The sequence below is a fragment of the Duganella sp. CF458 genome (genome assembly GCF_900113115.1).
Taxonomy (GTDB): Bacteria; Pseudomonadota; Gammaproteobacteria; order Burkholderiales; family Burkholderiaceae_D; genus Rugamonas.
The window spans coordinates 282,875-396,825 of sequence record NZ_FOOF01000003.1 but is presented as its reverse complement, the minus strand read 5'-3'; the positions used below and the strand labels follow the sequence as shown (position 1 = coordinate 396,825).

The window sequence follows — 113,951 nt, the reverse complement described above, 5'->3', positions numbered from 1 at the left end:
TCTGATTTACGGGGTAGTTAAGTCGGGCAAACCCTTTGACCCAAAATACTTGGAAAAAGGGCTTGCCATTCAAGACGGTATCTGACCCCGACTTTTATCTTAGTCGCCCAGGGCGGCCAGTTGTTCGGCTTGGTGCTCGGTGGTCAGGGCGGTGGTCAGTTCGTTCAGGTCGCCGTCCATGATCATGTCCAGCTTGTAGAGCGTGAGATTGATGCGGTGGTCGGTCATGCGCCCTTGCGGGAAGTTGTAGGTGCGGATGCGCTCGCTGCGGTCGCCAGAGCCGATCAGGCTCTTGCGGGTGGCCGCTTCCTTGGACTGCTGCTCGCGCAGTTGCACGTCCTTGATGCGCGCTGCCAGCACCTTCATTGCCGACGCCTTGTTCTTGTGCTGCGAGCGGTCGTCCTGGCATTCCACCACGATGCCGGAAGGGAGGTGGGTGATGCGCACCGCCGAATCGGTCTTGTTGATGTGCTGCCCGCCGGCGCCGGATGCGCGGTAGGTGTCAATGCGCAGGTCGGCCGGGTTGATGTGGACGTCTTCCACTTCATCCGCCTCGGGCATCACCGCCACGGTACAGGCGGAAGTGTGGATGCGGCCCTGGGTCTCGGTCGCCGGCACGCGCTGCACGCGATGGCCGCCCGATTCGAACTTCAGCTTGGAGTAGGCGCCATTGCCGATAATGCGCGCGATCACCTCGCGGTAGCCGCCAAGGTCGCTTTCGGATGCCGACACAATCTCCACCTGCCAGCGCGAACGCTCGGCGAAGCGGGTGTACATGCGCAGCAGGTCGCCCGCAAACAGAGCCGATTCGTCGCCGCCGGTGCCGGCGCGGATTTCGAGGAAGATGTTGCGTTCGTCGTTTTCATCTTTCGGCAGCAGCATCTTCTGCAGGTCAAGCTCCAGCCCTCCCAGGCGCGCCTTGCCGGCCTCGATTTCTTCCTGCGCGAATTCCTTCATGTCCGGATCGGACAGCATGGCTTGCGCATCGTCGATATCGCCCAGCACCTGCAGGTAATCCTTGTACAGCGCCACCAGCGGCTGCAGCTCGCTGTGCTCGCGCGTCATCTTGCGGTAGCTGTCCATATTCGACGTCGCGCCTTCGGACATCAGCAGTTCGTCCAGTTCGACAAGGCGGTTTGCCAATTGGTCCAGCTTGGCCAGCATTGATGGTTTCATACGTTCCTGAATTCGAGGGGTAGCACGGGTAGCCGCGCGGGGCGGCAGGAAGAGGTGTGGCGCCGCTAACGGCGGCCGCGGAACAATTGTGGCAGCAGCTCGGCCAGTTGGGCGCGCTCGTCGCCCTGTGCACGATGCAGCGCTTGCTGCGGACCGTGCATGAATTTCGCAGTCAGGCCTTTGGACAGCGCTTCGAGCACCGCGTCGACCGATTCGCCCTTGGCCAGCAGCTTGCGTGCACGTTCCAGTTCCAGCAGGCGAATCGTTTCGCTGTTTTCCTGCAGGCCCTGGATCACCGGCACCACGGCGCGGTCGTCGATCCAGTGCATGAAGGACTGCACGCGGGTTTCGATGATCGCCTCGGCCTGCGCCACGGCAGCCTGGCGATTTTCCATGCCGGTCTGCACCACCTTGCCCAGGTCGTCGACGGTGTAGAGGAAGACGTCGTTCAGGCGGCCGACCTCCGGTTCGATATCGCGCGGCACGGCCAGGTCGACCATGAAAATCGGCTTATGGCGGCGGGCCTTGATGGCGCGTTCCACCATGCCCAGGCCGATCAGCGGCAGGGAAGAGGCGGTGCAGGAGATGACGATGTCGTATTGCTGCAGCTGGTTGCCCAGGTCGGCCAGGCGCGTGGCCTTGCCGTTGAAGCGGTGCGCCAGCGCTTCGCCGCGTTCCATGGTGCGGTTGGCTACGGTGATCGATTTCGGGTTCTGCGCCGCGAAGTGGGTGGCGCACAGTTCGATCATCTCGCCGGCGCCGATGAACAGCACGTTCTGCTCGGAGATCTTGTCGAAGATGCGCTGCGACAGGCGCACGGCGGCGGCGGCCATCGACACGCTGTGCGCGCCGATTTCGGTGGTGCTGCGCACTTCCTTGGCGACGGAGAAGCTGCGCTGGAACAGCTGGTGCAGGTAGGTGCCCAGGCCGCCCGCTTCATCGGCGGTGCGGATGGCGTCCTTGATCTGGCCCAGGATCTGGGTCTCGCCCAGCACCATCGAATCGAGGCCGGACGCGACGCGGAAAGTATGGCGCACGGCATCGTGCTGCGGCAGCATGTACAGGTGCGGCCGCAGCTCGGAGTAATTCAGTTGGTGGAAATCGGCCAGGAATTGCGCGCCGGCGTCGAGCGGGTTGGCGGCATTGCTGGCCGCGTACAGCTCGGTGCGATTGCAGGTGGACAGGATGGCCGCTTCGTCGCCGCCTTTCGAATCCGCGCGGGCAAACCAGTTGCGTGCGGCCGCCACCGCCGTGCCAAGCTGCTCAGGCGCGAACGCCAGCCGTTCGCGCAGCGCGACGGGTGCAGTGGTGTGGTTGAGGCCAACGGCGAGCAGTTGCATCTTGGTCCAGACGGAAGATTCCAGACGCCATTATACCTTGAGCCGGTTTCGCGCTCAGGAACCGAGCTTTTCCAGCCGGTAGCCGTAGCTGTACACCGGAACCAGGCGGAAGCCGTTTTCTGGTTTCAATTGCAACTTATTGCGGACGCGGGAAACGTGGGTATCCATGGTGCGCGACGGCACCTCGGTTTCGCGGATCCAGACCGCCTCGTGGATGTAGGCGCGCGATAGCGGGCGGCCAATGTTGCGGAAAAACAGCAGAGCCAGGTAGAACTCTTTATGGGTGACATCCAGCACTTGCCCATCCATCAACAAACGCCCTGGGCGGGTTTCGAAGACGTATTGGCCGAACTGCAATTGTTCGGCGCCGTTCTGGCTTGGGTAGGCAAGGCGCAATTGGGCCTGGACGCGGGCCACCAATTCGGCGCGGCGCAGCGGTTTGACCAGGAAGTCTTCGGCACCGACCGACAGGCCGGCTACGATATCGTCTTCGCCGGAACTAGTGGTCAGGAACATCACCGGGCCGTTTTCAGGCAGCTTTTCGCGGGCCTTGCGCATTGCCTCGGCAGGATCCATATCGGAAACCTGCCAGTCAAGAATCAGCATATCGACGCTGTCCTTGCGCATATTGGCAAGCAGGTCCTTGGCCGTCTGGTAGCCATGGCAGGCATGACCAGCAGAAGTCAGGACCTGGCAGATCAGGTCCGCCTGGCTTCGGTCAGCATCAAGGACAACGATTCTCATGGTTCTTTACAGCAAAATGTTAAGAAGCAGTCACACGAATATAACAGAGATTTACAAGAAATAGTTACCAATTTGATCAAAGATTGCTCTATGGTACTACTCTGTTGGGTGCCGTGCGAGGCTGCGCCTCTATCACACGGTACACTGCTTGGGCGGCTAGCACAATGGAACAGGTCTTATTTTGCAAGTCGAATGGGGAGCGAAACCATGAAAAATGACTGGACTGTGTTGCCCTCCACCGAGGCGGATATCGATGCCGTACGCGAGCGTTGCCGGCGCCTGGTACGGCGCCGGGCCGCTGTTTCGGCCGGGGTGGCGGCGGTGCCGATCCCGGGTATCGACGTGGTGTCGGACTTGCGCCTGTTCACCCAGTTGATCGACGACGTCAATCATGAGTTCGGCCTGTCGCCGGACCAGATCGACCGCATGCAGCCGAAATTGAAGCTGATCGCGTATGAGGCGGTCATTGGCTTGGGCGGGATGCTGGTGGGGAAAGTGGTCACGCGCGAGTTGGTGGCGACGGTGTTGAAACGCAGCGCGGGCAAGATTGCGGCGAAGCAGGCGGGCAAGCTGGTGCCTATTGCCGGTCAAATTGCTTCAGCTACTATTGGTTTCTTTGCCTTCCGGCAGATTGGTTACCAGCATGTGGAGGCTTGTGCCAAGGTGGCAAGACTGGTGCTGGCCGGGACGGAAAACCGGCAAACCGGTGTCTGACCCGCAGGGTCAGACACCGAAACGCGGCCGTCGCGGGCAAGTTTACCGGTTCAAGCGTCCGGCAGGACCACGTTTACGTCGAGAACTTCCAGGTTGCCCTGGCGATCCAGCGAAATCTTGATATCGTCCGCCGACACCTTGGTGTACTTCGAAATCACATCAACCAGCTCTTTGTGCAGCGCCGGCATGAAATCCGGACCGGCGCGGCCGTTACGCTCACGTGCGATGATGATCTGCAAGCGCTCCTTTGCCGCACTGGCCGTTTTCGGCTTGTTCTGGAACAGGAAAGAAAGCAGGGCCATTATTTAGCTCCAAAGATACGCTTCAGGAAACCTGGCTTTTCATAGTCGGTAAACTTCAGCTCAACTTCTTCGCCCAGGAAGCGCGACACCACGTCGGTGTAGGCTTCGGCCACATCGGTTCCCTTGAAGTGGATTGCCGGGTTACCCTGGTTGGAAGCATGCAGTACTTGCTCCGACTCAGGGATGATGCCGATCAAAGGAATACGCAGAATCTCTTGCACGTCTTCAAATGACAGCATCTCACCCGCTTCTACGCGCTTTGGCGAGTAACGGGTGATCAACAGGTGTTCCTTGACCGGGTCGCCGCCGGACAGGGCGCGGCGCGACTTGGCCTGGATGATGCCCAGGATGCGGTCGGAGTCCCGCACCGACGACACTTCCGGGTTGGTCACGATCAGGGCTTCGTCGGCGAAGGTCAGCGCCATCAGGGCGCCGTGTTCGATACCGGCCGGCGAGTCGCAGATGATGAACTCGAACTCCATCTTGATCAGCTCAGCCAGCACGCCTTCCACGCCGTCTTCCGTCAGGGCATCCTTGTCGCGGGTCTGGGACGCCGGCAGGATGTACAGGTTTTCGCAGTGCTTGTCCTTGATCAGGGCCTGGTTCAGGGTGGCTTCTTTATGCACCACGTTGATCAGGTCATACACAACGCGTCGTTCGCAACCCATGATCAGGTCCAGGTTGCGCAGGCCGACGTCAAAGTCGATGACGACGGTTTTGTGGCCGCGCATGGCGAGGCCGGTGGAGAAGCTGGCGCTGGAAGTCGTTTTGCCGACACCGCCCTTGCCGGACGTAACTACAATAATTCGTGCCACAAAGAATCCTTTACTGAACAGTTATTTTGCGGAATTGACAGATTGTATATCCAGACTCTCGCCGTTCAGCCGGATTTGTACTGGCTTGCGTGCGTTCTCGGTCGGGAAACCATCTTCAAAAGTGCGATAAACACCGGCGATCGAGACCAGTTCCGGGCTCATCGACATAGCGAAAATACGGGCCGAGGCGTCGCCTGAGGCGCCTGCCAGGGCACGGCCGTTCAAAGTGTTGTAAACGTGAATACTGCCATCCGCGATGATCTCCGCGCCGTTGTTGACGACGGCCATCACGATCAGGTCGCCGCCGCGCGCATAAATGCGCTGGCCGGCCCGGACCGGGGTGTCGATGATCATGGTACTGCTGACAGCTGGTGCCGCCGGCGCCGCTGCTTTGGCGGGAACCGGGACCGGCGCAGGGGCCGGAGCTGGCGCTGGTTTTGGCGCAGGGATCGGCGCTTCTTCGCGCTTGCCGCTGTCCAGTTGCAGGCCGTGTTGCTGGATTTCTTCCACCATGTCCGGCTTGGCGTTGCGCACAGCCACCGGGTTCAGGCGGTATTTTTTCAGGAGGGCGATGGTTGCCGCCCAGTCAATAGGTTCGCAGCCTGGCTTCAGGTCGCCGACGTCGATGACGGCCAGGTCACCCTCAAAAAAATCGGAAACGCCGCCGGTCATCTCATGCATGGCGGCGTCTAGGGCGACCAGATCGCTCGTGTACATGATGGCGGACACGGCAACAACGGTGGAAATCTTGATCTCGATAGGCTTCTGGAACGTACTCTTAGGCATGACAATCGCAAAGTAACGGGCTGGGCCCAGGCTGGATGCATTGTACTTTGCTTAAGCTTGCTTGGGGAGGGGAGCCCAGTGTTTATGCGGCTTCCAGGCCGGCTCGCAGTGCCGAGCGGCAAGAATGATAATATTTTAATGTTATTAATGCCTCGCGGGCTTCCGCTCTTTCTGTTCTATGCGTTATTGCGTACGAGAATAAATTCTCCGATTTGCTCATCTTTAGTATGGTCCATCAGTGCCTGCACCTGCCACGTGATCGAAGCAGCATATTCGAACGGCATTGCCCGATCAATAAAGCCCAAATAGTCGGCCGAACATACCGGCTATTAAGATCGTCAATCCAACCAGCCAGCGTGTTGTCACTGCCATTTCCTTGCGTATATCGCTAAAGCCCTTGTCCACGTGCTCGCGAAGCTTGTCAACGGCGTCGTACAGTCGACTGATGTCTCTTTGCATGCTTTCCACTTCAACCTCCACTTTGGCGATTCGTTCCGGATCGTCCATAGAGCCTCCCTTCGAATGGCTCAACTTTGCGCCAAGCTGAAGGGAGAATCTTTGAGGTTGGACGGGAAGGATTTAGGAAAGTTCCACTTCAGTGCGCAATTTTTGTGCGGCGGCGACCATGTTTTGCAGGGCGGCAGCCGTTTCAGGCCAGGCGCGGGTCTTCAGGCCACAGTCTGGGTTGACCCATAGCTGTGCGGGCGGCACAACCTTGGCAGCCTTGCGCAACAGCTCTACCATTTCTTCGCTGCCGGGCACGCGCGGCGAATGGATGTCGTAGACACCCGGTCCGATCTCGTTCGGGTAGCGGAAGCTGGCGAAACCACCCAGCAGCTCCATCGCGGAGCGGCTCGATTCGATCGTGATCACGTCGGCATCCAGCGCGGCGATCGCGGGCAGGATGTCGTTGAACTCCGCGTAGCACATATGGGTGTGGATCTGCGTCGCGTCGGCAGCTACCGCGGCGCTGATGCGGAAGGCTTTGGTGGCCCAGTCGAGGTAAGCATCCCAGCGGCTGCGGCGTAGCGGCAGGCCCTCGCGCAAGGCTGGCTCGTCGATTTGTATGATGGCGATGCCGGCGTTTTCAAGGTCGCGCACTTCGTCGCTGATGGCGGCAGCAATTTGCTGCGCAGTTTCTCCGCGCGCCTGGTCGTCGCGCACGAAGGACCATTGCAGGATCGTTACCGGCCCGGTCAGCATGCCTTTCATCGGCTTGGCGGTCAGGCTTTGTGCGTACTCGGTCCAGCCGACCGTCATTGCTCGCGGACGCTGTACATCGCCGTAAATGATCGGCGGTTTCACGCAACGCGAGCCGTACGACTGTACCCAGCCGTTCGCCGTGAACGCAAATCCATCCAGTTGTTCGCCGAAGTATTCGACCATGTCGTTGCGCTCGGCTTCTCCATGCACCAGCACGTCGAGGCCCAGTTCTTCCTGCGTACGGACAGCATGCGCAATTTCGGTGCGCATCGCCTGCCGGTAATCCTGCGCGGACAATTCGCCGCGCTTGAAGGCTGCGCGCGCGAGACGGATTTCCGATGTCTGGGGGAAGGATCCGATTGTCGTGGTCGGGAACGCCGGCAATTGCAGGCGTTCACGTTGCAGGTGCTGGCGTTGCGCGAATGGCGAGCCGCGGCGCGAGGCGCTAGCGTCGGACGCCAGTTCCGCCATGCGCGCCGCCACGCCGGCGTTGTGTACCCGGCTGCTGGCGCGGCGGCTGGCCAGGGCTGCGCGCGCTTCCGCGAAACCCCGCGCCACATTGCCCGACACCCGCTCGTCGGCGGACAACGCAGCCTTGAGCAGCGCCAGTTCCGCCAGCTTTTCCTCGGCGCAAGCGAGCCACGAACGCAGTTCGTCGTCCAACCCCGGCTCCGCCGCCAGGCTATATGGCACATGCAGCAAGGAGCAAGATGTCGAGAGCCATACCGGGCCGCTGCGCTTGGCCAGCACCGGCAGCAACGTGGCAAGGGTTGCGTCGAGATCGGTCCGCCAGATGTTGCGGCCATCGATCACGCCGATCGACAGCACCTTGTGCGCCGGCAGCCAGTCGGCCACGCTGGCCAGTTCGCTGGCGGCGCGCACGGCATCGACGTGCAGGCCTGCGACAGGCAGCCGGCAAGCCAGGCTGACGTTCTCCTCCAGCGTCGAGAAGTAGGTCGCAACGATCAGTTGGGCGCCGGCCTGGTTCAGCAGCCAATAAGCCGGTTCGAAAGCATTGCGCCACGCATTGGGCAAATCAAGGCCGAGGATAGGCTCGTCGAGTTGTACCCAATCGGCGCCGGCAGCCCGCAGTTGCATCAGCAGCCGGCTGTAATGCGGCAGCAGCCGGTCGAGCAGGTCAAGACGGCTGAAACCAGGCGCCGCATCGCGCTCCTTGCCCAGCCAGAGGAAGGTCAGCGGTCCGAGCAGCACGGCCTTGACCGGATGGCCGGCGGCGCGGGCTTCGCTGACTTCGTCCAGCAGGCGCTTGCTGTACAGCTCGAACGAAGTGGACTCGCTGAACTCCGGCACCAGGTAATGGTAGTTGGTGTCGAACCACTTGGTCATCTCCAGCGCTGCACCATTTTGGGCACAGCCGCATCCTTCATGTGCACCGTCGCCGCGCGCCATGGCAAAGTAGCGCGCCAGTGGCGACTCGCTGCCGTTGAAACCGAAGCGCGCGGGTTCGCAACCGAACAGCTGGATATGGTTGGTCACATGGTCGTACAGGGCAAAATCGCCAACCGTGACGAAATCCAGGCCATGCTGGCGCTGGGTTTCCCAGTGGCGGGCACGGAGATTGCTGGCAGTCTCTTGCAGCGCAGCTTCCGAAGTTTCGCCGCGCCAGAAGCGCTCCAATGCAAATTTCAATTCACGTGCGGCACCGATGCGTGGAAAACCAGGGATATGAGTTTGTACGAGTTTCATTTTTGTCATGCTTAAGAAATATTGGTGAAGTACAGTTTGCGGCATGACGGCATATAATAAAAACGAAACTTTTTATGTATCCACTTGAAAACTTTTCATACATGCTCGAGATTCGTCATCTGCGCACGCTGTCTGCGCTCCGCTCCTCAGGTAGCCTGGTCAAGGCGGCGCAACTGCTGAACCTGACGCAGTCGGCCTTATCGCATCAAATCAAATTGCTGGAAGATCGCTACGGTACGCCGCTATTTGAGCGGAAATCGATACCAATTGGCTTCACCGCAACCGGCGAGCGGCTGCTGAAACTGGCCGACACCTTGCTGCCGGAGGTGGAACGCGCCGAGCGCGACGTGTTGCGCCTGTCGCAGGGCGACACCGGCCAGTTGCGCGTGGCGCTTGAATGCCATACCTGCTTTGATTGGCTGATGCCGGTGATGGACGCCTTCCGCACCCGCTGGCCAGAGGTGGAAATCGACCTGGTTTCCGGCTTCCACAGTGAACCGGCCGACCTGCTGCGCAATGGCCATGCCGACTTGGTAATCGGATCCGATTACAGCGCCGACTACTCCACCTTCCCGCTGTTCCGTTTCGAAATCCTGACCGTGATGGCGCAGAAACATCGCCTTGCCACGCGGCGCCGCCTGTCGGCCCAGGACTTTGCAGGCGAAACGCTGATCACCTACCCAGTTCCCGAAACGCGTATCGACCTGATCCGCGAAGTGCTGCGTCCGGCCGGCATTGAATTCCAGCGCCGCACTGCCGAACTGACGGTCGCGATACTGCAACTGGTTGCAAGCCGGCGCGGCGTGGCGGCATTGCCGAACTGGGCCATCAAGAACTATGTCGACTACGACTACGTGATCGCGCGCCCCATCGGCGAGACCGGATTGTGGAGCGACTTGTTTGTTTCAGTGCCGCCGGCCTTGCAGCACAAGGCCTACGTGGCCGACTTCGTCAACGTGATACGCGAGCAATGCGCCGCAACGCTTGACGGTATCAAGTTATTGTCGTGACATCGTTATCGGTTTTATGCAAAATGAAAGCAGCCTTGATGTTTATCAAACGTTTGTCTGGAATCGCGCACTAACATGAGAAGTCTTGCGGTATCTCAGCCACCGAATAACTGAAGGAGCATGGCATGTATGCGTTCAACGACGAATTTTCTCGCGCCGCTCAGGCGGCCTTTGACGTGCAACTTGCCAGCTTCGCCAGCATTTGTGACTGGCATCGTGATACCACATTGGCTTCTCTTGCTGCCATGACCGCAGCATCCAATGAATTCCTGGCCATCCAGCATCCACAAGACCTGCTGCAAATGGCAACCGACCAGGGCAAGCACGCGATGCACCGTGCGCAAGCATATGGACGTGAGGCAACTGAAGTGGCTTTGAATAAGCCGCTGTTCCGGTAGGCCTTAGCTGGCCGCGGGCATGGCACTTAGCTAGAATGCATTGAAAGATTTTCATACCACTCCCGGAGAAGCAGAATGGATGATGTAGTAATTGTTGCAGCAGGCCGTACCGCAGTAGGCAAGTTCGGCGGTTCCCTGGCCAAGACCCCGGCAGCAGAGCTGGGCGCCCATGTCATCAAGGGCCTGTTGGCCCAGACCGGCATCGACCCTAACCTGGTCAGCGAAGTCATCATGGGCCAGGTACTGACCGCTGGCGTCGGCCAGAACCCGGCACGCCAGGCCGTGATCAAATCCGGCCTGCCAAGCGCCATTCCGGGCTACACCATCAACAAGGTCTGCGGCAGCGGCCTCAAGGCGACCCACCTGGCAGCGCAAGCGATCAAGTGCGGCGACGCCAACATCATCATTGCCGGCGGCCAGGAAAACATGAGCGCCTCGCCGCACGTGCTGAACGGATCGCGCGACGGCTTCCGCATGGGCGACGCCAAGATGGTCGACACCATGATTGTGGACGGCCTGTGGGATGTGTACAACCAGTACCACATGGGCATCACCGCCGAGAACGTCGCGAAGAAATACGATATTTCGCGCAGCCAGCAGGATGAATTCGCGCTGCAGTCGCAACTGAAAGCGGAAGCCGCGCAAAAGGCCGGCAAATTCAAGGACGAAATCCTGCCGCTCGAAATCGTGCAGAAAAAAGGCAGCATCTTCTTCGACCAGGACGAATACGTGAAGCCAGGCTCGACGCTGGAAGCGCTGTCCGGCCTGCGTCCAGCCTTCGACAAGGCAGGCTCCGTCACCGCCGGCAATGCCTCCGGCATCAACGACGGCGCCGCAGCCGTGATGATGATGTCCGCCAAACAGGCCAAGGAACTGGGCCTGACCCCGCTGGCGCGCATCAAGGCCTACGCCTCGTCCGGCCTGGACCCAGCCTACATGGGCATGGGCCCGGTCACCGCTTCGCAGCTGTGCCTGAAGAAAGCCGGCTGGTCGCCACAAGACCTGGACCTGATGGAAATCAACGAAGCGTTTGCCGCGCAAGCCTGCGCCGTGAACAAGGAAATGGGCTGGGATACCAGCAAGATCAACGTCAATGGCGGCGCGATTGCGATCGGCCACCCGATCGGCGCTTCCGGCGCCCGCATCCTGGTGACCCTGCTGCATGAAATGGTCCGCCGTGACGCTAAGAAGGGCCTGGCCTCGCTGTGCATCGGCGGCGGCATGGGCGTAGCACTGGCAGTTGAGAGGGAATGAGCTTTCGTTTAGATAAATAGGGGAACATTAAATGGCACGAGTTGCATTGGTAACGGGCGGCATGGGTGGTCTGGGCGAAGCGATCTGCATCAAAATGGTCGCACTGGGCTACAAAGTGGTAACCACGTATTCCCCGAGTAACAAGACGCATGAGTCGTGGCTGGCCACGATGAAGGACCAGGGCTATAACTTCACCGCCTATCCTTGCGATGTGTCGGACTTTGATTCGGCGGCAACCTGTATCGCAGCAGTCGAGCGCGACATCGGCCCGGTTGATGTGCTGGTGAACAACGCCGGTATCACCCGCGACATGACCTTCAAGAAGATGGACAAGGTCAATTGGGACGCCGTGATGAAGACCAACCTGGACTCCGTGTTCAACATGACCAAGCCGGTAGCGGATGGCATGGTGGACCGTGGCTGGGGCCGCATCATCAACATCTCCTCGGTGAACGGCCAGAAGGGTGCCTTCGGCCAGACCAACTACTCCGCAGCGAAGGCCGGCGTGCACGGCTTCACCAAGGCGCTGGCGCTGGAAGTGGCGCGCAAGGGCGTGACCGTCAACACTATCTCGCCAGGCTATATCGGCACCAAGATGGTGATGGAGATCCCGAAAGACGTGCTGGATTCGAAGATCATCCCGCAGATCCCGATGGCCCGCCTGGGCAAGCCGGAAGAAGTGGCGGGCCTGGTGGCCTACCTGGCTTCCGACGAAGCAGCGTTCCTGACCGGTGCCAACATCGCCATTAACGGCGGCCAACACATGTCCTGATCGCATTAAAGAGCAACGCAACACCCAAACGCCGTCCGGCCCTCGCGCCGGTCGGCGTTTGTTCTTTGGAGGCGCCATGAAGAGATTGCTGCCCTTGCTGCTGCTGGCAGCCTGCAGCCGCGACATCCCGCAGGACAAATTGCTCGAGATCCTGAACCAGCGCGCGCCGCTGGTGGCGCATATCGGCCACGTCACCAAAGTCGACGTGCTGAGCACCGCCAAGGCCGCCGCCAACGGCCGCAGTTGCGAAGTCCGCCTGATGCACGTGACCGGAAAGAAGGGCTCGACCTACGTCAGCTTCCTGCGCCGCGAAGAAGCAAGCGGCACTGAATCCGCCCTGACCTGGGCCGACGATCGCCAGGCTGCCAGCGCAAAGATGGGCGAGATGCTTTCGGCGCATTGCAACAACAAGTGATTGACTCTTGCGACCCGGCTCACATATCGTTCTCTCTCAACAATAATTCACTGGGAGACGATGATGCATATGATGGGCATGAATATTTTCGCCGTGCTGTTGGCCGCAGTTTCCAGCTTCATGCTCGGCGGCCTGTGGTACTCACCGGCCCTGTTTGGCAAGATGTGGAATGATGAAAACGGCGGCGTCAAACCGGACGGCCACCCGGCGCGCGTATTCGGCATCGCGTTTGTCTTTTCCCTGCTCGCGGCGTTTGCGTTTGCACGCTGGGTCGGCCCGGCGCCGACGCTCGACTATGCCATCAAGCACGCCTTGCTGGCAGGCTTCGGCATGGTGGCAGCCTGCTTCGGCATTAACTACCAGTTCGCCAACCGCAGCGTCAAGCTGCTGCTGATCGACGGCGGCTACCACACCGCGCAATTCCTGGTGTTCGGCTTGATCCTCGGCCTGTGGCACTAGGCCGAGGTAGAAAGACAATAAATATGGCGCTTAACGCACAGCTCGACGAGCTGATCCAACGTGTTCTACCGGTCGTCCAGCATTTCCATAGCCAGGATATGTACTCGCCACACGCCGCCACGATAAGCAAGAGTGGCGAGCTGTCGGGGCATGCCCTGACGTCCGATGGCACTACGCAGCTATCCGTCATGCAGACGATCGAGCATTTCGAGAGCCAATTTGCCGGACAAGCGCAGGCAGGTGAAATTCTGGCTACGGGAATTTTCTACCACTCACCGGGAGTTCTCGTGTCAGCGAATGGCGTTTCCATGCCGCCCGCGGACACTACTGACGACTGCAAAAATATAGTGGCGTTGCTTGAGCATGTATCTGGCGACTCGGTTTATCTGCTGGTCCCCTATAGCGGGGAGACTCCGGCATTTGAGTACGCGGTTGGGAAACTGGTGGAAAAACCCGCAAAGGTCTTCCTGCACAAGCACACCCCAGGCAAGAAGCCGTGGTGGCAATTCTGGTGAGTTCGCAATAGGTCATGAACGTTGCTCGTATTGAGAGAAAATTTTTCGTTGTTAGCGACGAGGTTGGTGTATCCGCATATGACTTCAACTTTGATTTGCACTTTGCATGCGATCACCCATATCGGATCGAGGGCGAATCGCTTTGCATCTTGAGGGTTGGCCCCATCGAAGACTACGCCGTCGAATTCAAGGAGAAGTTGGAAATGGGACTGCGCCTCGTGAATTCGCCGGACGAGCACAGCCGTGCTAGTGAACTCGAGCACTGGTACCCCTATCTCGAAGATCTCACGCCGCGGACTCGGATTTTCGACAAATTGCCTCGTGTAGAAGAAATCGAGAGCTACTTCCAGTGGCCAATTTTTATGAAGGGCTCGAGGCAAACCAGCAAGCACAACCCTGACTTATCGATCATTCAAAGCCGGGAGCACTATGCACTGGCCTCGGAAAGATATCGTAACGACCCAATTCTCCATTGGCAGAAACCTGTCATTCGCGAGTTCGTTCCGCTGATGCCGGTGGCTGGCAGCGTCCCGGGTAAAATAAATCCGTCGCTCGAATATCGATCATTCTGGTGGCATGGAAAATGCGTTGGTTGGGGCCGATACTGGTATCAGGTTTCTCCATATCATTGTGTCGATTTGGAGGCAGGCTTGGCTGTCGCAAAGCGGGCGGCAGAACGCCTGAAGGTTCCGTTCCTCGTCGTGGACTTCGCCAAAACCCTAGATGGCCGCTGGATTGTAATTGAGTGCAATGATGCGCAGGAATCAGGCTATGCCGGCATTCCACGGCAGGCGCTTTGGCAGCAGGTCCTGACGCAAGTCGATGCCTAGCCCCACGTCGCAACCCCTTTGTTATTTTCTGACGAGGGCTTTAGGATTAAGAAATGGACAGCTTCATCGCAGAATTTGAGCGTTTTGCAGGTGCGGAGCGCTTCGCCAAATTTGTTATGGCACTGAGAGGTCAGGCGCGGGCCGAGAATCGCCTCATGTACTGGCAAGAAGCCTTGTTACGGGAATTTTGCTCAGCAAGCGAACTGTCGGCGCCTCAAAGCTTGGACGAGGTGGTCAGCTTATTTGCTGTAAAACCCATGACCATTGAGCTAGGCATTGTCAGCGACAGACTAAACCTTGTTGAATCGCCTATCAGCCGCGAGTTTCGCTCGGTAAAGCAGCATGCATCAGGTGGGTCCCATGTTACCGTTTTTGAGGTCAAGTTCCACCCAGAGCCTAGCTCATCATTTTGCGCGATTGAAGATAGGGCCGGTCCGCACGATGATTCCTCCGTTGCGACCGAAATAATTGAGTCTTTTGCCCAAGCAGTTTCGCGGTTTCAGGCCGACTGCAAGGAGCGGGGCCAATGCTTCAAGGGGTTCAGAATTCAGCTGACCTCTTACGTTTACGGCAGCACGGACTTCAAACCTCTCAAGCACCAGATGGGTATGTACTTTTTATTGAAGGACATCCTTTCTGAAACCCTTACAGGGCGAACGGTACAGGCCAAGCTTGTCGGCATTCCATTGTAATGATCTTTGGCACTGATGACCCATCGCGCCTTCAGGATATTATTTGCCCCGCTTGCCGGGGGGCGCGCTGAGTTTGAGTTTGCTGAAGTTGTCGATTTAGCCGTCAGTCATTCGTCGTCATTTCTGAAGGAACTACCACCATCAACAGGAGATGACGATGACTCACACCATTACTGCGTTTGAACGTTCGCCGGATGGCGGCACGGGACTGGCACGCGATACGCGCGTTCGCTGGGCGTTTGAAGAAGTGGAGCAAAGCTACGAGGTGCGACCGGTGTCTTTCGCTGCGATGAAGGAGCCGGCGCACCTGGCTCGCCACCCCTTTGGGCAGATTCCAACCTATGAGGAAGGCGACTTGACGCTGTTTGAGTCAGGCGCGATCATTTTTCATATCGCTTCGCATTATCCGGGGCTGTTGCCGCACGATGCCAATGCCCGCGCGCGCGCTATCACATGGATGTTTGCCGCACTCAACACCGTCGAGCCGCCGATCCTGGAAATCGTCATCGCCAAGTTCCAGGAAGGCGACAAGCCCTGGAGCAAAGAGCGCCTGCCACTGATCATGGACCGCATCCGTCATCGGCTTGGCCAGCTTTCTGCGCGCCTGGGTGAGGTGGAATGGCTGGATGGCGGCTTCAGTGCTGGCGACTTGCTCATGGTGTCGGTGCTGCTTCGGCTCAAGCCATCGGGTATCCTGAGTGAATTCCCCCAACTGGCTGCTTATGTGGCGCGCGGCGAAGCCCGTCCGGCTTATAAGCGGGCGTTTGCTGCACAGTTGGCATTTAACACTGCAGAGCCAGCCTCCGGCTGAAGATGATTGGATGAGTTATGTACGCGCTGCCTGAACTCGATGAACAAATCCTGCTGCCAGGCGTCAAAGGTCTGCCGATCATGGAGCCGTTGCGCCAGCACATGATCGGTGCGCAGCACTGGAATATCTTGGCGGCCGATACCAGCCTGCCTGTGGCGGTGCTCAAGGCTTCGGCCTTGCAGCATAACCTGGGCTGGATGCGCGATTTCTGCGAGCGCCATGGCGTGTTGTTGGCCCCGCACGGCAAGACCACCATGAGCCCGCAGCTGTTCGCGGCGCAGATCGAGAACGGCGCCTGGGGCATCACGCTGGCGACCATCCCGCAGGTACAGATTGCGGCGCGCTTTGGCGTGCGGCGTGTGATCCTGGCGAATGAGCTGGTGGCGCCGGCCGATATCCGCGCTGTGCTGCATCTGATGCAGGAAGATCATTCCTTCGAATTCTTTGCGCTGGTCGACTCGCCGCAAGGCGTCGATCGCCTGTCGCGCGCAGTGCAGGACTTCGGCCTGGCGCGGCCGCTGCCGCTGCTGGTGGAGCTGGGTATGAAGGGCAAGCGCGCAGGTTGCCGCGATCCGGAAGAAGTGATGGCAGTGGCACGCGCAATCGCCGCCGCGCCGGGACTGCAACTGGCCGGTATCGAAGGTTACGAAGGCCTGGTCGTCACCGATAACCGCGCGGCGGATGTGGAGGTCGTCAACGGCTTCCTGCAGCGCATGGCGGAGATGTTGAAGGCCGCCGCGGCGGAAGGATTGTTCGGTGGCGAGCAGGTGATCATTTCCGCCGGTGGTTCGGCCTATTTCGACCGCGTAGCGCGCGAATTTGCGGGCCTGGCGGCGCAGGGCAAGAAAGTGCTGCCGATCCTGCGCAGCGGGTGCTACCTGACCAATGACCACGGCTACTACGGCGGCTTGACCAGCGAGCTGGCAAACCGCGAAGGCAAGGCGGCAGGGGAGGGCCTGCGCCCGGCGCTGGAAGTCTGGACCACGGTGCTGTCGCGCCCCGAGCCGAACCTGGCGATCCTGGCCCTGGGCAAGCGCGATGCGTCGCACGACCTGGGCCTGCCGCGCGCGATCGCCGCGCACCGGCCGGGCGGCGAAGCGTTGGCATTGCCGCAAGGCGCCGTGATCGACAAGATGAACGACCAGCACGCCTATCTGCGCTGGCCCGAAGGCGTCGAAGCCGGCCTGGAAGTGGGCGACTTGGTGGGCTGCGGCATCTCCCACCCCTGCACCACCTTCGACAAGTGGCCGCTGATGCTGGTTGTGGATGACACGTACAACGTCCTGCAAGCCATCAATACCTTCTTCTGAGCGGTTACAATCTTGGCTTCACGTATAGAGGATAGCCATGCCCGACGCCTTGCCACACCTGTTCCCGCCAATCCAGCCCCGCAGTAGCGGCATGCTGGCTGTCGATGACGTCCATACAATTTATTGGGAAGAGGTGGGCAACCCGAACGGCATCCCGGTCGTCTTCTTCCATGGCGGCCCGGGCGCCGGCCTGTCGCCGCAGCATCGCCGCTTTTTCAATCCGGATCACTACCGGGTCATCCTGTTCGACCAGCGTGGCGCCGGCAAATCGACCCCCTTGGGCGAGGTCCGTAACAACACCACCCAGCTCCTGATTGACGACATCGAACGCCTGCGCATCCTGTTCGGCATCGACAAATGGCTGGTATTCGGCGGCTCCTGGGGCTCCACCCTGGCGCTGGCATACGGCCAGGCGCATCCGGAGCGCTGCCTGGGCTTCGTCCTGCGCGGCATCTTCCTCTGCACTCAGAAGGAAATCGACTGGTTCCTGCAAGGCTCCGAATGGTTCCACCCCGAGGTGTACGACGAATTTGTCGCCCCCATCCCGCTCGAAGAACGCGGCAACCTGCTGCAGGCCTACGTCAAGCGCATCATGGACCCGAACCCGGACGTGCACTGGCCCGCCGTGCGCGCCTGGAGCAAGTTCGAAGGCCGCCGCGTCTTCCTGCTGCCGCAGCCGGACGAACCGCCGTCGGACACCCTGGACCTGGGCGTCGGCCGCATGGAATCGCACTACATGGCCAACCTGGGCTTCTTCAGCGACGGCCAGCTGCTGTCCAACGTCTCCCGCATCGCCCACTTGCCTGCGGTGATCGTGCAAGGCCGCTACGACGTGATCTGCCCGCCGGTCTCCGCCTGCCGCCTGCAGCAGGCCTGGGGCGTCAATGCGGTGATGAAGATGATTCCCGACGCCGGCCATGGCGCCATGGAGCAAGGTATCAGCCGCGCCCTGGTGGGCGCTACCGAACAATTCCGCCAGCAGGGACGCTTCGCATAATGAATCTCCAGCTTGGCGACATCGCCCACATCATCCAGCTTGCGATCGCCCCGGTGTTCATGCTGTCCACGGTCTGCACCAACCTCCTGGTGCTGCTGAACCGCCTGGCGCGCATCATCGACCGTTCGCGCGTGTTGGAAGAGCGCCTGGACGTGGCTTATAACGATACCTATATGAACGAGCTGGACATCTTGTACCGGCGTTCGCACCTGATCAACGTTGCCATTGCGCTGAGCACCGCCTGCGGCCTGTTCGTCTGCCTGGTGGTGGCCTTGCTGTTCGTTGGCGATGCCACCAACGTCTCGCTGGACAAATACATCGCGGGCCTGTTCATCGCAGCGATGGTCTGCCTGATCGGCAATTTCGGCTACCTGCTGCGCGAAATCTTTATCGCCTCGACCTTCATGCGTGCCCACCGCCACGTGCGGCACATCGAAAGAAATCCAAACTAAGAATCATCATGCACGATTACAAACGCCCACCTACGCTGCACCGCTACGGCCCGCGCAGCGAACTCGAACAAGCCCTGAAGGATGGCCAGTTCGTGCTGCGCCCTGTGGGCAGCTTCCTGACCCTGAGTTTTTCGCAAGCCTGGAGCCGCGACCTGTTCGACCATTTCGGTGCCGATAGCTGCCTGGTGATCCACAATACCGAGGAATTCGGTGAACGCATCCACCGCGCCGTGCAACGCACGCTGCCGAACTGGGCGGGCATCGATGGCGCGATCGAATACGGCGGCCGCGCCGCCCTGGGCGCCGCCTTCACCAAGACGCGTGAAGATGCGATGGAGAAAGAATGGCAATTCGCCTGGCGCTCCATGCAGACGGCATCCACCATGAACGCGGTGGTGATCCGTATCGGCAGCCTGGAGAATTTTGCGGAAGTGCGCGACCGCGACCACTACACGGCCTAAGCCGCCGCTTACGGCACGCTGGGCACTCCACCCAGGCCACGTGCCAGCTCGGATTGCTTCGGCAGCGCCGGCTGGCGCTCCAGGTGGGCCAGCACCGCAGTCATCATCCGTTCGATATCGCCGCGGATGATGTTGGTGCCCAACAGGCCAGGCACGTAGAAGTTCGGCATCAGGCGCCCGGTGTAGACCACGCGGGTGCCGCCGGTTTCCGGAATGGGAATCAATTCCCAGCGCGCCTCGTAATGCTTCATGTCCCCCGAAACCAGGGCGATGTCGATCGACGACATCGGCTGCTCCGTTGCTCGCACGACAAGGTGGATGGACCGCGACATGAACAGGAAGCGGGCCGTTCCAAATTGCTCAATGATGACTTCATTGCCATTTCGCGACAGCACCCGGCACGACGCCATGTCGGGCACGAATTCTTCCATGCGGTCATAGGTGGTGAGGGTGCGCCAGACTGTTGGCAGCGATGCATGAACAGTGCCGCTGGCGTTGACTTCATAGAGTTGCTGCGCGTCTGTCTTCACCCGGTTGACGGACACTTCCAGCTTCGGAACTTCCAAACGGGCCGCCTGTCCCGCACCAAAGGCGGGCGCGGTAAAACCGAGGAACAGTACTAATAACAGTCGCTTCATGCTACCAGCGTAAGGTAACTGGTGGCAGAATACAAGCGCCGCGCGCTTCCATCGTTAGACGCCGCACAGAACTCCCGCCTGCCTCCTATGACCACCAATTTCCCTCATCTCCTTTCGCCCCTCGACCTGGGTTTCACCACCTTGCGCAACCGCGTGATCATGGGTTCCATGCACACCGGCCTGGAGGACCGCTTCTTCAATTATGACAAGCTGGCCGCCTTCTACCGTGAGCGTGCCAGGGGCGGCGTGGGCATGATCGTGACCGGCGGCATCTCGCCAAACCGCCAGGGCTGGCTGCTGCCATTCGGCGGCACCATGAACTTCATCGGCGACGTGTTCAACCACCGCAAGCTGACCAATGCGGTGCACGAAGAAGGCGGCAAGATCCTGATGCAGATCCTGCACGCGGGGCGCTATGGCTACCAGCCGTTTGCCGTGTCGGCCTCCGACAAGAAATCGCCGATTTCGCCCTTCAAGCCGAAGGCGCTGACGGAAGGCGGCATTGAATCGACCATCAAGGCCTACGTGCGCGCCGCCAAGCTGGCCCAGAAGGCCGGCTACGACGGCGTGGAGGTGATGGGCAGCGAAGGCTACCTGCTGAACCAGTTCCTGTGCGCCCGCACCAACCTGCGCACCGACCGCTGGGGCGGCAGCATCGAGAACCGCATGCGCCTGCCGGTGGAAATCGTGCGCCGCATGCGCGATGCAGTCGGCCGCGATTTCATCATCATGTACCGCCATTCCCTGCTGGACCTGGTGGACGGCGGCAATACCTGGGAAGAAGTGGTGACCGTTGCCAAGGCCTTGCAGCAGGCCGGCGCGACCATCCTGAATACCGGCATCGGCTGGCACGAAGCACGCGTGCCGACCATCGTCACCTCGGTGCCGCGCGCCGCCTTCGCCGAAGTGGCGGGCCGGCTGCGCAAGGAAGTGACCATTCCAGTGGTGGCATCGAACCGAATCAATATGCCGGCGGAGGCGGAGGACATCATCCTGCGCGGCGATGCCGACATGGTGTCGATGGCGCGCCCCTTCCTGGCTGATGCTGAGTTCGTCAACAAGGCGGCAACCGGCCGCGCCGACGAAATCAATACTTGCATTGGATGCAACCAGGCCTGCCTTGACCACACCTTCCAGAACAAGCGCGCCAGCTGCCTGGTGAACCCGCGCGCCTGCCACGAGACGGAGCTGGTGTACAGGCCCGCCGCGGCCCGCCGCAAGGTGGCGGTGGTGGGCGCCGGTCCCGCCGGCCTGTCGGCTGCCACGGTGGCGGCCGAATGCGGCCATGACGTGACACTGTTCGATTCCAGCGAGCGCATTGGCGGCCAGTTCAATATTGCCAAGCAGATCCCGGGCAAGGAAGAATTCAACGAAACCCTGCGCTATTTTGGCCGCAAGATCGAGCTGACCGGCGTCAAGCTGCAGCTCAATCACCGCGTCACACGCGAAGAACTGCTGGCGGGCGGCTATGACGATGTGATCGTCGCCACCGGCATCCGCACGCGCAAGCCGAAGATCGACGGCATCGACCATCCGAAAGTGCTGTCCTATCTCGATGTACTGCGCGACAAGAAACCGGTCGGCAAGCGGGTGGCGATCATCGGCGCGGGCGGCATCGGCTTCGACGTTGGCGAATACCTGCTGCACAACCCGGAGCATTCCTTGCCGATTGCGAAGGAGCACTGGACGGCCGAATGGGGTGTCGACCTGCACGCCAATACCGGCGGCGGCCTGGTGCCGGCCAAGGCAGCGGAACCGGTGCGCCAGCTTTACCTGTTGCAGCGCAAGACCAGCAAACTGGGCGCCGGCTTGGGCAAGACTTCGGGCTGGGTGCACCGCGCGGTGCTGGCGCGGAATGGCGTGGTGATGATTCCCGGTGTGCAGTACAAGCTGATCGACGATCATGGCCTGCACATCCAGGTGGGCGACGAAGAGCGCCTGCTGGCAGTGGACAACGTGATTATTTGCGCCGGCCAGGAAAGCCTGACCGAACTGATGCCACAGGAAGGCGAAGCCGCCGCAGCGGGCACGCCACGCTTCCACAAGATCGGCGGCGCCGCCCTGGCCGCCGAGCTCGACGCCAAGCGCGCCATCAAGGAAGGCGCCGAACTTGCCGCCCGGCTCTAATTGTCCATTTCGGGGTCAGGAACCAAGTGGACATTTCCTTGCGCTAGGCAATCTCCCTGGCGACGTGCGACGCCATCGATTTGGCCAGTTCCTGTTCGCCGATGAAGATGACCCCTGCGCGCTCGCTGCGTAGCAGGGCGGCTTCCTCCTCGCTGTGCGTGCGCACGGCGATCTTGATATCCGGATTCAGTGCACGCGCCGTTTCGATCATGGCGCGCACGTGGAAGGTGTCGGGCGTCGCCACCACCAGCATGCGCGCCTTGTGGATATGGGCCTGGATCAGCACCGCCGGCTCGCCGGCATTGCCGGCCACGGCGGCAATGCCTTGCTGGCGCAACTGGTCGACCAGTTCGCGGTTCTGCTCCGCCACCACGTAATCGATCCCCTGGGCCGCCAGTGATTCCGCAATATTGCGCCCCACACGGCCATAGCCTACCAGCACCACCTGACCTTCAAGTTTGGATTGCGCGGTCGACATCGGCAATTCCGCCAGCGGGTCGGCGGCGCGGGCGTATTGCGCCGCCAGCGCCTTGTTTTTGCCCAAGACACGCTCCAGCGGACCAGCCAGCAGGAACATCAGCGGGTTCAAAGCGATCGACAGGATAGCGCCGGCCAGGATCAGGCTCTGGCCTTCATGCGGCAGCAGTCCCAGAGAAATGCCCAGCGCCGCCAGGATGAAGGAGAACTCGCCAATCTGCGCCAGGCTGGCCGACACCATCAGCGCCGTGCTGGCTGGATAGCGCAGCAACACCACCAGCGCGAAAGCAGCAATCGATTTGCCAAACAGGACGATGGCGACTACGGCCAGCACGCGCAGCGGCTGTTCAACCAGGATCATCGGTTCGAACAGCATCCCCACCGAAACGAAGAACAGCACCGCGAACGCATCGCGCAACGGCAGCGATTCGTGCGCCGCGCGATGACTGAGCTCGGATTCGCGCAGCACCATGCCGGCGAAGAAAGCGCCCAGCGCGAACGAGATGCCGAACAGCACAGTCGCCGCGTAAGCGATGCCGACCGCCGCAGCGATCACGCACAGCGTGAACAGCTCGCGCGAATTGGTGCGCGCCACCTGCCACAGGATCCAGGGGAACAGCTTGCGGCCAACCAGCAACATGAAGCCGACGAACAGCGCCACCTGGCCGAGGGTGATGGCCAGCGCCTTGAGCACGCCGCCTTCGGCTGCAGCGTGGCCATGGCCCGCATCGCCCCCATTGCCGCCAAGCGCGCCCGCCAATGCCGGCAGCAGCACCAGCACCAGGACGGTCACCAGGTCCTCGACGACCAGCCAACCAACCGCAATGCGGCCGTTGAAGGAATCCAGGGTGCCGCGTTCCTCCAGCGCCCGCAGCAGGACCACGGTGCTGGCCACCGACAGTGCCAGGCCGAATACCAGGCCGCCACCCAGGCTCCAGCCCCAGAAATGCGCCAGCGCCATGCCCATGCCGGTTGCAGCCGCGATCTGCAGGATGGCGCCGGGCAAGGCCACCTTGCGCACCTCCCACAGGTCATCCAGCGAGAAGTGCAGGCCGACGCCGAACATCATCAGCATCACGCCGATCTCAGCCAACTGGCCGGCGATCGCGCTGTCAGCGACGAAGCCAGGGGTCGCGGGACCAATCAGGATGCCGGCTGCGAGATAGCCGACCAGGGCGGGGAGTTTGAGGCGGGTGGCGATGAAGCCGAATACGAGACCGAAGCCTAGGGCTGCGGCAATAGTGGTAATCAGGCTGACGTCATGGGGCATGCGGTGACTCCTTTCGCAAGAAGTATAACCGCATGCCCTGAATCCGATTCGGCCCGGCTTGCGTAAGTAGCCCTGTCGCCAGCGCGCGACCCCGTCCACTGTCAAAGGAGAAGGAACATGGCTACCGATATCAATCCAGTCGCAGGCGAACCAGCCGCAGGAGCCGGACGCATCGTCATCAACCTGCCCCCCACCGTGCTCGTTACGGCGCCCAATGGCGGCGAGGTGTTCCAGCCGGGCCAGCCTGTGCTGATCCGCTGGGACAGTTTCGACGCCGACGGCGGCGTGCTGCGGCACGATGTGCGCTTTTCCGCCGATGGCGGCCTGACGTTCAGCAATATCGTGACCGGCCTGTTCGGCGAAGTACAGAGCTATAACTGGATCGTACCGGCGACGCCCACCAGCCAGGGCCGCATCGAAGTCATCGCCTACGACCAGCTCGGGCGTAGTGGCCGCGACCGCAGCAACGGCAATTTTGCCATCGGCGGCAGTGCCGTTTCCAGCATCACTTCGCTGCAGCCCGCTACCCTGCGCGCGGGCGAAACGACGCAGGTCAGCGTGGCTGGCACCGGCCTGGCGCTCGATGCTTTCGCCTACCAGGTGGTGAGCGCCGCCGGCGCCGGCGTGCCCGGCGTGCTGGTGCTGGGGGCATCCGGCTCCAGCACCAGCGTGTCCTTGGTGGTCGACGTGGCGTCCGGCACGGCAGCAGGCAGTTACCAGCTACGCATGCAAAGCCCGGGCGGGCCGGTCATGGCGCCGCTGGCGATCAGCGCAGTAGCCGCCTCGCCCGCGCTGGCCGTCATGCCCGCCAGCCAGAGTGTCACTGCCGGCGGAAATGTCAGCTACCAGGTCAATATCTCGCCGCCCGTCACCAGCGGCAGCGTCAGCCTTGCCGTCAGCGGCCTGCCTGCGGGCGCCAGCGCCGCCTTCACGCCCAATCCGACCGGCAGCAATGCGGCCACGCTGAACATCGCGACCGGCAGCGCCACCTTGCCAGGCACCCGCCAACTGACCGTCAGTGCCAGCGCGCCCGGCGTGCAAATCGCCTCGGCAACCATCGGCCTCACGGTGCAAGCGCTGGTGGTTTCGAGCTGCACGCTGGCGGCCGATCCCGCCGTGCTAACTGTGGTGCGCGGCCAGTCGGCCAGCAGCAGCATCGCGCTCATGCGCAGCAACTTCAGCGCACCGGTACAGTTGGCACTCAGCGGCCTGCCGCCGGGCGTCAGCGCCGCCTTCAGCCCCAACCCGGTCGCGGGCAATAATGCCACATTGACCCTTCAGGCCGCGCCGGACGCGCCGGCCGGCAACAGCACACTGCGCGTCGATGGTTCGGCGACCGGCATCAGCATTGCAGGCGTCGACCTGGCGCTGACTGTCGCGGCCGGAACGGCGCAGCCGGTGCCGGGCATCCCGATCCCGGCAGGACAGACGCTGCTGGCGACGCGTTTCGCCACGCGGCGCAATGCCGCCAACGGCCAGCTGCAGCAACAGGCCGGCATCCTGACACAAGGCGCCAATGCCAACGGCGTGCGCTTCAGCCTGCTGCGCACCTTTGTGGAAGGCAGCGATGCACCGGTCCTGCAAATCCAGCGCATGGGTAGCAACCGCTACACCGACTTCCGCTTCGTCGATCTGGCAGGCAACGGCAATGCCTACCTGGCCTGCGTCAGTGAGAAGAGCCAGGACGACGATACTGCCGACCTGGTCTCGCAAATACAGATCCGCGAGCCGCAGCAGGGAGCGGTGGTGCAGGGCGTGACCCTGGCATCCACGGTACGGCCGTTTGGCTCGACCCAGGTCAGCACCATCAACCCCGACTTTGGCGGCATGGCAACGCTGCGCATCGGCAGCCAGGAATACCTGGCCGTCATCCCGCAGAACAGCTTCGCCACCATTGGCCAGGTGGTCACATCCACCATGCTGTACTTTTTCCGCTTTGCCAATGGCAGCGTGCAGCGCGCCGACTTCACCCTTGGCGAGCAGCCCGGAGGCGCCACGGTGCAGCGCGCAATGCTGGCGGCCGGCACGCTGGGCGGCAGCGGCGCCAAGAGCTTCCTGGTGTTCTCCAAGAACCTGTTGCTGGTGATGGATCCGGTCAGCGGCCAGCGCGTTGCCCAGCGCACGGTCGATGTGGACCTGAATAATCCCGATGCCACCGACGTTCCCAACCCACCGGGCAACACGGTGCAATCCACCCCGGGCGGGCGCCGCTATGGCCAGTTCCGCCTGGCCGATATCCGCGGCGGCGCGGGACAGGAAATCCTGATTGCAGCGCACAGCCTGCCCAAGCCGAACAACAGCTTCCCCGAAGGCTTGCACGGGATGTACACCACCTTGCCCACGATCCAGCCTGGCTCCACAGGGTTTATCCAGCCGGTATGGGGGCCGCCCGCGGCGCCAGGCAATAGCGAGCGGCGCTACCGCTTCTTCCGCGACGCCACCAAGAAGCCGGACGACCGCTCGCCCGAACTGAAACGCCTGACGTTCGCGAATGGCGCACTGCTGCTGGGCGGCACGCCGCCATCCGGTATCGACGACCTGGGTGACGGCCTGGTGTCGATGGTGGTGAGCGATGCGCCGCCGACTGCCGTACCGGCAGGCACGCCCACCATCCAGCTGCTGGATGCCACGACCGGCATCAACAAGCTGAACGCCGCCTATGCCGGCGCGGTTGCCCTCGAAGTGCTGAAAATTCCGAACGGCCCCGCCCGCATCATTGCCTGGGGCGGCCTGGCGGCACAGCAACCGTATGCCGCCGGGCGGCTGCAGGTATTGCGCTACGACCAGTTCGCCCGCGCCCTGCTGCCCATGACGCGCGCCAATGGCATTCCAGGCGAGTTCGAACAGGGCCGCCAGCCCGTGCTGCTCAGCTTCCGGACGTTGGACCGCCTGCCGGAAGACCTGGGTGTATCCAGCGACCGCCTGGCGCTGTTCATGGCCACGCCGCAGATCGGCGCGGTGCGGACCTTCCTCGCCAGCCGCAACGGCGAGCCGGGGACGCTGGAGGCCTATGATATCGACACCCTGGAACGGGTCCCGGCGGGTAGCCGCATGGAGCTGGGGCGGGGCAGCCAGTTGCTGACCATCGTCGACGGCTTGCCGCTGACGGCAGCGGAAACCATCCTGCCCGGTTCCGCTTTTGTGGTGCAGGAGACGGCAGCCGATGGCAGCCAGGTGATCCGCTTCAAGCGCGTCACCCCCGACGGCCGCCTGATCGCCGCCCGCCTGTAAGAAGCAAATGAAAAGTCGGGGTCAGGTTAAAAAAATGGGGACGTACCCCATTTTCGGCTGCGCCGATAAATGGGGTACGTCCCTATTTTTTAACCCGGCCTCGACTTTTATCTTAGGCTTTGCGGACGACGACGGAGCCGATGGAGTAGCCGGCGCCGAAGCTGCAGATGACGCCGTAGGCGCCGGATGGCAAATCGTCCTGGTGCTTGTGGAAGGCGATGATGGAGCCGGCCGACGAGGTGTTGGCGTAGGTGTCGAGGATCACCGGCGCTTCCAGCGGCTCGGCGTCGCGGCCGAGGATGGTGCGGGAAATCAGCTGGTTCATGCTCAGGTTAGCCTGGTGCAGCCAGAAGCGGCTCATCTGCTCAACCTTCAGGCCGGCGCGGTCGATCGAGTCCTTGATCATTTGCGCTGCCATCGGACACACGTCCTTGAACACCTTGCGGCCCTGCTGCTTGAACAGCTTGTCCGGCGCGCCGATGCCGTCTTCGTCGAAGCGGTTCATGAAGCCGAAGTTGTTGCGGATGTTGTTGGAGAAGCTGGTCTTCAGCTTGGTGTCCAGGATGTCCCACTGGTGCTGGGACACGGCGCCTTCCTTGGCTTCCACGATGATCGCGGTGCAGGCGTCGCCGAAGATGAAGTGGCTGTCGCGGTCGCGGTAGTCCAGGTGGCCGGAGGTGATTTCCGGGTTCAGGATCAGCACCGCGCGGGCCTGGCCGCTCTGCACCGCGCCAACAGCGGTCTGGATGCCGAAGGTGGCCGACGAGCAGGCCACGTTCATGTCAAAGCCGAAGCCGTCGATGCCCAGCGCCTGCTGCACTTCGACCGCCATCGCCGGATAAGCGCGCTGCATATTGGAGCAAGCCACCAGCACCATGTCGATGTCGGCCGGGTTGCGGCCGGCGCGGTCCATTGCCTGGCGGGCTGCCGCCACGCAGATCTCGGCTTGCAGCGACAGTTCCTCGTTGCTGCGCTCTGGAATGCGCGGCGTCATGCGCTTGGGGTCCAGGATGCCGGTCTTTTCCATCACATAGCGCGATTTGATGCCCGATGCCTTTTCAATGAAGCCGGCGCTGGATGGCTCCAGGGCGGTCATCGTGCCGGCCGCGATGGCGGCGGCGTTTTCCGCGTTGAACAGTTCCACGTAGGCGTTGAAGACGGTCACCAGCTCTTCATTGCTGATCGAGTTCGCTGGGGTAAAGAGGCCGGTTCCGCTGATGACGGCTTGTTTCATGATCAATATTTCTTTCTTAGAATGGGTCAGGCGACCGGTAAGATGGCCGATTTTACCGCATCTGCAACGAAAAACGGCGCCCCTGGGGGCGCCGCCTTCATCTTTGCTAGCTTTATTTTTTGGGTGGCGGGTCCAGCTTGACCAGCTTGGATTCGGCCTTGGCCAACTGCACCGGAACCCCTTGCAGGTGGTTCAGCGCCTGCTTGAGCTGGAAGTCTTCCCCGCTGCCGTATTCCAGCGGCTTGCGCTTCTTCTCGGCAGCCAGGATACGCATCTGCTCTTCCAGTTCATCGCGCTGGGCCTTGCCAGCTTCCTGCTCGCGGTCGTTGGTCAGGTGCTTGGCCAGGTCGGCTTCGCGCATGCGCAAGCTGTTCAGGCCGTCGCCATCCTCGTTCTCGTCCACCGCCAGGTCAGGGGAAATGCCCTTGGCCTGGATCGAGCGGCCATGCGGCGTGTAGTAGCGCGCGGTGGTCAGCTTCACGGCGGTATCGGAGGTGAGCTGGCGAATGGTTTGCACCGAGCCCTTGCCGAAGGTTTGCGAACCGATGATGGTGGCGCGCTTGTAATCCTGCAGGGCGCCGGCCACGATCTCGGAGGCCGAGGCGGAACCGGTATTCACCAGCACTGCCATCGGGATGTGCTTGACTGCTTCCGGCAGCTTGGCCAGCGGATCGCCATCGCCGCGCAGCGAGTAGTATTCGGCGCGGCCGTAGAAAATCTGTTTGGAATCAGGCAACTGGCCGTTGGTCGAGACGATCGGGGTGTCTTTCGGCAGGAACGCTGCCGCCACGCCGATCGCACCTTGCAGCACGCCGCCCGGGTCGTTGCGCAAGTCCAGCACCAGGCCTTTCAGGTGCGGGTCCTGGCGATAGAGTTCGGTGATCTTGGCCGCCAGGTCATCCACCGTCGGTTCCTGGAATTGCGAGATGCGCACCCAGGCATAGCCCGGCGAGACCATCTTGGCCTTGACGCTTTTCTGGTGGATTTCTTCGCGGTTCAGGGTGAATTCCAGCGGCTGCGGCTCATCCTTGCGCATGATGGTCAGCATTACCTTGCTGCCCGGCTCGCCGCGCATCTTTTTGACGGACTCATCCAGGCTCAAGCCTTTCAGCGAGGTGGTGTCCAGGCGGGTGATCATGTCGCCCGGCTTGATGCCGGCGCGGTAGGCTGGGGAATCCTCGATCGGGGCCACGATCTTGATATAGCCTTCGTCGCCTTGGGCAATCTCGATGCCGAGGCCGACGAACTTGCCCTGCGAGCCTTCCCGCAGTTCGGCATAGGCTTTCTTGTCCAGGTAGGCGGAGTGCGGGTCAAGCGAAGCGACCATGCCGGCGATGGCTTCGGTCAGCAGCTTCTTGTCTTCCACTGCTTCCACGTAGTCGGATTTGATCAGGCCGTACACATCGGCGAGCTGCTTGAGTTCTTCCAGCGGCAGGGCAGGATCGACCTGCTTTTGTGCCATCGCGGAAAACTGCAGGGATACCGCTACCCCCGCGACTACGCCAAGGCCGATCAGGCCAGCGTTCTTGAGTTTCTTGCCCATGTATCACCTGTTCCAAATACAGCGGTTAACTCGTCCGCCATTGGATTTCAGTATAAACCTGATTTCCAGCAATCGTAGCTGCCAGCATGGAATAAATCCCTGCAAAAGCCACGATAAATTCATAACTTTGTAGGTGTTTGCCAATGTGTTTACCAGAGTAAGTATTTGTAAGAAAAACCGGGCGACCGGGGTGCCGGGCCTACACTGGTTTCGCTATTTCTCTCTACCCTAAAGTGGTTTATGCCTGCGGCACCCCCGCGGGCATCTTTTTTTCCGGAGCAAGTATATGAAACTGATACGCACTGCCCGTGCCGCCTGGCTGGTGTTAGCCATGGCTGTCGCCCCGGCCTTTGCGGTGCCGGTCATGGACATGCGCGCCGAAGACCTGCTGCCGATGGCATCCGAATTCCGCAAGTCCCTCAACCTGAACGCCAACCAGCAGACCCTGTGGGCCAAGGTGGAGGGGCAGAGCAAGGCGTTGTTGCGCGAACGCAAGTCCCGCCGCGAGCGCCTGCAGGAGGCGACCAAGCAAGGTTTGCAGTCACAGAGCGTCGAATTACGCGATCTGCAGGCGGGACTGGAAGCTGAACAGGCCGCCACGGCGGCCGAGGACCGCCAACTGCGCGAATGGTGGCTCGGCATTAACGATGCGCTGGATGACGGCCAGCGCCAGGCGGCGGCAAAGTTCCTGGTGGATCAACTGATCCGCATGGAGGAGGGGCCCGGGGGCGGCCGCGAGCGTCCGGCCGGCGAGGAAGGCAGCCACCGTGGCGGACATGGCGGGCGCGGCGGCATGGGTGGCGGGATGGGCGGTCCCGGTGCCGGCGGCGGGCGCGGCATGTAAGTATCTTTAAGTAACATTGGCGGAGGCCCTGTGCCAGCCGCCGGGGCGGGGATTACAATGCCAGCGCGGCGCCAACCGGCCTGCCGCGCGCAACATTGTTCATTCATGAAGAAGCTGATCCCTTTCGCCATGGTCTCCCTGGGCGCGGCCTCCGGCGCCAACGCCCAGCAGGAACCAGTCAAACCCGCCGACAAAGTCATCCCCCAGGTCACCATCAGCGGCGGCCGCCAGGACGATATGACGGAGCGCCGCAACTCCACGGCGGGCAAGCAGGTGTTCGGCCGCGAAGAACTGGACCGCAATGGCGACAGCAATATCGGCGATGTGCTGAAACGCCTGCCGGGCATCACCCTCGGCGGCCGCGCCGGCCGTGGCGGCGAAGTGCGCATGCGTGGCCTGGGCAGCGGCTACACCCAGGTGCTGGTGAATGGCGAACGCCCGCCGGCCGGCTTCTCGATGGAATCGCTGGCGCCCGACCAGGTCGAGCGCATTGAAGTCATGCGCGGCCCGGTGGCGGAACACAGCACCCGCGCCATCGCCGGCACCATCAACATCGTGCTGCGCGACGGCTACCAGATGCGCGATATCCAGGTGAAGGCCTCCGACCGCATCGAGCAAGGCCGCCATTCGCCCGAACTGTCGGTGACCGCACCGGGCAAATCGGGCGCGCTGGCCTACACCTTGTCGGCCTCGGTCAACTACAACCGCCAGCACGACAGCAGCAGCACCCACAACACGGAAATCGAAGCCGACGGCGACCTGGCCAAGGAACAATTGCTCGACAGCGAGAGCAGCGGCAGCAACAAGGGCCTGCACCTGACGCCGCGCTTGTCCTACAAGTTCGAGAACGGCGATACGCTGAACTTCCAGACCTTCCTGATGCACCAGAAGTCGCACAGCGCGGCGCAGACCAACCTGTCGCAACCAGTGGGCAGCCAGCCGCCAGAATACAACCTGGCGCAGCAGACCAATGACGGCGACGTCACCTTCCTGCGCGGCTTCGGCAACTGGGTGCACCGCCTGCAGGGCGCCAGCAAGCTCGATGTGAAGTTCGGCTTTGGCCTTGGCAAGCGTGACAGCGACGCGCTACGCTACCAGTACGACACGCAAGGCACACTGCTCGACCGCTTCACCGATACCGACAACACGCGCGACAAGAGCCTCAATACCGGTGGCAAGTACACCTCGCCGATCGGCGCCGGCCATTTGCTGGCGGCCGGCTGGGATCTGGAAGCCAGCCACCGCGAGCAGGTGCGCATCTCGCTGGACAAGAACGGCAACGCCCAATTCGCCGATTCCGGCGACAACCTGGCCGCCGACACGCGCCGCGCCGCCCTGTTCGCACAGGATGAATGGGACATCACACCGCAATGGTCGGCCTACGTCGGCGCACGTTGGGAAGGCATCCGCACCACGTCCGACCGCAACAGCGGCACCGTCAGCAACACCAGCAAGGTATTCAGCCCGCTGCTGCACGCGGTATGGAAAATCCCCGGCTACGAAAAAGACCAGGTGCGCGCCAGCCTGACCAAAAGCTACAAGTCGCCCAATGTGCAAGACTTGATCGCCGCGCCATCCCTGTCGCGCCTGAACAGCGCCACCAGTCCGGACCGCACCGGCAACCCGAACCTGAAACCGGAACTGGCCACCGGCCTCGACCTGGCGTACGAGCACTACCTGGGCCGCAGCGGCATCGTCAGCGTCAGCGGTTTCGTGCGCAACATCGACAACCTGATTCGCCGCGAACTCACGCAGCAGCAAACCGAGTTGGGCCTGCGCTGGGTTTCTTCGCCGGCCAATATCGGACACGCCCGCACCAGCGGCATTGAACTGGAAGCCAAGTTTGCGCTGTCCGAGCTGATGGACAATGCGCCGCAGATCGATTTCCGCAGCAACTACAGCCGCTTCTGGTCCAAGGTCGACGGCATTCCGGGTCCGGACAACCGCCTCGACCAGCAAGCCAGGCAGACGGCCAACCTGGGCATGGACTACCGCCTGAAAGACATTCCCCTCACGCTTGGCACAAGCTACAACTGGACGCCGGTGATCCGGACCCGGACCAGCGACAAGCAAGTGGTGGAAACCAGCCGCAAACGCGTGCTGGACATGTATGCGCTGTGGCGTTTCGACAGCCGCACGCAAATCCGCATCAGCGCCAACAACCTGCTGGCGGATGATGCAACCGGGTACAACCTGGTCAACGCAAATGGGCTCGCCGCACAGGCGGCCACGCTGAACCCCACATACACCCAGTGGAGCGTTCGACTTGAATCCAAATTCTAAAGGGACAAAGAGAGTGAAACGACATATCCTGAGCACCATCACCCTGAGCCTGATGGCGGCATTTGCCCATGCAGGCGGCCACGAAGGCCACGATCACACGTCGGCCCCGACTTCCGGCATCGACACGCGTTACATCGACAAGAGCGTGCGCGCCCAGGACGATTTCTTCCAGCACTTGAACGGCGAATGGCTGCGCAGCACCGAGATCCCGGCCGATAAATCGAGCTGGGGTTCGTTCGCCAAGCTGCGCGACGACACCCTGTTCCAGCTGCGTGACCTGATCCAGGGCCTGCAGGGCAAGAAAGGCCTGAAAGGCGACGACGCCAAGATCGCCGCGCTGTACGCCTCCTACATGAACGAAGCCAAGCTGGAAAAGCTGGGCGCCAAGCCGCTGGCCGGCGAGCTGTCCAGGATTCGCGGCCTGAAAGACAAGAAGGGCATGCCATCGCTGATCGCCCACTTCAACAAGACCGGCGTGCCTGCGCCGTACGGCGTGTTCGTCAGCCAGGATGCGCGCAACTCGACCCAGTACGCCGCCCACATGAGCCAGTCCGGCCTGGGCCTGCCTGACCGCGAGTACTACCTGAAGAAAGACGATGCCAAGATGGCGGACGCGCTGGCTAAATATGAGCTGCACGTGGCCAAAGTACTCGGCCTGGCCGGCAACAAGGACGGCGCCGACAAAGCCAAGGCCATCGTCGCACTGGAAACCGAGCTGGCGAAAGTGCAGTGGTCCCGCGTCGAGAACCGCGATCCGGTCAAGCGCTACAACAAGATGGAAATCAGCAAGCTGGCCGAAAGCGCGCCAGGCTACGACTGGCAGGCCGCCCTGGGCGCCACCGGCATCGCCGCCAAGACCGACAGCGTGATCGTGGCGCAGCCAAGCTACATGACCGAATTCGCCAAGCTGGTGGAAAGCACCCCGCTGGAAACCTGGAAGGCCTACTTCGAATGGCACCTTCTGCGCGACGCTTCGCCATACCTGTCGAAGGATTTCGACCAGGCCAACTTCGCCTTCTACGGCACCGTGCTGACCGGCGTGACCGAGCAGCAGCCGCGCTGGAAGCGCGGCGTGGGCGTGGTGGAAGGCGCGATCGGCGAAGGCATGGGCAAGCTGTACGTGGCCAGCCACTTCCCGGCCGCGCGCAAGGCGCGCATGGAAGAACTGGTGAAGAACCTGCTGGTGGCCTACAAGCAGAGCATCGACAGCATCGACTGGATGAGCCCTGAGACCAAGAAGCAGGCGCAGGAGAAGCTGGCCAAGTTCACCCCGAAAATCGGCTACCCGAATAAATGGCGCGACTACAGCAAGCTGCAGTTCAAGGAAGGCGACCTGATCGGCAATATGGGCCGCGCCGCCGAATTCGCCTACAACCGCAACCTGGCAAAGCTGGGCAAGCCGATCGACAAGGAAGAATGGGGAATGACCCCGCAGACGATCAATGCCTACTATCGTCCAACCGCCAACGAGATCGTGTTCCCGGCCGCCATCCTGCAGCCGCCGTTCTTCGACATGAAGGCTGACGATGCGGTGAACTACGGCGCCATCGGCGCGGTGATCGGCCACGAAATTTCGCACGGCTTCGACGACTCCGGCTCGCAATACGACGGCGACGGCAACTTGCGCGACTGGTGGACGGCCGAAGACCGTGCCGCCTTCAAGGTCAAGGCGGACGCCATGGTCAAGCAGTACGGTTCTTACGAGCCGGTGCCTGGCTATAACATCAACGGCAAGCTGACCCTGGGCGAGAACATCGCCGACAACTCGGGCCTGGCGATTGCCTACAAGGCGTACAAGATCTCCCTGGGCGGCAAGACCTCGCCGGTGATCGACGGCCTGACCGGCGAACAGCGCGTGTTCATGGGCTTCGGCCAGGTATGGCGCACCAAGATGCGCGAGCAGCAGGCCATCGTGCAGATCAAGACCGACCCGCACTCCGCCGGCCGCTTCCGCGCCAACGGCACGGTGGTGAACCAGCCGGCCTTCTACGAAGCCTTCGGCGTCAAAGAAGGCGACAAGATGTACGTCAAGCCGGAAGACCGCATCATCATCTGGTAAGCATTGTTTTGCTAAAAAGCCACGCTACAGCGTGGCTTTTCTTTTAACGTTTCATCCTGGCGTGCTAGAGTCGCGCGATACCGTCACATCTACCTAGGAGGGTAACCTTGAAACGCAAGATCCTGAGCGCCGTCATCATCGGCCTCTTCGCTGCCAATGCCGCCATCGCGGCCGGCAAGCCAGCACAAAAATCCGGCATCGAAGCCGCCAACATGGACAAAGCTGTCCGTGCCCAGGATGACTTCTACCAGCACCAGAACGGTACCTGGCTGAAGAACACCGAAATCCCGGCCGAGCGTTCCACCTGGGGCACCTTCGTGCAACTGTCCGACACCGTCCAGGCGCAACTGCGCACCCTGATCGAAGAAGCCGCCGCCAAAGGCGGCAACGCCGATGCCAAGCGCGTCGGCGATATGTACGCCGCCATGATGGACGAAGCCCGCGCCGAGCAGCTGGGCATCACCCCGCTGGCCGGCGAGCGCGCCCGCATCGCCGCCCTGAACGACAAGAAGCAACTGGCCGCCCAGTTCGCACACTTCTCGCGCATGGGCGTGAGCAGCCCGTTCGACGTCGGCATCCACCAGGACAACAAGGACTCGACCCGTTATGTGGCCGACCTGTCCCAGTCCGGCCTGTCGATGCCTGACCGCGACTACTACCTGAAGAAAGACGACGCCAAGCTGGCCGATACCCTGGCCAAGTTCGAAACCCACGTGGCCAAGATGATGGCGCTGGCCGGCGACAAGAACGCCGCCGCCACCGCAAAGGCCGTGGTCAACGTCGAAACGCGCATCGCCGAGATCCAGTGGACCAAGGTCGAGCTGCGCGATCCTGTCAGGGCCTACAACAAGTACGAGATCGCCAAGCTGAAAGAGCTGATGCCCGGCTTCGACTTCGACACCTGGTTCGAGGGCGTGCATATCAAAGGCAAGGTGAAAGACGTGATCGTCAGCCAGCCGACCTACCTGCAGGCGCTGGACAAGGTGATCGCCGACGTGTCGATGGAAGACTGGAAGGCCTATATGGACTACCGCTTGCTGGCGACCCTCTCGCCAGAGCTGTCCAAAGCCTTCGTCGACGAGAACTTCTCCTTCTACGGCACCACCCTGAGCGGCGCCACTGAATTGCGCCCACGCTGGAAGCGCGCGGTGTCCCTGACCGAAAGCTCGATGGGCGAAGCGGTCGGCAAGCTGTACGTGGCCAAGCACTTCCCGCCGGAAGCCAAGGCCCGCATGGAAAAGCTGGTGAAGAACCTGCTGCAAGCCTTCAACCAGAGCATCGACACCCTGGAGTGGATGGGCCCTGCGACCCGCAAGGAAGCCCACGCCAAGCTGGCCAAGTTCACCACCAAGATCGGCTACCCGAACAAGTGGCGCGACTACAGCGCGCTGGAAATCAAGCGCGACGACCTGGTGGGCAACGTGATCCGCTCGAGCCAGTTCGAACATGAACGCAATATCAACAAGCTGGGCAAGGCGATTGATCGCGACGAATGGCTGATGCCACCGCAGCAGATCAATGCTTACTACAACCCGGAGATGAACGAGATCGTGTTCCCGGCCGCTATCCTGCAGCCGCCGTTCTTTGACATGAAGGCGGACGACGCGGTCAACTACGGCGGCATCGGCGCCGTGATCGGCCACGAAATCTCGCACGGCTTCGACGACCAGGGTTCCCAGTTCGATGGCGACGGCAACCTGCGCAACTGGTGGACCGAGGAAGACGGCAAGCGTTTCAAGGAGCGCACCGGCATCCTGGTCAAGCAGTACGGCGAATTCGAAGCGCTGCCAGGCTACAAGGTCAATGGCGAGCTGACGCTGGGCGAGAACATCGGCGACAACTCCGGCCTGGCCGTAGCCTACAAAGCCTACAAGCTGTCGCTGAAGGGCAAGAAGGCTCCAGTGATCGACGGCTTCAGCGGCGACCAGCGCTTCTACATGGGCTGGGCCCAAGTGTGGCGCACCAAGTACCGCGACGCGGCGCTGATCTCGCGCGTCAAGGCCGACCCGCACTCGCCGGGCCCGTTCCGCACCAACGGCACCCTGCGCAACCAGCCAGGCTTCTACGACGCGTTCGGCCTGAAGGACGGCGACAAGCTGTACCTGGCCCCGAAAGACCGCGCCATCATCTGGTAAAAAGTCAGGTGTCAGACCCTGCGGGTCTGACACCGGTTTACCGGCTCCAAAGGACCCCGAAATGAAAAAACACCTGATCGCCGCCGCTGCCGCGGCGCTGCTGGCCACCGTTGCCGGCGCCGCCGAAATTTCCGGCATCGAACTGCAATACGTCGACCCTGCTGTCCGCGCACAAGACGACTTCTTCAAGCACCTGAACGGTAAATGGCTCGCCACCGCCGAAATCCCGGCCGAGATGTCGAGCTGGGGCGTGTTCGAAAAGCTGTTCGAAGACATCCAGCCGCAACTGCGCAAGATCATCGAAGACGCCGCGCAAAGCGCCGACACGGCCGACAAGAAGCGCATCGGCGACTTCTACGCCGCCTTCATGGACGAAGCGCGCTTGGAGCAACTGGGCGTCGCCCCGATCCAGGCCGAGTTGGCCCGCATCGCTGCCCTGAGCGACAAGAAGCAGTTGCCGGCCCTGTTCGCGTACCACAACCGCCGCAACCTCGCGGCGCCGATCGACCTGGGCATCCACCAGGACAACAAGGATTCCACCAAATACGTGGTCGACTTCGTGCAGTCCGGCCTGGGCATGCCGGACCGCGACTACTACCTGAAAAAAGACGACGCCAAGATGGCCGAGACGTTGGCCAAGTACCAGGCCACCGTCGAGAAAATGCTGGCGCTGGCCGGCGACGCCAATGCCGCCGCGAACGCCAAGGCTATCGTCGCCTTCGAAACCAAGATCGCACAACTGCACTGGAGCAAAGTCGAGCTGCGCGACCCGGTCAAGGCCTACAACAAGGTACCGGTCGCCAAGCTGGGTGGACTGATGCCGGGCTATGACTGGAACGCCTACCTGCATGGCCTGGGCATTGCTGGTAAAGTCGACTACGTGATCGTCAGCCAGCCAAGCTACCTGAAAGCGCTGGACAAGCTGCTGGCCGAAACGCCGCTCGAGACCCTCAAGCCATACTTGGCCTGGAACGTGATCCGCCACAACGCGCCATACCTGTCCAAGGCCTTCGTCGAAACCAATTTCGAGTTCTACGGCAAGCAACTGGGCGGCGCCACTGAAATGCGCCCACGCTGGAAGCGCGGCGTATCCGCCACCGAGGACGCGCTGGGCGAAAGCATCGGCAAGGTCTACGTCGAGCAGCACTTCCCGGCAGCCAACAAGGCGCGCATGGAAGAGCTGGTGAAGAACCTGCTGGCAGCCTACAAGGACAGCATCGACAAGCTCCCTTGGATGAGTGCCAAGACCAAGACGGAAGCGCAAACCAAGCTGGCCAAGTTCACGCCGAAAATCGGCTACCCGAACAAATGGCGCGACTACAGCGCGCTGACCATCGACCGCAACGACCTGGTCGGCAATGTGACCCGCGCCACCGAGTTTGCGGTGCAAAAGGAACTGGACAAGCTGGGCAAGCCGATCGATCGCGACGAATGGGGCATGACGCCGCAAACCGTCAACGCCTACTACAACCCGGAGCTGAACGAGATCGTCTTCCCGGCCGCCATCCTGCAGCCGCCGTTCTTCGACGCCAACGCCGACGACGCGGTCAACTACGGCGCGATCGGCGCCGTGATCGGCCACGAGATCTCGCACGGCTTTGACGACCAGGGCGCACAGTACGACGGCGACGGCAACCTGCGCGACTGGTGGACCAAGCGCGATCACGTCAACTTCAAGGCCAAGACGCAGATGCTGGTCAAGCAGTACAACGCCTTCAGCCCGGTCAAGGGCTACAAGGTCAATGGCGAGCTGACGCTGGGCGAGAACATCGCCGACAACTCCGGCCTGGCGATCGCCTTCAAGGCCTACAAGCTGTCGCTGGGCGGCAAGCCGGCGCCGGTGATTGACGGCTTTAATGGCGAGCAGCGCTTCTACCAAGGCTGGGCGCAAGCATGGCGCGCCAAGTCGCGTGAAGCGGCGCTGATCCGCCAGGTCACCACCGACCCGCACTCACCCGAAGAATTCCGCGCCAACGGCACCCTGCGCAACCAGCCAGGCTTCTACGACGCGTTCGGTGTGAAGAAAGGCGACAAGATGTACCTGGCGCCGAAAGACCGCGTGATCATCTGGTAATACCGCCAGTGCGGTGTCTGACCCTGCGGGTCAGACACCGGTTTACCGGTTCTGGAAAGGCAAAAAAAAAACCGCTCGAAATCGAGCGGTTTTTTTATACGCGGCGAGTTATCAGCCCTTGTTCGGCTCCACAGCCGGCGCCTCGGCAGCCGGAGCAGCCTGCTTAACCTCAGGCTCCTTGAACTTGCCGCCAGACTTATTCGCCATGAACACGACAGCGCGAGCCACTTCCACATCATCCAGATCCGGGTTGCCGCCCTTGGCAGGCATCGCCTTCAGGCCTTCGATAGCGTGCTTCACAACCGTGTCGTAACCCTGAGCAATACGAGCACCCCAAGCGGCGTTATCGCCAACTTTAGGAGCACCAGCAGCGCCGGAGCTGTGGCAAGCCGCGCAAGTAGCGGTATACACCGCTTCGCCGGCCTGCAGTACTTTAGGAGCGTTCACGTCCTTCAGGGTGAAGCCGGTATCCGCAACAGGCTTCAGACGAGCAGCAACCGCTTCCGCACTTTGGCTTTCAGAACCCGCGCCAGTCAGTTTTTCCTGGGTCACAAACTGCACCAGCAAAACGATGCCAATGATGGTAACAGCGAAGAAACCTACAACGGCAGCGACCAGCTGCTTAGGCGTTCTGATAGCGGATTCGTGGCTCATGATTTCCTTAGGACAGTTTTTCGAAGCTGTTGGAGGGTTATCTGTTTGGCATTTTTTATGCCGGGCCCTCGTCAAACCTGCGATTATAGACGGAAACCCCTAGCTATGGAATGGATTTCCGGCTATCCTTCGTGTCTCTTCAGCATCAGCAAAGCGGCTGTAGCTCAGTGGATAGAGTATCGGCCTCCGAAGCCGAGGGTCGTGGGTTCGATCCCCGCCAGCCGCGCCACATTCCTTACGTCTTCCCCCTTATTTATTCATCGACGCCGTTCGGGCCGAGTTCGCATCCCTTGCGTCGCCGACCGCTTCAACCGGATTGTTCCAAAGTTTCACGCTTCGGTTGCGTCGGCCTTGGCCAATCGTTAATATTATGTAAATTTTGTTAACCCAGGGTTGGCGCAAGCATGCTGGATGTCTTGATTACTGTCGATGTGGAGATCTGGTGCGGTGGTTGGACGGATATCGATGCCCGCTTCCCGGACGCTTTCCGTCGCTACATCCATGGCCCCACGGCCGGTGGCGACTATGGCTTGCCTTACCAACTCAAGGTACTGTCCGACCATGGCTTGAAGGGCGTGTTCTTCGTCGAACCGCTGTTCGCCGCCCGTTTCGGGCCGCAGCCGTTGGCAGAGATTGTCGGCATGATCGAGGCGGCTGGACATGAGGTGCAGTTGCACCTGCATACCGAGTGGGTGGACGAGGCACGCGAGCCGCTGTTGTCGAATGTGGCGGCGGGAAAACGCCAGCACCTGCGCTATTTCTCGCTGGACGAGCAAACCATCCTGATACGCAAGGGCAAGGCCATGCTGGAGCAGGCCGGGGCCACGAACGTGAATGCTTTCCGGGCCGGCAGTTTCGGCTTCAACCGCGATAGCCTGCATGCGCTGGTGGCCAATGGCCTGCCGTTCGACAGCAGTTACAACGCTACCTTGATGGGCCCCGACAGCGGCGTCATGCCCGGCACCCTGATGACCGACCCGGCCAATTGCGACGGCGTGACCGAGTATCCGATGACCGTCTACCGCGATGGTCGCGGCCTGCGTCACGCGCAATTGACGTCCTGCTCGTCAGCCGAGTTGGAAGGCTTGCTGTGGCAATCGCTGGAGCAGGGCCGGCAAGCCTTCGTCCTGCTGTCGCATGGCTTTGAAATGTTAAACACAGCCAAGACCCGCAGCGATCCGGTCGTGGTGCAGCGTTTCCGCCGCCTGTCCCGTTTGCTGGAGCAGCGCAGCGACTGCTTCCGCACCGGTGGCTTTGCCGGCCGCCAGCAAACCGCGCCCGGCGTCCAGCACGGGCCGCTCAGTTCGCCATTGCACCGCACAGGCATGCGCATGCTGGAGCAGGCTTATCGCCGGAGGTATGGATGAGCCGCTGGGAATTGCGCCAGGTGCCGTTCCGCTTCCAGCTCAGCGACCTGACCCTGGGCAGCTGGGCATTGCCGCTGCAAGTTCGGCCGGAAAAGCTGGGTGCCCCGGTACGCCGCGCGCAAGCGATGCAGGCCCCGGTGCACGAGCTGCTGCCAGGCAGCCAGGGCTTTGTCGAGCGCGGTGTTCCCTTGGAGGAGCAGGCACTGCCGTTCCGGACGGCCGGCGACTACCTGTGTTACGTGCCGCAGCATTACCGTCATTGTTTCATCGACCTGGGCATGGGCTTTGCGGCCTACCAGGCCAAGTTTTCGTCCAAGACCCGCGCCACCATCGTGCGCAAGGTCCGCAAATTCGCCGAACAGACGGGCGGCGAGCTGCGCTGGCAAAGCTATCGCACCCCGGATGAAATCGACGCCTTCCTGCAACTGGCCGTGCCGCTGTCGCGGCGCACCTACCAGGACCGGCTGCTGGACGCCGGCTTGCCATCCAGCGCCTCGTTCCGCCAGCAGGCCCGCAACTGGGCGGCCGACGACCAGGCGCGCGCCTATCTGCTGTTCGACGGCGAGCGGGCGGTGTCTTATCTGTTCTGCCCCGCCAGCGATGGCGTGCTGAGCTATTCCTACCAAGGCTATGACCCGGAGTACATGAAGCTGTCGGTCGGCACCGTGCTGCAATGGCTGGCGCTGGAAGACCTGTTCAACGAAGGCAAGTTCCACTACTTCGACTTCACCGAGGGGGAGACCGAACACAAGCGGCTGTTCGCCACCGAGCAGCGCCTGTGCGCAAACGTCTTCCTGGTGCGGCGCAGCCTGCGCAACAGCCTGCTGCTGCGCGCGCACTTCGCCATGAACCTGCTGTCCGGGTGGCTGGGCCGCGTGGTCGAGCGTTTCGGCCTGAAAGCGCGCCTGAAGCGCATGTTGCGCTTCGGCCGGGTCGCTGCAGTATGAAGGCCCTGCTCAAGCAATTGGCGCGCGCCATGCTGGGCGACTATTCCATCTATCGCATACTGCGGCGCAGTGCGGCGGCCGGGCCCGCGCCGCTTCCGCCGCAGGCGGCCGCGTTTGACATCGGCCCGGTGCAGCGCGCCGAGATCGAGGCTTGCGCCGACCCGGAACTGCGCGCACAGGCTTTTTACGCCGGCGAGGGCGCCTGCGCGTATGCCTGCCGCGATGCCGGCCAGATCGTCGGCCTGTGCTTTTACTGGTACGGCGAACGCTACCGCCCGCGCGGTTTCTGGCCCCTGCAGGACAAGCAGGCCAAGCTGGTGCAGATCATCACGTCGCCGGCCATGCGCGGACGCAAGGTGGCGCCGGCCTTGATTGCCGCCTCGGGCGCCGACATGACGGCGCGCGGTTTCGACTGCCTGTTTGCGCGGGTGTGGCATAACAACCACCCGTCCCTGAATGCGTTTGCCGCTGCCGGCTGGTCGCGCTGCGCCCTGGTGGTGGAGCTCAATCCCCTGCGCCTGGCGCGGCCCTGGCGCCTGCGCTTTCCCTGAGCCGGCCCCGATACTTCGCCCGTTGTAAGTTTTTCATGCAAGAATACGAACTCGACCTTCCAGGTGCCGCGACATGATGAACAAGCCGAATCTTGACCTGCTGCGCGCGGTGGCGGTGCTGTTCGTGCTGTTCTCGCATGTGTTCCGCACGGCCTACGGGCATGCCACGCCGGCCTCGTACGCCATGGGGCAGCTGGGCGTGATGGTGTTCTTTGTGCACACCAGCCTGGTGCTGATGCAGTCGCTCGAACGCCAGCAAGCCAGCGGTACGGCCTTGTTCAAGCGCTTCTATATCCAGCGTATTTGCCGCATCTATCCCTTGTCGATGACCCTGGTGCTGGGCGTCTATTTCCTGATGGACCAGCAGTGGACCTATGGTGAGTTGTTCGCCAACCTGGCGCTGGTGCAGAACCTGACCTACACGCGGCTGATGAGCGACCCGCTGTGGTCGCTGCCGTTGGAAGTCCAGATGTATGTCATGCTGCCCTTCCTGTTCGTCCTGTTCCGCAACAAGCCGGTCAAGTACTTGTTTGCCTTGTGGCTGCTGTCGTTGCCGGTGGGGCTGTTGCCGCCGATCGTTTCGCCGCGTTTTAACGTGTTGTCGTATGTGCCTTGCTTCCTGGGTGGGGTGATTGCCTGGCGCCTGGGAGAGCGGGAACGGCTGCCCGCCTGGCTGTGGCCGCTTGCCCTCGGCGTGGCCAGCCTGGCCTACATACTGTTTGCCGAGACCCGAACCAATTACTATTCGCGCTGGGCCGTCTGCCTGGCACTGGGGTTGGCGATCCCGTGGGTGCGCCAGCTGGGCACGCCTGCGCTGAATGCCGTGAGCAAGTGCATCGCCAAGTACAGCTATGGCATTTACCTGTTCCACTACCCGATGCTGGCCCTGTGTTTCGACACGCTGGACGGCAGCCAGCCGCTGCTGCAATGGAGCCTGTTCTGGGTCCTGATGGTGGTGCTGCCTTATCTGGGCTACCACCTGATCGAGCATCCGATGATCAGGCTGGGTGCCGCCTGGCGCGAACCCAAGGGGCTCGGCGCGCGCCAGCTTACCGGCGCATGATGCAGCGCAAAGCCTGAGCTTCCATCGTGGTGCAGACTGAAATTCCTGCACCACGCGACGGGAGCCATGATGCTCAAGCCGAACCTGGATCTGCTGCGCGCACTGGCCGTGTTGCTGGTCTTGGCAGCGCATATTGCCGGCTATACCATCCGCACCACGCCCGTCTCGTTCGCGCTGGGCCAACTGGGCGTCATGCTGTTCTTCGTGCACACCAGCCTGGTGCTCATGCAATCGCTGGAACGCCAGCAGTTGTCGGGCGCGGCCCTGCTGCGCAGCTTCTACCTGCAGCGTGCTTGCCGCATTTATCCGTTGGCCGCAGTCCTGCTGCTGGGGATTTACTGTTTCGCGGATGGGCAGTGGACGCCGTTCGAGCTGGCGGCCAACCTGTTGCTGGTCCAGAACCTGGTGTACGCGCGCTATATGTCCGTGGTGTTGTGGACGCTCTGCCTGGAAGTGCAGATGTACCTGCTGCTGCCGCTGCTGTTCCTGCTGTTCCGGCGGCGGCCGCTGCGCTGGCTGCTGGCGCTGTGGCTGCTCTCGATCCCGCTGGCCTTGGTGCAGCCGCTGGTGACCGCGCGCCTCAGCCTGTTCGAGTTCGCGCCCTGCTTCCTGGCTGGGGTGCTGGCCTGGCGCATGCAGGGCCGGCAACGGTTGCCGGGCTGGTTGTGGCCGCCATTGCTGGCACTGGCCTGCGCGGCGTTTGTCGTCTATGCGGAGCCGCGCGCCAACAACTATGGACGCTGGCTGGTATGCCTGGCGGTCGGGCTGGCACTACCCTGGGTGCGCGAGCTGGCGGCGCCGCCGCTGAATCGCGCCAGCAAATTCATCGCCAAGTACAGTTATGGCATCTACTTGTTCCACCCGCCACTGATGGGGCTGGCGTTTCGTACCCTGGAGGCGCTGCACCCGGTCTGGCAATGGAGCTTGTTTCTGTCCTTGCTGGTGTTGTTGACCGGCCTGGGCTACCACCTGGTCGAGTTGCCGATGATACGGCTGGGCGCGCGCTGGAGCGCGGCCCGGGCCGGCGCCGGGGTGGCGGCGCCTGCCGGCTAGGCCAGCGGGCGCGCCGCCAATTGTTCCGGCGTCGCGTAGATGGTCAGGTTGTCGTCGGCCATCTGGCGCAGGTGGTCGAAGAAACCGCGCGCTGGGATCCACCATGATGGCGCTTCGCCCACCTGGCCGGCATGCAGCAGGCCGCTGCGCTTGAATTCCGCCATGAAGTAGTCGCGCAGGTCTTGCCGCGAGCGATGGTCGATGCGGCGTTGCGCCAGCGCGGGATCGAAAGGACGCAGCGGCACGTCGCTGCGCTGGCCGGCCTGGTCGATGCAGGGCAGGTGGAACGTCTCCTGGCCCCACACCGGGACCGGGAAGGCGTCACCCATCGCGTCTTCCAGCACGTGATAGAAAGTCACCGGGCCCATCGAAATCCCCAGGCCGAGCACCTTGGCGTTGTCCAGGCCGACGAAGCGCTGCCAGGGCGAGCCTTCGCCGAAGACCGACGGGGCGCGGTGATGGGCTTCGGTCAGGTAAGCCGCATGGCGGCCCCAGGCGGAAACCGAATGCGTCGGATGCACGCTGCGCGCGATGCCGGGGCTGGCCAGGAAAGCCTCCGGCAGACGGCCCATATTGGTGCCGTGCTTGCGTACGTCGAACACATAGTCCTGCATCTCGCAGGTGCCGCGGATGGAGCCGCCCGGCATATAGTAGGTGGGCAGCACCAGCGTGCCTTGCGGCCCGACCGCTTCCTGCAGCGCCTGCACCACGGTAGCCGCGCCGCCTTCCACATAGCCCAGGCTCTTCAGCGACGAGTGGATGAACACGGCATCGCCTTTGGCAATGCCGAGCCGGGCCAGGCCGGCCACCAGTTCGTCGCGGCTGACATGGCGTTGCGTCTGCTTGACTTCCCTGGCGCTGCTGCGCCGGCGCAGCCGTTCCAGCACGGCCTTGGCCAGGCGCTTGGCTTGCTTAAGCATTGCGCGCTTTCAGCAGGTCTTGTTCCAGCAGGTTGGCGTCGATGCAGAACTTGGCGGCCCAGTTCAGGAATTCGTATTCGCCGTAGGCGCCGTCGACCGGAAACGCGCCCTTGACGGCGCCGCGTGTTTCCTTCGCGCCGTCGACCTTGATGGTGCGGCGCACGTACTGGTTCAGGCGGCGGGCGGTGTCGAAGTAGCGCGGTTCGCCGGTCAGCTGGTACAACAGGAACAGGCAGTGCGCATTCTGCACCGACCCGGTCAGGCAGGCCCAGGTGGCGGCAGGGCGCCACTGGCTGTCCAGGCGGCCGGGCAGGAAGCCGTCGGGGCCGACCACGTCGAGCAGGGCGCGGCCGGTGCGCAAGGCCGCCTCCAGCAATTCAGGGCGCTGCGACAGCAGATGGCCTTCCAGCACCCCGCGCAACACGTAGCCGATGGTGTGGCTGAGCGGATGCACCGGGTCGTTCAGGCAATTCGAGGCAAACCAGCCGTTGGGCTGCTGCTTGGTCAGCGCCCATGCCACCTGGCGCAGGCCGGCGTCGCCGTAGCCGTGGCCCGGCGCCACCCGCTCGGCTTCGAACAGGCCCCAGGAAACGTGGGTCTCATACGCTTTCTCGCCCGGCTTGGCGAACGGGGTGGCGTGCTTGCGCCAGCAGCCATCGGCGTCGAGCGAATCGCGCAGCCAGGCGGCGGCGCGGTGCATGGCATCGAGGTACTTGGGGTCGCCGTATTCCCGGGCGCCGGCGGCCAGGCCGAGCAGGATCTGGCCGGTATTGAAGGTCACCGGCACGCGCGGGTTGGAATCGATGCGGCCGCCCTGGAAGCCGCCTTCGGGGAACTGGATCGCGACGAACCAGTCCAGCATGCGGCGCGCCCGCTGGTGCAGTTCGGCGCTACCCTGGCGGCGCGCCAGCTCGATCACCGTCGGCACGATATAGCCGGTGGTTTCCGGGTACGAGGTGGCCCAGCCCTTGACCAGGCTGAAGTCGCGCGCCACGCCGCCATCGGCCGAGGCCGAATGGTCCTGGGCCGCGCCCAACCAATCGGTGCAGGCGGCCAGCACGGCGTCGATGCCGGGATCGTCGGCCGGCAACCCGCGCCGGTCGCTTGCGCGCTCGGCCACGGCGCCCAATGGCAGCGCTGCCTCGGGAGTGAGTTTGTTCTTGATCGACCGCAGGAGCTGGAGCATTTTATTTCCGTTAAATGTTGTCAATTGACCATCACGATCATGCCAGCCGTCCTGGTGACTGTCAATTTCACGATTGCCGGCATCATATCATTAAGATAATATGCTGGACGTTTTGGCAATCCCGTGCCGGGCTGCTGCGCTTGCGGTGCCGCGCCCGCTCACTTATCCTGATTGCAATCCCTTTCCCGCCACGCCATGATGCCCTCGATAACCGATGAAACTCCAAACTGAGCTGGCGCGTGGCGTAAAGTGGGTGGCGGGGGCCAAGCTGGGCTCGCAAGTCATTACCTGGGGCGTGACGATTTTCGTGATGCGCTTGCTGGCGCCGTCCGATTATGGCTTGCTGGCGATGTGTACCGTCGTGCTGGGCTTGCTTGGCATGTTTGCCGAAGTCGGCTTGGGGCCGGCCCTGATCCAGCGCAAGGATGTCAGCGAACAGGATTTGCGGCAAGCGGTGGGCGTGATCTGGCTGGTCAACCTGGGCCTGTTCCTGTTGACCAATGCGCTGGCGCCGCTGGTGGCCGCCTTCTACGGTGAAGCGCGGCTGCAGCGCCTGCTGCACGTGCTGTCCCTGCAGTTCCTGCTGCTGCCCTTGGCCATCATTCCCGATGTGCGGCTGCAGCGCCGCCTGGAGTACAAGCAGCGTTCGCTGGCTGAGCTCAGCGCCGCGCTGGTCGGGTCCCAGGTGACGCTGTTCATGGCGCTGTTCGGCGCCGGCGTGTGGTCGCTGGTGGCCGGCATGCTGGCCACGCAGGCGTGGCGCATGGGGGCGCTGAACTGGTGCGCGCCGGGCCAGCCGCGGCCGGACTGGTCGCTGGCCGGCATGGGCAAGCTGCTCGGCTTCGGCGGCAGCCTGACCGCCACCCGCCTGCTGTGGTACAGCTTCATGCAAGCCGACGTGGCAATCGTGGGCCGGGTCCTGGGCGACCAGGCGCTGGGCTGGTATGCGGTCTCGATGCACCTGGCGTCGCTGCCGGTACAACGCATGGCCGGCATCTTGAACCAGGTGCTGTTCCCCATCTTGTCGCGCAGCCAGCACGACCTGCCGGCGATCCGTGCCGGCGTGTTGCAGATGCTGGGCTATATCAGCCTGTTGTCCTTCCCCATCCTGTGGGGCATGGCCGGCGTCGCGCCCGAACTGGTCAGCGTGGTGCTGGGCAAAGGCTGGGAAGGCGCCGTGCTGCCGCTGCAGGTGCTGTGCCTGGTCATGCCCTTCCGCACCCTGGCCCAGATGCTGCCCACGGTCACCGATGCGCTCGGCCAGCCGGGCATCAATTTCCGCAACGTGTTGCTGTCCTGCCTGGTGATGCCGCCCGCCTTTTACATCGGCACCCGCTGGGGCATCAAGGGCGTGGCCTACGCCTGGCTGCTGGTGTACCCGGTGGTGCTGTTGCTGAACATGCGGCGCATGCTGGCGGCCATCGGGGTCGGCGCGTCGGCGGTGGCGCGGCGCACCGGGCCGGCGCTGTTGTGCGCCGCGCTGATGCTGGGCGCCGTGACGCTGTTGCGGGCGCCGCTGGCAAGCCAGCCGCGCGCCTGGGCCCTGGTGGCGGAAGTGCTGGGCGGCATGCTGGCCTATGGCGTGGCCAGCCTGCTGCTGAATCGCCCGATGATGGCCGAGGTGCTGGGCGTGCTGCGGCGCCGCGCGCCGGCCTGAGTGCGAATCCGCAACACAATCCCATTGAATTTTCCTAATGAAATTTTTTGTGAGTTTCCCCAACACCCTATCTCCCTATACTTGAACGCATGACATGGCCTGGGACGCCTGCTCGCGTCCCGCCCCGCGCCATGCGGACCCCAACTCCCGGTTCGTGCCCCAGCTTTTCCTTCTCGCCGAACAAGGAGCCAGCGCCATGCGCCTGAACACGCCCGTCAGCAGCCAGGAGTTGATCCTGGACGATGGCAAGACCATCGTCTCGACCACCGACCTCAAAGGCAAGATCACCTATGCCAACCCCTACTTCATCGAAGTCAGCGGCTTCACGGAAGCAGAGCTGATCGGCGCGCCGCAGAATATCCTGCGCCACCCGGACATGCCGGTCGAAGCGTTCGCCGACCTGTGGGCCACCATCAAGGCCGGCATGCCGTGGAGCGGCATGGTCAAGAACCGCTGCAAGAACGGCGACTACTACTGGGTGTACGCGAATGTGACGCCGGTGCTCGAGGCCGGCCGTCCGGTCGGCTATATGTCGGTGCGCAGCAAGCCCGGCCGCGAGCAGGTGGCGCAGGCCGAACAGCTGTACCGTGAAATCCGCGAGGGCAACCCGCGCCGGCTGCGGCTCGAGCGCGGACGCCTGCGCCGGCCAGGCTGGCGCAACTGGGCCAGCCAATTGCGTGATCTCTCACTGGCCAGGCTGATCGGCCTCGGCATGGGCGCGCTGACCGGTTTCCTGGCCTTGCTGGCCATTTCCGGTGCCTTGCATGAGGCGCCGCTGTGGATGACGCTGGCCAATGCCGCCTTTATCGCACTGGCCCTGTCGTTCTGGTATGCGCTGCAGCGCGCCGTGCTGCAGCCACTGCGCCTGGCCACCGGCTTCGCGCGCAAGATGGCCGGCGGCGACCTGACCGGCGCCATCGAGGCCGGCGCCGACAATGAAATGGGCCAGTTGCTGGCAGCGCTGCGCCAGACCAATATCAACCTGCACAGCATCATCGGCGACGTGCGCAGCAATTTCGACGAAATCCAGACCGCCACCAGCGAAATCGCCAGCGGCAACTTTGACCTGTCGGGCCGCACCGAGTCGCAGGCATCGAGCTTGCAGCAAACCGCTGCCAGCATGGAGCAGCTCACCAGCAATGTGCAGCAGAGCGCAGCCAGCGTGCACAGCGCCAATGCGCTGGCGGGCCAGGCGTCCAGCGTGGCGGCGGCCGGCGGTGCCATCGTGTCGCAAGTGGTGCAGACGATGGACGAGATCAGCCAGTCGTCGCGCCGCATCCTCGACATCATTGGCATGATTGACGGGATCGCCTTCCAGACCAATATCCTGGCCCTGAATGCGGCGGTGGAGGCGGCCCGTGCCGGCGAGCACGGCAAGGGCTTTGCCGTGGTCGCCTCCGAAGTGCGCAGCCTGGCCCAGCGTTCAGCCGCGGCGGCCAAGGAAGTCAAACAGCTGATCGACAGTTCGATCGCCAAAGTCGACGCCGGCGCCAGGCTGACCAGTCATGCCGGCGCCACCATGAGCGAAGTGATCGCCTCGGTCGGCCGCGTCACCCGCGTCATGGATGAGATCCACAGCGCGACCCAGGAACAACACCGCGGCATCGGCCAGGTCAACCAGGCGGTGGTGCATATCGACGACATCACGCAGCAAAATGCCGCCCTGGTGGAGCAGGCCGCGGCAGCGGCCGGCAGCCTGGCGCGCCAGGCCGAATGGGTGGCGCAAGCGATGGCCGTTTTCAAGCTGAAGCAGATCGCGGCCGGCAGCGCGCTGCGGGCGCCGATTGTGGCGCCGCTGGCACCCGCTCAGCGCAAGGTCATCGCCTTGTCGCAATAATCGTTTATCATTTCGACAATTGCGCGCGGCCTGCGGGCCGTCGCGTTGCTTTGTGGTGCAGTGCAACCGAAAGGCTGTGACAGCTTTACGGCTTCCGTGTAAAATTGACAATCCGTATCAAATGGACAAGTTAATTGGCAAATATTCCATACATTGCTGTCGCATTTGGCCAACGGAAGGCCCACTAAAGTGTTACGCGCCTCATAGTGCGCGGCGCATTTTTTCGCCGCCCACACGGTAGAAATTGTGAAGTGTGCATTGTAGTTACAGGGCTTCTGGAATATATTGTTAGCATAATAGTAAGTGGTAATTCTCACGGGAACCGATATGGATCACAACAAGGTTGTAGCAGTCGTAGGTTTGGGCTATGTGGGCCTGCCCCTGGCGGTAGAGTTTGGCAAGAAGCGCAAGACCATCGGTTTCGACCTGTCGCAGTCCAAGATTGAGAACTACCGCAACTTCTGCGATCCGACCGGTGAGGTGTCGGAGGCGGAACTGCGCGAAGCGACCCAATTGCAGGTGACCTACGACCCGGCCGCGCTGGCCGAAGCCGATTACATCGTGGTGGCGGTGCCGACCCCGGTCGACAATGCCCATTCGCCCGATTTCAGCCCGCTGGTCGGCGCCTCGACCACCGTCGGCAAGTATATGAAGAAGGGCGCCATCGTCGTGTATGAATCGACGGTCTATCCCGGCGCCACCGAGGAAGTCTGCATCCCGGTGCTGGAACAACATTCCGGCATGCAATGGCCGCAAGACTTCAACGTCGGTTATTCCCCGGAACGTATCAATCCAGGCGACAAACAACACCGCCTGACCACGATTTTGAAGGTGGTCTCCGGAGATAATCCTGCAACGCTCGAAGAGGTTGCTAAACTATATGAATCGATAGTGACTGCTGGGGTATACCGGGCTTCCAGCGTGAAAGTTGCGGAAGCCGCCAAGGTGATCGAAAATACGCAGCGCGACCTGAATATCGCGCTGATGAACGAGCTGGCAATCATCTTCGACAAGATCGGTATCGATACGCTGGAAGTGCTGCAGGCGGCGGGCACCAAGTGGAATTTCCTGCCGTTCCGTCCCGGCCTGGTGGGCGGCCACTGCATCGGCGTCGATCCCTATTACCTGACCCACAAGGCCGACATGATCGGCTACCACCCGCAGGTGATCCTGGCGGGGCGCCGCATCAATGACGGCATGGCCAAGTTCGTGGCCGAGAAAACCGTCAAGCAGATGATCGCGGCGGGCTGCCATATCAAGGGTGCGAAAGTGAACGTGCTGGGCCTGACCTTCAAGGAAAACTGCCCGGACTTGCGCAATTCGAAGGTGGCGGACGTGGTGTTTGAACTGAAGTCGTACGGCCTGGACGTGCATGTGCACGACCCGGTGGCCGATTCGGAGGAATCGGTGCACGAGTACGGTATTCGCCTGGAAAGCTGGGACAGCCTGCCGCAAGCCGATGCGGTGGTTGCTGCGGTGTCGCACAAGGAACTGCTGGCACTGTCGCTGGGCGACCTGTCGGCCAAGCTGAACCCGGGCGGCGTCTTCATCGATGTGAAATCGGCATTCAATATGGCAGGCCTGGAAGAAGCTGGTTACAGCGTCTGGCGCCTGTAAAAATATCAGGGAAGCCTGGGAGGGCTGTTGTGGGCAAGTTTGACGACGTGCGGCTGCATTTGCGTGGCCAGCGATACCATTGGCTGGTGACGGGTGCTGCCGGATTCATCGGCTCCAACCTGGTGGAGGCGCTGCTCAAGCTCGGCCAACAGGTCACGGGCCTGGATAACTTCGCCACCGGCCACCAGCACAACCTGGACCAGGCGCGCGAAGCGGTCGGCTCGGCGGCCTGGGCGTCGTTCACCTTCATCGAAGGCGATATCCGCGACCTGGCGACCTGCCAGCACGCTTGCGCCGGGAAAGACTTTGTCCTGCACCAGGCCGCGCTTGGTTCGGTCAGCCGCTCGATTGACGATCCCCTGCTGACCCACGGCACCAATGTGACCGGCTTCCTGCACATGCTGGTGGCGGCGCGCGACGCGAAAGTGCAGCGCTTCGTCTATGCGGCATCCAGTTCCACCTACGGCGACCATCCCGCGCTGCCGAAGGTGGAAGACACCATCGGCCGGCCGCTGTCGCCGTATGCCGTCACCAAGTATGCCGACGAGCTGTACGCCGACGTGTTCGCGCGCACTTACGGCATGGAAACCATCGGCCTGCGCTACTTCAATGTGTTCGGCCCGCGCCAGGATCCGGAAGGCGCTTATGCGGCAGTGATACCGCAGTGGGTGGCCGCCCTGATCCGCAACCGTCCCCTGTTCATCAACGGCGACGGCGAAACCAGCCGCGATTTCTGTTTCATCGACAACGTGGTGCAAGCCAACCTGCTGGCGGCCATGGCCGACCAACCGGGCGCCGCCAACCAGGTGTACAACGTGGCGCTCAACGAGCGTACCAGTCTCAACCAGCTGTACCTGATGATGCGCGAGCTGTTGCAAGAGCGTTTCCCGCACCTGCGCCAGCACCAGGCGCAATACCAGGGATTCCGGGCCGGCGACGTGCGCCATTCGCAGGCCGACATCAGCAAGGCGCGCGAGCTGTTGGGTTTCGATCCTTCGCACCGTATCGGTGAAGGGTTGAAGGAAGCCATGGATTGGTACGTCCGCCACCTGGCCCCGCAAGAATAATTAACGAGACATGGCCGCAAGGCTCCGCGTGCTTTCATGGCCAGCATGAGCGGCAAGGCGGGAGGGAATAAAAATGCTAAGAATCTCCAATCACTACATTTCCAAGGTGGTCTTCAGCCTGCTCTTCCTGGAGGTGTTGATCCTGATTGGCTCGTTCTACGCTGGCGCTGGTCTGCGTTTTTTCGACGGTGACCAGTTCGCCATACCGAAGCTCGACCACTTCTTCATGTCGGCCTGTATTTTCGCGGCCGCGATCGTGTTCAGCATGTCCGCGCTGGGCATGTACCAGATCAATTTCCAGGAAGGCTTGCGCAACCCCTTCTTCCTGCAACTGATGCCTTCCTTCGCCATGGGTTTCTGCATCCTGACCCTGGTGTTCTACCTGGCGCCGGACCTGTATTTCGGGCGCGGTATCCTGGTGCTGGTGTTCATGATCTCCAGCGCCGGCATCCTGTTCGCGCGCGCCATGTTCATGAAGACCTCGCGCACCCACTTCCTGTCGACCCGCATCATCTTCCTCGGCGGCGGCGCCCTGGCCAAGGAATGCGGCGAGCTGGCCACGCGCGATACCAATTACCGCCGCTACGATGTGGCCGGCTATCTGGCGGTACCGTCGGAAGAGACTTGCGTGCCGCAAAACCAGCTGCTGCACCTGCCGGAAGGCGGTTCGCTGGTCGCGCTGGCCAACGCCCAGCGCGTGTCCGAAATCGTGGTCTCGGTGCAGAACCGCCGCGGCGGCGCCTTCCCGATCAAGGAGCTGCTCGAGTGCAAGCTGTACGGCATCCAGGTCACCGATGCCGCCACCTTCTTCGAGCGCGAAACCTACCAGATCCGGGTCGAGTCGGTGCAGCCGTCCTGGCTGGTATTCGGCGGCGGCTTTGACCAGAGCTTCATGCGCACCTTCATGAAGCGCGCGGTGGACGTGGCGGCCAGCCTGTCGCTGCTGGTGGTGTCGTTGCCGGTCATGATCCTGACCGCGATTGCCATTGTGATCGAAGACGGCGCGCCGATCTTCTACTCGCAGGAGCGGGTCGGCATGGACGGCCGGGTGTTCCGCGTCCTGAAATTCCGCAGCATGTTCAAGAACGCGGAAAAGAACGGCACGCCGCAATGGGCGGCCAAGAACGACCCGCGCATCACGCGCGTGGGCAATATCATCCGCAAGCTGCGGATCGACGAACTGCCGCAAATCCTCAACGTGCTGAAGGGTGAAATGTCCTTCGTCGGCCCGCGTCCCGAACGCCCTTACTTCGTCGAGCAGCTGACCGAGCGCGTGCCTTACTACAATGTGCGCCACAGCATCAAGCCCGGCATCACCGGCTGGGCCCAGGTGCGCTACGGCTATGGCGATACGGTCGAAGACGCACTGCAGAAATTGCAGTACGACCTGTACTACGTCAAGAACAACAGCCTGCTGCTCGATGTGCTGGTCCTGATCGATACCATCAAGGTGGTCATGTTCAGGGGAGGCCGTTAAGGACATGGAGGCCTGATGCCGACCAGTATCACCGCCTTCAGTTACGCCAGCGCTGCGCTGGCGTTTCTGTTGTTTAGCGTGCTGGTCCTGACCGGCTGGCGCCAGCGCCCGGACCAGCGGCCGCACCAGCGCGTGCTGGCCAGCGCTTCCTTGCTGACGGTATGGTGGGGCGCCGTGATGGCCAGCGCCACCGTGGTGCCGTGGGCGCCGTGGGTGCTGCACAGCGCCGAATGGCTGCGCAATGCGGCCTGGACCGCCGTGCTGCTGGCCATGCTGGGCCTGTGGCAGCGCAGTGCGCGCACCTGCCAGGCCAGCGTGGCGGTATATGGCGCCATGCTGCTGGCCAGCCTGCTGGCGCAGCAGCTGCCGGCCGGCCTGGCGTTCCACGTGCTGGCCATCGGCCGCCTCGGCATGGCAGTGCTGGGCATGCTGCTGGTGGAGCAGCTCTACCGCGACCGCAGCGTGCAAGTGCGCTGGGCCATGAAGTTCATCTGCCTCGGCCTGGGCGCCCTGTTTGCCTACGATTTTTACCTGTACAGCGACATGCTGCTGCTGCGCGAGCTCGACCCCGAACTGTGGGCGGCGCGCGGCCTGGTCAATGCGCTGATCGTGCCGCTATTGGCGATTTCGCTGTTGCGGCGCGCTTCCTGGCCGGCCCAGCTGGCGGTGTCGCGCCGCATTGCCTTCCATTCGGCGGCCCTGCTCGGCTCGGCCGTCTACCTGCTGGCCATGAGCATGGCGGCTTACTACCTGCGCTTTGTCGGCGGCTCGTGGGGCGGGCTGATGCAGCTGGCCTTCCTGTTCGGCGCCAGCTTCCTGCTGGCGGGCGTGCTGTTTTCGGGCTCTTTCCGCGCCTGGCTGAAAGTGTTCATCAGCAAGCATTTCTACCGCTATAACTACGACTACCGCGAAGAATGGCTGGCGTTTACCCGCACCCTGTCGGCCACCGGCCCCAACCTGGGCGAGCGCACCATTTCGGCCCTGGCCGAGCTGGTGGAAAGCCAGGGCGGCGCCTTGTGGGTCCGGCGCGACCAGCGCTTCGAGCCGCTGGCCTCCTGGCATGTGCAAGCCCAGCAGGCGAGCGAGCCGGCCGACTCGGCGTTTTGCCAATTGATGGAAGGCAAGCAGTGGCTGGTGGACGTGGCCGCCCACGGCGCGCACGATCCGGACGTGCCGCTGCCGGGCTGGCTGCAGGCCTTTCCCAAGGCCTGGCTGGTGGTGCCGCTGCTGCTGCAGGGCCGCCTGGCCGGCTTCGTGGTGCTGATGGCGTCGCGCAGCGAGGTCAAGCTCAACTGGGAAGTGCTGGACTTGCTGAAAATCGCCGGCACCCAGGCCGCGTCCTATCTGGCCCAGCAGGAAGCCGACAACGCCCTGATGCTGGCGCGCCAGTTCGATTCCTTCAACCGCCTGTCGACCTTCGTGGTGCATGATTTGAAGAACCTGGTGGCGCAGCTGTCGCTGATGACGGCCAATGCGGAAAAACATGCCGACAATCCCGAGTTCCAACGCGATATGATGGAAACCGTCACCCTGTCGGTGCAAAAGATGAAACTGATGCTGCAAAAGCTCAGCCGTACCGCCTCGCCCGAGCGCGCCACGCCGCAAGACCTCGGGCCCTTGCTGACCCAGGCCGTGGCCTTGAAGGCGGCGTTCGAGCCCAAGCCTTCGCTGCAGCTGGCCGACGCCGGCCTGAAAGTGCTGGCCGAAGGCGAACGGCTGGAGCGCGTGCTGGGCCACCTGATCCAGAACGCAATCGAAGCCACCCCGCGCGACGGCAAGGTCTGCGTGCGCCTGGCACGCGACGGCGAGCGCGTGCTGGTGGAAGTGGCCGATACCGGCACCGGCATGAGCGAAGAATTCATCCGCGAGCGCCTGTACAAGCCGTTCGACTCGACCAAGTCGGCCGGCATGGGCATCGGCGCCTTTGAAAGCCGGGAATACATCCACCAACTGGGTGGAACGCTGCAGGTGCGCAGCGCGCCGGAGCAGGGCACCACATTCACGGTCAGCCTGCCGCTGTACCGCCAGCAAACCATTGAACAAGCCGCCTGAAGGCACAAGGATCCGTTGTGAGCCAGAGCAAACCCAAGCTGTTGATTATCGAAGACGACCCAGGCCTGCAAAAGCAGCTCAAGTGGAGTTTCGACGACTATGACGTGGTGGTGGCGGGCGACCGCGAAGCCGCGCTGGCCCAGTTGCGCCGCCATGAACCGGCCGTCTGCACCATGGACCTCGGCCTGCCGCCCGACCCGGACGGCGCCACCGAGGGCCTGGCCACGCTGCAGCAGATCCTGGCGCTGGCGCCCGATACCAAGGTGATCGTGCTGACCGGCAACCAGGACCGCGCGCACGCGGTGCAGGCGATCGCCATGGGCGCCTACGATTTCCACCAGAAGCCCTGCGAGCCGGAACTGCTGGCGCTGGTGATCAAGCGCGCCTTCTTCCTGCACGGCCTGCAGCAGGACAACCGCCGCATGCAGCAGGGCAGCGCCGACACGCCGCTGGCCGGCATCATCTCGCGCGACCCCGGCATGCTGAAGGTCTGCCGCCAGGTGGAGAAGGTGGCGCCAAGTAGCGCCACCACCATGGTGCTGGGCGAGTCCGGCACCGGCAAGGAAGTGATCGCGCGCGCCCTGCACCAGGGCAGCCCGCGCGCCAAGGAACGCTTCATGGCCATCAACTGCGCCGCGATCCCGGAAACCCTGCTTGAATCGGAGCTGTTCGGCTACGAGAAGGGCGCGTTTACCGGCGCGGTCAAGCAGACCAAGGGCAAGGTGGAAGCGGCCAATGGCGGCACCTTCTTCCTGGACGAGGTGGGCGACCTGCCGATGCCGCTGCAAGCCAAGCTGCTGCGCTTCCTGCAGGAGCGCGTGATCGAGCGCATCGGCGGCCACGAGGAAATCCCGGTCGACGTGCGCATCGTCTGCGCCACCCACCAGAACCTGAAAGAGCTGGTGAAGGCCGGCCGCTTCCGCGAAGACTTGTATTACCGCCTGTCGGAAATCGTCTTGACCATCCCGCCGCTGCGCGAGCGCGACGGCGACGCGGTGCTGCTGGCGCAGCACTTCAAGAACCGCTTCTGCGCCCAGGAAGGCCGCGCCAACCTGCACTTCTCGCCCGACGCGCTGGCCCAGATCGCCCACCACGACTGGCCGGGCAATGTGCGGGAAATGGAAAACTGCATCAAGCGCGCCATCATCATGGCCGACGGCCCGGCCATCACGGGCGACGACCTCGGCCTGTCCGGTGCGCCGCTGGAGCAAGAGCCGTTCAACCTGCGCCAGGTGCGCGACGAAGCCGAATACCGCGCCATCGTGCGCGCCCTGGCCCGGGTCGAAGGCAATATCGTGAAAGCCTCCGAACTGCTGGGCGTGTCGCGCCCGACCCTGTACGACCTGCTGGAGCGTCACGCCATCAAGGCAAGCTGAGCCCTCACGCCGGGAGCGTGTCGGCGCCCTCATCCTCGGCCTCGGCACGCCGGCGGCGCACCTTGATGCGCTGGCGCGCCGGCTTCAGGCTGCCGGCCAGGGCGATCAGCAGGAACACGATCGTCAGGCGCGGCACGTCGGTGATGGAATCGAACAGCCCGACCATCATGCAGCCGGTCAGGGCCGCCAGGCTGACGGCGGCATAACTGTCGCCCGCCAGCCCGCGCGCCACCATGCGCCCGCCCAGGGCCAGCAGCAGGAAGGCGGTGGCCAGCGCGCCCACCCAGCCCAGCTCGAACAGCTGGTTGACGGCGAAATTCTTCACATGCCAGGGCATGTGGTTGCGGTCGCTGCTGAAGAACCAGAAATCGTTGCCGCCGCTGAAGCTGCCATTGCGCAGCAGTTCACGCTGCGTGCCGGCTTCCACCAGGCTCACATTGTCGACTTCGAGCGGCGCCTTGTGCGAGCGGTTGTACAGCTCGAGCACCAGTGGCGCGCCCCAGTTGCCGCGGGCGCCGCGCAGCGGCAATTCGCCCTCCACGCGCTGCCAGCCAGAAACCAGCGGCGGCGCCTTGAACTTGACCACGCTGCAATCCTGCGGATAGATCAGCCAGCGCTGGCACACCATCGCCACCGGCAGCGCGTCGGCGCTGTTGCGGCGGATGTCGAGCGTGAAGCGGTAGTGCTGGCCTGGCTGGACATCGACATGCTGCAGCATGCGCAACACTTCGCCCCAGCCGCGCGCATACTGGGCCGCCCCCAAGAGCAGGAAGCGGTTGCCCGGCTCGTCGACATAGCTGAAGGTGCCGGGTACTTCGCCGTGCGTGTTCTGCCACATGTAGGCCAGCGGGAAACGGCCCAGGCCCTGGCCAAACACGCTGGCCATGGTCGTGTCGTCCATCATGGCCAGCGCATCGCTCCAGTGCGTCACGCGCACCGTGAGGTCGTTGCCGACGGTGGCGAAACGGCTGCCGGTGTAATAGCTGCTGGAAATCGGGATCAGGGCGGCAAACACGATGGCGCTGAAGAAGCTGACGGTCAGTGTGCCGCGTTCCAGTTTCCATGGCCGTTGCGGCAGCAGGCGGCTGGCGCCCATGGCCAGGGCCAGCAGGATGGCCAGCGCGATGCCCGGCAGCGCAGCGTTGCCGCCGTAGTGGCGCGCCACCAGGGCCGCCGCCAGCGCTTGCGCCGGCAGGGCCGCCGCCAGCAGCAGCACGCCCCAGGGCCGTTGCGCCGCCGGCCCGGCCGCCAGCAGGGCCGCGCCGCCTGCCGCGCACAGCAGGGCGATGGCATACGCCAGGTAGGGCCCCTTGGCCAGCGGGCTGGCCGAGCCCAGCATGCCGATCAGGCCCACCAGCAACAGCAGCACCAGGCCCAGGCCGGCAGCCGCAGGGCGCTGCGCCAGGCGCGGCGCGGCGCCGCCCAGCAGCAGGGCGGTGGCGAGCAGGCCGAGCGCGGCGCCCAGGCCGCGGTAGCCGCCGTGGGCAAACACCTGGCTCAGCACCCAATAGCTCAGCAGCAGCAGGAGCAGCGATGCCAGCATGCTGCGCGCCGACAGCGTGCCGCCGCGCAAATGGTGGGCCGAGCCCAGCACCACGATCACCGCGCCGGCAGCGGTATACGCCAGGTAAATGTCGCGCGAGAAGGTGGTCAGGCCGGCAAACAGGCCCAGGCCCAGTGCCGCCAGGCCCAGCGCCAGGCGGCGCGGCGGCGGATGGTTGACCAGCCACAGTGTGACAAACGGGAAGGCCATCGCCAGGTAGGCATCGAGCGCCGCGCCGCCGGTATGCATGGCGGAAAATGGTGCCGTCGGGCGGTAATCGCTGGAAAAATTGAACAGGCCGGGGAAGGCCATGCGTTCCCACACCACGGCCAGGCTGCAGGCCGCCAGGCCCAGGATCATGCCGGGTACCAGCAGGCGCTGCAGGTTGCTGCCTTGCGCGCCGGCGGTGGCGCGCAACAGCGGCAGCAGCACGAGCGGCCACAGCACGCCTTTCAGCACGCGCAAGCCGTTATACGGGCTGGTGTAGTTGGCGAAGGAATTGGCGTCCAGCGGCGCCAGCGGCATCATGCCGCGCCATGCCGCCACCAGGTAGCACAGCACGAACAGGCCCAGCGCGCCGCGCGCCAGGCCGGGCAGCTTGGTCGGCGCCGCCGCGCCTCCCACCGCCCAGTAGCCGCCCGCGCAGGTGGCCAGCAACAGCAAGTCCAGCTCTTCCAGGAAGAACCAGCCGGTCCACGGCGCGAAATCGAGCACCGGCAGCAGGGCGGGCACGGCCAGCAGCCAGGCTTGCGGGCGCCATAGCAGCAGCGCCATATAGCCGCTCAGCAGGATGGCCAGCGGCAGGCGCGGCGCCGGGTACACGCTGGCCGCCGCCATCAGCAGCAGCAACGCCGCGCAGGCGGCGCCGCGCCGCGCCAGCAGCCGCATCATGGCTTGACGGGCGCGGCCGGCGCGGCGCTGTCGCCGGCCCTTTCTTCGCCCTTGGCGTCCGCGGTTTCCGCCGCCTCGACTTCCGGCGGCGGCGGTTCCACCCACTTGCCGGCCTTGACCAGGGTCTGCTTCAGGGCCGGCAGGGGGAATTGCAGGGAGTACGCTTTCTGGGCGTAAGGCAGGGCTTGCTCAAACTTCTTCTGCTTGGCGTAGATCAGGCCGATGTTGTAGTTGATGGCCGGGTCTTCCGGCGCAATCTCCAGGGCCTTGTGCAGCATCTCCAGCGCCTGCCCGTGGCGCCCTTTGGCATAGGCAAAGCGCGCATACATCAGCCAGGCGTTGCTGTCGTCGGGGTAGAAGCGCACGGCGCGCTCGAAATAGCATTCGATCGGCATCTTGGCGCCGGGGATGATGCCGCCCGGATTGCGCGGCGCCAGGCGCAAGGCGGTATTCAAGGCGCGCGGGTGGTTCGGGATATGGACCAGCGTGTATTCCAGGTCGCCGCCCAGGGTGCCGGACTCGCCGCGGATGCCCTGCTCGATGTCGTCGGTGAAGTGGCGGGCATGCACCAGTTTCAGGAAATAGTCCGGCACCGTGCGGAAATCGTGCTGGTTGACGGACGTTTCGCCGCAATACATGCGGGCCGCGCTGGCGGGAACGGCAACGGCGCACAGGATGGCGGCCAGCGCCAGAAGACGGGTTTTCATGCTTCCTCCGTGGAGCCGGCCGGGGCCGGCAGGGGCTGCGATTGGGGCAGCAAGCTGTCAAGCATGCGTGCCAGTTCGACCGTGCGCGCCTGGCGCGACGCGGCTGCCACGGCGGCTGGCGCCGGCAGCGGTGCGCGGCCGGCGCGCGCCAGTTGCAGGAAATGCAGCAGGCCGCGCTGGATGCCGGCGCTGTCGTCCAGCGGGGCGATGGTATCGACCCCGGCCGCGCGCAAGGTGGCGGCGGTATCGCCGGCGGCATCGGTCAGGGCCAGGATCGGCCGCCCGGCGCGCAGGTATTCGTACAACTTGGCCGGGATCTGGTGGTTGCAGTTGCTCGCTTGCAGCACCAGCAAGCCGTCGGCCGACAGCATTTCCGCCAGCGCCGCCTGGTAGGGCACGTGCGGCGCCAGGCTGACCAGGTCGCCGATCCCGTATTCGGCCAGCAGGGCGCTGACGTAGTCGTCGTGGGCGGTGGCGCGCAGCACGATGTGCAACTGGCTGGCATCGATGGCGCCGGCCGCCTTCAGTTCGGACAGGGCGCGCACCAGCGGCACCGGATCGCGTTCGGACGGGTAGATGATGCCGCTGTGGACCAGGGTGAACGGCCGGCCGGCCGGGCGCGCGCTGCCGGCGGCCTGGGCGCCGGCGTGGCGGAAGTTCTCCTCGTCGTAGCCGTTTTCCAGCATGGCGAAGCGGCTGCGCGGCAGGTGCGGATAGCGCGTGGTGTAGGTCACCACCGCGCTGGGCGTATTGCACACCACCAGCGCGGCATTGTGCACCGCCTTGCGCTCGATCCAGCGCCACAGCGCGCGCACCTTCGGGTCGCGCGGGTAATTGGTGTCGGTCATCGGGTCGCGCAAGTCGACCACCCAGGGCAGGCGGGTCAGCTTGTGCAGCAGCAGGCCGATCAGGGTCGCGCTGGCGATCGGGTAGGTGCTCCACAGCACTTGCGGGCGGTATTGGCGCACCAGCGACAGCCCGGCCGGTACGGCGCCCAGGCACCAGCCGACAAAGCGGTCGGGCCAGGCCATGAAGCCGAGGTAGCGCCCGCGCCAAGCCAGGTGGCGCCCGGAATCGATGGCAAAGGCGCGCTTGACCACCGCTTCCGGCGGGATCTCCGCCAACTGGTCGGGGCCCTGGTTGGCATAGGCGCGCGGGTGCGCCGACAGCACCAGCGGCTGCCAGCCCAGGGCCGGCAGGTACTGGGCGAACTTCAGCGTGCGCTGGATGCCGCTGCTGCCGCGCAGCGGCGGGAAGTGGAACGCCACCATCAGCACGCGCTTTACCATGCCTGCACCCATTGCGCGGTCCAGTCGGCCACCTGGTCGCGCCAGGCGCGGGTGGAGAAAGTATGGTCGGCCGCCGCCAGCGTCTGCTGCTGCACGGTTGGGGCCGCCAGCAGTTGCTGCCAGCGGCGCGAAGCCTTGGTCATGTCGAGAAACTCCTGCGCCGTCAGGTCGGCGCCACTGAAAATGAACAGGACGCGGCCCTGGAAGCGTTGCATCGCGTCCAGCAGGCGCGCCGGCAAGTCGGCACTGAGCGGCGGCGCGCTGCCGTCGCGCGGCAACGGCGCTGGCGCCACGGCCGCTGTTGCCGCCGCTGCCGCCGCCGGGCGGCGCGCCGCGCCCAGCAGGCCGAGCATCGAGCGCAGCGCCGCCCCGGCGGCCAAGCGGCCGCTGAACAGCTTGCGCCACAGCGCCGGGTCGCGCAGGCGCTGCCAGTAATAGTGCTTCAGCGTGCTGCGCGCCAGGCCGGCGGCGGTGCGGGCCCAGGGGTTGAGCAGCACCAGGCCGCGCACGCGCGCATCGCGGTGGCCATAAAACAGGGCGGCGGCGGCGCCGTCGCACAAGCCCCACAACACCACGTCGCGCAAGCCCGGCAAGGCCGCCTGGAACGCGTCGATGGCGGCGCCGATATCCTCGTCCACCTGGTCGAAGCTGCGCGCGGCGCCCGCGCTGTCGCCCAGGCCGCGGTAATCGAAGCGCAGCACCGGGATGCCGCGCGCGGCCAGCGCGCGCGCCAGCAGGGTGAACTGGCGATGGCTGCCGGCGCGGTACTGCGGCCCCCCGACAATCACCAGCACGCCGCGCGTGGCGGGGCCGGCGGTCGGGCTGAGGATGCCGACCAGGGTCTCGCCGCGGCAGGCAAAGCTGAGGGCGCGCTCGTCAAGCATGGCACGCCTGCTCCAGCACCGCGCCGGTGGCCGCCAGCAGGGCCGGCGCTTCGGCCAGCTCCTGGGTGGCCCAGAACTGCGGGCCGGGCGCCAGCCGCACGGTCACGGTGGCGCCGGCGTCCTGCCAGGCCTGCAGCACGCGCGCCGCGGCCGGCGGCAGCGGGCGGCCGGGTGCCGCCACCACCTCGCACCAGTGCACCGGGCAGGGCGGCACCAGGCGGGCCGCGTCCAGGCCGTCGAAGCCCAGCGCCAGGGCGGGCGCCAGCGCATAGCCGGCGATTTCCAGGGTGTCGCCGCGCGCCAGGGCGGCGCGCAGGCTGGCGGTGCCGCCTGCGGCGCGCTGCTCCCCCAGCATCTCGGCCGCCACCTGCAGGCGCAGGAATTGGGTCAGGTGGGCGCTGCCCTGCAGCACCGGTTGCCACAGCAACAGGGCGGCCGGGGCGGCGCCGGCCCGGCTGGCGTAGTCGAGCGCCAGCAGGGCGCCCAGGCGCAAGCCCCACAGGCCGGGCGGCTGCGGCAGTGCCGCGCCAAGGGTGGTGGCCAGCCAGTGCAGGCCGCTGGCGACGTCGGCCAGCCAGCTGTCCCAGCTGGCATCGCCGAAATCGCCGGCGCTGTCGCCGCAGCCATGCGGGTCGAGCTGCAGCACCGCATAACCCTGGCGCGCCAGGGCGGCCGCCTGCAGCGCTGCCATGCGGCGCGCCTTGTTCATTTCCTCGCCGAACGGCGGCAGGTACAGCCAGGCGCCGCGGCACGGCGCGGCCGGGGCGTGGTACAGCCCGAAGCGGGCTGCGCTGCCCTGGCCGAGGAACAAAGGCTGCACCGGCGCCGGCATTATGCAGTCAGCTTGTGCTGCACGAAGGCGGCCAGGCTGCCCAGGGTGGCAAAGGTGGCGGCGTCGATCTCGTCGTCGTCGATGGTGAAGCCGAACTGTTCTTCCAGGGCGCCGATCAGCTGCACCACCGCCATTGAATCGAGCTCGGGCAGGCTGCCCAGCAGGGCCGAGTGCTCGTTCAGGCTGCGGCCGGCGGGACCGAGGGCCAGCACATCGGTCAGGATGGTCTTCACTTCTTCCAAATACATGCGTTACTCCGTAGCAGCAATAAAAGTGACATGGTACATGGTCCGCTTTTTCCCGGTCCAGCGCGCCGGCCGGGGGCCGGCGGCCATGTCTGGCCTCAATTGCATATTGTGCATCATTGTTGTCGTTTATGGAAAGGGCGCGCGCCCGGTTGTGGCGCCGGCCCGCGCTCAGCCCGGCGCGCCGGCCAGTTCGCTGGCGCTGCCGGCGCGCCGTTGGCGCAACAGGCCGCGCAGCGCCAGGTACAGCCGCAGCGCCGGTGCCAGCACATGGCGCCGGTTCAGCACCTCCAGCGTAAAGCAGGGATTTTCCTGCTCCATCCAGAGCCCCTTGTAGGGGTCGGCGCCCAGCATGAAATCGATGCGCTCGACCTGGTCGTGGCGGTATACGTAGTCGATCAGGTGGCCGGTCAGCAGGCTGCCGGGCGAGAAGCGGTCGGCATTGCAATCCTGGGCCAGCTTGAAGATATGGGCCACCCCGTCGTTGACCAGCCAGAGCTGGCTGGCCACCACCTGCCGGTCCAGGTACAGCAGGCCCAGGCGCAGATAGCCGCGCGCCGCGCTCCACTGCATCAGCCAGTCGATGAAGGAGCGCGACGGCTCGCGCCCCTTCCAGCTATGGCTGTAGGTCGACCAGTAATGCTCGACCTGTTCCCGGGTCGGCGCGGTCACCACCTCGAAGCGGTGCGCTTCGCGGGCCAGCGCCCGGCCTTTGCGCTTGAGGGTGTTCAAGAGCTGGGACGGGCGCTTGGCCCAGTAGCTGTCCAGGTCCGGCGCATAGGCCGAGTAATTGGCCGACAGCGGCACCTGCAGCATGGTGTGGCCGCAGGCGGCCAGGCCTTCGCTGGCCTGTTCGGCTTGCGCCAGGCTGGCCGGCGCTGCGCTCAGCTTGAGCCAGCCCTTGTCCAGCTGGTCGAGCGCCTGCAGCAGCAATTGCCAGCCTTCCGCCGCGGACAGCTGGCCGCGATCGGCAAACAGGCCGACGCAGGGGGAATAGAAATTGCTCAGCAGTCGCACCTCCATGCTGCGCAGCAGGCCCGGCAGCCGTTCGACCGGCACCGCCAGGCAAGGCTGCTCGCCGCGCCAGACAAACAGCCAGCTGAAGCGGCGGCCGCTGGCCGGATGCACTTCGCGCTCGAAGCGCACCAGCGCTTGATACCAGTCCAGGGTGCAGAACAGCGGGTCGGGCTGGTGCGCGCGCAGCCAGTCCGCCAGCTCGGGCGGCAGCGGCTGGTCCATCGGCAGCTCGCGCACGCGCAGCGCAGGGTTGCGCGGTGCGCGCGCGCTGCCGGCCAGGCGCTGCAGGCGCGCCCGCAAGCGCCACGCCAGGCCGACCCGGCACGCCTGCAGGAAGGGCCGCGGGTCGCCGGCGCGCCAGTAGGTAAAGGCTGGCCGCTTGCCGCCGTAGGGGCGCAGCGTGCGCTGGGCGCGCACGGCGCGCCAGTAGGACAGGGTATCGTTTTCGGCATCGAACCAGGTGACCGGGCCGCGCCAGGTGCCAGGCTGGGCCGCCTGGCCCAGGGCCAGCTGGTATTCCTGGTGCACCTGGTTGAAGCCGGCCGCCACGCACAGCTCGAGCCAGAAGTCGGTGCGCCCGACGGTCGGCTCGATGACCCAGAAGCTGCCGTCCGGCGCGCGCTTGAGCTCGAGCGACACCGGGCCCGACATCGCGAGGCCGGCGAAGAACTGGCGCGTCAAGGCCAGCACTTCCGGCGCGTCGACGCTTTCCGCCACCGTGGTCTGGCCGCGCGCGGGCGGGAAGGAGGCGATCTTGCGCCCGACCATTTCCTGCACCACCTTGCCGCGGTCGAGCACCAGGGCGCCGAAGTACAGGCTCTGGTCGCCGCCGGCGATGTATTCCTGGGCCAGGATCGGCAAATCGCCCTGGTAGCGCTGCAGCAGGGCCAGCAGTTCCGGCAGGGTGTGCGCCAGGGCCGTCTTGAACGAGGACAGCGGGCGCGCCGGTTTCAAGATGACCGGGTAACGGAAGCCGGCCACCGCCGCCTCGGCCGCAGCGACCTCGCGCAGGGTGGCGGAACGGGGATAATTCAAGCCCTGGCTGCGGGCGGCCTGCTCCAGTTCATTCTTGCGCTGCAGGCGCAAGACATCGGCCACGCAGCCGGCCCAGCTCAGCAGGTAATGCGGCCGCAGCTGCTCGACCCCCTCGCCCATCTGGCGCACATGGGTGTCGTTGCTGGGGAACAGCACCACCTGGCGCTCGGCCGGCAAGCGGGCGCGCAAGGCGGCCAGGGTCGGCACCAGGTCGGCCATCTCCGCTTCGCTGCACAGGAAAGTGCGCACGATGGCATTGCTGCGCACGCCGGGCCGCCACGCATCCTTCTCCAGCGCGTACACTTCGACTCCCGCGTCGTGCAAGCCGCGCACCACGGACAAACCGTGGCTGCACAAGCCGACAACCAGGGCGATGGCCGGCTTCGGCGGCGACGGGGGGCTAACAGGATTTTTCACAACGCGGATTGATTTTGCACAGAAAACCATATATTAAATGCAATACTCTGGCTTGTGCGTGGATTGTTGCAACAATCCCGCATTTGCGCCGTGCTGCGGGCATGATGTACGGCAAGGATCCTATAATTTTGCAATATAATTAATGCAATCCCTATTGACGAAGTAATATGAGCGACCTGATCCATCAATTTATTTTTGCTTCGGCGCAACGTACGCCGCAGGCCGAGGCCCTGGTGTATGGCGAGCGCCGCCTCGACTATGCCGCCCTGGCCGCTGCCGTGCAAGACGCCGCCCATGGCCTGCTGGCGCGCGGCCTGCAGCGCAGCGAACGGGTCGCGGTCTACCTGGAAAAGAATATCGAGAACGTGGCTGCCATGTTCGGCGCGGCCCGCGCCGGCGGCGTGTTCGTGCCGGTCAACCCGCTGCTCAAGCCGGAGCAGGTCGGCTACATCCTGGGCGACTGCAATGTGCGGGTGCTGGTCACCTCGGCCGACCGCCTGCGGCTGCTGGCCGACACGCTGCCGTCCTGCCCCGACTTGCATACCGTGATCGTGACCGGCAAGACGCACGACTTGCCCGCCTTGCCGCACCTGCACGTGCTGCCGTGGGCGGCCGCGATGCAGGAGGCGCCGCCGGCCGTGCCGCACCGCTGCATCGATACCGATATGGCCGCCATCCTGTACACCTCGGGCAGCACCGGCCGCCCGAAGGGCGTGGTGCTGTCGCACCGCAATATGGTGGCCGGCGCCGTCAGCGTCTCGAGCTACCTGGAAAACACCGCGGCCGACCGCCTGCTGGCCGTGCTGCCGCTGTCGTTCGACTATGGCTTGTCGCAGCTGAGCACGGCCTTCCGCGTCGGCGCCACCGCCGTCCTGATCAACCACCTGTTTGCCAACGACGTGCTGAAAGCCGTGGTGGCGGAAAAGATCACCGGCCTGGCGGCCGTGCCGCCGCTGTGGATCCAGCTGGCGCCGCTGGCCTGGCCGGCCGACTGCACGCTGCGCTACCTGACCAATTCGGGCGGCGCCATGCAGCGCGCCACCCTCGACGCGCTGCGCGCCGCGCTGCCGCGTGCCCAGCCGTTCCTGATGTATGGCTTGACCGAGGCGTTCCGCTCGACCTATCTGCCGCCGTCCGAACTGGCACGCCGCCCCGACTCGATGGGCAAGGCGATCCCGAATGCCGAAGTGATGGTGTTGCGCCCCGACGGCAGCGAGTGCGCGCCGCACGAGCCGGGCGAGCTGGTGCACCGCGGCGCCCTGGTTTCGCTGGGCTACTGGAACGACCCGGCCAAGACGGCCGAGCGCTTCAAGCCGTATGTCTCGCCGCAGTATGGCTTGCCGCTGGTCGAGATGGCCGTGTGGTCGGGCGATATCGTGCGCCGCGACGACGAGGGCTTCCTCTACTTCATCAGCCGCAACGATGAAATGATCAAGACGTCCGGCTACCGCGTCAGCCCGACCGAGGTGGAGGAAGTGGTGTATGCGCGCGACAAGGTGGGCGAGGCGGCGGCGCTGGGCGTCCAGCATCCGGGCCTGGGCCAGGCCATCGTGCTGCTGGCTTTCCCGCGTGCCGGCGAAAGCTTGACCGAGGCCGAGCTGCTGGCGGCCGTCAAGCCGCACCTGCCGGCCTATATGCAGCCGCAGAAAGTCATCGTGTCGGCCACGCCTTTGCCGCGCAACCCGAACGGCAAGATCGACCGCAAGCTGCTGTCGACCCAGTATGCGAATATCTTCACGGAGGGCGCATGAGCATGGAAGCCCCGCGCCGCCCGCCCCACGCGCCGCTGCTGCAATTCGCGGTCGAAGACGACTGCCTGCTGATCGGCGGCATCCCGTTGCCGCGCCTGGCCGCGCGCGTCGGCCAGACCCCGTTTTACGCCTACTCGCGCGCCGCCATGACGCAGCGCGTGGCCGAGTTGCGCGCCGCCCTGCCGCCGGACGTGCACCTGCATTACGCCATGAAGGCCAACCCGATGCCGGCCGTGGTGCAGCACCTGGCCACCCTGGTCGACGGCATCGACGTGGCTTCCGGCGGCGAGCTGCGGGTGGCGCTCGACACCGTGATGGCGCCGGCCAAGATCAGCTTTGCCGGTCCCGGCAAGGGCGAGGCCGAGCTGTCCTGCGCGATTGCCGCCGGTATCGTGCTGAACCTGGAATCGGAAGGCGAGATGGAGCGCGCCGCCGTGATCGGCCGGCGCCTGGGCATCGTGCCGAAGGTGAACGTGCGGGTCAATCCGGACTTCGAACTGAAATCGTCGGGCATGAAGATGGGCGGCGGTCCCAAGCAGTTCGGCGTTGATGCCGAGCGCGTGCCGGCCATGCTGGCGCGCATCGGCGCACTGGGGCTTGATTTTTACGGCTTCCACATTTTCAGCGGCTCGCAGAACCTGAAGGCGGCCGCGCTGCAGGACGCCCACCAGAAAACCTTCGCGCTGGCGCTGCGCCTGGCCGAAGCGGCGCCGCGCGCGCCGCGCATCCTGAATATCGGCGGCGGCTTCGGCATCCCGTATTTCCCGGGCGAGGAGCGGCTCGACCTGGCTGCCGTGGGCGACAACCTGGCGCGCATCATGGACGAGGTGCGGCCGCGCCTGCAGGGCGCCGAGGTGGTGATCGAGCTGGGCCGCTACCTGGTGGGCGAGGCCGGCGCCTATGTGTGCCGGGTGGTCGACCGCAAGGAGTCGCGCGGCCAGGTATTCCTGGTGACCGACGGCGGCTTGCACCATCACCTGTCGGCGTCCGGCAACTTCGGCCAGGTGATCCGCAAGAATTATCCGGTGCTGATCGGCAGCCGCGTGGCCGGCGGCCCGCGCGAGCTGGCCTCGGTGGTGGGGCCGCTGTGCACCCCGCTCGACCTGCTGGCCGACCAGATGGAACTGGGCCAGGCGCAGGCCGGCGACCTGGTGGTGGTCTTGCAATCGGGCGCCTATGGCGCCACGGCCAGCCCGGCGGCGTTCCTGAGCCACCCGGCCGCGGTCGAAGTTTTCGTGTAAGCGGAAGGGAAGCATATGAGCGGGATCTGTGGATGGATTGGGCTGGCCGCTGCGCCGGAATTGCTGGAGCAGATGGCGGTGCCGTTGTCCCGCTTCGACCAGGGCGCGCTGCACGCGCGCTCCGGCCAGCGCAGCGGCGTGGCCGTGGCGGCGCAAGCCGGCAGCGCCGACGTGTACCAGCGCGATGGCTTGCTGGTGGCCCTTTGGGGCCAGCCGCGCCTGGACGAGCCGACGCTGGCGGCGCAGGCCGCGGCGCAAGGCGTGGCCGCCACGGTCGCCGCGCTGTGGGCGCAAGGCGCGCAGCGCACCTGCGCCCGGCTCCAGGGCTGCTTCACCCTGGCCATTCTCGATGAGCGCAGCGGCGAAGCCTTGCTGGCCACCGACCGCATGGGGGTCCAGCCGCTGAGCTGGCAACTGGCCGGCGAAACCCTGGTGTTCGCCAGCTCGGCCGACGCACTGGTGCGCCACCCGCTGACGCCCGGCGTGCTGGACCACCAGGGCTTGTACAACTACGTCTACTTCCACATGGTGCCTTCGCCCGGCACCGTGTACCAGGGCCAGCAGCGCCTGCTGCCCGGCCGCTACCTGCATTACCGCCAGGGCCGCGTCGAAGAGCACACCTACTGGCGCATGCAGTTCGAGGAAGACGGCAAGCGCTCGTTCGGCGAGCTGAAGGAAGAATTCCTGTCGGTGCTGCGCCGCAGCGTGAAAGAGGCGGCCGGCGAGCGCAAGGTGGGGGCCTTCCTGTCCGGCGGCACCGACAGCTCGACCATTGCCGGCGTGCTGACCCAGGTCGGCGGCGTGGCGGCCGACACCTATTCGATCGGCTTCGAAGCCCAGGGCTACGACGAGATGGAATACGCGCGCATCGCCTCGCGCCATTTCGGCACCCGGCACCATGAATACTATGTGACGCCGGACGACGTGGCGAACGCCATCCCGCAAGTGGCGGCCGTGTTCGACCAGCCGTTCGGCAATGCCTCGGCGGTGCCGGCCTTCTACTGCGCGCGCATGGCCAAAGCCGACGGCGTGCAGCGCATGTTCGGCGGCGACGGCGGCGACGAACTGTTCGGCGGCAACGAGCGCTATGCCAAGCAGCATGTGTTCGAACTGTACGAGCGGGTGCCGCGCCTGGTGCGCAAGGCGCTGCTGGAGCCGGCCGTGTTCAACTTCCCGGGCGGCGAGCGGGTGCGCCTGCTGCGCAAGGCGCGCAGCTATATCGAGCAAGCCTCGGTCGGCATGCCGGCCCGGCTGGAAACCTATAACCTGCTGGGCCGCTACGGCCCGCAGCAAGTGTTCACCGACGACTTCCTGGCGGCGGCCGATATCGGCAACCCGATCGCCACGCTGGAGCGCAATTACGGCCGCAGCGAGGCGCGTTCCCTGATCAACCGCATGCTGGCGCTGGACTTGCAGATCACCCTGGCCGACAACGACTTGCCGAAAGTGATGAAGGCGTGCGAGCTGGCCGGCGTGGAAGTGGCGTTCCCCTTCCTGCACGACGCGGTGGTGGCGTTTTCGGCCGGCCTGACCCCGCAACAGAAGCTGAACGGGCGGCAGTTGCGCTGGTTCTTCAAGGAAGCATTGCGCGGCTTCTTGCCTGATGCCATCATTACCAAGCAGAAGCATGGGTTCGGCTTGCCGTTCGGGGTCTGGCTGCAGCAGCACCAGGCCTTGCAGCAACTGGCCGCGGACAGCTTGAGCGACCTCAAGGCGCGCAAGGTGGTGCGCGGCGACTTCATCGAACAACTGGTCGGTACCCATTTGAACGAGCACGCCGGCTACCACGGCACCATGGTGTGGGTGCTGATGATGCTGGAGCAATGGTTCCGCGCCCACCGCACCGTATCACAATGACATCACGACACTGAGGGACACTATGGCATATCGCGTTACCCGGCTGGCTGTGGCCGCCACCCTGGCGGCCAGCGCATTGCTGGCCGGCTGTCAATCGGACACGCCGGAAAGCTTGCTGGCCGACGCCAAGCAGTTGCAGCAGAAAGGCGACCGCAAGGGCGCCCAGATCCAGCTCAAGAATGCGCTGGCCAAAGACCCCGGCAACGGCGAGGCGCGCTACCAGCTGGGCAAGCTGTCGCTGCAGTTGGGCGACGCGGTCTCGGCGGAAAAGGAAGCGCGCCGCGCCCTGGAACTGAAGTACCAGCCACAACAGAGCGAACTGTTGCTGGCCGAAGCGCTGTTGCGCCTGGGCGACATGCAGAAGATGCTGGACGAGACGGAAAAATTCCAGCAAAGCCCGGCCATGCTGGCCTTCCGCGGCGAAGCCCTGATTGGCTTGCGCAAGCTCGACGAGGCGAAAAAACAATTCCAGACCGCCCTGGATGCCGAGCCCAACAGCGCCGACGCGCTGACCGGCATGGCGCGCCTGGCGGCCATCGGCAACGACCTGGAGGGTGCCCGGGCCTTGACCGAACAAGCGATTGCCAAGGACGCGGGCAATATCAATGCGCTGACCTTCAAGGGCGAATTGCTGCGGGCCCAGTCCAAGCCGGAAGAGGCGCGCGCCGCCTTCGCCGAAGTGCTCAAGCTCGATCCGACCAATAGCGGCGCCAACCTGGAGCAAGCCTACCTGGACATCGTGGCCGGCAAGCTCGATGCCGCCCAGGCCGCCATCAACGCCGCCAAGAAGACGGCACCGCGCAGCCTGACGACCTTGTACACCCAAGCCTTGCTCGACTATTCCCGCGGCAACTACAAGGCGGCGCGCGACAACCTGCAAGCGATTGCCAAGGGCGCGCCGAACCACCCGCCAAGCATGTTGCTGTCGGGCGCGGTCGACTTCCAGCTGGGCACCCTGAAGCAGGGCGAGGCCAAGCTGCGCAACTATGTCGACAAGGATCCGGGCAATGCCTTTGCCCGCAAGCTGCTGGCGGCCACCCTGCTGCGTGCCAACAACCCGGCCGACGCGCTGAAGGTGCTGGAACCGACCCTGAAGGGCCAGGTCAGCGACGGCAACCTGCTGGAACTGGCGGCGCAAGCCAATATGCTGCAGCGCGAACCGGCCAAGGCGGCGGCCCTGCTGGAGCAAGCCATCGAGCTGAACCCGAAACGGGCGCCGAGCTATATCGCCCTGGGCGGCGCCCGCATCGCGCTGGGTGAGCGCGACAAAGGGCTGGCCATGCTGAACAAGGCGCTGGAGCTGGAACCGGACTCCTTGCCGGCCGCCACCGCGCTGGCGCGCACCTATCTGGCCATGGGCAACGCGGAGCAAGCCCTGGCGGTGCTGGCCAAGCAGGATGCCAAGCACGGCAAGGAAGCCGAGCTGCACGTGCTGCGCGGGCATGTGCTGCTGTCCAAGCAGGACAAGGCCGGCGCGCGGGCCGCCTTCAGCAAGGCAGTCGGGCTGGCGCCGGCCAGCTATGCCACCGTGGTCACGCTGGCCCAGCTCGAGATCATGGAGCAAAAGCCCGAGGCGGCGCGCCAGCTCATGCTGAAACTGCTGGAGCAGGACAAGGACAATGTCGGGGCAATGACGGCGCTGGCGCAGATGGCCGAACGGGCCAAGCAACGCCAGGAAGCGGCCCAGTGGCTGGAAAAAGCCGCCACTGTCGACCCCGAGGCGCTGATCCCGGCGGTGCGCCTGGCGGCGTATTACCTGCAGTCGCGCCAGCCGGACAAGGCGGTCGACCATATGCGCAAGGTGCTGCTGGTGCATCCGGCCGCGCCGCTGGCGCTGGAAGTGATGGGACGCGCCCAGCAAATGTCGGGCGACCTGGCCGGCGCCTCGGAAACCTATAGCAAGCTGGCCGGCGCTGCGCCGAAGGCGGCGCAAGCCCACCTGTACCAGGCCAGCGTCCAGGTGCAAAGGAAGGATTTGCCGGGCGCCCAGGCCAGTGTGCACAAAGCGCTGGCGCTGGATCCGGGGTCGGTGCCGGCCCAGCTGATGCAGGCCGACCTGGCGGTGCTGCAGGGCAAGCCTGAGGAAGCGCTGGCCGTCGCGCGCAAGCTGCAGAAAACCCAGGCCAAGCTGCCGGCCGGCTTCCTGCTGGAAGGCGAGCTGCAGATGCAAGCGGGCAAGCCGGCGCAGGCCGTGGCACCCTACCAGCAAGCCTTCACGCTGGCGGCGCGGCCGGAGCTGCTGTTCAAGCTCACCAGCGCGCTGCGCGCCGCCAACCGCGCCGCCGAAGCCGATGCCCAGGTGGCCAGCTGGCGCAAGGCGCACCCGGACGAGCCCTTGGGCCTGATGTATGCAGCCGAGCAAAACATTGCGGCCAAGCAGTACAAAGCCGCCATCGGCCAGCTGGAAGCCGTGCTGGCCAAGTTGCCGGACAATGTGCTGGCGCTGAATAACCTGGCCTGGTCGTACCAGCAGGACAAGGACAAGCGGGCCCTCGCCACGGCGGAGAAAGCCCAGCAACTGGCCGGCGACAACCCGACCATCATGGATACCCTGGGCTGGATCCTGGCCGAGCAGAACCAGCTCGAGCGCGCCCTGCCGATCCTGCAGAAAGCCAGTGCGCTGGCGCCCAAGGCGGCCGATATCCGCAGCCACTACGCGGCGGCGTTGTGGAAGAAAGGCGACAAGGCCGGCGCGCGCAAGGAATTGCAGGCGGCCATGGCCGACGCCCGCTTCGCGCAGACCGACGAAGCACGTAACTTGCAAAAGCAGTTTGAATAACTAGCAACTTCTACGCAGTCCAGCCCGCCCGCGCACGGCCGCGTGCGGGCTGCCTCCCCTCTCAGTCTATTGTTTGCCTGAAAACAGTAGAGTCATTTTCGCAACATTTGCTTTGTAGGTATTGTGTGGCGAGCGCCACCATGCCAACATGTAGATAGTTGGTAATTTTTACACAACGCACTGGTAAAACCGATACATTTTCGTCCCGGCATCAATCGTGCGCGCCCCCGCAAGGGTAATCAACTATATTTTGCCGTTGAGCACGGCGTCCGCGCCGCTCGCTGTGCTCATTGGTAGTGGCTGGCCGTCAGGCTGGCGGGTACCAAAGGAGGATAGAGCCATGAATGGAACCGCTGTCCCAGTGCTGGAAGCCGAGCCGGTCCGGCAGGCTCCAGCCAATTCCCATGCGCGCGCCACGCTCGAGGACTTGCTTCCGGAAAATATGGAAGATCTGGTCACCGACGAAAAATCTTTTGGTATACGCATGATCGATACAGTCGAGGGCCGCAGCAAGGCCAGCCTGCTAATCAACAAAATGTACTCCTGGCGGGGCTACGCCGGAACCCATAAACTCACCGACGATCCGAACCGGATCACGCTGACCGCCAGCGACAAGGGCGAGGTGGTCGGCACCCTGACCCTGGGACTGGATTCCCCGATCGGCATCATGGCCGATGAAATTTTCAAGGACGAAGTCGATTCGGTGCGCATGATCCCCGGCGCCCGGGTGTGCGAGATCACCAAGCTGGCGTTCGACAATGGCGGCAGCAAGTCGCAGATGGCCTCGCTGTTCCACCTGTCTGTGATTTATGCGCGCGACTTGCACCACTGCACCCATATCTTCATTGAAATCAACCCGCGCCACCGTCGCTTTTATGAGGCGATGCTCGGCTTCAAGCGCCTGGGCGAACTGAAGACCAACCCGCGCGTCGACGCCCCGGCCTACCTGCTGGTGGTGGACCTGTCGTACGTCAGCGAACAGATCGAAAAATACGGCGGCCAGGGCGTGGAAACGGCCATGTCGGCGCGCTCCTTCTACCCGATGTTCTACTCGCCGCGCGAAGAACGCGGGATTGTCCAGCGCCTGATTAACATCCAATAGTCTATTGAGATTTGATAGTCGATTGACAATTATTGTGGTATTGTCAATATCCTGACCACCAAGCAGGGGTTTCCATGCCACGTCGCGAGAACCGGGGGGCGCCGCGCGCCCTCGCCATCTTCGGCAGCCTGATGTTGGCCGCCGGCCTGTCCGGCTGCCTCAAGTCTGAAACCAGTGCCAGCCTGATGGCGCAAGCCCAGCAGCATTTGCAGCGGGGCGAAACCAAGGCGGCCCTGATCCAGCTGCGCAACGCGGCCGCCAAGAGTCCGGACGATGCCGCGATCCGCTACCAGCTGGCCAGCGTCTACAACGCCTACAACGAGCCGGCTGCGGCCGAAAAGGAAATCCGCAAGGCGCTCAGCCTGCACTTCGAGCGCGCTCAGGCCCTGCCGCAGCTGGTGCGCGCGCTGGTGGCGCAAGACAAGGCCCAGGCGGCCCTCGATGAAACTGCCGATGACGCCAAGAACGCCGGCCCGGCCTTGCTGGCCGCGCGCGCCGATGCCTGGCTGGCGGTGGGCGACAGCGACCAGGCCAGGGACGGCTATGCCCGGGCACTGGCAGCACAGCCGGGACTGGCGGCGGCCTTGCTGGGCCAGGGCAATATGGCCTGGATGGCGAAGGATGGCGCACTGGCCCTGACGCTGGCCGAGCAGGCGGTACAAGCCAACCCGAAAGACCCGTCGGTATTCCGCTTCAAGGGTTCCGTGCTGCGCCACCAGGGCAAGCACGAAGCGGCCCTGGACGCCCTCGGCCTGGCCCTGGCGCTGCAGCCGGACCACCTGAGTGCAAGGGTCGAGCGCGCCGACCTGGAAATCGAGATGAAGCGCTACGACGCGGCCAAGGCCGATATCGCCGCCCTCGACAAGATCACGCCCAACAGCCCGTACGCCCTCTACCTGCAAGCCCTGCTCGACCATACCCGCGGCAAATATACCGATGCGCAGGGCCAGCTGCTCAAGCTGCTGAAGCTGGTGCCCAACCATATGCCGACGGTGCTGCTGGCCGGCGCCAACGAACTCAAGCTGGACAACGCGACCGCCGCCCAGGGCTTCCTGAACGCTTACCTGGAACGCAACCCGGATAACATGTATGCGCGCAAGCTGCTGGCGCAAGCCCTGCTCAAGACCAACCAGCCGGCCGAAGCGGCCGCGGCCTTGGCACCGCTGCTGCGCAGCGGCGCGCAGGATGCCCAGTTGCTGGTGCTGGCCGGCGAATCGAATTTGCGCAACAAGGACTACCAGGCGGCCCAGCAGTATTTCGAAAAAGCCGCCGCCATCATGCCCAACGAAGCGACCTTGCATACCTCGCTGGGCCTGGCCCAGCTGGGCCAGGGCCGGGTGCAGCAGGCGGTGGAACAGCTGGGGCGCGCCACCGCGCTCGACCCCAAGTCGGAACAGGCGGCGCTGTACCTGATCCGCTCCGAAATCAGCCTGGGGCGCTATGACAAGGCGCTGGCAGCGGTCAAGGCTTACCAGGCCGCGCAACCGGACAATGCCGTGGTGCGCAATATGGAAGGCGGCATCTACCTGGCCCAGAAGAATGTGCCGGCGGCCCGCGCCGCGTTCGAGAAAGCAGTCGCGCTGCAGCCGACCCAGATGGCCGCCATGCTGAACCTGGCCCAGCTTGACCTGCAGGAACACCAGACCGATGCGGCCCGCAAGCGCTTCGCGACCGTGCTGCAGCACGACCCGCACCATGTCGGCGCCATGACGGCGCTGGCCGATATCGCCGTGCTGCAAAACCAGCCGGAACAGGCCGTGCGCTGGCTGGAGCAGGCGGTGGCGGAACAGCCCAAGGCAGCCGAGCTGGGCATTCGCCTGGCGCGCGCCTACCTGAAAGCGGGCCAGCATGCCAAGGCCACCACGCTGGCGCGCCAATTGCAGGTGGGCGATGCCAAGAGCCCGGCCCTGTCCGAGCTGCTGGGGCAGGTGCAGCTGGCCAACAACGATGGCGCCGGCGCCCTGGAGAGCTTCGGCAAGATGGTGCAGCAAGACCCCAAATCGGCCCCGGCCTGGTTTGGCATGGCGGCCGCCCACCTGATGTTGAAGAATGCGCCGGCCGCCAGCTCCGACCTGAAGAAGGCGCTGGCGATCGACCCGAAATACCGGGCGGCGCGGCTGGCCCTGGCCGAAATCGCGCAACAGCAAAACCGCCCGGCCGAGGTGCTGGCGATTGCGCGCCAGATGCAGAAGGAAGACGGGCAGCAAGCGGCAGGCTATGTGATGGAGGGCGACCTGCTGGTGCGCCAGCAGAAGTACCAGGAGGCCGTGGCGCTGTACGAGAAAGCCTATGGCCTGGACAAGCAGGGCCGCATCGTGCTGGCGATCCACCGCACTTTGCTGGCGGCCGGCTTGCCGCGCGATGCCGACGCGCGCCTGGCGCGCTACCGCCAGGAACAGCCGGGCGACCTGGCCGCCACCATGTACGCCGCCGAACTGAGCCTCTCGCGCAAGCAGTTCCCGGCGGCGGTCGCCGACCTGGAGCGCGTGCTCAAGGCGGCGCCGGACAGCCCGGTGGCGCTGAACAACCTGGCCTGGGCGTATAGCGAAATGAAGGATCCGCGCGCCTTGCCGACGGCCGAGAAAGCCTTGCAGGCGGCGCCGGACAGTGCGGCCATTCTCGACACCACCGGCTGGCTGCTGGTGGGCAAGGGCGACACCGCGCGCGCGGTGCCGATGCTGAAGCGCGCCAGCGCGCTGCAACCCGCGAATGCCATGTTGCGCTACCACCTGGCGGTCGCCCTCAACCAGTCGGGCGACAAGAAAGCCGCCAAGGTCGAGCTGGAAAGGCTGGTCTCGGGCGGCACCCCGTTCCCGCACCTGGACGATGCGATCGCATTGCTGAAAGTCTTGAACGGCAGCTGAGCGCGATGAGCGAACCCTTCATTTACCAGCAAGCCTTCGCCCGCAATATCGGCTGGGTCACCGAAGCCGAGCAGGCCAGCCTGCGCGGCAAGCGGGTGGCGATTGCCGGTGCCGGCGGGGTGGGCGGGGTGCACCTGATGACCCTGGTGCGCCTCGGGGTCGGCGCCTTCCACATCGCCGATTTCGACCGCTTCGACCTGCCCAATTTCAATCGCCAGGTCGGCGCCATGCAGTCGACGCGCGGCTTGCCGAAGATCGAGGTGATGGCGCGCATGGCGCGCGACGTCAATCCCGAACTCGAGATCAAGACCTTCCCCGACGGCATCAACGCCGACAACCTGGAAGCCTTCTTCGCCGGCGTCGACATCTACATCGACAGCCTCGATTTCTTTGCCTTCGCGATCCGCCAACAGACCTTTGCCCTGTGCGCCGAACGCGGCATTCCTGCCACCACGGTGGCGCCGCTGGGCATGGGGGCGGCCCTGCTGAACTTCCTGCCGGGGGGCATGACGTTCGAAGAATATTTCGGCTGGGGCGACCTGCCGGAAGGCGAGAAGGCGATCCGCTTTGTGGTCGGGCTGGCGCCGGCCGGCCTGCACCGGCCCTACCTGGTGGTGCCGTCGGCCGTCAATTTCGCCGAGCGGCGCGGCCCGTCGACCATCATGGCCTGCCAGCTGTGCGCCGGCATCGCCGCCACCGAGGCGCTGAAGATCCTGCTCGGGCGCGGCGACGTGCGGGCCGCGCCGCACGGCATGCAGTTCGACGCCTACCGCAACAAGCTGGTGCGCACCTGGCGCCCCGGCGGCAACAACAACCCGATCCAGCGCCTGGCGATCATGATCGGCAAGCGCGCCTTTGCGAAAATGGCCCAACCATGAACACCATCGAACAGATCCTCGACCTGGCGCGCTGGGCGCCCAGCGGCGACAACACGCAGGTGTGGCGCTTCGAAATCCTGGCGCCCGACCAGGTGGCCGTGCACTGCTACGATACGCGCGACCATGTGGTGTACGACCTGGACGGGCATCCAAGCCAGGTGGCCGTCGGCGCCATGCTGGAAACCATGGCCATCGCCGCCAGCGCCCACGGCCTGCGCGCCGATGCCGTGCGCCGCGCCGACAGCGCGGACACCCATCCCGTGTTCGACGTGCGCTTCACGCCGGATCCGGCCGTCAAGCCCAGCCCGCTGCTGGCGGTGATCACCACGCGCAGCGTGCAGCGCCGCCCGCTCAGCACGCGGCCGCTGACGGCACCGGAAAAGCAGGCGCTGGAAGCGGCGGTCGGCCCGGCGCACCAGGTGCAGTGGATCGAAGGCTTCGGCGGCCGCTGGTCGGCCGCGCGCCTGATGTTCAACAACGCCAAGCTGCGCCTGACCATGCCGGAAGCGTATGAGGTGCACCGCAGCATCATCGACTGGGGCAAGACGCACAGCCCGGACAAGGTGCCGGACCAGGCGCTCGGGGTCGACAACGGCACGCTGGCCCTGATGAAGTGGGCAATGGCGAGCTGGCAGCGCGTCAACACCATGAATACCCTGATGGGCACCTGGGCGCCGCGCCTGCAGATGGACCTGGTGCCCGGCATCGCCTGCGCCGCCCATTTCGTGATCCGCGCCAAGAGCGCGCCGGCCGGCATCGACGATTACGTGGCCGCCGGCCGCGCCACCCAGCGCTTCTGGCTGACCGTGACCTCGCTGGGCCTGCATATGCAGCCGGAGATGACGCCGCTGATCTTCGGCCGCTATGTGCGCAACGCGGTGCGCTTCACGCGCCTCGACCAGTTGCAGGAATCGGCACGCCGGCTGTACGGCCAGCTCAGCGGCGTGATCGGCGCCGCGCCGGAAACGGCGGTGTTCATGGGACGCCTCGGCGCCGGCAACGCGCCCAAGGCGCGCTCGGTGCGCAAGCCGCTGGCTGAATTGATGAAATAAGCCGGTCGCGCGCCATGCCACGCAAAAAAATCCTGTTCGTCGCCGAGGCGGTGACCCTGGCGCACGTGGGCCGCCCGCTGGCGCTGTCCGCCACCCTCGACCGCGCCCAGTACGAGGTGCATTTTGCCTGCGCCGAGCGCTACGCCTTTTGCTTCGAAGGCGCCGATCTGGTGCGCTGGCCGATCCACAGCATCCCGAACCAGCAATTCCTGCAAGCCCTGGCCGACGGTAAGCCGGTCTACGATGCCGCCACGCTGGCGGGCTATGTGGAGCAGGACCTGCAACTGCTGCGCCAGGTGCAGCCCGATATCGTGGTGGGCGACTTTCGCCTGTCGCTGTCGATCAGCGCCCGCCTGGCCGGCGTGCCCTATATCGCGCTGATCAATGCCTATTGGAGCCCGTTCGTGCGCCAGCGCTACATCGTGCCCAGCCTGCCGCTCACGCGTTTTCTGCCGATCGCGCTGGCCAATGCGCTGTTCAACCTGGCGCGCCCGCTGGCGTTTGCGCTGCACACCATGCCGCTGAACAAGGTGCGGCGCCAGTACGGCCTGCCTGGGCTGGGCTGGGACCTGAACCGGGTCTACACCGATGCCGACTACACCCTGTATGCCGACGTGCCGGAGCTGTTTCCGCCGCACGACCTGCCGCCCCATCATGCCTTCATCGGTCCCGTGCTGTGGTCGCCGCCGCTGCCGGTGCCGGACTGGTGGGACCAGTTGCCGGCCGATCGACCGCTGGTGTATGTGACGGTCGGCAGTTCCGGCCATGGCGCCTTGCTGCCCGGTGTGCTGCGCGCGCTGGCCGGCCTGCCGGTGACGGTGCTGGCCGCGACCGTCGGCCTGGTCCAGCTCGATACAGTGCCGGACAACGCCCGCGTGGCCGACTTCCTGCCGGGCGAGGAGGCGGCGCGCCGCGCCGCCCTGGTGATCTGCAACGGCGGCAGCCCGACCAGCCACCAGGCGTTGGCGGCCGGGGTGCCGGTGGTCGGCATCGCCGGCAACCTGGACCAGTTCCTGAACATGCAGGGCATCGTGGCAGCCGGGGCCGGCGCGCTGCTGCGCGCGGACCGCTTTGACGAGGCGGCATTGCGCCAGGCGGTGCAAGGCTTGCTCGGCATGCCGGCGGCAACCAGCGCGGCGCGCGGCTTGAAGTCCATATTCGATAGCTATCGGGCGTCAGAATCTTTTAGCAAGTTACTGTCGAAAATCCTTACAACGACATAAGTTAATACCAACATGGTACTAACATCAATCAGGCAAGCTATTGATTTCTAAGGATACTGAGAGGTTGGCACAACTATTGCTCATAGGAGTCTGTGCCCGCTGCAAGGCCAGATAGCAGCAAAAGGTCATGACAGCCCTTTTTAACCCAGGAGTCAAAACAATGAAGATTTTCCGCAAACTGCTCCCGCTTGCTACCGTCGCCAGCATGCTGTTCGCCGCTGGTACCGCCCAGGCAGACGTGCTCACCCCCTTCAACATCAAAGATGGCGTGGGTAATACCCTGGCCTCCAATGTGGACCGCCTCGACTGGTCGTCCAACGGCAGCGGCCTGGCCCGTGGCATCGGCCCGTTCGGCACCCCGCTGACCGTCGGCCAGAGCTTCGAATTCCTGTACCAGTCGACCCTGGTCGGCAAGAACGGCGGTACCGGCACCCCGAACCTGGGCGGCCGCCTGGACGGCGAAGCCAACGGCGTCGCCACTGGCGACTTCGAATTCACCATCGCTGCCAAGATGACGGAAGTGGTGACCGGCACCTTCGGCCCGACCGCCACCTTCGGCCTGGGCGGTGGGCCTGGCTCGAACAAAGTGGCGATCTACTTCGATACGGCGCGTAACGCCAACACCGCCACCGGCCAGGGCTTCGACGACGGCATCATGGTTGCGCTGCTGACCATCGATTCCAACTCGTCCGTGTTCACCCTGTTTGGCCCGAACAATGGCCAGGGTTCCGCCAAGCTGCATGCCGGCATGCTGCAACCAGGCGACTTCGTGAACCCGGATTACTTTGAAGGCGTGATGAGCCTGATCTTTGGCGTCGATTTCGAATCGAGCCTGAACTATCCAGCCGGTTCGGCAGCCACCACCGGCTTCCACCGCAACGGTTCGAGCAACAATGGCGACCCGTTCTCCACCGTGCTTCCGGTGTTTGGCCCGGGCGGCGACATCATGTTCAAGGTGGACGGCGACAGCGGCTTCACCCGCGTACCGGAACCAGGCACCATGCTGTTGATGGGCATTGGCCTGCTGGGCCTGGCACGCCTGCGCCGCCGCGCTTAATCCGCGACCTGGCCGTTGAATGGGGACGTACCCTCGGGTACGTCCCTTTTTGTTTTACTGTGGCGGCTTGAACATCTTGGCCACTTCCCGGATCACCATGCTGTGCGGGAACAGGCCGGCAAAGAAGCGCTGCTTGTAGGTGCCTTTGATGGAGGCCACCACCGGATCGCCCTTGGCCAGGCCGGCCAGCGACGCCTTCACCACTTCCGCCGTGCTGCCGCGCGTGGTCAGGGCACTGGAATAGGCGCCGGCCTTGGCGTCGAACTCGGTATCGGTCGGCCCCGGCACCAGGGTCTGCACCAGGATGCCGCGTTCCTTCCATTCGCCGTGCAGGGCCTGGCTGAAGCTTTGCACGAACGCCTTGGAAGCGGCATACACCGCCATATACGGCACCGGCTGGTAGCTGGCCTGTGAGGACACATTGATCACCGCACTGCTCGGGTAAGAGGCCAGGTCCGGCAGGAAGTGGTAGCACATCTCCACCATGGCGCGGTTGTTAACCTCGATCATGTCGCGGTAATCGCTAAGCTCCCAATGCTCGAGGCGGTTCCAGCGTCCCATGCCGGCGATATTGCACAGCAGGCGGATGCGGATGCCGGCCGCGTCCAGCCGGGCCTTGACCTGGCCCACCGAACCGGGCAGCGCCAGGTCGAGGCGCACCACCTCGGCCTGCACCCCCAGCTCGTGCACCACGCGCTTGGCCAGTTCCTGCAGGCGTTCTGCGCGCCGCCCCACCAGCACCACGTTGACGCCGTTGCGCGCCAGTTCGTGCGCGAATGCGGCGCCGATGCCGCCGGAGGCGCCGGTCACCAGCGCCCAATGGCCGCGCAAGTCTTCAAGCTTGATCATCGTAAAGTCCTTTTCCCGTCAGGTGGCGTGCCACGCGCAAGGCGTTGGCGGCAATGGTCAGGCTGGGATTGGTCCCGCCGCTGGACGGGAAGAAGGAGCCATCCACCACGTACAGGTTGGACAGGCCGTGGGCGCGGTTGTTGGCGTCGAGCACGCTGTTGCGCGGATCGCTGCCGAAGCGGCAGGTGCCGCACACGTGGGCGATGCGCTGGTTGTTGTCGGCCTGTTTCACCAGGTCGAAGGCATACGGCTTGAGCGCGTCCTTCATCAGGCGGCGCATGGCGGCGATGCGCGCCGCATCGTGCGGGCGCACGCGGTAGTCGAGCGCCAGGCGCGCATCGCCGCTGGCCGGGGTGACGCGGTTGTCGGCGTACGGCAAGTCTTCCAGCGTGGTGGCCAGCACCAGGCGCTCGTGCACGAACTGCTTGAGGACGGGGCGCAGCACCGGCTGCGCCAGCGTGAACAAGGGTGCCAGCCAGGGCAGGGCGCCTTGCCGGATATCGTCGGCCATCGAGGCGGCCAGCACCGGCACCGGCGGCAGGCGGCCAAACGACTGCACCGAGCCGAGCTTGATGCCGTCGCGCTGGTAGAAATCGTTGAAGCCGAATTCCTTTTGCCGGTTGTCGAAACCGGCTGGCGTGTTGGGCTTGATCAGGTACAGGTCGATGTGGTGGCGCATCAGGTTGCGCCCCACCAGGCCGGAATCGTTGGCCAGGCCTTGCGGCCAGTGGGCGGAGCGCGACTGCAGCAGCAGGCGCGGCGTTTCCAGCGCACCGGCGGCCAGGAAGACCTGCTTGCCGCGCAAGGTCAGGCGCTGGCCGCGCTGCTCGCACACCACGCCCGTCACCGCTGCGCGCGTGGCTTCCAGCTGCACCACTTCGCATTCATCCATCAGGGTCGCGCCATGCTGCGCCAGGGCCGGTTGCAGGCAGACGCGGCTGGCGTCGTTCTTGCACGCGCGGTCGCAGAGATAGCCCTGGCAGGCCGCGCAGCCGTCGACAAATTCACAGGCCAGCGGCAAGCGGTAGGGATGCAAGGCGCGCTGCGCGAAGAAGGCGAACAGTTCGCCGGCGGCCGGCGTCAGCGGCGGCGGCGCGCGGAAGTGCGCCGCCCAGTCGCCACCGGGGTCGGCGCGCAGCGGGTCGGGCGTGCCGCGCACGCGGAACAGTTGTTCCGCTTCCGCGTAATGCGGCAGCAGCGCCGCGTAGCCGATCGGCCAGGCGGCCGGCAGCGCGGCGTCGGCCGCGCCGGGATGCTGGGCGCGCGGCGCGAAATCGGCCGGGAAAAAACGTTCCAGCACCATGCCGTACAGCGCGCTGGAGCCGCCGGTGCCGCTGCCGATGAAGGGCACGAAATGCTGGGTGCGCGGGCCGGCGTTGGTGCGGATGGTGTCGCTGTAGCGGCCGGCGCGCTGCAGCGTGGCGCGGTGCTGCGGGCCGGGCGCGGCGGGCGCCGGGAAATGGGTTTCGGCGTAGCTGTTGGTCAGTGCGCCGGGCCGCAGCTGGGACTTGCCCTTTTCCAGGAACAGCACGCGTTGCCCGGCCTTTGCCAGCGCATAGCCGAGTGGCGCGCCGCCCATGCCGGTGCCGATGATGATCGCGTCCCATTCCATCGGGCAAGCATATCACCGGCGTGATCGAATTGCCATCTGGCGCACGCAGCGTTGCGGCACGGCGGCCGCAATCGGATGCAGGGTTTTACCGTACAGCTTGCCGATCCGCCGCACGTAGGCCCGCGTTTCATCGTACGGCGGCACGCCACGGTACTGGTCGACCGCCTGTTCGCCGGCATTGTAGGCGGCGGTGGCCAGCGTGACGTCGCCGCTGTAGCGCGCCAGCAGCCAGCGCAGGTAAGCCAGGCCGCCGCGCAGGTTCTGTTCCGGATTGAAGGCGTCCAGCACGCAAAAGCGCGCCGCGGTGGCGGGGATCAGTTGCATCAGCCCGCGCGCATCCTTGGGCGACACGGCGGTGTGCCGGAAGCCGGACTCGACGGCGATGACGGCCAGCGCCAGGGCCGGCTCGATCTGGTATTCGGGTGCCAGCTTGTCGACCAGGGCGCGCAATCGCGGCGTGGCGGCGCTGTAATCGGGCAGCGGCAAGGCGAGGTCGAGTTCGAGCGCCGGGTCGGGCGCCATGCAGGCCGGCAGCGCCGCGCCGGGGGCGGCAGGCAGCAGCGCCTGCATGCGCAGGCCAGCCGCGTTGCCCTGCTCGGCTGCCAGCCCGAACAGGCGCCAGGCCACGCCATCGTCATGCCCCACGCCGCGGCCGTTGGCATACATCCAGCCCAGCGCATACTGGGCGTCGGGCGCGCCCAGCCGGGCGGCGCGGCAGTACAGCGCGGCCGCCTGGTCCAGGTCGCGCACCACGCCTTCGCCGTGTTCCAGGCGCTGCGCTTGGTCATACAGGGTGGCGGCGTTCTGCGCGCCGGCAGCGTGGGCCAGCAGGCTGGCCGCCACGATGGCAAGGAATCGCATGCCTGCTCCGTGCAAAGCGAGTACCCGGCAATTGTAGCTGGACGGCGCTGGCAGTTGCTGCCGTTATGCGGCCGCGCCCTGCGAGTTTTTGGGTGTCAAAAATGCCTTATGGAACAGGTGGCGCGCCAGGCGCAGCGGCGGCATGCGCAGCCAGTTGCCGCGCACATACAGCAGGAAGTCGGCCACGGCGCTGCCGGCGCCGCGGCAGCTGGGGTGATGCGGCAGCAGCGCGCGCGTCAACAGCGCATCCATCCCGGCCAGCAGCAGGGGCGGCGGCGCATCGGCTGCCATGGCGGCCATGGTGGCCGGCGGCACCTCGGTGCCGAGCAGCATGGCGCTGTAGCGCAAGCCATAGAACATGAAGCGCTGCAACTGGTGCTGGCGCGCGCGCGCCGGCAGCGCTTCCCAGAAGCCGGGCTCATGCCGGCCGAAATGGGTGAGCAGGCAGTGCAAGTCCCACAGGTCGCGCAAGCCCTTGTCGAACTCGCCGTCGGCAAACAGGTGGGTGGCGCTGTGCAGCACCATGTCCAGCGGCGCCAGGATGGCGACCCCGGCTGCCGCGGCCTCGCCCTCGCCCGCCAGCGGCCGGGCGGCGGCACGCAACAGGCGCGCATCGGGGCGCTGGGCGGCGCTGCGCGGCAGGATGGTGTGGTGCACGTCGATGGCGGTCTGGCGCAGCACATGCATCATCGGCGGCAGCTCGTGCATCCATTCGCGGTAATAGCGCTGGTCGTAGCTGTCGTGGTGCGTGCCGACCCAGCCGTGGCGCATCAGGGCCGCTTCCACTTGCGGCAGGCTGTCTTCCGGCACCAGGATGTCGATGTCGGAAAACAGGCGGCCGGCGGCGGGCGGCAAGCCGGCGGCGGCATAGGCCCCGCCTTTCAACAGCAGCAGCGGCACGCCGAGCCCGGCCAGCGCCTTGCCGATCAGGCGGATTTCCCAGTAGGTGGCCTGGCGGTGGCGGCGCGCCATCACGGCGGCCCAGGACAATTGCTCGCGCGCCTGGGGCAGGGCCTGCGCCAGCACGCCGTGCTGCGCCAGCCAGTCGTGCAGGGTGGCGCTGAGGTTGGCATTGGCGGCCTGGCGCAGCAGCAGGTCCCAGTCCGCGGGCGGCAGGGCGGCCAGCTGCTGCGGCGCGCGCAGGGCGCGCAGCAGGAGCGGCAGCTCAGCTTTCATGCAGTCGGGCAAAGGTGTCCAGGGCTTCATCCAGCGCACTATAGCGGAAGCGGAAGCCGGCCGCCTGCTCGATCAGGCGGCCCAGGGCGTGGAAGCCGGCCGCCCCCAGCACGCTGTAGTTGAAGCTGTTGCCGGCCAGTTCCATGAAAGTGGCGGCGCGCGCAAGCGGTTCCAGCGTGGTGGCGGCGCCGGCGCTGTAGTGCGGGAATACGATCCAGGCCGGCCGGGCGCAGTCGGCGGCGCGCGCCACGGCATCGCCCGGCGCGCGCATATGGGCCACGGTGCCCTTGCTGGTGTCGTGCACGGGCGTGCTCAGCACGGCATCGGGCAGGTAGGCGCGGATGATGTCGATGGAGGCATTCTTCAGGCTGACCGGGCGCGGGTTGGGCACCACCAGGCCGGTATCGAGTTCGAGCAGGGTCAGCTCGTCGGACAGCAGGCGCCAGCCACCCTTGCCGCACAGGGCGGCCGTCAGCGTGCTCTTGCCCGAGCCTGGCGGGGCCGGCAGGATGACGGCGCGGCCCTGGCGTTCCAGCACGGCGGCGTGCACGATCAGGTAGCGGTGGGCGCGGCTCGACACGCACCAGTTCAAGCCCCATTCGAACATGGGGAAGGCATGCTGCAGCGGCATCGGCTGGAACATCTCGTAGCCGTCGCAATGCAGCCGCACTTGCGGGCGCAGCCAGCGGCGCGCCGAACGGGGGCGCCGCAACTGCAGGTGGAAATCGGCGAAATCGCTGTCCTGCAGCAAGGGGTAGTCGCCGTACAACTGGCCGATGCCGGCCGCCACGCTCGGCATGTCGGCCTGCAGCCGCACCGCAAAGCGGCCGGTGCGCAGGCGCAGGCCGTCACCCGCCAGGCGCGCCTGCAGCGCTCCCGGCGCCAACGATGCCACGGTCAGCATGGTTCCACCAGGTAGAGTTTGCGCAAGCCGGCCAAGGCCAGCTGGAGCTCAGCGTCGGCCCAGTCTTCGGGCGCGAGGTCGCCCGCGCGCAAGGCGTGCAGCAAATCGAGGGTAGCCTGGTCCAGCAGGTGGGTGGCGCCGGACACTTCGTTGTACAGCACGACCTGGCCGTCCCAGCTGCGATGCAGCAGAGACTGGCCTGCCACCAGTTGCCACTGCTGCGGCATCAACCCATGGTACCGGACAGGTAGTCGACCACTTGCTTGGCATCCCACTGCACGCCGGCAGTCGGGGTGAAGTGGCCGGTGTCGCGCAGCTCGTTCCAGATGTTTTGCAGCATCGGCACGGTCTGGAAACTGGACAGGCCGGCCAGCACGTTCAGGTAAGCCGCCACCAGGTGGGCGCCCAGCTTGTATTTGTCGAAGGTCGGTTCGTTGCCCAGGATGTAGTCCAGGGTGCAATTGTCCGAACCGTAGCTGTTGTTCATCTCCAGCGTGCAGGTGAATACGCTACGGAACTTATCGGTCGGCAAGGCGCCGGCCGGCCACACCTTGTCCGGCAGCGGCGACGGGGTCGGATTCTTGCCACCGCCCTTGCCGCCTCCTTTGCCGCCCTTGCCGGTGCTGCTGCTGTCCGGCGCCGGATCGGTATTCTTCCATGCGCCTGGCGATTTGCCGGCGCAGGCGCCCGGATCGTTGGGGCGAGCGCTGACCAGGCCGGACTGGAAACCCGAAGGGCCGGCGCACACCACCGCAGCCATGCCAGGTTGGCTGTGCAGGGTCAGGAGCACGCCGGATGCGGCGGCACCGGCGCGTGTGAAGCGGCGGCGCGCAGCGCCTTGTGCGCTCAGTTGCTTGCCTGGCTGTTGTTCAATGGCCACGTCGTCGTCCTTGCGAATTAAGAAGGGCAGCGTTGCCGCCCGTGATACTTAGTGAAGAAGCAAGTACCGTTCCAGATACGAGTTTCACCTATGGAATTGCTGGAAAATCAGGTGCTTAGCTAGACCAAGGGGGGCGCTCACGCCCCCCAACCGCCTATCTTATCTTGAACTGTAAGAATTTTCGACACCTACAGGAAACTATCGAATTGGTACTTCCAGTCTAGAAGAAGCTCTCCGGAATTACCAGAATATCGCCGGGGCGCATCGGCACATTGGCCGAAATATCGCCATCCTTGATCAAGTCGTTCAAGCGCACGGTGAATTGCTGCTGCTTGCCGTCGACCTGGCGGATGATGCTGGCCTTGTTGCCGGCGGCAAACTCCGTGACCCCGCCCACGGCAATCATCACGTCCAGGATCGACATATCGCGCCGGTAAGGCAGCGATTGCGGCTTGGCGGCCTGGCCGATCACGCGGATCTGCTCGCCATACGTGCCGACGAAGCCGGTGACGATGACCGTGACCACCGGTTGCTGGATGAACTTGGCCAGCGCTTTTTCGATATCGCGCGCCAGCTCGGTCGAGGTCTTGCCGCTGGCCGGCAAGTCTTCCACCAGCGGCGTGGTGATCTTGCCGTCCGGGCGCACCGGCACCACCTGCGACACTTCCGGATTGCGCCAGACGATGATGCTCAGGTTGTCGCCCGGGCCGATCAGGTAGTCGGTTTGCGGCACGGCGCCGGCGTCCGACGGGGCTCCGCCATGGGGCGTGGAGCAGCCGCCCAGGCCCAGTGCGCCGAACACGACGGCACTCGCGGCCAGCACGCGGGCCAGCTTGGTTTGCATATTCACATTATTCTCCTTGTTTGCTTTTTGGCATTGCCTGTTATATCACGAGTCTTGCTATTTTACCTTGCTATTTTTGTGCCCCGCCCTGTTGCAGCAGTTCATGCACGTGGCGCACCGGGATGGCGTAGCTGATGCCGCTCGGGGCGGTGATCGCGCTTTCCTTCATGCCCTTGACCAGGGTCATATTAATCACGGCCACCACGGCGCCGGTTTCCGGATCATACACGGGGCTGCCGCTATTGCTGGGGTAGGCTGTACCGTCGAGCTGGTAAATCGTGAACGGCGCGCCACGCTGGAGCTGCAGCACGGCGCGCGGATTGAGGCCGCGCGAACTCGGGGTCGGCAGGATGGCGGGCGTTTGCGCCGCCAGCAAGGCGCGGTGGGTGACCGGGTTCAGGCCCAGCAGGATGCCCAGCGGGTAGCCGGTAAACACCAGGTCGCTGCCTTCGTCCAGCATCTCGCTGCTGCCCAGGGCCAGGGCCGGCAAGGGCGCGCCCTTCAGGCGCAGGTGCACCAGGTCGTGCGCGCGGTCGATGGTCACCACGCTGGCTTCGCGAAACTGCAGCTGGTCGCCCTTGCCGGTCACCACGCCCAGGGTTTCCAGTTTTTCCGAATCGAGTGCCGTCACCGCGTGCGCATTGGTGATGACCGATAATCCGTCACCCACCACAAAGCCGGTGGCATGGAATACGATGGCGGGACTGCGCGTGCGGTTGAAGGTGCCGATGCCGACCACGCTGGGTTTGACGGCGGCAATCGTGCGCGGCAGCGGCGCGGCCCCGGCCAGCGGGCTGGCGCAGGCCAGGCAGGCGGCCAGGAATAGTGAAATCAGCTTGAGCATGCCGCCTCCAAAAGTGGTGAATTGCTATAGGGAAATGTTAAATTCTTTTCGTCAGCAGTGCGCAACAGACATAAATTAATAGTAACAGCCAGCGCGTTCTGCTGTATGATAGAGATTAGATGTTATTTAGGCAATATTAGATGTGGGCATTGCGACAGTTTGCCTGCCTAACCAGGGATGAGTGATCGAGATGGCAGAGATTTTGGCATTGCTGTTGACCTTTCTTAAAGCAATCGGGAAATACCGCTGGTATGCCGTGGCAATCGCTTGGCTGGTGGCAGTGATCGGCTGGGCGGTGGTGTACCGCCTGCCCAACGATTACCAGGCGTCGGCCCGGGTGTATGTCGATACCCAGAGTATCCTGAAGCCGCTGATGTCGGGCATGACCACCACCCCCAACGTCGAGCAGCAAGTGATGTTCATGCGCCGCACCCTGATCAGCCGCCCCAATGTGGAGCGCGTGCTGCGCATGGTGGACCTGGACATCAAGGCCAAGGATGGCAAGGAACACGAGCGTCAGGTCGATGAGCTGATGGGCGCGATCAAGGTGATCGGTACCGAACGCGACGACATCTACACCATCTCCTACAACAATGAGAATCCCAAGCTGGGCAAGGACGTGGTGCAGTCGCTGCTGACCATCTTTGTGGAAGGCTCCTTCGGCGGCAAGAAGCAGGATTCGGAAAAGGCCGTGCAGTTCATCGACGACCAGATCAAGATGTACGAGGAGCGCCTGGCCGCCGGCGAAAATGCGCTGAAGGAATTCAAGATCCGCCATATGGGCTTGCTGCCGCGCCAGGGCACCGATTACTCGAGCAACCTGGGCGACCTGTCGGAAAAGCTGAACCAGGCGCGCCTGGAATTGCTGGAAGCCGAACAGGCGCGCAATGCCATCAAGCGCCAGATCGCCGGGGAAGACATGGCGCCGGCAGCCGACGCCACCAACATCGCCAATCCGGAAATCGATGGCCGCATCTCGACGCTGGAGAAGCAGCTTGACAGCCTGCGCATGCAGTACACCGAAGAGCATCCGGACATCGTGTCGTCCAAGCGCCTGATTGCCAACCTGCAGCAACGCAAGAAGGACGAGGCGAAGAAGGCGGCCAAGAGCGGCGATCCGGGCGCCGGCTACAGCCCGATGCTGCAGCAGATGAACGTCGCGCTGTCGGTGGAAGAAGCGCGCGTGGCATCGCTCAAGGCCCGCGTCGGCGAGTATTCGGCGCGCATGGACCGCATGCGCTCGCAGAGCACGGCGGCGCCGGAAGTCGAGGCGCAGCTGGCACAGCTCAACCGCGACTACTCGATCAACAAGGAAAACTATGAAAAGCTGGTGCAGCGCCGCGAAGCGGCCAAGCTGTCCGGCGATCTGAGCTCGGCGACCGACATGATGAGCTTCCGCGTGATCGACCCGCCGATCGTGCCGCAAACCCCGACCGGCCCGAACCGCGCACGCTTTTACTCGATCGTGTTCGTGGCTGCCCTGCTGGCCGGCCTGGGCGGTGCGTTCCTGATGAGCCAGGTGCGTCCGACCTTCCTCAGCCAGCACAGCTTGCGTGAAGTCACCGGGGTGCCGATTCTCGGCACCATCGGCATGAACTGGACCGAGCAGCAGCGCTCTTCGCGCCGGCGCCGGCTGTATGCCTTCGGCTTGGCCGTGGCCTCGCTGCTGACCGCATTTGGCGGTGTCATTACCGTTACCTTGCTGCGCGCCGCCTGAGCTGCGCAACACCCAGGGAGTCTTCAAGTGAGCATTATCGAAAAAGCCGCCAACCGCCTCGGGCAAGCGCGTCCTGCCGACGCCGCAGCCGAAGCCACCATCCCTCCGGCACCGGCCGCGGCTCCGGTAGCGGAAGCAGCCCACGCGGCCCCGGCTGCCGCGGCGCCCGCTGCTGCCCAAGCTGCTACCCCCGCCGCGGCCGCGGCGCCCGTGATGCCGACGCTGGCCACCCTGCAGCCGCACGGCGATGCCAGCCGCCGTACCACCCATACCGTGGAACTGGACCTGATGCGCATGCACGAGTCCGGCCTGGTCACTGCCGCCGGCGGCCGCACCGCGCTGGTGGAGGATTTCCGCATCATCAAGCGCCCGCTGATCAAGCGCGCCTTTGCCGCCCGCAAGCAGGGCGACAACCCGGGCAACCTGATCATGATCACCAGTTCGCTGCCCGGCGAAGGCAAGACCTTCTGCGCCATCAACCTGGCGATGAGCATTGCCATGGAACTGGACCACACCGTGTTGCTGGTCGACGCCGACGTGGCGCGGCCGTCGGTGCTGCGCACGCTGGGCTTGCCGGCCCAGCGCGGCCTGATGGACATCTTGCTGGACGACAGTGTCGACATGGCCGACGTGATGCTGCGCACCAATGTCAATACCCTGTCGATCCTGCCAGCCGGCACCAGCTCGCCGCGTGCCACCGAGCTGCTGGCCTCGCACATGATGAAAAACCTGGTCAATGAGATCGCGAACCGCTACCCGGACCGTATCGTGATCTTCGATTCGCCGCCGCTGCTGCTGACGTCAGAATCGCATGTGCTGGCCTCGAATATGGGCCAGATCGTGATGGTGGTGGAATCGGAGCGCACCACCCAGCACGCGGTCAAGGAATCGCTGCGCCAGCTGGAAGGCTTGAGCAACGTCAACCTGATCTACAACAAGTCGCGTGAATTCCCGGGTACCGAGACCTATGACTATCACTATGGCTAAGCGCAGCCGCCTGGCCCTGCTGCCGCTGGCAGCAGGCTTGGCGGCGGCCTTTCCGGCGCACGCCGCGTGGGATTTCACGCCGACCGCCGCCGCGCGCGCCACGTATTCCGATAATGTCGGCCTGCAAGCCGGCGACCGGGCCGAAAGCGGGTGGGTCCTGCAACTCACGCCGGGCTTCCAGTTGCTCAACCATTCGCAGCGGTTTGACCTCAGCTTCGATTATTCGCTGAGCGTGTACGAGTATGCCGGCGCGCGGCGCAATGGGGCCCAGCGCCACAACCAGAACTTGAACGGCCTGCTCAAGTCGCGCCTGGTCGACGACCTGCTGTTCCTCGATGCCCAGACCGGCATCCACCAGCAAGCCACGTCGGCCTTCGGACCGCTGCAGGCCGGCAACGACTACGTGAGCACCAACCGCACCGAGGTGCGCACCTACCGCATCAGCCCTTACCTGGTGCACCGCTTCGGCGCGTTTGCCAATGGCCAGCTGCGCTATTCGCACGACTCGGTCAGCACCGACAACGCCGGCATGCGCCGCAGCGATGGCAATACCATCAGCGCGCTGCTGGCCAGCGGACCGACCTTCCGCCGCTTTGGCTGGGATGCCATGGCGTCGCGCTCGGTGATCGACGAGCAGTTGCCGGTCATCGGCGGCGGCGAGCGCCAGCAAAGCACCAGTTCCAAGGCGGCCAACCTCAACCTGCGCTATGCAGCCACGCCACAGCTCAACCTCGGCCTGTACGGCGGCTACGACAGCTATGATTTCAGCGGCGTGGGCGGGGCGCAATCGGGCGCGGCCTACGGCGGCTCGCTGCAGTGGACGCCATCGGCCCGCACCTCGGTGCAGGCCACCGCCGGCCACCGCTTCTATGGCCCCAGCTACAGCCTGGCGCTGCAGCACCGCAGCCGCGGCACGGTGTGGAACATCAATTACACCGATTCCGTCAACTCGACGCGCAGCCAGTTCGTGCTGCCGCAGGCGATCGATACGGCCGCCATGCTGGACAACCTGTTCCGCGCCCAGATTCCGGACGCGCTGCTGCGCGCTGCCGCGGTGCAAGCCTATATCCAGTCGGCAGGTTTGCCGCCCTCGCTGGCCACCAGCGTCAACTTCCTGAGCAACCGCTATTCGCTGAACAAGCAGTTAAACGCGGGCATGGCCTGGCAGCTGGCGCGCACCACCACCACGGTCAGCGTGTTCCAGAACAAACGCCAGATGCTGTCGAGCCAGCAGGTCGACAGTGTGCTGCTGGGCAGTTCCCTGGCGACCCTGAACGACAATACCGAGCAGCTGGGCGCCATGGCCAGCATCAGCTACCGGCCCGGGGCGCAAACCGTGGCAACCCTGATCGGCAATGCGATGAACGTCAAATCGTTGAGCGATGCGCGCAGCACCAGGCATCGCGACCTGCGGCTCAACCTGGCGCGGACGTATACCAAGCGCACCAGCGCTACCGTGGAATTGCGCCACGTGCGCGGTTCGCTCGGGCTGGGCGGCCAGAACTACACGGAAAACGCCGTGTCCGCGACTCTGACAACCAGATTCTAAGCATCAAGGTCTTCCCATGTATGAAAGCTACTACGGGCTGAGCGACAAGCCCTTCCGCCTGCGGCCCGACCCGCATTTCTTCTTCGGCAGCAAAGGCCATAAACGGGCCATGGCTTACCTTGAATACGGCCTGTCGCAGGGCGAGGGATTCATCGTCATCACCGGCGAAGTCGGGGCCGGCAAGACCACCCTGGTGCGCAACCTGTTCAACCAGATCGCGTCGGACAAGATCGTCACCTGCCACCTGGTCAATACCCACCTCAATTCCGACGATGTGCTGCGCGGCGTGGTGGGCGGCTTCGGCCTGCCGTGCGAAGACGCGGCCAGCAAGACCACGCTGCTGGGCCGCCTGGAAGTGTTCCTGCGCCAATGCGAGCAGGACGGCAAGCGCGCGCTGCTGGTGGTTGACGAAGCGCAGAACCTGACGCCGAAAGTGGTGGAAGAATTGCGCATGCTGTCCAATTTCCAGACCGACCAGAAGTCGCTGCTCCAGACCTTCCTGCTGGGCCAGCCGGAGTTCCGCGCCACCCTGCACAGCCCCGGCATGTCGCAGTTGCGCCAGCGCGTCATCGCGACCTACCACCTGGGCCCGATGGACAGCAGCGAAAGCAATGCCTATATCGAGCATCGCATGCGCACGGTCGGCTGGAGCGGCAACCCGCACCTGACGCCGGCCGCCTATGGCGCCGTGTTCCAGTACACCGGCGGCATTCCGCGCAAGACCAACCATTTGATGGACCGCCTGCTGCTGATGGGCTTCCTGGAAGAGATGCAAGAGTTCACCGATACCGACGTCGACACGGTGATCCGCGACATCCAGCAGGAATTCCAGCCGCCGCCGGCCTCCGCCGCGGGCGATGGCGGCGCGCCGACGGCTGGCAACGGCGCCGCCCACGACATGGAAGCGGCAACCATGTTCGGCGGCCAGTACCCCGCCGTGCTGGACGAACGCATGATGCGGGTCGAAAAGTCCCTGGTATCGGTGCTGACGATCCTGAAGAAGATCGTGCGTTCACCTTCGTCTTACAACATCCACCAGGACAGCAACGAATGAGTGCCTTGCGTATCCTGTGCGTCGTCGGCGCACGGCCCAATTTCATGAAGATGGCACCCATCATGGCTGCCTTCGCCCAGTTGAAACCGCAGGTCGAGGCGCTGCTGGTGCACACCGGCCAGCACTACGACGTGGCCATGAACCAGCAGTACTTCGATGCACTGGGCATTCCCAGCCCGGACATCAACCTGGAAGTCGGCTCCGGCAGCCACGCGCAGCAGACCGCGGAAGTGATGAAGCGCTTCGAGCCGGCCATGGATGAAGTGCAGCCGGCCGCCGTGCTGGTGGTGGGCGACGTCAATTCCACCATCGCCTGCGCGCTGGTGGCGGCCAAGAAGGGCGTGCCGGTGATCCACGTGGAAGCGGGCTTGCGCAGCTTCGACCGCGCCATGCCGGAGGAAATCAACCGGGTGCTGACCGACCAGTTGTCCGACCTGCTGTTCACCACCGAGGAAAGCGGCGCCGACAACCTGGCCAAGGAGGGCATCGGCGCCGGGCGCGTGCACTTCGTCGGCAATGTCATGATCGATACCCTGCGCGCGAACCTGGCACGCGCCATTCCGGCGCCGCGCATCGCGGCCGATGCCGGACGTGCGGACTTCAAGGCCGGCAAGGGCGAATACGCCGTGATGACCTTGCACCGCCCATCGAACGTGGACGACAAGGCCGTGTTGCAAGGCTTGCTGGAAAGCGCGGCCAGGATTGCCGAACGCACGCCGGTGATCTTCCCGGTGCACCCGCGCACCCGCGCCACCATCGAAAAGTTCGGCCTGAGCCACCTGCTGGACCGGCCGGAAGTGCTGCTGCTGCCGCCGATGGGCTACCTGGAGATGCTGGGCCTGATGAAGGATGCGCGCGTGGTGCTGACCGACTCGGGCGGTATCCAGGAAGAGACTACCGCGCTGGGCACGCCGTGCATCACGCTGCGCAACAACACCGAGCGCCCGATCACGGTCGACGAAGGCACCAATACCATCGCCGGCAACGACCCGGCGCGCATCATGGCGGCATACGAGGCGCAACTGGCCGGCGCCGGCAAGGCCGGCCGCATTCCGCACTTCTGGGACGGCCGCGCCGCCGAGCGCATTGCCGCCATCGTGCTGGACTGGCTGAAGGCGCGGGGCTGAGCATGGGCGCGGCGGTTCGCAATGCGATGACCATCGACGTGGAAGACTACTTCCAGGTGTCGGCGTTCGCACCCCACATCAGCCGCGAGAGCTGGCCGCAGCGCGAGTGCCGGGTGGAAGCGAATATCGACCGCGTGCTCGGCATCCTGGACGACGGCCAGGCCAAGGGCACTTTCTTCACGCTGGGCTGGATCGCCGAACGCTATCCGGAGATGGTGCGCCGCATCGTGGCCGGCGGCCACGAGCTGGCCAGCCACGGCTACGGCCACCTGCGCGCGTCCGACCAGTCGCGCGAGCAGTTCCTGGACGATATCGCCAGCAGCAAGAAGATCCTGGAAGACATCGGCGGCCAGCAGGTGATCGGCTACCGTGCGCCCAGCTTCTCGATCGGCCCCGGCAACCTGTGGGCGCTCGATGTGCTGCAGGAAGCGGGCTATCGCTACAGTTCTTCGATCTATCCGATTGCGCACGACCATTACGGCATGCCCGATGCGCCGCGCTTTGCCTTCCGGCCGAACGGCGAACAAGGCTTGCTGGAAGTGCCGATCACCACCGTGCGCATCGGCCAGCGCAACCTGCCGGCCGGCGGCGGCGGCTATTTCCGCCTGCTGCCGTATGCGCTGTCGCGTGGCATGATGCGCCGCGTAAACCGGGCAGACGGCCAGCCCGCGATTTTCTATTGCCACCCGTGGGAGCTCGATCCCGGCCAGCCGCGCCCGGAAGGCCTGGGGCTGAAGACGCGCTTCCGCCATTACGTCAACCTGCACCGCATGGAGTCGCGCATCAGGGCCCTGACGCGCGATTTCGCGTGGGATCGCATGGACCGCATTTTCCTGGGGCAGCAATGACGTCGATTATCGAAGCGGCGGCAGAACGCCGCGCAGCACGGGCCAAGGCGGAGGCGGAAACGGCGACTGCGCTGGCGGTCGCTGCCGGCAAGCCGGTAAACCAGGGTGAGGCACAAGCGCCTGACACCGGCCACGCGGTTGCCGCCGGCCCGGGCTTGCCGGTTCTGGTGCAATTGCTCGGCAGCGGTGCCGACGAACGTGCACGCTGGGACGCCTTCGTCGCGCACTGTCCCGAGGCGACCTTCTTCCACCGCGCCGGCTGGCAAACGGTCATCGAACAATGCTACGGCCACCCGACCTGGTTCTTCTACGTGGAGGAGGGCGGCGTGATCACCGGCGTGCTGCCGCTGGCGCGCATGAAGAGCCGCATGTTCGGCCACTACCTGGCCTCGCTGCCGTTCTGCGTATACGGCGGCGTGGCAGCCGTCACCGACACCGCGCGCGCCCTGCTGGACCAGGCCGCCGAAGAACTGGCCGCCGCGCTTGGCGTGGGCCACCTGGAGTACCGCAACTACGCGCCGGCCCATCCCGGCGCTGCGAAATGGCAGGGCAAGGACTTGTACTACACCTTCCGCAAGGCGATCAGCGGCGACGACGAAGAGAATATGAACGCCATCCCGCGCAAGCAGCGCGCGATGGTACGCAAGGGCATCAAGCTGAATCTGCAGGGCGAGGTGGACGACAACGTCGAGCGCATGTTCACCGCCTACGCGCGCAGCGTGCACCGCCTCGGCACGCCGGTGTTCCCGAAGAAGTATTTCGCCCTGCTCAAGCAAACCTTCAAGGACGATTGCGAGGTGCGCGTCATCACGCAGGACGGCAAGCTGGTGGCCGGCGTGCTGAGCTTCTTCTTCCGCGACGAAGTGCTGCCATATTACGGCGGCGGCATGGAGATCGCGCGCGAGGTGGCGGGCAACGACTTCATGTACTGGAACCTGATGCAGGCTTCCGCCGCCAAGGGCTACCGCATGTTCGACTTCGGCCGCAGCAAGAAAGGCACCGGCGCCTTCGACTTCAAGAAGAACTGGGGTTTCACGGCGCAGCCGCTGCCTTATGAATACCAGCTGTTCGCGGCCGATGCACTGCCGGACGTGAACCCGCTGAACCCGAAATACCAGCTTTTCATCAAGCTATGGAAGGCGATGCCGCTGCCGCTGGCCAATGCGCTCGGCCCTTATATCGTCAAGAACCTGGGGTAAATCGTGGACGACCTGCTGCTGCTGGTGCATCGCATGCCCTACCCGCCCAACAAGGGCGACAAGATCCGCTCCTGGCATTTGCTCAAGCACCTGGCGCAACGCTATCGCGTCCATCTGGCCACCTTCGTCGACGACCCGGACGACTGGCAGCATGTGCCGACCGTGCAGGCGGTGTGCGCCTCGGCGCATTTCGCGCCCCTGTCGCCGCGCGCTGCGCGCGTGCGCAGCCTGGGCGCCGTGCTGCGCAACCGCTCGCTGTCCTACGACTATTACCGCGACGCCGGCCTGCAAGGCTGGGTGAACCAGGCCATGCAGCAGCATGGCATCAACCGCATCGTGGTGTTTTCCTCGCCGATGGCGCAATACGCCGAAGCCTGGCCGCAGGCCCGCCGCATCGTCGATTTCTGCGATGTCGATTCCGACAAATGGCGCCAGTACGCCGAACGCAAGCCCTGGCCCGCCAGCGCGCTGTTCGGCTACGAGGCCAGCCGCCTGCTGCGCTATGAGCGCAAGATAGCCGGCGCGTTCGACGCCTCGCTGTTCGTGTCGGCGCCGGAGGCGGAGTTGTTCCGCACCCTGGCGCCGGAAAGCGCGGCGCGCACCGGCTGGTTCAGCAACGGCGTCGACACCGCGTATTTCGCCCCCGGCGAATTCGCCAACCCCTACGCCGCCGCCGATAAGGTGCTGGTGTTCTGCGGCGCCATGGATTACTGGCCCAACGTCGACGCCGTGCAATGGTTTGCCTCGGAAGTGTTGCCGCCGCTGCGCGCGCGCGACCCGGCGGTGCGTTTCGCCGTTGTCGGCGCCCGCCCGTCGGCCGAAGTGCAGGCCCTGGCCGCGCAACCGGGCATCACGGTGACCGGCACCGTGCCGGACGTGCGTCCTTATGTGGCGCATGCCGCGCTGTCGGTGGCGCCGCTGCGCGTGGCGCGCGGCATCCAGAACAAGGTGCTGGAAGCGATGGCGATGGCCAAGGCCGTGCTGGTCACGCCGCAGGCCCTGGAAGGCATCGACGCCGGGATTGGCCGCGAACTGCTGCTGGCCGACGATGCGCAGCAATGGCTGGCCGCTGCCGGCGCGGCGCTGGCCGGCCCACCGGCAGGGCTGGCGGCGATTGGCCAGGCTGCCCGCGCGCGCGTTTTGGCGGCGTATAGCTGGGACGCCCGGCTGGCGCCGCTGGATCGCATGATCGACCCCCCCGCTGCGCAGGACGCCGGCGCAGCTCCAGCCCTTTGGACCCCGGCATGAATACCTTACCTTCCACCGGACCGGCCGCCGCACCCGGCGCGGCCGCATCGCATGGGCCCCTGGCCGGCGCGCGCAATGCGCTGCTGGTGGCGCTGGTCATGCTGCTGCCGCTGCTGGTGTTCCATGAGACGGCGTTGAGCGTGGCCCACATCTGGGAGCGCTCGGAGACCTTTGCGCACGGCTTCCTGATCCTGCCCATCAGCCTGTGGCTGGTATGGCGCCAGCGTTGGGCGCTGCAGCAGTTGCCGCTGCAGCCGTGCTGGCCGGCCTTGCTGCTGCTGGCAGCCTTCGGCGCGGCCTGGCTGCTGGCCGACCTGGCGGAAGTCAGCATCGTGCGCCAGTACGCGCTGGCAGCCATGCTGCCGCTGACCGTGCTGGCGGTGCTGGGCAGGCGGATCGCCGGCGCACTGCTGTTCCCGCTGGCCTTCATCCTGTTTGCGGTGCCGGTGGGCGAGAGCCTGGTGCCGCCGCTGATCGACCTGACCGCCGACTTCACGGTCGATGCGCTGCGCCTGACCGGGATTCCGGTGCTACGCGATGGCAACAATTTTTCCATCCCCAGCGGCAATTGGTCGGTGGTCGATGCCTGCAGCGGCCTGCGCTACCTGATTTCGTCGATCACCCTCGGCTGCCTGTTCGCCTACCTGAGCTACCGCACCGCCTGGCGCCGCGCCGCCTTCATCCTGGCCTCGATCCTGGTGCCGGTGGCAGCCAACGGGGTGCGCGCGTATATGATCGTGATGATGGGCCACTTGAGCGGCATGACGCTGGCGGTCGGCGTCGACCACCTGATTTACGGCTGGGTATTCTTCGGTCTGGTGATGCTGCTGCTGTTCTGGGTCGGCAGCTTCTGGCGCGAAGACGGCCCGGCGGCCGCCGCAGCCCCGCTGACCAGCCAGGCGCTGCTGCCGCTGCCGCTGCGCCCGCTGATCGGCGGCGGCGTGGCCGTGCTGGCCGTGCTGGTGGTCTGGCCGGCCTTGGCCGCGCGCGCCGACCAGGCCGCGACCGCCGCCCCGGCCGTCAAGCTGGCCCTGGTTTCACCGACGCCGGCCGCACCGGAGTTCACCGCCTGGCAGCCCGACTACGCAGCGGCCAGCGGTACGCTGCGCCAGTCCTTTGCCGGCGCGCCGCCGGTCGGCCTGACCGTGCTGTTTTACCGCGATGCGCCCGGCAGCGCCAAGCTGGTCAGCTCGACCAACCGCATCGGCCAGCAAAAGGCCGCGTACCGCGAAAACAGCGCCGACCTGCGCGACGAAAGCTTCGGCGGCCGCCACATGGCCGTGCGCGAAGCCATGCTCGGCTTGGAAGGCCGGCGCTTGCTGGTGTGGCAGTGGTACTGGGTCAACGGCAGCATGACCAGCAGCCATTACGTCGGCAAACTGTTGCAGGTCAAGGGCAAACTGCTGTCCGGCAACGGCGACGGCGCCGCCGTGATGGTATTCGCCCCCTACGATGAAGACCCGGCGGTGGCGCGCGCCGCCATGCGTGCCTTCCTGGATCGCAACCTCGCGCCGCTGGACCAGTCCCTGGCCGGCACGCGCCGCCCCTGATTGCGCTGCCATGAACGACATCCCTCTCATCGTCCACCTGACGTATGCGCTCGATTTTGGCGGCATGGAAAACCTCATGGTCGAGCGCATCAACCGCATGCCGGCCGAACGCTACCGCCACGCCATTGTGTGCCTGACGCGCGTCAACCCGGACTTCGTCAAGCGCATCCACAAGCCGGGCGTCACCGTGCATACGCTGGGCAAGCAGCCCGGCCTGTCGCCCGCCACCCATGGCGTGCTGTGGCGCCTGCTGCGCCAGCTGCAGCCGGCCGTGCTGCACACCTATAATTTCTCGGCCATCGAATACGCGCCTGCCGCGCTGCTGGCCGGCGTGCCGGTGCGCGTCAACGGCGCCCATGGCCGCGACCACACCGACCCGGACGGCAGCAACCGCAAGCACAACTTCCTGCGCCGCCTGATGCTGCCGTTCTACGACGTGTGCTATGCCAATTCGGCCGCGATGGAGCAGTGGAACCGCGAGGTGATCGGCGTGCCGGCCGCCAAGAGCCGCATGCTGGCCAACGGCATCGACGCCGAGCGCTTCCGCGTGCGCGGCGACAGCGAGGCGCGTCCCTTCTTCAACGACGGTGAAATCGTGATCGGCACCGTGGGCCGGGTGCAGGACGTGAAAGACCACGCCACCCTGATGGATGCCTTCCTGCTGCTGCGCGAATTGCTGCCGCAGCTGCGCCAGCGCCTGCGCCTGGCGGTGGTCGGCGACGGCCCGCTGCTGCAACAGCTGCGCGACAAGGCGGCCGCGGCCGGCATTGCCGACGCGGTCTGGCTACCCGGCGCGCGCAACGACGTGCCGGACATCCTGCGCAGCTTCGACGTGTTCGCCATGTCTTCGATTGCCGAAGGCACGCCCGGCTCGGCGCTGGAAGCCATGGCCAGCGGCCTGCCGGTGGTGGGCACGCGCGTGGGCGGCATTCCGGAAGTGATCGACAACGGCGTCACCGGCCAGCTGGTGCCGCCGTCCAATGCCGCAGCCATGGCGGCCGCGCTGAAGCATTATGTGGAAGCGCCGGCACTGGCGCGCCGCCACGGCCAGTCGGGGCGCGAGCGGGTGCTGCGCAAGTACAGCATGCCGGCCATGGTGGCCGGCTACCAGGAAATGTACGACAGCTTGTGCGAACGCAAGCTCAAGATAAGAAAGCCAGTACCATCATGTGCGGAATAACAGGGATCATGGATGCGCGCGGCGCGCGCGCGGTGGACGAGGCGCTGCTGCGCCGCATGAACGACACCCAGCACCATCGCGGGCCTGACGAAGGCGATATCTACATCGAACCGGGCGTGGGCTTCGGCCATCGCCGCCTGTCGGTGATCGACATCGCGATGGGCCAGCAGCCGCTCGGCAACGAGGACGGCAGCGTGATGGTCTGCTACAACGGCGAGATCTACAACTACCGCGAACTGACCGCGCAGCTGAAGGCGCTCGGCCACACCTTCAAGACCAAGAGCGACACCGAAGTGATCGTGCACGCGTGGGAGGAGTGGGGCGAGGATTGCGTGCACCACTTCCGCGGCATGTTCGCCATCGGCCTGTGGGACCGCAAGCAGCAGGTGATGTTCCTGGCGCGCGACCGCCTGGGCGTCAAGCCACTGTACTACGCCATGACGCCGGATGGCTGGTTCGCCTTCAGCTCGGAATTGAAGGCGCTGCGCATGCATCCTTCGCTGCCGCGCGATATCGACCCGCAGGCTGTGGAAGACTATTTCGCCTACGGCTATGTGCCGGAGCCGAAGACCATCTACAAGGGCGCGCTCAAGCTGTCGCCCGGATTCCGGCTGACGCAGAAGGTCGGCGCGCCGCTGGCCAGGCCGGAGCAGTTCTGGGACGTGCCGTTCAAGCTGCACGAGAAGATGACCGAGAGCGACGCCCAGGGCGAGCTGGTGGAGCGCCTGCGCGAAGCGGTCAAGATCCGCCTGGTGGCGGAAGTGCCGCTGGGCGCCTTCCTGTCGGGCGGCGTCGATTCCTCCGCCGTGGTGGCGATGATGGCCGGCCTCGACGAAGGCGCCGTGCATACCTGCTCGATTGCCTTCCAGGACAAGGCTTTCGACGAATCGGAATACGCGCGGCAGGTGGCCCAGCTGTACAAGACCGACCATTTCGTGGAAACCGTCGATACCGACGACTACGGCCTGCTCGATACCCTGGCCCACCTGTACGACGAGCCGTATGCCGACAGCTCGGCCATTCCCACCTACCGGGTATGCCAGCTGGCGCGCAAGCGCGTCACCGTAGCGCTGTCGGGCGACGGCGGCGACGAGAACCTGGCCGGCTACCGCCGCTACCGCTACGCCATGGCGGAACAGAGCGTGCGCGGGCGCATTCCGGAAGCGCTGCGCAAGCCGGTGTTCGGCACCCTGGGCCGCATGTATCCCAAGGCCGACTGGGCGCCGCGCGTGTTGCGCGCCAAGACCACCTTCGAGGCGCTGTCGCGCGACCTGGTGGAAGGCTATTTCCACGGCGTCTCGATCATGTCGGACGCCATGCGCGCGCGCCTGTTCTCGGCCAAATTCCGCGCCGGCCTGCAGGGCTATAGCGCGATCGACGTGATGCGCGGGCACGCGGCCAAGTCGCCGACCGACGACCCGCTGTCGATGATCCAGTACCTGGACATGAAGACCTACCTGCCGGGCGACATCCTGACCAAGGTTGACCGCGCCTCGATGGCGCACGCGCTGGAAGTGCGGGTGCCGCTGCTGGACCACAAGCTGGTGGAGTGGATTTCCGGCCTGCCGCCCGAGATGAAGCTGAAGGGCAGCGAAGGCAAGTACATCTTCAAGAAGGCGATGGAGAAGTACCTGCCGCACGATATCCTGTACCGCCGCAAGCAGGGCTTTGCGGTGCCGCTGGCGGCCTGGTTCCGCGGTCCGCTGCGCGAGCGCGTGCAGCAGGCCTTGCTGGGCCCGACCCTGGCCGACACCGGCATGTTCAACCAGGACTACCTGCGTGAACTGGTGGAACAGCACCTGTCCGGCCGGCGCGATTACAGCGCGCCGATCTGGACCGTGCTGATGTTTGAAGCCTTCCTGAAAAAAGAGATGCAGGCATGAGTATCCGTATCCTGCACGTGCTGGACCATTCGATTCCGCTGCATAGCGGCTATACCTTCCGCACGCGCTCCATCCTGCAGGCCCAGCGTGCGCGCGGCTGGCAGACCTTCCACATCACCAGCCCGAAGCAGGGCGCCTCCGGCGCGGCGCGCGAAACGGTCGACGGCCTGGAGTTCTTCCGCACGCCGCCGGCCGGCGGGCCGCTGGCCAGGCTGCCGGTGTTGAACCAGGTGGCTGTCATCAACGCGCTGGCCGCGCGCCTGCTGGAAGTGGCGCAGGAAGTGAAACCGGACGTACTGCACGCGCACTCGCCGGCGCTGAACGCCGTGGCCGCGCTGCGCGTGGGCCGCAAGCTGGGGATCCCGGTGGTGTACGAGATCCGCGCCTTCTGGGAAGACGCAGCGGTCGACCACGGCACCAGCAAGGAATGGGGCTTGCGCTACCGCCTGACGCGCGCCATGGAAACCTGGGCCTTGCAGCGCGTCGACGCCGCCACCACCATTTGCGAAGGCTTGCGCAGCGAAATCATCGGGCGCGGCATCCCGGCCAGGAAGGTGGCAGTGATTCCCAACGCGGTCGACATCGACGACTTCGCCGTCGGCGGGGTGCGCGACGAAGCGCTGGCGCAGCAACTGGGGCTGGAGGGCAAGAGCGTGCTGGGCTTCATCGGCTCCTTCTATGCCTACGAGGGACTGGACATCCTGCTCAACGCGCTGCCGGACATGCTGGCGCAGCGGCCCGAGATCCGCGTGCTGCTGGTGGGCGGCGGTCCGCAGGATGCGGCGCTGCGCGCGCAGGCCAAGGCGCTGGGCATCGAGGACAAGGTGGTGTTCACCGGCCGCGTGCCGCACAGCGAAGTGCAGCGCTACTACAACCTGGTGGACGTGCTGTGCTACCCGCGCCACAAGATGCGCCTGACCGACCTGGTCACGCCCCTGAAGCCGCTGGAAGCGATGGCGCAAGGCCGCCTGATGGTGGCGTCCGACGTGGGCGGCCACAAGGAACTGATCGATGACGGGCGCACCGGGGTGCTGTTTGCCGCCGGCGATGCCGCCGCGCTGTCGAAACAGGTGCTGGCGCTGCTGGCAGCGCCGCAGAAATGGCCGGCATTGCGCCAGTCGGGCCGCCGCTTCGTCGAGGAAGAGCGCAACTGGACCGCCAGCGTGGCGCGCTACCGCAACGTATACGGCAGCATCACGGAGAAGGCACTGGCATGAACGCGCCGCAGCAAGCATTCGCCGCCAAGCCGCACGCGCTGGACATGCCGGAAGTGCAGCGCATTGCGCTGGTCGGCCCGTTGCCGCCGCCGTCCGGCGGCATGGCCAACCAGGCCTTGCAGCTTGCCGGCTTGCTGCGCGACGCCGGCATCGCCGTTGAATTCGTGCAAACCAACGCACCGTACCGCCCGGCCTGGGCCGGCAAGCTGCGCGGGCTGCGTGCGCTGTTCCGCATGCTGCCGTATTTGGCCAGCCTGTGGCGCGCCGCCGGCCGCGTGCAGGTATTCCATGTGATGGCCAATTCCGGCTGGTCGTGGCACCTGTTCGCCGCGCCGGCGATCTGGATTGCGCACCTGCGCGGCACCCCGGTAATGGTCAATTACCGGGGCGGCGAGGCGGCCAACTTCCTCCAGCAGTCGGCGGCCTGGATGCGCCCCAGCCTGCGCCGCTGCGCCGCACTGGCCGTGCCGTCGGGCTTTTTGGCCCATGTGTTCGGCCAGCACGGCATCGACTCCGTGATCGTGCCCAATATCGTCAACCTGGAGCGCTTTGCCGCCGATGCCGCGCCGCGCGTGCGCGGCGCCCTGCGGCTGCTGGTGGCACGCAACCTGGAGGACATTTACGACAACGCCAGCGCGCTGCGCGCCTTCGCGATCGTGCGCCAGAGCCACCCCGAAGCCCAGCTCACGGTGGCCGGTTCGGGCCCGCTGCGCGCCGAGCTGGAGCATCTGGCGCAAGGCCTGGGCGTGGCGCATGCCGTGCACTTTACCGGCCGGGTCGACACGGCCGACATGCCGGCCCTGTACCGCAATGCCGACATCATGCTGAATCCCAGCCTGGTCGACAATATGCCCAACTCCGTCCTGGAAGCGCTGGCCAGCGGCGCCCTGGTGGTCAGCACCAACGTCGGCGGCGTACCGTATGTGGTGGAGGACGGCAAGACCGCGCTGCTGGTGCCGCCGGCCGATCCGGGCGCCATGGCGCAGGCCGTGCTGCGCCTGGCCGAACATCCGGCGCTGGCGGAAGCGCTGCGCAGCGCCGGCCGCGCCAGCGTGGCGCAATACGCCTGGTCCAGCGTCAAGCCGCGCCTGCTGGACGTCTACCGCCAGGCCTTGGCAAGCAAAGGAGGGCGCCGCCCATGATCTATACCGCCCTGGTTTCCGGCATCCTGTTCCCGCTGCATGAAAAGCTCAAGAAGCACAGCAGCGTGGCCGTGCGCCGCCATATGGAACAGACCCAGTACTGGCCGGCGGCCAGGCTGCAGGAACTGCAAATCGAACGCCTGCGCGCCCTGTTGCTGCGCGCGCAGCGCCACGTACCGTATTACCGCGACGCTTTTGCCCGCATCGGCTTCGACGCCGCGCGCGACTTCAAGGGCGTGCCCGACCTGGTGCGCCTGCCATTGCTGGACAAGGCGGCCATCCGTGCGAACATCGAAACGCTGAAAGCCGACGATGCACAGAACCTGGTGCGCTACAACACCGGCGGCTCGACCGGCGCGCCGCTCACCTTCTTTGTCGGCCGCCACCGCGTGAGCCATGACGTGGCCGCCAAATGGCGCGCCACGCGCTGGTGGAACGTCGATATCGGCGACCGCGAAATCGTGATCTGGGGTTCGCCGATCGAGTTGAGCGCGCAGGACCGCGTGCGCATGGTGCGCGACACCCTGATGCGCACCGAATTGATGTCGGCCTTCGCCACCACCGAAGCCGGACTGGATGGCCACGTGGAACGCATCCGCCAGCGCAAGCCGAAGATGCTGTTCGGCTACCCGACCGTGCTGGCGCGCATCGCCGCGCATGCCGAAGACAAGGGAATCCGCCTCGACCAGCTGGGCATCCGCGTCGCCTTTGTCACGTCCGAATGCCTGTACCAGTCGCAGCGCGAACAGATCGAGCGCGTGTTCGGCTGCCCGGTGGCGAATGGCTACGGCGGCCGCGATTCCGGCTTCATCGCCCACCAATGCCCGGCCGGCAAGCTGCACATCACGAGCGAAGACATCGTGATCGAAGTGCTGGACCCGGAAGGCCGGCAGCTGCCGCCCGGCGAGTCGGGCGAGATCGTGGTGACCCATTTGCAGTCCGGCGACTTCCCCTTCATCCGCTATCGCACCGGCGACGTCGGCGCGCTGGACACCGCGCCGTGCAGCTGCGGCCGCACCTTGCCGGTGCTGAAGGAGATCCACGGCCGCACCACCGACTTCCTGATCAACCAGGACGGCACCCTGATCCATAGCGCCGCGCTGGCCTATATAATGCGCGACCTGCCCGCGGTGCGCGCCTTCAAGGTGATCCAGGAAACCCTGGACTGGACGCGCGTGCAGATCGTGTACGACGGCGTTTTCGACGACAAGGCGCGGCTGGCCGTCGAGGCCGGCTTCCATGCGCGCATGGGAACGCAGGTGAAGATCGAGGTGGAACTGGTGCCGGAAATCCTGCCGGAAAAGAGCGGCAAGTACCGCTATTGCGTGACCAAGCTGGAGACTCCATGGAACGCATTGACGAAGTAAGCCGGGAGGCGCCATGCGCGACATAATCATTACCCTGATCGTTTTCGGTTCGCTGCCCTTCATCTTCAAGCGCCCGTTCTACGGTGCCGTGCTGTGGATCTGGATCAGCGTGATGAACCCGCATACCCAGAGCTGGGGATGGGCGCAAAGCATGCCGTTCGCGGCGATCATCGCGGGGACCACCTTGCTGGCGATGATGGCCAAGTCAAAGGATGTCAAGTTCCCGAATACCGGCCTGACCTGGATCCTGGCGGCGTTTACCGGCTGGATGTGCCTGACGGCCTTGTTTGCCATCGGTCCTGAAAGCCCGTTCCCGCTGCTGAACAAGGTAGCAAAAATCATGGTGATGACCCTGGTCGTGGCCATGCTGGTGCGCACCCGCAAGGACATCGAAATGGTGGTGTGGGCGATTGTGATCTCGCTCGGCTTCTATGGCGTAAAAGGCGGCCTGTTCACCATCCGCAGCGCCGGCGCGTACCGCGTATGGGGACCGACCGGCACCTTCATCGAAGGGAATAACGAGATCGCGCTGGCCCTGATCATGGTGGTGCCGCTGATGCTGTTCCTGACAGGCTTGATCGCCAACAAATGGGGCAAGCGCGCAATGTGGGCGGCAGCGGGACTATGCGTGCTGGCTGCCCTGGGGTCCTACTCGCGCGGCGCGGCAGTGGCATTGGCCGCCATGCTGGGCTTCCTTTGGCTGAAGAGCCAGGACAAATTGAAGCTGGGTGCGCTGATGGTGGTGCTGGCGCCGCTGGCGCTGGTCTTCATGCCGGAGCAATGGCATAGCCGGATCGATACCATCAACACCTATGAGCAGGACAGCTCGGCGATGGGCCGCATCAATGCCTGGAAAATGGCGATCAACCTGGCCAACGACCATCCGCTGTTTGGCGGCGGCTTCCAGATCTACAACAAGTACGTGTTCCAGCTGTATGCGCCCAATCCGGACGATATCCACGCCGCCCACAGCATCTACTTCCAGGTCCTGGGTGAACACGGCTATGTCGGCCTGGCGTTGTTCCTGCTGATGTACCTGGTGGTGTGGCGCAACGGAACCTGGGTGATCCGGCACGCCGGCAAGGTGCCTGAACTGGAATGGGCAAGCAAGCTGGTGCGTATGCTGCAGGTCAGCCTGATCGGCTTCATGGTCGGTGGCGCCTTCCTCAGCCTGGCCTATTTCGACGTGCCTTACTACATCATGGTGCTGATGGTCGCGACCCGCCTGCTGGTGCAACAGGCCTTGAATCAACCAGCGGCGCCACCGCGCGCCGCGCAGCAAACGGAGGCGCAAGGTGTGGCTTAAGCGGCAACTGGAGCGCGGTGCACTGTCACTGCTGTCCGGCGGCGGCCGGCGGGCGCCGGCCATCCTGATCTACCATCGCGTCCTGCCGGCGCAAGACCCGCTGTTTCCGGGCGAGGTGCACCGCGAACAGTTCGACCGCCAGCTTGGCTGGCTCAAGTCGCGCTTCAATGTGTTGCCCCTGCTCGATGCCGTGCGGCTGGCTGCCGAGGGCAGGCTGCCGGCGCGCAGCGCCTGCATCACCTTCGACGACGGCTATGCCGACAATGCCGAGGTAGCCCTGCCGTTGCTGCAAAAGCATGGCTTGCATGCGAGCTTTTTCATTGCCACCGGCTTCCTGGATGGCGGCCGCATGTGGAACGATAGCGTGATTGAGTCGGTGCGCCGCGCGCCGGGCGAGGTGTTCGATGCGACGGCACTCGGCCTCGGGCGCCACAGCCTGGCAAGCTGGGAAGCCCGCCGCCACACCATCGGCGCCCTGATCGGCCAGCTCAAATACTTGCCGATGGTGCAGCGCCTGGAACAAGTCGGCAAGGTGGCCAGCTTGTCCGGCGCCGAATTGCCGCGCGACCTGATGATGAGCAGCACCCAGTTGCGCACCCTGCACGCGGCCGGCATGGGCATCGGCGGGCACACGGTCAACCACCCTATCCTGGCGCGCTTGCCGGCCGCGGAAGCACGCCAGGAAATCGCGCAGGGCAGGGCCACGCTGGAAGCGGCGCTCGACGCGCCGGTGCGCATGTTTGCCTACCCGAACGGCAAGCCGGGCCAGGACTACCTGCCGGAGCACGTTGCCATGGTGCGCGAGATGGGCTTCGACGCCGCGGTCTCCACGGCGTGGGGCGCCAGCCGCGGCGCAACGGACTGGTATCAGCTGCCGCGCTTCACCCCCTGGGACCAGGGCATCGGCAAGTTCGGTCTGCGCCTGGCGCGCAATATGCTGCAGCCGGCGGAGCGCGTTTAAGCGCCGTCGCTGTCGCCCTTGCGCAGGCGCGACAGCAGGGCGGCAGTCTGTTCGTTGAGCGGCAAGCCGTGACGCCTGAGCAGCTGCACGTGCAACACCAGGTTTTCCAGCACCAGCTTGGCCGCCACCGCCAGCAAGGTCAGGCGGCGGTCTTCCTCGCTGAAGCTGGCCATGGCGTCGGCCATTTCGCACAGATGGTTGGCGACCAGTTCGCGCAATTCCTGTTCGTTGAAAGGCAGGTCGGCAAAATCGATCGGGTCTTCCTGCTCCACTTCGTGCATCAACAACTCAAGTTCCCGCGGGGTGAGACGCATGTGTGGCTCCGGTTATGCACACGGGATGATTGTAGGCCAAAGCGCGCTAGAATAGCTTTCCCATGGCCCAGATCATCTTCACCCAGCAGTTGGCGCGCTTCCTGCCGGTTCCGACGTTGGAGACCCGGGCGGCCACCTTGCGCGCCGCGCTGGAGGGGGCCTTTGCCGACAATCCGCGCCTGGGGCCCTACGTCCTGGACGAGCAAGGCCGCCTGCGGGCCAACGTCGCGGTATTCATCGACGGCAAGCGCAGTGAACTCGACGCGCCATTGGGCAATGATTCCAAGATCTACGTGCTGCAAGCCTTATCCGGAGGATGACATGGCAGACCGCGCTTTCCTTGCAAGCCGCAAAGGCTTGTTCGAACTGGCTTACCGCAACGGCGAGTGGAAACTGGAAGAGGATAAATCCTTCTTCGGCGATCCGGTTTCGATGGTGCTGCACGACGCGCGCGATGGCGCCGTATATGCATGCCTGAACCTGGGGCACTTCGGCGCCAAGCTGCACCGGCGCGATGCCGGCAGCGCGGCGTGGACGGAAGTCGCGGTGCCGGCCTATCCATCCAAGCCGCAGGACAGCACCGACAAGGTGGACTGGACCCTCAAGCAAATCTGGTCGCTGGAAGCGGGCGGCCCGGACCAGCCCGGCGTGCTGTGGGCCGGTACCTTGCCGGGTGGCCTGTTCCGCTCCAACGACCGCGGCGCGAGCTGGCAATTGGTGGAATCGCTGTGGAACGTTCCCGAGCGCGCGCAGTGGTTCGGCGGCGGCTACGACGTGCCGGGCATCCACAGCATCTGCGTCGACCCGCGCGACAGCAATGCGCTGCTGGTCGGCGTGTCATGCGGCGGCGCCTGGCTGACGCGCGATGGCGGCGCGAGCTGGCAGCTGCGCACCAAGGGCATGGCGGCGCGCTATATGCCGCCCGAAATGCAGGATGACGGGGCGGTGCAGGACCCGCACCGCATCGTGCGTTGCGCGGCCGAGCCGGACGCGCTGTGGTGCCAGCACCATAACGGCATCTGGCAGTCGCGCAATAATGGCGAAAGCTGGGAAGAGGTTACCGCACCGCTGTCGAGTTTTGGCTTCGCAGTGGCGGTGCATCCGCGCGACGGCAAGACCGCCTGGTTCGCGCCGGCGGTGGCCGACCAGCAGCGGGTGCCGGTGGAGGCGGCGCTGGCCGTCAACCGTACCGCCGATGGCGGCGCCAGTTTCCATACCTTGCGCGGTGGCCTGCCGCAGGAACATTGCTATGACCTGGTGTACCGCCACGGATTGGCGGTGGCCGACGACGGCAAGACCTTGCTGATGGCATCGACCACGGGCGGCGCCTGGTTGTCGACCAATGGCGGCGAACATTGGCAAACCATTTCCACCACGCTGCCGCCGGTCTACGCGGTTTGCTTCAATTAAGCCCGTAGTAGGACAGGAACATCTCGACGGTGGCGGTGATGACCGCCTCCTGCTCCTGCGGCGTCAGCGGTTTTTTGCCCATTGCCACTTGCGGCCAGAGGGCGAACGATTTCAACTGGCCTTGCAGCATGTGCGACATGAAGGCCGGGTCGCCCGCCTTCAGCACCTTGTCTTCCTGTGCTGCGCGCAGGAAGCTGGCCACGCCTTCCTCCTTCTTGCCCAGTTTGGTCAGCATGTCGCCGGCGCGTTGCGGCGCATGGATTGCTTCGGCGATGGCAACGCGCACCAGGTCGAGGAAGTAGTCGTCGCGCAGCATGGCCATTTTCTGCCGCATCAGTTCCAGTAATTGCGGTTTGAGCGGCTGGCCTTGCTGGTAGCCGATGGCGTTCAGCGCGGCACTGCAATCCCACAACTCCTGCAGGATCTGCTCGAACAACTCGTCCTTGCTGGCGAAGTGGTTGTACACCGTGCGCTTCGATACGCCGGCCTCGGCCGCGATGCGGTCCATGCTGGTGGCTTCGAAACCGCGGGCACGGAATTCGGCGATGGCGGCGGTGATGATGGCGGCGCGCTTGCGGTCGGTGAGTTTGTCGGGTTGGTTCATACAGAATATTTTACACCGGGTAGTTTACTTTTCCCAAAACAGAAACTACACTGTGTAGTGTAACTCTACTGAACTGAACATGAAACGAACCCTGCTGATTGGAGCGATCTTCATCATGACTTGCCTTGCATACAACGCCGCCGATTCCCGCCCTGCGTACCGCAACGAAGCGCCGCGCCAGCAGCCGGGCTTGCTGAAAATGGTGCAGGTGCTGTGGGACTTGACCTTCAACAAGCCGGCCGATACGGTACCCGCGCAGGCATTGCCGGTGCAAGTACTCACTCGCGAGCAATTGTTGTCTGCGCCGGACAACAGCCTGTTCCGCCTGGGCCACTCCACGATCCTGTTGAAGCTGAATGGCGAGTTCTGGCTGACCGACCCGGTGTTTTCCAAGCGCGCTTCGCCGGTGCAATGGGCTGGCCCGGCACGCTTTCACGCGCCGCCGATCAGCATTGCCGAGCTGCCTCCAATCAAGGGCGTGATCCTGTCGCATAACCATTACGACCACCTCGATTACGCCGCCATCCGCGAGCTGGAGGCAAAGACTGAACACTTCCTGGCGCCGTTGGGTGTAGGCGACACCCTGGTGTCCTGGGGCGTGCCGGCTGGTAAGGTACGGCAACTGGGGTGGTGGGAGTCGGTCTCGGCCGGCGGCCTGAAGCTGACCGCCACCCCGGCCCAGCACTTCTCCGGCCGCACCCTGTGGGACAGCAACAAGACGCTGTGGGCTTCCTGGGTGATCGAGAGCGGCG

The 113,951-nt window shown here is 64.7% G+C and carries 96 protein-coding genes and 1 tRNA gene (1 of these 97 cut by a window edge); 64 read left to right on the top strand and 33 right to left on the bottom strand.

Going from position 1 to position 113,951, the window contains the following annotated elements:
* Positions 1-99 precede the first annotated feature (99 nt).
* The 3 genes from prfA to BM269_RS06960 form a co-directional block, all read right to left on the bottom strand.
* A complete protein-coding gene (gene prfA, locus BM269_RS06970; protein ID WP_090436277.1) occupies positions 100-1,176 on the bottom strand; it encodes a peptide chain release factor 1 in 1,077 nt (358 codons plus the stop codon).
* 65 nt (positions 1,177-1,241) lie between these two features.
* The gene (gene hemA, locus BM269_RS06965; protein WP_090436276.1) at positions 1,242-2,516 is read right to left on the bottom strand and encodes a glutamyl-tRNA reductase; all 1,275 of its coding nucleotides are present in this window, start codon (positions 2,514-2,516) and stop codon (positions 1,242-1,244) included.
* A 54-nt stretch (positions 2,517-2,570) separates the two neighbouring features.
* Positions 2,571-3,260 carry a response regulator transcription factor gene (locus BM269_RS06960; RefSeq protein ID WP_090436275.1) on the bottom strand — a complete coding sequence of 230 codons (690 nt, stop codon included), beginning with the start codon at positions 3,258-3,260 and terminating at the stop codon, positions 2,571-2,573.
* Positions 3,261-3,467: 207 nt separating this feature from the next.
* On the opposite strand from BM269_RS06960, the gene BM269_RS06955 reads away from it, so the two are divergent.
* Positions 3,468-3,974, top strand: a complete 507-nt coding sequence (locus tag BM269_RS06955) for a hypothetical protein (protein WP_090436309.1) — start codon at positions 3,468-3,470, stop codon at positions 3,972-3,974.
* Between the two features lie 50 nt (positions 3,975-4,024).
* On the opposite strand, the gene minE is transcribed toward BM269_RS06955, so the two are convergent.
* From minE to metE, 5 genes are all read right to left on the bottom strand, one after another.
* The gene (gene minE / locus BM269_RS06950; RefSeq protein ID WP_055927094.1) at positions 4,025-4,276 is read right to left on the bottom strand and encodes a cell division topological specificity factor MinE; all 252 of its coding nucleotides are present in this window, start codon (positions 4,274-4,276) and stop codon (positions 4,025-4,027) included.
* On the bottom strand, positions 4,276-5,091 hold the full coding sequence (gene minD / locus BM269_RS06945) for a septum site-determining protein MinD (protein ID WP_090436274.1): 816 nt from the start codon (positions 5,089-5,091) through the stop codon (positions 4,276-4,278). Before minD ends, minE begins: the two co-directional genes overlap by 1 nt.
* Before the next feature lie 21 nt (positions 5,092-5,112).
* Entirely contained in the window at positions 5,113-5,877 is a 765-nt protein-coding gene (gene minC, locus BM269_RS06940) for a septum site-determining protein MinC (protein ID WP_090436273.1), read from the bottom strand.
* A 291-nt stretch (positions 5,878-6,168) separates the two neighbouring features.
* Positions 6,169-6,384 carry a hypothetical protein gene (locus tag BM269_RS06935; protein ID WP_090436272.1) on the bottom strand — a complete coding sequence of 72 codons (216 nt, stop codon included), beginning with the start codon at positions 6,382-6,384 and terminating at the stop codon, positions 6,169-6,171.
* A 72-nt stretch (positions 6,385-6,456) separates the two neighbouring features.
* A complete protein-coding gene (metE, locus tag BM269_RS06930; RefSeq protein WP_090436271.1) occupies positions 6,457-8,787 on the bottom strand; it encodes a 5-methyltetrahydropteroyltriglutamate--homocysteine S-methyltransferase in 2,331 nt (776 codons plus the stop codon).
* A 101-nt stretch (positions 8,788-8,888) separates the two neighbouring features.
* On the opposite strand from metE, the gene BM269_RS06925 reads away from it, so the two are divergent.
* The 14 genes from BM269_RS06925 (at position 8,889) to BM269_RS06860 (ending at position 19,163) form a co-directional block, all read left to right on the top strand.
* A complete protein-coding gene (locus BM269_RS06925) occupies positions 8,889-9,797 on the top strand; it encodes a LysR family transcriptional regulator (protein ID WP_090436270.1) in 909 nt (302 codons plus the stop codon).
* 125 nt (positions 9,798-9,922) lie between these two features.
* Positions 9,923-10,195: a hypothetical protein gene (locus BM269_RS06920; protein WP_090436269.1), complete on the top strand. Its 273-nt coding sequence runs from the start codon at positions 9,923-9,925 to the stop codon at positions 10,193-10,195.
* A 75-nt stretch (positions 10,196-10,270) separates the two neighbouring features.
* Complete coding sequence (locus BM269_RS06915; RefSeq protein ID WP_090436268.1) at positions 10,271-11,449, top strand: acetyl-CoA C-acetyltransferase; 1,179 nt, start codon at positions 10,271-10,273, stop codon at positions 11,447-11,449.
* Between the two features lie 31 nt (positions 11,450-11,480).
* On the top strand, positions 11,481-12,221 hold the full coding sequence (gene phbB / locus BM269_RS06910; protein WP_055927061.1) for an acetoacetyl-CoA reductase: 741 nt from the start codon (positions 11,481-11,483) through the stop codon (positions 12,219-12,221).
* 76 nt (positions 12,222-12,297) lie between these two features.
* Entirely contained in the window at positions 12,298-12,636 is a 339-nt protein-coding gene (locus tag BM269_RS06905) for a hypothetical protein (RefSeq protein ID WP_090436267.1), read from the top strand.
* Positions 12,637-12,696: 60 nt separating this feature from the next.
* Entirely contained in the window at positions 12,697-13,095 is a 399-nt protein-coding gene (locus BM269_RS06900; protein ID WP_090436266.1) for a DUF1761 domain-containing protein, read from the top strand.
* 23 nt (positions 13,096-13,118) lie between these two features.
* Positions 13,119-13,610 (top strand): hypothetical protein, encoded by a 492-nt coding sequence (locus BM269_RS06895; RefSeq protein ID WP_090436265.1) that lies wholly within the window; start codon positions 13,119-13,121, stop codon positions 13,608-13,610.
* Between the two features lie 14 nt (positions 13,611-13,624).
* Positions 13,625-14,440 carry an ATP-grasp domain-containing protein gene (locus BM269_RS06890; protein ID WP_090436264.1) on the top strand — a complete coding sequence of 272 codons (816 nt, stop codon included), beginning with the start codon at positions 13,625-13,627 and terminating at the stop codon, positions 14,438-14,440.
* A 53-nt stretch (positions 14,441-14,493) separates the two neighbouring features.
* Positions 14,494-15,132: a hypothetical protein gene (locus tag BM269_RS06885; RefSeq protein WP_090436263.1), complete on the top strand. Its 639-nt coding sequence runs from the start codon at positions 14,494-14,496 to the stop codon at positions 15,130-15,132.
* A gap of 157 nt (positions 15,133-15,289) precedes the next feature.
* Positions 15,290-15,943 (top strand): glutathione S-transferase family protein, encoded by a 654-nt coding sequence (locus BM269_RS06880; RefSeq protein WP_090436262.1) that lies wholly within the window; start codon positions 15,290-15,292, stop codon positions 15,941-15,943.
* A 17-nt stretch (positions 15,944-15,960) separates the two neighbouring features.
* Positions 15,961-17,253, top strand: a complete 1,293-nt coding sequence (locus tag BM269_RS06875; RefSeq protein ID WP_090436261.1) for an amino acid deaminase — start codon at positions 15,961-15,963, stop codon at positions 17,251-17,253.
* A gap of 37 nt (positions 17,254-17,290) precedes the next feature.
* Entirely contained in the window at positions 17,291-18,250 is a 960-nt protein-coding gene (gene pip / locus BM269_RS06870; RefSeq protein ID WP_090436260.1) for a prolyl aminopeptidase, read from the top strand.
* Positions 18,250-18,702 (top strand): DUF2721 domain-containing protein, encoded by a 453-nt coding sequence (locus BM269_RS06865; RefSeq protein WP_090436259.1) that lies wholly within the window; start codon positions 18,250-18,252, stop codon positions 18,700-18,702. The genes pip and BM269_RS06865 overlap by 1 nt, the downstream gene beginning before the upstream one ends.
* An 8-nt stretch (positions 18,703-18,710) precedes the next feature.
* On the top strand, positions 18,711-19,163 hold the full coding sequence (locus BM269_RS06860; RefSeq protein WP_090436258.1) for a hypothetical protein: 453 nt from the start codon (positions 18,711-18,713) through the stop codon (positions 19,161-19,163).
* A gap of 8 nt (positions 19,164-19,171) precedes the next feature.
* Here BM269_RS06860 and BM269_RS06855 read toward each other — a convergent pair whose 3' ends face one another.
* Positions 19,172-19,801: an SRPBCC family protein gene (locus tag BM269_RS06855; protein WP_090436257.1), complete on the bottom strand. Its 630-nt coding sequence runs from the start codon at positions 19,799-19,801 to the stop codon at positions 19,172-19,174.
* A gap of 87 nt (positions 19,802-19,888) precedes the next feature.
* On the opposite strand from BM269_RS06855, the gene BM269_RS06850 reads away from it, so the two are divergent.
* Entirely contained in the window at positions 19,889-21,928 is a 2,040-nt protein-coding gene (locus BM269_RS06850) for an NADPH-dependent 2,4-dienoyl-CoA reductase (protein ID WP_090436256.1), read from the top strand.
* Between the two features lie 43 nt (positions 21,929-21,971).
* Here BM269_RS06850 and ybaL read toward each other — a convergent pair whose 3' ends face one another.
* Positions 21,972-23,675 (bottom strand): cation:proton antiporter domain-containing protein, encoded by a 1,704-nt coding sequence (gene ybaL, locus BM269_RS06845; protein ID WP_090436255.1) that lies wholly within the window; start codon positions 23,673-23,675, stop codon positions 21,972-21,974.
* 117 nt (positions 23,676-23,792) lie between these two features.
* Here ybaL and BM269_RS06840 point away from each other — a divergent pair, with 117 nt between their 5' ends.
* On the top strand, positions 23,793-26,906 hold the full coding sequence (locus tag BM269_RS06840) for a COG1470 family protein (RefSeq protein ID WP_090436254.1): 3,114 nt from the start codon (positions 23,793-23,795) through the stop codon (positions 26,904-26,906).
* Positions 26,907-27,018: 112 nt separating this feature from the next.
* Here BM269_RS06840 and BM269_RS06835 read toward each other — a convergent pair whose 3' ends face one another.
* Together BM269_RS06835 and BM269_RS06830 are read right to left on the bottom strand one after the other, a co-directional pair.
* Positions 27,019-28,140: a beta-ketoacyl-ACP synthase III gene (locus BM269_RS06835; protein WP_090436308.1), complete on the bottom strand. Its 1,122-nt coding sequence runs from the start codon at positions 28,138-28,140 to the stop codon at positions 27,019-27,021.
* 112 nt (positions 28,141-28,252) lie between these two features.
* The gene (locus BM269_RS06830) at positions 28,253-29,683 is read right to left on the bottom strand and encodes a S41 family peptidase (RefSeq protein ID WP_090436253.1); all 1,431 of its coding nucleotides are present in this window, start codon (positions 29,681-29,683) and stop codon (positions 28,253-28,255) included.
* A gap of 286 nt (positions 29,684-29,969) precedes the next feature.
* Between BM269_RS06830 and BM269_RS06825 the strand changes: the two genes are divergently transcribed.
* From BM269_RS06825 to BM269_RS06805, 5 genes are all read left to right on the top strand, one after another.
* Complete coding sequence (locus BM269_RS06825) at positions 29,970-30,527, top strand: hypothetical protein (RefSeq protein ID WP_090436252.1); 558 nt, start codon at positions 29,970-29,972, stop codon at positions 30,525-30,527.
* A 105-nt stretch (positions 30,528-30,632) separates the two neighbouring features.
* Positions 30,633-32,810 carry a TonB-dependent receptor plug domain-containing protein gene (locus BM269_RS06820; protein WP_090436251.1) on the top strand — a complete coding sequence of 726 codons (2,178 nt, stop codon included), beginning with the start codon at positions 30,633-30,635 and terminating at the stop codon, positions 32,808-32,810.
* A gap of 52 nt (positions 32,811-32,862) precedes the next feature.
* Complete coding sequence (locus BM269_RS06815) at positions 32,863-34,869, top strand: M13 family metallopeptidase (protein ID WP_170860303.1); 2,007 nt, start codon at positions 32,863-32,865, stop codon at positions 34,867-34,869.
* Positions 34,870-34,976: 107 nt separating this feature from the next.
* On the top strand, positions 34,977-37,004 hold the full coding sequence (locus BM269_RS06810) for a M13 family metallopeptidase (protein ID WP_090436249.1): 2,028 nt from the start codon (positions 34,977-34,979) through the stop codon (positions 37,002-37,004).
* A 61-nt stretch (positions 37,005-37,065) separates the two neighbouring features.
* Positions 37,066-39,078 carry a M13 family metallopeptidase gene (locus BM269_RS06805; protein ID WP_090436248.1) on the top strand — a complete coding sequence of 671 codons (2,013 nt, stop codon included), beginning with the start codon at positions 37,066-37,068 and terminating at the stop codon, positions 39,076-39,078.
* Between the two features lie 111 nt (positions 39,079-39,189).
* On the opposite strand, the gene BM269_RS06800 is transcribed toward BM269_RS06805, so the two are convergent.
* Positions 39,190-39,732, bottom strand: coding sequence for a c-type cytochrome (locus BM269_RS06800; RefSeq protein ID WP_090436247.1), 543 nt, complete (start codon positions 39,730-39,732; stop codon positions 39,190-39,192).
* A 153-nt stretch (positions 39,733-39,885) separates the two neighbouring features.
* Between BM269_RS06800 and BM269_RS06795 the strand changes: the two genes are divergently transcribed.
* The 6 genes from BM269_RS06795 to BM269_RS06770 all read left to right on the top strand — a co-directional run bounded on the left by BM269_RS06795 (position 39,886) and on the right by BM269_RS06770 (position 44,713).
* Positions 39,886-39,961 (top strand) — tRNA-Arg (locus tag BM269_RS06795).
* 175 nt (positions 39,962-40,136) lie between these two features.
* Entirely contained in the window at positions 40,137-41,099 is a 963-nt protein-coding gene (locus BM269_RS06790; protein WP_090436246.1) for a polysaccharide deacetylase family protein, read from the top strand.
* Entirely contained in the window at positions 41,096-42,046 is a 951-nt protein-coding gene (locus tag BM269_RS06785) for a GNAT family N-acetyltransferase (RefSeq protein ID WP_090436245.1), read from the top strand. The genes BM269_RS06790 and BM269_RS06785 overlap by 4 nt, the downstream gene beginning before the upstream one ends.
* A complete protein-coding gene (locus tag BM269_RS06780) occupies positions 42,043-42,597 on the top strand; it encodes a GNAT family N-acetyltransferase (RefSeq protein WP_090436244.1) in 555 nt (184 codons plus the stop codon). Before BM269_RS06785 ends, BM269_RS06780 begins: the two co-directional genes overlap by 4 nt.
* 73 nt (positions 42,598-42,670) lie before the next feature.
* On the top strand, positions 42,671-43,660 hold the full coding sequence (locus BM269_RS06775; RefSeq protein ID WP_090436243.1) for an acyltransferase family protein: 990 nt from the start codon (positions 42,671-42,673) through the stop codon (positions 43,658-43,660).
* 66 nt (positions 43,661-43,726) lie between these two features.
* Positions 43,727-44,713, top strand: a complete 987-nt coding sequence (locus BM269_RS06770) for an acyltransferase family protein (protein WP_090436242.1) — start codon at positions 43,727-43,729, stop codon at positions 44,711-44,713.
* On the opposite strand, the gene BM269_RS06765 is transcribed toward BM269_RS06770, so the two are convergent.
* Entirely contained in the window at positions 44,710-45,633 is a 924-nt protein-coding gene (locus BM269_RS06765) for an AAC(3) family N-acetyltransferase (RefSeq protein ID WP_090436241.1), read from the bottom strand. The two genes, BM269_RS06770 and BM269_RS06765, sit on opposite strands and share 4 nt — an antisense overlap.
* Positions 45,626-46,819: a hypothetical protein gene (locus tag BM269_RS06760; protein ID WP_090436240.1), complete on the bottom strand. Its 1,194-nt coding sequence runs from the start codon at positions 46,817-46,819 to the stop codon at positions 45,626-45,628. The genes BM269_RS06765 and BM269_RS06760 overlap by 8 nt, the downstream gene beginning before the upstream one ends.
* 214 nt (positions 46,820-47,033) lie before the next feature.
* Between BM269_RS06760 and BM269_RS06755 the strand changes: the two genes are divergently transcribed.
* From BM269_RS06755 to prsR, 7 genes are all read left to right on the top strand, one after another.
* Positions 47,034-48,476 carry a lipopolysaccharide biosynthesis protein gene (locus BM269_RS06755; protein WP_090436239.1) on the top strand — a complete coding sequence of 481 codons (1,443 nt, stop codon included), beginning with the start codon at positions 47,034-47,036 and terminating at the stop codon, positions 48,474-48,476.
* 196 nt (positions 48,477-48,672) lie between these two features.
* On the top strand, positions 48,673-50,313 hold the full coding sequence (locus BM269_RS06750) for a methyl-accepting chemotaxis protein (protein ID WP_090436238.1): 1,641 nt from the start codon (positions 48,673-48,675) through the stop codon (positions 50,311-50,313).
* Between the two features lie 327 nt (positions 50,314-50,640).
* Positions 50,641-51,930 carry a nucleotide sugar dehydrogenase gene (locus tag BM269_RS06745; protein ID WP_090436237.1) on the top strand — a complete coding sequence of 430 codons (1,290 nt, stop codon included), beginning with the start codon at positions 50,641-50,643 and terminating at the stop codon, positions 51,928-51,930.
* A gap of 29 nt (positions 51,931-51,959) precedes the next feature.
* Entirely contained in the window at positions 51,960-52,997 is a 1,038-nt protein-coding gene (locus BM269_RS06740; RefSeq protein ID WP_090436236.1) for an SDR family oxidoreductase, read from the top strand.
* A gap of 73 nt (positions 52,998-53,070) precedes the next feature.
* Entirely contained in the window at positions 53,071-54,474 is a 1,404-nt protein-coding gene (locus tag BM269_RS06735; protein WP_090436235.1) for a TIGR03013 family XrtA/PEP-CTERM system glycosyltransferase, read from the top strand.
* Positions 54,475-54,489: 15 nt separating this feature from the next.
* Positions 54,490-56,526 carry an XrtA/PEP-CTERM system histidine kinase PrsK gene (gene prsK, locus BM269_RS06730; RefSeq protein ID WP_090436234.1) on the top strand — a complete coding sequence of 679 codons (2,037 nt, stop codon included), beginning with the start codon at positions 54,490-54,492 and terminating at the stop codon, positions 56,524-56,526.
* A gap of 17 nt (positions 56,527-56,543) precedes the next feature.
* The gene (gene prsR, locus BM269_RS06725; protein WP_090436233.1) at positions 56,544-57,902 is read left to right on the top strand and encodes a PEP-CTERM-box response regulator transcription factor; all 1,359 of its coding nucleotides are present in this window, start codon (positions 56,544-56,546) and stop codon (positions 57,900-57,902) included.
* 4 nt (positions 57,903-57,906) lie between these two features.
* Here prsR and BM269_RS06720 read toward each other — a convergent pair whose 3' ends face one another.
* The 7 genes from BM269_RS06720 to BM269_RS06690 form a co-directional block, all read right to left on the bottom strand.
* The gene (locus BM269_RS06720; protein ID WP_090436232.1) at positions 57,907-60,336 is read right to left on the bottom strand and encodes a hypothetical protein; all 2,430 of its coding nucleotides are present in this window, start codon (positions 60,334-60,336) and stop codon (positions 57,907-57,909) included.
* Positions 60,333-61,043, bottom strand: a complete 711-nt coding sequence (locus BM269_RS06715) for a tetratricopeptide repeat protein (protein WP_090436231.1) — start codon at positions 61,041-61,043, stop codon at positions 60,333-60,335. The genes BM269_RS06720 and BM269_RS06715 overlap by 4 nt, the downstream gene beginning before the upstream one ends.
* The gene (locus BM269_RS06710; RefSeq protein WP_090436307.1) at positions 61,040-62,332 is read right to left on the bottom strand and encodes a glycosyltransferase; all 1,293 of its coding nucleotides are present in this window, start codon (positions 62,330-62,332) and stop codon (positions 61,040-61,042) included. Before BM269_RS06710 ends, BM269_RS06715 begins: the two co-directional genes overlap by 4 nt.
* Positions 62,326-63,216 (bottom strand): hydrolase 1, exosortase A system-associated, encoded by an 891-nt coding sequence (locus BM269_RS06705; RefSeq protein WP_090436230.1) that lies wholly within the window; start codon positions 63,214-63,216, stop codon positions 62,326-62,328. Before BM269_RS06705 ends, BM269_RS06710 begins: the two co-directional genes overlap by 7 nt.
* Entirely contained in the window at positions 63,209-64,048 is an 840-nt protein-coding gene (locus tag BM269_RS06700) for a hydrolase 2, exosortase A system-associated (RefSeq protein ID WP_090436229.1), read from the bottom strand. The genes BM269_RS06705 and BM269_RS06700 overlap by 8 nt, the downstream gene beginning before the upstream one ends.
* Positions 64,048-64,296, bottom strand: a complete 249-nt coding sequence (locus BM269_RS06695; protein WP_090436228.1) for an acyl carrier protein — start codon at positions 64,294-64,296, stop codon at positions 64,048-64,050. Before BM269_RS06695 ends, BM269_RS06700 begins: the two co-directional genes overlap by 1 nt.
* Positions 64,297-64,464: 168 nt before the next feature.
* Complete coding sequence (locus tag BM269_RS06690) at positions 64,465-66,762, bottom strand: GNAT family N-acetyltransferase (protein ID WP_170860296.1); 2,298 nt, start codon at positions 66,760-66,762, stop codon at positions 64,465-64,467.
* Positions 66,763-66,929: 167 nt separating this feature from the next.
* On the opposite strand from BM269_RS06690, the gene BM269_RS06685 reads away from it, so the two are divergent.
* From BM269_RS06685 to pepA, 10 genes are all read left to right on the top strand, one after another.
* Positions 66,930-68,513 (top strand): acyl-CoA ligase (AMP-forming), exosortase A system-associated, encoded by a 1,584-nt coding sequence (locus BM269_RS06685; protein ID WP_090436226.1) that lies wholly within the window; start codon positions 66,930-66,932, stop codon positions 68,511-68,513.
* Positions 68,510-69,754, top strand: a complete 1,245-nt coding sequence (locus BM269_RS06680; RefSeq protein WP_211482668.1) for a pyridoxal-dependent decarboxylase, exosortase A system-associated — start codon at positions 68,510-68,512, stop codon at positions 69,752-69,754. Before BM269_RS06685 ends, BM269_RS06680 begins: the two co-directional genes overlap by 4 nt.
* Positions 69,755-69,769: 15 nt before the next feature.
* A complete protein-coding gene (locus BM269_RS06675; RefSeq protein WP_090436224.1) occupies positions 69,770-71,611 on the top strand; it encodes an asparagine synthetase B family protein in 1,842 nt (613 codons plus the stop codon).
* Between the two features lie 22 nt (positions 71,612-71,633).
* Complete coding sequence (prsT, locus tag BM269_RS06670; RefSeq protein ID WP_090436223.1) at positions 71,634-74,390, top strand: XrtA/PEP-CTERM system TPR-repeat protein PrsT; 2,757 nt, start codon at positions 71,634-71,636, stop codon at positions 74,388-74,390.
* Between the two features lie 340 nt (positions 74,391-74,730).
* Entirely contained in the window at positions 74,731-75,492 is a 762-nt protein-coding gene (locus BM269_RS06665) for an N-acyl amino acid synthase FeeM domain-containing protein (RefSeq protein ID WP_229204523.1), read from the top strand.
* Positions 75,493-75,566: 74 nt separating this feature from the next.
* Positions 75,567-78,356 (top strand): XrtA/PEP-CTERM system TPR-repeat protein PrsT, encoded by a 2,790-nt coding sequence (gene prsT, locus BM269_RS06660; RefSeq protein ID WP_090436222.1) that lies wholly within the window; start codon positions 75,567-75,569, stop codon positions 78,354-78,356.
* A 5-nt stretch (positions 78,357-78,361) separates the two neighbouring features.
* Entirely contained in the window at positions 78,362-79,234 is an 873-nt protein-coding gene (locus BM269_RS06655) for a ThiF family adenylyltransferase (RefSeq protein WP_090436221.1), read from the top strand.
* A complete protein-coding gene (locus tag BM269_RS06650; protein WP_090436220.1) occupies positions 79,231-80,286 on the top strand; it encodes a nitroreductase family protein in 1,056 nt (351 codons plus the stop codon). Before BM269_RS06655 ends, BM269_RS06650 begins: the two co-directional genes overlap by 4 nt.
* 14 nt (positions 80,287-80,300) lie before the next feature.
* Positions 80,301-81,509, top strand: coding sequence for a glycosyltransferase (locus BM269_RS06645; RefSeq protein ID WP_090436219.1), 1,209 nt, complete (start codon positions 80,301-80,303; stop codon positions 81,507-81,509).
* Between the two features lie 160 nt (positions 81,510-81,669).
* Entirely contained in the window at positions 81,670-82,566 is an 897-nt protein-coding gene (gene pepA, locus BM269_RS29635; protein WP_211482667.1) for a flocculation-associated PEP-CTERM protein PepA, read from the top strand.
* Between the two features lie 54 nt (positions 82,567-82,620).
* Here pepA and BM269_RS06630 read toward each other — a convergent pair whose 3' ends face one another.
* The 9 genes from BM269_RS06630 to BM269_RS06590 form a co-directional block, all read right to left on the bottom strand.
* Positions 82,621-83,415, bottom strand: a complete 795-nt coding sequence (locus tag BM269_RS06630; RefSeq protein WP_090436216.1) for an SDR family NAD(P)-dependent oxidoreductase — start codon at positions 83,413-83,415, stop codon at positions 82,621-82,623.
* The gene (locus tag BM269_RS06625) at positions 83,402-85,027 is read right to left on the bottom strand and encodes a GMC oxidoreductase (protein ID WP_090436215.1); all 1,626 of its coding nucleotides are present in this window, start codon (positions 85,025-85,027) and stop codon (positions 83,402-83,404) included. The genes BM269_RS06630 and BM269_RS06625 overlap by 14 nt, the downstream gene beginning before the upstream one ends.
* 12 nt (positions 85,028-85,039) lie before the next feature.
* Complete coding sequence (locus tag BM269_RS06620; protein WP_090436214.1) at positions 85,040-85,888, bottom strand: lytic transglycosylase domain-containing protein; 849 nt, start codon at positions 85,886-85,888, stop codon at positions 85,040-85,042.
* Between the two features lie 63 nt (positions 85,889-85,951).
* Complete coding sequence (locus tag BM269_RS06615) at positions 85,952-87,064, bottom strand: nucleotidyltransferase domain-containing protein (protein WP_090436213.1); 1,113 nt, start codon at positions 87,062-87,064, stop codon at positions 85,952-85,954.
* Positions 87,054-87,968 carry an HprK-related kinase A gene (locus BM269_RS06610; protein WP_090436212.1) on the bottom strand — a complete coding sequence of 305 codons (915 nt, stop codon included), beginning with the start codon at positions 87,966-87,968 and terminating at the stop codon, positions 87,054-87,056. The genes BM269_RS06615 and BM269_RS06610 overlap by 11 nt, the downstream gene beginning before the upstream one ends.
* The gene (locus BM269_RS06605) at positions 87,962-88,195 is read right to left on the bottom strand and encodes a hypothetical protein (RefSeq protein ID WP_090436211.1); all 234 of its coding nucleotides are present in this window, start codon (positions 88,193-88,195) and stop codon (positions 87,962-87,964) included. Before BM269_RS06605 ends, BM269_RS06610 begins: the two co-directional genes overlap by 7 nt.
* A complete protein-coding gene (locus tag BM269_RS06600) occupies positions 88,195-88,848 on the bottom strand; it encodes a hypothetical protein (RefSeq protein ID WP_090436210.1) in 654 nt (217 codons plus the stop codon). Before BM269_RS06600 ends, BM269_RS06605 begins: the two co-directional genes overlap by 1 nt.
* Before the next feature lie 220 nt (positions 88,849-89,068).
* On the bottom strand, positions 89,069-89,692 hold the full coding sequence (locus BM269_RS06595) for an XrtA/PEP-CTERM system exopolysaccharide export protein (RefSeq protein WP_090436209.1): 624 nt from the start codon (positions 89,690-89,692) through the stop codon (positions 89,069-89,071).
* A gap of 70 nt (positions 89,693-89,762) precedes the next feature.
* A complete protein-coding gene (locus BM269_RS06590; RefSeq protein ID WP_090436208.1) occupies positions 89,763-90,536 on the bottom strand; it encodes a S1 family peptidase in 774 nt (257 codons plus the stop codon).
* 190 nt (positions 90,537-90,726) lie between these two features.
* Here BM269_RS06590 and BM269_RS06585 point away from each other — a divergent pair, with 190 nt between their 5' ends.
* Genes BM269_RS06585 through BM269_RS06510 form a run of 16 tightly spaced genes read left to right on the top strand, consistent with a single transcriptional unit; the run spans position 90,727 to position 110,871 of the window.
* Entirely contained in the window at positions 90,727-92,253 is a 1,527-nt protein-coding gene (locus BM269_RS06585) for an XrtA system polysaccharide chain length determinant (RefSeq protein ID WP_090436207.1), read from the top strand.
* A gap of 27 nt (positions 92,254-92,280) precedes the next feature.
* Entirely contained in the window at positions 92,281-93,240 is a 960-nt protein-coding gene (locus BM269_RS06580; RefSeq protein ID WP_170860295.1) for an XrtA-associated tyrosine autokinase, read from the top strand.
* Positions 93,233-94,789 (top strand): TIGR03016 family PEP-CTERM system-associated outer membrane protein, encoded by a 1,557-nt coding sequence (locus BM269_RS06575; RefSeq protein WP_170860294.1) that lies wholly within the window; start codon positions 93,233-93,235, stop codon positions 94,787-94,789. Before BM269_RS06580 ends, BM269_RS06575 begins: the two co-directional genes overlap by 8 nt.
* A gap of 16 nt (positions 94,790-94,805) precedes the next feature.
* Positions 94,806-95,843 (top strand): XrtA/PEP-CTERM system-associated ATPase, encoded by a 1,038-nt coding sequence (locus BM269_RS06570; protein WP_090436205.1) that lies wholly within the window; start codon positions 94,806-94,808, stop codon positions 95,841-95,843.
* Positions 95,840-96,970: a non-hydrolyzing UDP-N-acetylglucosamine 2-epimerase gene (wecB, locus tag BM269_RS06565; protein ID WP_090436204.1), complete on the top strand. Its 1,131-nt coding sequence runs from the start codon at positions 95,840-95,842 to the stop codon at positions 96,968-96,970. The genes BM269_RS06570 and wecB overlap by 4 nt, the downstream gene beginning before the upstream one ends.
* A 2-nt stretch (positions 96,971-96,972) precedes the next feature.
* Entirely contained in the window at positions 96,973-97,818 is an 846-nt protein-coding gene (locus tag BM269_RS06560; protein WP_211482666.1) for an XrtA system polysaccharide deacetylase, read from the top strand.
* Positions 97,815-99,017, top strand: a complete 1,203-nt coding sequence (locus BM269_RS06555) for a FemAB family XrtA/PEP-CTERM system-associated protein (protein WP_090436203.1) — start codon at positions 97,815-97,817, stop codon at positions 99,015-99,017. Before BM269_RS06560 ends, BM269_RS06555 begins: the two co-directional genes overlap by 4 nt.
* Positions 99,018-99,020: 3 nt before the next feature.
* Complete coding sequence (locus BM269_RS06550) at positions 99,021-100,265, top strand: TIGR03087 family PEP-CTERM/XrtA system glycosyltransferase (protein ID WP_090436202.1); 1,245 nt, start codon at positions 99,021-99,023, stop codon at positions 100,263-100,265.
* The gene (xrtA, locus tag BM269_RS06545) at positions 100,262-101,815 is read left to right on the top strand and encodes an exosortase A (RefSeq protein WP_090436201.1); all 1,554 of its coding nucleotides are present in this window, start codon (positions 100,262-100,264) and stop codon (positions 101,813-101,815) included. Before BM269_RS06550 ends, xrtA begins: the two co-directional genes overlap by 4 nt.
* Positions 101,816-101,825: 10 nt before the next feature.
* Positions 101,826-102,995: a TIGR03088 family PEP-CTERM/XrtA system glycosyltransferase gene (locus BM269_RS06540; RefSeq protein ID WP_090436200.1), complete on the top strand. Its 1,170-nt coding sequence runs from the start codon at positions 101,826-101,828 to the stop codon at positions 102,993-102,995.
* Positions 102,983-104,878 (top strand): XrtA/PEP-CTERM system amidotransferase, encoded by a 1,896-nt coding sequence (locus BM269_RS06535; RefSeq protein ID WP_090436199.1) that lies wholly within the window; start codon positions 102,983-102,985, stop codon positions 104,876-104,878. The genes BM269_RS06540 and BM269_RS06535 overlap by 13 nt, the downstream gene beginning before the upstream one ends.
* A gap of 2 nt (positions 104,879-104,880) precedes the next feature.
* Positions 104,881-106,095 carry a TIGR04063 family PEP-CTERM/XrtA system glycosyltransferase gene (locus tag BM269_RS06530; protein ID WP_090436303.1) on the top strand — a complete coding sequence of 405 codons (1,215 nt, stop codon included), beginning with the start codon at positions 104,881-104,883 and terminating at the stop codon, positions 106,093-106,095.
* Positions 106,092-107,237 (top strand): glycosyltransferase family 4 protein, encoded by a 1,146-nt coding sequence (locus BM269_RS06525; protein ID WP_229204522.1) that lies wholly within the window; start codon positions 106,092-106,094, stop codon positions 107,235-107,237. The genes BM269_RS06530 and BM269_RS06525 overlap by 4 nt, the downstream gene beginning before the upstream one ends.
* Positions 107,234-108,604 (top strand): phenylacetate--CoA ligase family protein, encoded by a 1,371-nt coding sequence (locus tag BM269_RS06520; RefSeq protein WP_090436198.1) that lies wholly within the window; start codon positions 107,234-107,236, stop codon positions 108,602-108,604. The genes BM269_RS06525 and BM269_RS06520 overlap by 4 nt, the downstream gene beginning before the upstream one ends.
* Positions 108,605-108,617: 13 nt before the next feature.
* Entirely contained in the window at positions 108,618-109,910 is a 1,293-nt protein-coding gene (locus BM269_RS06515) for a putative O-glycosylation ligase, exosortase A system-associated (protein WP_090436197.1), read from the top strand.
* Positions 109,900-110,871, top strand: a complete 972-nt coding sequence (locus tag BM269_RS06510) for a polysaccharide deacetylase family protein (RefSeq protein ID WP_229204521.1) — start codon at positions 109,900-109,902, stop codon at positions 110,869-110,871. Before BM269_RS06515 ends, BM269_RS06510 begins: the two co-directional genes overlap by 11 nt.
* Here the strand turns inward: BM269_RS06510 and BM269_RS06505 are convergent.
* Complete coding sequence (locus BM269_RS06505) at positions 110,868-111,185, bottom strand: hypothetical protein (RefSeq protein ID WP_090436196.1); 318 nt, start codon at positions 111,183-111,185, stop codon at positions 110,868-110,870. The two genes, BM269_RS06510 and BM269_RS06505, sit on opposite strands and share 4 nt — an antisense overlap.
* Before the next feature lie 62 nt (positions 111,186-111,247).
* Between BM269_RS06505 and BM269_RS06500 the strand changes: the two genes are divergently transcribed.
* Both BM269_RS06500 and BM269_RS06495 read left to right on the top strand, forming a co-directional pair.
* On the top strand, positions 111,248-111,505 hold the full coding sequence (locus BM269_RS06500) for a MoaD/ThiS family protein (protein ID WP_090436195.1): 258 nt from the start codon (positions 111,248-111,250) through the stop codon (positions 111,503-111,505).
* Between the two features lies 1 nt (position 111,506).
* A complete protein-coding gene (locus BM269_RS06495; RefSeq protein WP_090436194.1) occupies positions 111,507-112,595 on the top strand; it encodes a WD40/YVTN/BNR-like repeat-containing protein in 1,089 nt (362 codons plus the stop codon).
* Here the strand turns inward: BM269_RS06495 and BM269_RS06490 are convergent.
* Positions 112,588-113,199, bottom strand: a complete 612-nt coding sequence (locus BM269_RS06490; protein WP_090436193.1) for a TetR/AcrR family transcriptional regulator — start codon at positions 113,197-113,199, stop codon at positions 112,588-112,590. The two genes, BM269_RS06495 and BM269_RS06490, sit on opposite strands and share 8 nt — an antisense overlap.
* 115 nt (positions 113,200-113,314) lie before the next feature.
* Here BM269_RS06490 and BM269_RS06485 point away from each other — a divergent pair, with 115 nt between their 5' ends.
* Positions 113,315-113,951, top strand: partial view of an MBL fold metallo-hydrolase gene (locus tag BM269_RS06485; protein ID WP_373994384.1) — the 5' portion only. The gene runs 359 nt beyond the window's last position; the window shows 637 of its 996 coding nt (coding positions 1-637); it begins with the start codon at positions 113,315-113,317; the stop codon falls past the right edge of the window.

Excerpts from the sequence above, each read along its gene's own strand:
- prfA (WP_090436277.1), bottom strand. The coding sequence starts at position 1,176 with ATGAAACCATCAATGCTGGCCAAGCTGGACCAATTGGCAAACCGCCTT.
- hemA (WP_090436276.1), bottom strand. The coding sequence starts at position 2,516 with ATGCAACTGCTCGCCGTTGGCCTCAACCACACCACTGCACCCGTCGCG.
- BM269_RS06960 (WP_090436275.1), bottom strand. The coding sequence starts at position 3,260 with ATGAGAATCGTTGTCCTTGATGCTGACCGAAGCCAGGCGGACCTGATC.
- BM269_RS06955 (WP_090436309.1), top strand. The coding sequence starts at position 3,468 with ATGAAAAATGACTGGACTGTGTTGCCCTCCACCGAGGCGGATATCGAT.
- minE (WP_055927094.1), bottom strand. The coding sequence starts at position 4,276 with ATGGCCCTGCTTTCTTTCCTGTTCCAGAACAAGCCGAAAACGGCCAGT.
- minC (WP_090436273.1), bottom strand. The coding sequence starts at position 5,877 with ATGCCTAAGAGTACGTTCCAGAAGCCTATCGAGATCAAGATTTCCACC.
- BM269_RS06935 (WP_090436272.1), bottom strand. The coding sequence starts at position 6,384 with ATGGACGATCCGGAACGAATCGCCAAAGTGGAGGTTGAAGTGGAAAGC.
- metE (WP_090436271.1), bottom strand. The coding sequence starts at position 8,787 with ATGAAACTCGTACAAACTCATATCCCTGGTTTTCCACGCATCGGTGCC.
- BM269_RS06925 (WP_090436270.1), top strand. The coding sequence starts at position 8,889 with ATGCTCGAGATTCGTCATCTGCGCACGCTGTCTGCGCTCCGCTCCTCA.
- BM269_RS06920 (WP_090436269.1), top strand. The coding sequence starts at position 9,923 with ATGTATGCGTTCAACGACGAATTTTCTCGCGCCGCTCAGGCGGCCTTT.
- BM269_RS06915 (WP_090436268.1), top strand. The coding sequence starts at position 10,271 with ATGGATGATGTAGTAATTGTTGCAGCAGGCCGTACCGCAGTAGGCAAG.
- phbB (WP_055927061.1), top strand. The coding sequence starts at position 11,481 with ATGGCACGAGTTGCATTGGTAACGGGCGGCATGGGTGGTCTGGGCGAA.
- BM269_RS06905 (WP_090436267.1), top strand. The coding sequence starts at position 12,298 with ATGAAGAGATTGCTGCCCTTGCTGCTGCTGGCAGCCTGCAGCCGCGAC.
- BM269_RS06900 (WP_090436266.1), top strand. The coding sequence starts at position 12,697 with ATGATGCATATGATGGGCATGAATATTTTCGCCGTGCTGTTGGCCGCA.
- BM269_RS06895 (WP_090436265.1), top strand. The coding sequence starts at position 13,119 with ATGGCGCTTAACGCACAGCTCGACGAGCTGATCCAACGTGTTCTACCG.
- BM269_RS06890 (WP_090436264.1), top strand. The coding sequence starts at position 13,625 with ATGAACGTTGCTCGTATTGAGAGAAAATTTTTCGTTGTTAGCGACGAG.
- BM269_RS06885 (WP_090436263.1), top strand. The coding sequence starts at position 14,494 with ATGGACAGCTTCATCGCAGAATTTGAGCGTTTTGCAGGTGCGGAGCGC.
- BM269_RS06880 (WP_090436262.1), top strand. The coding sequence starts at position 15,290 with ATGACTCACACCATTACTGCGTTTGAACGTTCGCCGGATGGCGGCACG.
- BM269_RS06875 (WP_090436261.1), top strand. The coding sequence starts at position 15,961 with ATGTACGCGCTGCCTGAACTCGATGAACAAATCCTGCTGCCAGGCGTC.
- pip (WP_090436260.1), top strand. The coding sequence starts at position 17,291 with ATGCCCGACGCCTTGCCACACCTGTTCCCGCCAATCCAGCCCCGCAGT.
- BM269_RS06865 (WP_090436259.1), top strand. The coding sequence starts at position 18,250 with ATGAATCTCCAGCTTGGCGACATCGCCCACATCATCCAGCTTGCGATC.
- BM269_RS06860 (WP_090436258.1), top strand. The coding sequence starts at position 18,711 with ATGCACGATTACAAACGCCCACCTACGCTGCACCGCTACGGCCCGCGC.
- BM269_RS06855 (WP_090436257.1), bottom strand. The coding sequence starts at position 19,801 with ATGAAGCGACTGTTATTAGTACTGTTCCTCGGTTTTACCGCGCCCGCC.
- BM269_RS06850 (WP_090436256.1), top strand. The coding sequence starts at position 19,889 with ATGACCACCAATTTCCCTCATCTCCTTTCGCCCCTCGACCTGGGTTTC.
- ybaL (WP_090436255.1), bottom strand. The coding sequence starts at position 23,675 with ATGCCCCATGACGTCAGCCTGATTACCACTATTGCCGCAGCCCTAGGC.
- BM269_RS06840 (WP_090436254.1), top strand. The coding sequence starts at position 23,793 with ATGGCTACCGATATCAATCCAGTCGCAGGCGAACCAGCCGCAGGAGCC.
- BM269_RS06835 (WP_090436308.1), bottom strand. The coding sequence starts at position 28,140 with ATGAAACAAGCCGTCATCAGCGGAACCGGCCTCTTTACCCCAGCGAAC.
- BM269_RS06830 (WP_090436253.1), bottom strand. The coding sequence starts at position 29,683 with ATGGGCAAGAAACTCAAGAACGCTGGCCTGATCGGCCTTGGCGTAGTC.
- BM269_RS06825 (WP_090436252.1), top strand. The coding sequence starts at position 29,970 with ATGAAACTGATACGCACTGCCCGTGCCGCCTGGCTGGTGTTAGCCATG.
- BM269_RS06820 (WP_090436251.1), top strand. The coding sequence starts at position 30,633 with ATGAAGAAGCTGATCCCTTTCGCCATGGTCTCCCTGGGCGCGGCCTCC.
- BM269_RS06815 (WP_170860303.1), top strand. The coding sequence starts at position 32,863 with ATGGCGGCATTTGCCCATGCAGGCGGCCACGAAGGCCACGATCACACG.
- BM269_RS06805 (WP_090436248.1), top strand. The coding sequence starts at position 37,066 with ATGAAAAAACACCTGATCGCCGCCGCTGCCGCGGCGCTGCTGGCCACC.
- BM269_RS06800 (WP_090436247.1), bottom strand. The coding sequence starts at position 39,732 with ATGAGCCACGAATCCGCTATCAGAACGCCTAAGCAGCTGGTCGCTGCC.
- BM269_RS06790 (WP_090436246.1), top strand. The coding sequence starts at position 40,137 with ATGCTGGATGTCTTGATTACTGTCGATGTGGAGATCTGGTGCGGTGGT.
- BM269_RS06785 (WP_090436245.1), top strand. The coding sequence starts at position 41,096 with ATGAGCCGCTGGGAATTGCGCCAGGTGCCGTTCCGCTTCCAGCTCAGC.
- BM269_RS06780 (WP_090436244.1), top strand. The coding sequence starts at position 42,043 with ATGAAGGCCCTGCTCAAGCAATTGGCGCGCGCCATGCTGGGCGACTAT.
- BM269_RS06775 (WP_090436243.1), top strand. The coding sequence starts at position 42,671 with ATGATGAACAAGCCGAATCTTGACCTGCTGCGCGCGGTGGCGGTGCTG.
- BM269_RS06770 (WP_090436242.1), top strand. The coding sequence starts at position 43,727 with ATGATGCTCAAGCCGAACCTGGATCTGCTGCGCGCACTGGCCGTGTTG.
- BM269_RS06765 (WP_090436241.1), bottom strand. The coding sequence starts at position 45,633 with ATGCTTAAGCAAGCCAAGCGCCTGGCCAAGGCCGTGCTGGAACGGCTG.
- BM269_RS06760 (WP_090436240.1), bottom strand. The coding sequence starts at position 46,819 with ATGCTCCAGCTCCTGCGGTCGATCAAGAACAAACTCACTCCCGAGGCA.
- BM269_RS06755 (WP_090436239.1), top strand. The coding sequence starts at position 47,034 with ATGAAACTCCAAACTGAGCTGGCGCGTGGCGTAAAGTGGGTGGCGGGG.
- BM269_RS06750 (WP_090436238.1), top strand. The coding sequence starts at position 48,673 with ATGCGCCTGAACACGCCCGTCAGCAGCCAGGAGTTGATCCTGGACGAT.
- BM269_RS06745 (WP_090436237.1), top strand. The coding sequence starts at position 50,641 with ATGGATCACAACAAGGTTGTAGCAGTCGTAGGTTTGGGCTATGTGGGC.
- BM269_RS06735 (WP_090436235.1), top strand. The coding sequence starts at position 53,071 with ATGCTAAGAATCTCCAATCACTACATTTCCAAGGTGGTCTTCAGCCTG.
- prsK (WP_090436234.1), top strand. The coding sequence starts at position 54,490 with ATGCCGACCAGTATCACCGCCTTCAGTTACGCCAGCGCTGCGCTGGCG.
- BM269_RS06720 (WP_090436232.1), bottom strand. The coding sequence starts at position 60,336 with ATGATGCGGCTGCTGGCGCGGCGCGGCGCCGCCTGCGCGGCGTTGCTG.
- BM269_RS06715 (WP_090436231.1), bottom strand. The coding sequence starts at position 61,043 with ATGAAAACCCGTCTTCTGGCGCTGGCCGCCATCCTGTGCGCCGTTGCC.
- BM269_RS06710 (WP_090436307.1), bottom strand. The coding sequence starts at position 62,332 with ATGGTAAAGCGCGTGCTGATGGTGGCGTTCCACTTCCCGCCGCTGCGC.
- BM269_RS06705 (WP_090436230.1), bottom strand. The coding sequence starts at position 63,216 with ATGCTTGACGAGCGCGCCCTCAGCTTTGCCTGCCGCGGCGAGACCCTG.
- BM269_RS06700 (WP_090436229.1), bottom strand. The coding sequence starts at position 64,048 with ATGCCGGCGCCGGTGCAGCCTTTGTTCCTCGGCCAGGGCAGCGCAGCC.
- BM269_RS06695 (WP_090436228.1), bottom strand. The coding sequence starts at position 64,296 with ATGTATTTGGAAGAAGTGAAGACCATCCTGACCGATGTGCTGGCCCTC.
- BM269_RS06685 (WP_090436226.1), top strand. The coding sequence starts at position 66,930 with ATGAGCGACCTGATCCATCAATTTATTTTTGCTTCGGCGCAACGTACG.
- BM269_RS06680 (WP_211482668.1), top strand. The coding sequence starts at position 68,510 with ATGAGCATGGAAGCCCCGCGCCGCCCGCCCCACGCGCCGCTGCTGCAA.
- BM269_RS06675 (WP_090436224.1), top strand. The coding sequence starts at position 69,770 with ATGAGCGGGATCTGTGGATGGATTGGGCTGGCCGCTGCGCCGGAATTG.
- prsT (WP_090436223.1), top strand. The coding sequence starts at position 71,634 with ATGGCATATCGCGTTACCCGGCTGGCTGTGGCCGCCACCCTGGCGGCC.
- BM269_RS06665 (WP_229204523.1), top strand. The coding sequence starts at position 74,731 with ATGAATGGAACCGCTGTCCCAGTGCTGGAAGCCGAGCCGGTCCGGCAG.
- prsT (WP_090436222.1), top strand. The coding sequence starts at position 75,567 with ATGCCACGTCGCGAGAACCGGGGGGCGCCGCGCGCCCTCGCCATCTTC.
- BM269_RS06655 (WP_090436221.1), top strand. The coding sequence starts at position 78,362 with ATGAGCGAACCCTTCATTTACCAGCAAGCCTTCGCCCGCAATATCGGC.
- BM269_RS06650 (WP_090436220.1), top strand. The coding sequence starts at position 79,231 with ATGAACACCATCGAACAGATCCTCGACCTGGCGCGCTGGGCGCCCAGC.
- BM269_RS06645 (WP_090436219.1), top strand. The coding sequence starts at position 80,301 with ATGCCACGCAAAAAAATCCTGTTCGTCGCCGAGGCGGTGACCCTGGCG.
- pepA (WP_211482667.1), top strand. The coding sequence starts at position 81,670 with ATGAAGATTTTCCGCAAACTGCTCCCGCTTGCTACCGTCGCCAGCATG.
- BM269_RS06630 (WP_090436216.1), bottom strand. The coding sequence starts at position 83,415 with ATGATCAAGCTTGAAGACTTGCGCGGCCATTGGGCGCTGGTGACCGGC.
- BM269_RS06625 (WP_090436215.1), bottom strand. The coding sequence starts at position 85,027 with ATGGAATGGGACGCGATCATCATCGGCACCGGCATGGGCGGCGCGCCA.
- BM269_RS06620 (WP_090436214.1), bottom strand. The coding sequence starts at position 85,888 with ATGCGATTCCTTGCCATCGTGGCGGCCAGCCTGCTGGCCCACGCTGCC.
- BM269_RS06615 (WP_090436213.1), bottom strand. The coding sequence starts at position 87,064 with ATGAAAGCTGAGCTGCCGCTCCTGCTGCGCGCCCTGCGCGCGCCGCAG.
- BM269_RS06610 (WP_090436212.1), bottom strand. The coding sequence starts at position 87,968 with ATGCTGACCGTGGCATCGTTGGCGCCGGGAGCGCTGCAGGCGCGCCTG.
- BM269_RS06605 (WP_090436211.1), bottom strand. The coding sequence starts at position 88,195 with ATGCCGCAGCAGTGGCAACTGGTGGCAGGCCAGTCTCTGCTGCATCGC.
- BM269_RS06595 (WP_090436209.1), bottom strand. The coding sequence starts at position 89,692 with ATGCAAACCAAGCTGGCCCGCGTGCTGGCCGCGAGTGCCGTCGTGTTC.
- BM269_RS06590 (WP_090436208.1), bottom strand. The coding sequence starts at position 90,536 with ATGCTCAAGCTGATTTCACTATTCCTGGCCGCCTGCCTGGCCTGCGCC.
- BM269_RS06585 (WP_090436207.1), top strand. The coding sequence starts at position 90,727 with ATGGCAGAGATTTTGGCATTGCTGTTGACCTTTCTTAAAGCAATCGGG.
- BM269_RS06575 (WP_170860294.1), top strand. The coding sequence starts at position 93,233 with ATGGCTAAGCGCAGCCGCCTGGCCCTGCTGCCGCTGGCAGCAGGCTTG.
- BM269_RS06570 (WP_090436205.1), top strand. The coding sequence starts at position 94,806 with ATGTATGAAAGCTACTACGGGCTGAGCGACAAGCCCTTCCGCCTGCGG.
- wecB (WP_090436204.1), top strand. The coding sequence starts at position 95,840 with ATGAGTGCCTTGCGTATCCTGTGCGTCGTCGGCGCACGGCCCAATTTC.
- BM269_RS06560 (WP_211482666.1), top strand. The coding sequence starts at position 96,973 with ATGGGCGCGGCGGTTCGCAATGCGATGACCATCGACGTGGAAGACTAC.
- BM269_RS06555 (WP_090436203.1), top strand. The coding sequence starts at position 97,815 with ATGACGTCGATTATCGAAGCGGCGGCAGAACGCCGCGCAGCACGGGCC.
- xrtA (WP_090436201.1), top strand. The coding sequence starts at position 100,262 with ATGAATACCTTACCTTCCACCGGACCGGCCGCCGCACCCGGCGCGGCC.
- BM269_RS06540 (WP_090436200.1), top strand. The coding sequence starts at position 101,826 with ATGAACGACATCCCTCTCATCGTCCACCTGACGTATGCGCTCGATTTT.
- BM269_RS06535 (WP_090436199.1), top strand. The coding sequence starts at position 102,983 with ATGTGCGGAATAACAGGGATCATGGATGCGCGCGGCGCGCGCGCGGTG.
- BM269_RS06525 (WP_229204522.1), top strand. The coding sequence starts at position 106,092 with ATGAACGCGCCGCAGCAAGCATTCGCCGCCAAGCCGCACGCGCTGGAC.
- BM269_RS06520 (WP_090436198.1), top strand. The coding sequence starts at position 107,234 with ATGATCTATACCGCCCTGGTTTCCGGCATCCTGTTCCCGCTGCATGAA.
- BM269_RS06515 (WP_090436197.1), top strand. The coding sequence starts at position 108,618 with ATGCGCGACATAATCATTACCCTGATCGTTTTCGGTTCGCTGCCCTTC.
- BM269_RS06505 (WP_090436196.1), bottom strand. The coding sequence starts at position 111,185 with ATGCGTCTCACCCCGCGGGAACTTGAGTTGTTGATGCACGAAGTGGAG.
- BM269_RS06500 (WP_090436195.1), top strand. The coding sequence starts at position 111,248 with ATGGCCCAGATCATCTTCACCCAGCAGTTGGCGCGCTTCCTGCCGGTT.
- BM269_RS06495 (WP_090436194.1), top strand. The coding sequence starts at position 111,507 with ATGGCAGACCGCGCTTTCCTTGCAAGCCGCAAAGGCTTGTTCGAACTG.
- BM269_RS06490 (WP_090436193.1), bottom strand. The coding sequence starts at position 113,199 with ATGAACCAACCCGACAAACTCACCGACCGCAAGCGCGCCGCCATCATC.